Here is a 115,343-nt window from a genome sequence, read left to right on the forward strand (position 1 = left end):
ACTATTTTACTTTAAAAATACGTTAACGAATGCGTAGCAATACGCTTTTTTATAAAAATAAATTAATGGGGTGAATGGCGTGGCAAATGCAACTGACATGACAAATATGGAAAAAATCATTGTGCTAGATTTTGGTAGTCAATACAATCAATTGATTACAAGAAGAATTCGTGAATTTGGTGTATATTCTGAATTGCTTTCTCACAAGCTAACAGCGAAGGAAATTAAAGAAATGAATCCAAAAGGGATTATTTTCTCTGGTGGCCCGAACAGTGTTTATGATGACAATGCGTTTAAAATTGATCCTGAGATTTATGAATTAGGCATTCCGATTTTAGGGATTTGTTATGGTATGCAACTGATGATGCATAATCTAGGTGGAAAAGTTGAGCCAGCTGGCAACCGTGAATATGGTAAGTCAGAGCTATCACTTTTAATTCCTGATTCACCTATTTTTAAAGGAACACCTGAAAAACAAATTGCTTGGATGAGTCATGGTGACCTAGTGGCAGCAATTCCTGATAACTTTGAAACGGTAGCAACTAGCACAGATTGTCCGTTTGCTGCAGTTCAAGATACAACACAAAACTTATATGGCGTACAATTCCATCCAGAAGTAAACCATTCGGAATATGGAAATGACATGCTGAAGCATTTTGCTTTTGATATCTGTCACTGTTCTGATACATGGACAATGGGCAGCTTTACCAACTTAGAGATTGCGAAAATCCGTGAAACTGTTGGGGATAAAAAAGTCTTATTGGCTTTATCTGGCGGTGTGGATTCAAGTGTGGTTGGTGTGTTACTACAAAAAGCGATTGGTGAGCAATTGACATGTATTTTTGTGGATCATGGTTTATTGCGTAAAGGTGAAGGCGACCAAGTGATGGAGATGCTTGGTGGTAAATTTGGCTTGAATATTGTTCGTGTCAATGCACAAGAGCGTTTCTTAGGGAAATTAGCTGGTGTGTCTGATCCAGAGCAAAAACGTAAAATTATTGGGAATGAATTTATTTATGTCTTTGATGATGAAGCGACTAAGCTAAAAGGAATTGATTTCTTAGCACAAGGTACGCTTTATACAGATATTATTGAAAGTGGTACAGATACTGCGCAAACAATTAAATCCCATCATAATGTGGGCGGATTACCTGAAGATATGCAATTCAAGTTGATTGAACCATTAGCGACTTTATTCAAGGATGAAGTCCGTGCTTTAGGAACTGAATTAGGCATGCCAGATAGCATTGTTTGGCGTCAACCTTTCCCAGGACCTGGTTTAGGGATTCGTGTGCTTGGTGAGATTACAGAAGAGAAATTGGAGATTGTACGTGAGAGCGATGCCATTTTACGTGAGGAAATCGCTGCTGCAGGGCTAGATCGTGATATTTGGCAATACTTTACTGTGTTACCTGGTATTCGTAGTGTTGGGGTAATGGGCGATGGTCGTACGTATGATTATACGGTTGGGATTCGTGCTGTGACTTCGATTGATGGAATGACTGCTGATTTTGCACGTATTCCTTGGGATGTGTTGCAGAAGATTAGTGTGAGAATTGTGAATGAAGTGAGTCATGTGAATCGGATTGTTTATGATGTGACGAGTAAGCCACCTGCTACTGTGGAGTGGGAATAGTCGTCGGTGAGTCTCAATCCCTTGTATACCAAGGGGTTGAGGCTTTTTTGTTGCTGTCATTGCAACTCCATTGCAACTTTTTCTTTATACTTAACTGTAAATCCATTTGATTGGGACATATCATTATTCGTTTGACTTGGTTGGTAATTCATTCTATCTTACTTTAAAAAAGTTACTACACATCCAATCGAAACACTGCTAAATGCTTTACAATGTATATACAAGGTGGTATGATAATCACAAAGAAGGGGATGAGAATATGGCACAGTTAAACTTACGATTAGACGATGAGTTAAAGGAAGAATCTGCTAAGTTTTTTAATGATATTGGCATGGATCTTTCTACAGGAATCAAAATTTATTTAACTAAGGTTGTTAAGGAACAAGCGATTCCATTCACACTTTCTCTAGGTCAAGACGATCTAACTCAAGCGCTGAAAGAAATTGAAAGTGGTCATTACAAGACGTTTAATAATAAACAAGAACTAATGAAAGAATTAAATAATGAAGATTAGAACAGCTCCCACATTTGAACGAAATTATAAAGCTTTAAAGAAAAAACATTATGATATGAATAAATTCGAGGTGGTTCTTGACTTGTTGCTTAGTCAAGATATAGAGCAATTGGTGTATAAATATAAAGACCATGCCTTAAAAGGAAATAAAAAAGGGTTACGAGAATTGCATATTGAAAATGATTGGTTACTTGTTTATCGGATTGATAATGGCTGTTTAGAATTATGGTTACTTGCAACAGGTTCGCACGACCAAGTTTTCAGAAATACTTAAGTAGTACCTTTTGAGTTTTCAAGGGGTACTCTTTTTATCCTTAGAACAAAGGAAAACCAGTTATAGTAACATTCTAGGTTCCATGATAATTAAGTAATAAAAGGCAATGTCTCTAAAGCGAATTGGTTAGAGTGAGAGTAATACGATGAACTTTGAAAATCCTTGTTTATAGGGATTATTAAGGCTTTTTCTTTGAAGGAGGAATAAAAATGAAAACGAAGATGCCTGAGATTCTTTCTTTCATTTCAGAAGAAGCTATTAGTAGAAAAATGACAAGTGAGGAAATTGCAGGTCACTTTGGTTATGATAAGCATCACTTTAGTCGGAAATTTAAAGAAATAAATGGATTCAGTGTTGCTGAATTCCTCTCTAGTTTAAAAGTTGAAAAGGCAATCTTTGAACTTGATGAAGAAAAGCGAATACTCGACCTACAAGAACATTCAGGTTTTGAAAGTAGTGGTAGTTTCACGAATACTTTTAAAAAATATACAGGTAGTTCTCCTAGAAAGTACAAAACTGAAATGAGTGAACTTTTTTATGATATGAAACGTTTTGAAAAGGGAATCATATTTATTGGGATTTTTCGTACACTTATACCGAATCATATGCCTATATCTGGTTTAGCTACTAAAAATTTAATAGGAAATAAATTGAAAAATATTCCAAGCGGAGACTATTATTTATTAGCTTGTGCGATAAGTCGTTCCAATAATATTTTATCTTACTTTAACTTAGGCAATAGTTTAAGGGGGAAAGAAGATGAAAGGTTATCTTTTCCAAAATGTTCTGGCAATAGTTACACGATTAAGCTGAGAGAACCAATACCAGAAGACCCACCAATATTAGTGAATGTGGGGAAACTTTTAATCTCCCGTTTAAAGAACACAATCTAGAATAAGATTATTTGACCTTGAAATGATAAAATAATTGCAAGCTGATTAAATGGAGGAGATAGTTATGAGTATAAATACAAAAGGTATTACAGTAGGTCTACCAGTAAGTAATTTGGAGGTATCTGCTAGTTGGTATGAAAAAGTTTTTATGATTGAGGAGAAATTTATCCCTGTTGAAGGCGTTATTGAGTATCCAGTTGGTTCTATTTGGATTCAACTATACGAAGAAAAAATTAATGTTTCAGAGAACGTTTTACGTTTTGAAGTGGAAAATGTAGAAACAGAATTTGAACGTTTAAAAACACTTGGAGTAATAACTGACGAGGTGTTAGAGGATGTACCAGATCTCCTTAAATACTTTGAATTCTCTGATCCAGATGGCAATAAGTTATCTTTCTATTGGGTATACGCTCCAGAACTGACAGAAAAGATTTAAATAATACTTATGTAATGAATATCACGCTAAAACGACGGATGAATGATTCGTCGTTTTTTTTTTAGAAATAATGATTAAGTGGAGTAAAATATAACTTTGAGATTATTCTCTCCGTTGTTCCAAATGGGGGGATTAGAGAGTCTTGAAGCATGCATTTTAATTTAATGAACACCTACTTATTTTAGAAAGACGTGTGCTTGCATGAGAAAGTTCACTTTTTGTATTGGAAATCAGTTCACACATATCAAATTAACTAGATTGTTTGAAACAGAAAAATTGCAAACTATAAAGTGCACACAAGATGCACACAACTCATTTATTCTTATTTTGTTTTAATTAATAACAAATTCTGAAACTTTTAAAATCACTGGTATTGATTAATAATCTACATCACTCGTATAGAGTGGGAATAAGTCAAATTTGCTATAAATAATTATTATATATCTTGCTGTTCTTCTTAAAGTACCGGAAATAATTTAGATGGTATTTTTATATTATTTCTGACTAATAGTTGGACACTAATAGGTTTGTGTTGCGTAGAATTAGTATTTTAATCTTTACTTCATACAGCATTTTTCGTTAACCATTTTTTTATCAGAATAAACACTTAGATCAATTTACTTCTATAATTTACTTACTTATTTATTTTCTTACTTTTAATTTGTAAAAAATAATGAGTTTCATGCTATACTATTAATGCCATCACTATAAATCATAATTATGAAAGGAAGATAGAATTGAAAGGTCTAACAGTAAATTTTATGGAAGAAGTTTTTCATCACCTTGATTCAAATCATCTGGGCAAACTAGTAAAGATAGTCCCCCAGAAAATAAGTGGTCTCTCAGTTATGCCAAAAAATGCTTCACAATCTTTCAAAAATAGATTATTCAAACAATTTTTGAAAAAAAAGAACCTTGCTTATATATTCAAATACATTAGCAATGGCAATTTTCATGATATTTTAGTAAAAGATGGGCAAGTTTATGAAAATATAATATATGGGAGTAAAGAGGATTTTTTTGAAGCGATTCAAGATGTGAAACTACAATCGCCTTTTTCTTTTTATATTTATTTAATCGAACAAAATGATGAATCAGTTATTACAAACTTTTTTAATGATATAGATGGAATTCATTTTTTTAGAGAGAAGGCTTTGTTATATGTTAAAGAAAATAATAAAGTTAAAAATTCCAATAATAATCTATCTAGTCATGAAGAAGAAACTACTTATATAGAGGATCTTCAAAAAAAAATGTGTGAAATGGATAAGGTAAATAATACTTTACTTCAAGAAAATAGGAAACTTAAGAAAAAAATAGAAAAAAATAATAATGAAAAAAATAGAGAAATTCAAAATTTAGAAAAAAAATATCTTACTAAAATTGAGTTAGAAAACAAAAATTATAAAAACAGCCTTAATAATATTTCTACAGAAATCTATGCTGCTGAAGAGAGATATGATAGATTAAAAAAAGAAATTTATGATTTGAATGAAATAGTTAAAGTTAAAAATATCAAAATTGATGAACTGCAGAATAAGAATGATAACATAGCTAAATTAATACAAACAAATATGAATAATAAAAGTAAAGAAAATGACAAAAAGATAAATATTTTATTAATTGGAATTCCTGGGAAAATTGTAATTAGACAAGATTTTAATTTTGAGTTTATAAATCCAACAACACCTATTGATGATATTGAGGATGTAATCACAAACAAAAATATTAAGGAACTTTGGATTACAGCTTTTCAAGTAGTTCCACGGAAAAAAAAGAAAATTATCCAAAAATTTGAGTCTATAGTAAAGATACAAGAATTAAATGATTTTACTAAATTAATGAATGGAGGAAGATAATTGATGGCTATAAAACAAGGAAAACAAGATTATCAAATTATAGGTTATTTAGAAGATGATTTGAATTTAATAAAGATAAATGTAGAGGAATTAATGTATTTTTTCTTAACGCCGCTTTCTGATTTTCCAAGTAGCGTAATTGACGAAGTGAGCAGAATTCAAATATATAGTAATACGCTTTCCAAATTTGGATTTACCGATGACCAAAATGAAGTGCATAGTGTTCGAGCACAGTCGTTGAAAGATTTCCTAGAACCGTATGTAATTATTTGTACTCCAAAGATTAAAAGAAGTCAGGAAAAAGGGCGTAACTATTATCAGGGGGATGATTTGGAGTTAATTCCAAAAGGAGAATATTTTGAATCACTATTACAGGAAAGAGAAATGTTGATTCCAATTCCAATTTTTTCTTCAGAAAATAGTGATCCCTCAGTGGAAGATGAACAAAGTTTTGGGAAACAGTTGGAAAATGGAAAAGTTCTTGGAAGGATTACAAATTTTTCAAAAGACAATGAGGACTATCCTTTGAATGTTTTTTGGGAAAATTCAGATGGCTCAAGAGTATTATTTGGTGAAATAACAGGGCAGAACAGCTCCATGTATGGGGTTGTTTACCGAATAGAAAAAGAAAATTTTTATAAAAGTATAATTGATGAGGATAATGTAGAGTATGAAGAATATGACAATTTTATCAATCAATCAAGAGATATAATTTTTGTTCCATACCCTCTGCTTCAAAAAATTCAAGCTAATAAAATTACTATTACTAAAGATGGTCAAATATCACAGGTAGTAGAAACTATTAAGTTGGACTCAGAAAAAAATACGGTGTTGAAGACGCAATTAAGTAGTGAAGACTACAAAAATGAATATATTGATAAATTGGAATCTGACCAAAATAGAGAATCAATTGAAGAAAACGAATTTTTAGAGCGTTTCTATCACCTTACTCAACGAAGTAAGCTGTATTACTCGAAGCGAGACCTGTGCAATTTTCATACCGCTATGATTGGTGATAGTTTGGTTGTATTATCTGGGTTAAGTGGTACAGGTAAATCTCAGTTGGTAAATTCCTATGCAAAGGCTCTTCAATTATCCGATGCGCAAGTGAAATTTATTTCAGTAAGACCTTTTTGGGAAGATGATTCTGATTTATTAGGATATGCAGATACTGTGAATTCTGTTTATCGACCAGGAGATAGTGGACTTATTGATGCATTAATTGAAGCCTCTATGCATCCTGAAAACCTTTATATGGTTTGCTTTGATGAGATGAATTTGGCTCGGGTAGAACACTATTTTTCACAATTTCTTTCAGTATTGGAAATGGATCCAAATTCTCGAAAGATCAAACTCTATAATGAAGATTTGGAAAATAGACTTTATAATTCATCAACATATCCATCAACAATTAAAGTTGGTCAAAATATTTTGTTTGTAGGAACAATTAATACAGACGAATCCACTCATCAGTTCTCTGATAAAGTTTTGGATAGATCCAATATTATTTCTCTTGAGATGGTACCTTTTTTTGAAATTGATGATACGCTGGTTTCAGTGCAATATGAGCAAAAAAAACGTGATCAAATTAAGTATGATGATTATTTAAGATTTAAAAATTCTAATCCAACAAATGAATTGACTAAGGATGAAAAAGAAATGTTTTGGAAACTTCACTTAATAATCAATTCTAAAGACAAAAATGTAGGTATTGGTTGGAGGATACTGAAACAAATTGATGAATACTTAAAAAATCTTCCAAAACAGAATGAGTTATCACGTCGTGAAGCTATAGATATTCAAATTGTTCAAAGAGTTTTAAGCAAGGTCAGAGGCTCAGATGAACAATTATCTGAATTGGTTGGTAAGTGGAATCGAAATGGTTCCAATGAAGTTGGGATTTTTGAAAAAATACTAGATGAGTACTCTGCTACATCTGACTTTAAACAATCTAGAGAAGTATTATTACAGAAAGCTAGGGAGTTGAGCCTACATGGATTTACCATTTAGTTTGAAGTTTCATATTGGAACAAAAGAAAATACCTATGTTGAAGAAGTTTTATTTTCAAGAGATGAGAGTTTTTTTATGGACTTCAATCCATTTAAAGTGAAAGAATTCTCAGAATTGAGTTTTGTATTTAATAGCAGTAATGAGAAAGTAAAACTTTACATTCCAGAATTGGATGATTACTTAATTGAAACTCAACTAGAAGATGAATATGGTGGGAGTTATTACGAGCCAACAAATAAAGAAGTAATTATTTTTAATTACCAACAAGGGAAAACTATCCCTTTAATTCCAGGGTATTATTTTCTTTTTGTTGAGACTGAGACTGAGACTTTCTATTCTCAGTTTGAGGTGATTCCTAAAGATTTGGAACAATCTAACTGGGTAAAAATGAGAGACGAAATTGAGAATATAGTTGGTGGACTAGCTGTAGATTTTATTTCTAAAAAAAACTCTCAACGTAAGATTATAGATGCTGATCTATTTCAACAAAATTATATTTTTCAACGTATTCAAAACATGATAAAAGATATTCCTCAAGCAATAATTTCTCTCGAGAGTTTAAAAAAAGAAGCAAAATATAAAATTACTAAGCATTATAGTTGGAATCCCATTGGTAGCAAGAATTTGGTTGATCAGAAAACAATTTGGCAGCTTCAAATACACCCAGAAAAACGTGGTCTTTTATATACTCCTAATAGAATAATTGTGTATGATGTGATAGAAAATCAATGGGTAAAGTTGATCCTTATGCATTTTAAACGTTTTTCACTTCTAGCTGATGAATATTTAGAAAATGTGATACAGTCGGTTATGGAAGAGAAGAATAATTCAGATGCTTTTAACTATCGTAGATCAGAGAGTGAGAAAATTTATAACACTCAGAGTTATGAAACAAGAATTGAGTCTTTAAAAAGAAATCAAAATCAAATAAAACATTTTCAGGCATACATTCTTGAATTTTTACATTCTTCAGTGATGAAAAATGTAACGTCCAAAAGACCAAATCATGTTCCAAAATCTTTAGTGTTAAATCCAAAGTATAATTCTATCTATAAAATGTATTTGAATAATATAAGAAATACTATTAATTTAAATTTTTCACCGTCTTATCAGTACTATTGGAAACGTACTGATGTGCTATATGAAATTTGGTGTTATACAAAAGTGATAAAATCTATATTGGCTTTGGATTTTATACCTATTTCTGGCTGGATCTTTGAAAACAACTCACTTTCTCAAGAACTACCATTTCTTCGTGATGGGACGAATGTTGTCTTTAAGAAGGCAGATATAAAAATTAACTTAGTTTTTAATGAGTCAATGAAGAAAGAAAGCTTTACAAATACATTAGAAGTACCAGTTAAAACATCATCTGTTCGAAATAAACCAGATATTAGATTAGATATCATTGTGGATGAGAGGAATTATATAGGGAGTTTGATTTTTGAAGTGAAATATAAGAAGCTAGTCAATATTCTTTATAAAGATGATCGGAAGCAACGCCAGCAATTGATGTCATATAAACAAAATACAATGTCTGGAATTCTGGCGTTTCCAGAAGTGTTAATGCGGTCTTTACAAACAGTTGCTGCGGTTATAGCCTTGTATCCTTCTGATGAAAAAGGAAATATGGTACCTAAATATTTTGCGAATGAAGGTATCTATTTCTGTTTATTAAATCCCTCATTTGATGAAACAGAACTTTCTGATAAGATAGACAAAAATCTTAAAGAAAGAATAGATTTATTTAAGAGTTTTGGAAGAAGGAATGAAAACTGATAATTATGGAATAGTTCATAATTATTAGAAACTTTCAGATATACTTGGTTATATCTGGTTGTATAAAATGAAGAGTGCACGTAGCTGATTCTAGACAAGTTACCTACACTCTTTATTTTGTATTCCTAATTAATTAACAGGGTATAATTCTCTACATAATCTCAGCAATAAATTCCTAAAATAGCTTAATTGTAGTATATCCCTATTGATAAATATACTAGATGTAACTTGAACTGTTCCATAATGTACTTTCAAACTAAATTTATTTGATTAACACTTTAGTTGATTAGTCTACTATCATTTATTTGAAACTATCTAAATCTTATAGTTTAATTTTTTCTTTCTTACCTAAATTCTCAACTTTATTTTCCAACGCATCAATACTTATTAAAAATTGTTCATAAAATATATTAAATACTTTCGATTGTGCATGAAATTCTCTTATTACTTTCTTCTTATTCAAGGGCATAGTCTGATTATCAAAAAAACTTTTCATTAGGTTTAGTGTATCTTTCCAAGAAGCTAATTGCTCCAATTGATCTTTCAATTCATAAATATTTTGATACGTGATACTCTTAATTGGTTGTTTGTTTTTTAATAATAAGTTTTCTTTATTATGTAATGTTTTCTTTTCCATTAAAAATCCCTCCAATTATTGTTTAGTTTAAATTGCCTAATTATTTCTTAACTAGTAATTTAATTATATGCGTTTTTCGCATAGAAATCAATATGCAAAAAACGCATAGTGTAAAATTATTGTGAGGTGATTTTATGTACTATAGAATTCGTGGACTACGTGAGGATTTAGATTTGAACCAAGGGCAACTAGCTAAACTTTTAAATATTAGCCAGACTACTTATTCTCGCTATGAGACGGGAAATTTAGATATACCAAGTCAATCTCTCATTAAACTGGCTCAATATTATTCAACGAGTGTTGATTATTTATTGAATTTGACAGATTGTAAGGAACCTTATTCAAAGGCTTAATATTCAACAAATAAAAATATGGGTGGAACATAATCAGATTTTTTAATCTTATGTTCTATCCATATTTTTCTTTGGATTTAATTTATTTCTTTATGAGAAAAACTATTGTTTTACCAGAGTAATATCTTGAGTTTATACTGAAAATCAATTTTTTTATTCCAAAAATATGCTAAGATAAAGAAAATACATATAGAAATGAGTGAAACATGATGAGTTTCCAAAGTAACCTATCAACAGCGAGCACTATTGCAACGAATCTATCACAATCAACTCAGCCAATCGGTCAATTACCTGAAATTTCAACTGATACCGCAACGACACTTACTGGTAATGAAAAAGCCAAAGAAGCCATTGCAAAAAAGAACACCTTAACATCCTCCTTTTTATCCGCGATGAATCAAGATATTGCTAATATTCAAAGTGCCGCTAAGGATTTTGAAGTCATGAACGATCAAATAAAACAAGCCATCCAATTTGTCCCAACTTTAGACTAGCAGAATGGAGAAACCACATGAGTGAACTAACGACATATGAAGACATACAGAAAAAGCTAAATAGAGCAAGAGAAGATTGTTATCAATCGGAAGATGACATTCGCAGGTTAGATACCAAACAAGCAGCATATGATGATACTTTTCACCAAATCAATCGATTATTCTAAGAAACGGGTGAAACCTGGCAAGCAGGGGAAATGAGCATCATGCATCACGATGTTTCTCAAGATATTTATTATCAGCAGAAGCGCTTTGAAATGGAGAAAGAGCAAGAAAAAGAACAATTACAACAAAAAAGAAGAACTCTTTTAGAGCAAGAAGATGAATTGAATAACCAACTAAGAGAGGCATACAGAAAGGAATCAATTTAGATGAGTCTGAATATGTTTTTAAGTGAAGCAAATGGACAAAAAGAGTCAGTGGCTGTAAATTGTCGCGAAACGATTATTGGAATGGAGCGTATTCAACAAGCAATCCATCAATTTGTGCTAGAACCATCATTAACAGGTAAAACTTATGAAACGGCGAAAAATTATTTTTTAAATGGCTATCTCCCTGTGACAAAAGGATTTATTTTAGTCAGTGAAACAATGATGAATGCATGCGAAACGTTTGTTAGTCGCTATGAGAGTGAAGTGGACGTTAATAGTTTACAAGAAGATGTATTAGTTTCACAGATTGAACGCTATAATCAGCTTTCTTACAATTTAGAGAATATTGATGAGCCGGATGCTTATGTGAAAACAATGATAGTTAGCATGCAGGCTATGAAGCAAACAACTGAAAATAAGCTGAATAGATTAAGAGAATATGAAGTGACTTCATCTGCTATTTTTGATGAGCTTGAGCATTTATTAATTAATCTTGAATCCGGGGTTCGAATGCTCGCTGAAGGGAAAGCTTGGAATGCGTTTAGTGGGACCTATTCGTTAACAGGTTTGAATATGGAGTGGGCGACGAATCTGAATCAATCATGGAAAAATAGAGAAGAGAAACGGAATCAACATACGTATGAGATAAGAAGAGCACCGACTAAATATATGAATTATTATCAATTATTTGTAGATGGCGTTTTAGATGAAGAGGCAACAAAAGCATACAACGAATTATTGACGGAAAAAACATTAGATGATTTAAAAAATATATTGAATAGATCAAAAGAAGTCATTGATGCAGCTTCTTTTTTAATTGGTAACACGATTAAACTTGTTGGTGGGGCTACGACAGTTATTACTGGTATTGTTGGAACTGTTGGTGGTGTCACCGTTGTCACATTAGCAAGCGGAGGAACAGCTATTGTGGTAGATGGTGCAATAATTGCTACGGGATCAGCTGTAACAGCAGTTGGCGGTGTTTTAGTCACTGATGCTTGGGGACAATTACAAAACCCAGGGGATCATTATCAATTCTCAAATAATGGAAAGATTACTAGTAAGACGTTTGGTAAACCGATTGAAGCAACTATTGGTAATAAAAAACATAAGTTGCGTGTAGATGCTGAGCCTGATGGTAACAAGATTCAAATTCAATCAGGAAGTGGTAAAAATTCTCCTATCGATGACAGAATTCGTGTCGATAAAATAACTGACAAAGCAAGTATTGAAGGCTTAATTGATAATAGTATTAAGAAAAAACTCAGTAAGGGGAAATTAGATGAACTAATCAATAATATTTGGAAAGCTTTTGTGTGGCTAACAACAAAATAGGAGTGGGCAAATGAAAATATATATAGAACTAAAAAAATTAAAAAATACATTGGATTATCGGATTTTAGCTGAGAAAATGTGGTTTCCAGGTATGGAACTATCACATGTAGGGAATACAGAAACTTTTCAAGAAAGTTATGAACTAAGTTTGAAATGGGATAAATTCTTAGATTCTGAAGAATGGAATAAAAAGAATTCTGAATTTGATCCAGAAAATATAGCTGTAGAACCAATAAGAAATCAAACAATTTTATGTTGTGAAACAAAACATGTCAACATTCTTACTGTTGATAAACGCGCGTTATTTATCATGGTTAGTGAACTTGCCAAAGAGGTGGATGGTCTTATCAGCGAAGATGATATGGAAAATTGGATTACGGCTAATGACTTTGAGAAAAAACATCAAGCTATATTAAATTTAACCTTTGAAGAAGCCAATAATATTAGTTTAAAAGAAGATAGCGTATTAGCGGTTATTAATGAACCTTGGGAATCTGAAGTTTAATATGATATTTCTAATTGTACATTGTAAAAAATATTCGCAATAAATTCTTGAAGAGCGAAGTATTGTCTTAGCTAACAATAAAGAGAGTGTGAGAAAATGAGAATATATGTACAATTCAATAAGAAAGAAATAAATTTAAATTATAGAGAATTAGCAGAGAAAATGTGGTTTAAAACATATCAAGAAGAACCTTTAGAATTGTCTCATACTGGTAATTCAGAAACATTACAGGAAAATTATCGATTAGGTTTGAAGTGGGATAAAGGTCTAAATGATGAGCGGTGGCAAAGTAAAAAAACTTTATGGAAATATGAAGACATATCTGTGAACCCAATAAGAAATAATTCAATCTTATATTTTGAAACCAGACATATTTACCTGTTATCTGTGGATAAGCGTGCATTGTACATCATGGTTATCGCATTCGCTAAAGAAGTTGAAGGATTAATTAGTGAAGATGCTACTAAGACATGGGAAACCGTTGAAGAGTTTGAAAACAAGCACTATGATTTATTAAATCTCTCATTTGAAAAAAGTAATGAGATTAGTTTGGTAGAAGCTGATACTTTAGAAATGATTGAAGAGCCATGGGATAATGAAGTTGAGTACACATAAAGTTTATTTTGACGGAGAGTTGTTCAATCAAGTAATTCATTTGGTAAGCCTATAGAAGCAACCATTAATGGGAAAAAAATGAAGTTGAGAGTTGATGCAGAACCTGATGGTAATAAGATTCAAATTCAGTCAGGTAGCGGTAAAAAATCAATTCGAGATGATAGAATTGATGTAAATAAGATAACAGATAAAGCCAGTATTGATGGATTAATCCCTAAACAGGTAAAACGTGGATTAAGTAAAGGTAAGCTTGAAGAATTGATAAATAATATATGGAAAGCTTTTGTTTGGTTGAGAACAAATTAAGGAGAAAAAAATGAAAATATATATCAAATTAAATAAGACAGATAATATGAACTTAGGATATCGAAACTTGGCTGAAAAAATGTGGTTTGGAATATTTAATGGGAAAAAACTTGAACTATCTCATGGAGGAAATAATGAAACATTATGTGAAAACTTTTCCTTATCTTTAAAGTGGGACAAATGGTTAAATGATGAAAGATGGTCTCAGAAAAAATTTGATACTGAGTATATCATGTTGGACCCAATTAGAAACAAAACCATATTATATTTTAAAACAGATCATATAAATATTTTAACAGTTGATAAACGAGCGCTATACACAATGGTTATTGAAATTTCTAAGGAAGTAGAAGGCTTAATTAGTGAAGATAATATGGAAACTTGGATAACTGTTGAAGAGTTTATAAATAAACATCAAGAGGTGCTAAATCTTACTTTTGATGAGGCAAACAATATTAGCTTAAACGAGTCTGAAATATTAGAAGAGATTGAAGAACCTTGGAATAATGAAGTTGAATATATTTAAATCTTGTTGGTTTGATTGAGAAAACAATATAGTTATGAATATTTACTCATGGGGTTGTAATAGTGGCATGAAATATGGGCTGAAGAATAAATTAATGATGTTGGGGAATCTATTCATGGGTTGTGGGATGATTTCGTATCAATAGATTGAGGAGGATAGTATTTTTACTGTAAAAGAAGTTGGCTCTTCCTTTTGATTTTCTCAATGTTATTACTGGTACTTTTTTTCCTTAATAGAGGTAATTTAACGAGTACTAATCAAATGCAATACAAAATAAAAAAAGTGGAGGCGAAAAAATGAATTTAATCCATGATTATGAAATAACAACCTATCATATCAATTTTGAAAAAGAGACCTTAGTAATTGCTATTCAAAATCGCGAATATAAAAAGCAAATAGTATTTAAAGGATTCTTTGCCTACCAATTTGCAAAGGTCATACCATACAGTATCATACTCGATTTAGAAGAACACTCATTAGAGGATTTCTATAAATATAATCAATCCTTATTTGAACAAAAAGAAAAAGTAAATTGGCCTGTAAAATATCATTCGCCTCTGGAGTTAAGACAAATATTGGATGACAAAGAATTAAAATATTATAGTATTGCTGCTTCATATGGATTGAATGGCTGGGTATTAGCTAGAAATTGTGAAGTGGTTTCCATTGGAAATACAGTCTGATGATTGAGTTTCTATATCGATATCATTGGGATTGAAATAAAAAGTATCTAGAAAAAAAGAGGGTAATGATTATGAAATAAAAGGCTATAGTATTGATTTTGAAGAAAAAACAATAATCATTCATATAACAAATGATCTGTATCATAAAAAAATAGTCTTTAACGATGTTTTTACGTATCATTTTGTTGATGAAATGCCTTACAGTATTATTTGTGATTTGGAGGAAAGAAAATTAGAAAAATTTTTCTCTGAAAATCAGATATTATTAGAAGAGGGAGATAAAATGGGGTGGCCAATAATGATGGACTCCTTACAAGAATTAAAATCTGAAATTGAATCTAGTGATTTACATTATTATAATTTGTGTTCCTCTTATGGTATGAATGGTTGGGTACTATCGGAAAGTTATGAAGTGAAAACTATTGAGGTTTAGGGAAACATACTTGTTTTGGTGAAGGAACGCTTGAATATTTACATAAGCAATCAAGGGAATGGGATATAAAGAGAAAAGAGATGATTTTATGTATACTCATGATTATGAAATAATCAGTTACCAAGTTGATTTTGAAAAGGGAACGTTCATTTTTAATATAAAAGGAGAGCAAGGGCAGAAAAAACAAATCATATTTAAGGAGGTTCTTTCTTATCAATTTAAACATGAAATGCCTTACAGCATTATATTAGACTTGAAGGAATTACCTTTAGCATACTTTTTTAGTCAAAACAAAAAGGTATTAGAGGATAAAGAAAGATGGTCGATAAGATATAAATCACCTCTAGAATTAAAGACGAAAATTGAGTCTATGGGTTTGAAATATTATAATCTTTACGCATCTTATGGTATGAATGGCTGGATACTCGCTGAGAGTTGTGAATTGAGGGTTATTGAAGATTAAGCGCACAAGTTTTTTAGAAAATTTCTATTAAGTATTTCAATTGAAGATAAAAAGGGAGGTAGCTGATGAGTCAGTTATTTCCCTTTTACATAATGAATCATTTTATTCTTATAAGAATATATTTAAGCAAGCAATTTTCAGCATATATTGCAATATTATTAAAAATAAAGAAATGGTAAAGCAATTAGCCATAAAAAGAAGCTAAGATGTTCACAGTTTTAAACATCAACTTTTCACTCTCTATTCCATTCATTACATACCCGCTATTTTTCTAATAGTATTTGCTGTACGAATGGTCATCTTGTTACGCACATTTGAATTAGCGGTTTTTGACCACCAGTTTGTTTTTTGATAATCTTTTCGGCTAAAGGACCAGAAAACAGCCTTTTTATAATGTTCTACTTGTTCCAGCTCTGCTTTAGGGCTACCCATTTCATGATAAAATGCCTCATAAGATAGAGGGGACATAAGAAATATCAGATTATCATAAATCGCTTTATTGTCATTCCCCCACCAATCAGGTGCATGTTCCAGTAATTCTTGTAATGCTGCTTGTGAAACGATATGCACAGGTATGTCTAAATCAAATTTATCTTTGATCATGAATTGAATGTCATTAGAAAGTGCGTGTGCATCATCATCTGGACTAGAAAAAATGACATTACCACTATTAAGATGAGTGGCAACCTCTAACATGCCAAGTTCTGAAAATCCTATTTTTAATTCAGCCATTGCTATTTTGTTTTTCCCACCTACATTGATTCCTCTTAACAAAGCGATATATCGTTTCATCTAACATTTTCTCCTTTGAATTTTCAGGTTTATATGTACTATTTTTATGTGTAAAATAAAATAGCTAGTAAATCCCAATACATATGGAATACTATTGGAACTAATAAGTTTTTACTTTTAATAAAAGTGATGCTGAATATTATACTCAAAATCAGTATCTGCAAAAATTGACCTGAGATGATTACTTCAAGTAATACACCTTTATAAAGATAAACAGGAAAATGAATGGCTAAAAACAGAAGAGCATTAATAATGATAGCTAGTGTCGTGCTCATTTTGGTTAAAAAAGAATTCAATAGCCAACCTCGAAAAACCATTTCTTCAGTCATTCCAACAAGTAAAAAGGAGCCGATTAACTGATGTGGTTGGAAAGTATCTCTTACTGCTAAATTTCCATACTGTAACCATGATCCTCCTAATAAAAAAATTGTGAAAAGAATAAATAAAGGTAAATAATTGAGCCACTTTATTTTATTTGTGAACAGATCATCCAAAGAGACGTAAACATTATCATTATTTTTTTTAAGTAAATAAATACAAGGAACAATCCAAACCATAATTTTAAAAATTGAGCGAATGATTTCTCCTAGTGGTTCATTAAAAGTTGAAGTTATTGTTGGCTTTACAAACAGTTCATATACAGTCCAAATAAAGAAAAATAAAACAATATAAATAATCAGATAAAGAGTTGTTTTTTTATTATTTTTTGTCACATTCAGACCTCCTTTTCAAGATAGATTCATTATACACCAATTTTTTTATTTTAATTAGTTGCTTTTATTGATAATCAGAAGACATGGGCTATTCTTTTGGAAAACAGCTGAAATTGACAATAAATGTGGACTATCAAAAATTATAAATTTAATGAATATCTTTCATGATGTCTTTAACAATTTGATGCTTATTCTTTCCAGTTACCAAATATTCAGTCTTATTCACTTTTTCCAAAGGATACTTTTTTAACTCCTCATAATTTTTATGATTTAGGTTTAAAAGATCAAAGGTATCATCATCCCATTTATACAAATAACAACCGCCTCGATACTTAGCTTTATTTCCACCATCTCCATTCATTTTATCCGTGATGGATTTATTCTCTATTCTAGAAGTAATAGCATCTAGTTCAGCTAAGCTTTCCAAGCCTTCTAATCCTTTTATTTTATGTATTTCTTTAATCGCTTTAATTGTATGCTGTTTTAATGCCTCAGCAGATTTACAATTTCCTCCTAGATGATCTTGTAATCGTTTTTCTAATTGATAGGTTTTGCCAATATAAACTCTCTTTTCTGCATGAGGTCCTTCTATTTCTAACATGTATATGTAATAGGAACGCATATTATCCACCATCCTTTTTTCTTATTATACCAATGAAAATGAATCAATAAAAGAGTATAGTTACTTAAATGTTTTAAATAAATGAACAGGTTATTAAATCTATAGTTAGGATGATGCTTTCTCAATTAAATTATTTTCCTGGACAAGCTAGTTCGTTAAGTCTGTTTTGAAAATGAAGATTTACTGGACAAGCATGCTATGATACGATGATTAGTAATAAAGGAAGAAACAATGGAATTGATAGAGTTGTCTAAATGGATTGATAGGACTTGAATCACATGAAATGAATGACTGGATAGCAGTTGAGTATTCGGACAGAAACCATCTGATTTCTATTTTTTAAACAACGAAAAAATATTAATGTAAGAGGAATGGAGCTGACAATGATCGATAAAACAACCAAAATTAGTTTGAGTTATAAAATCATATTTTCTATCCTACTCATAACAGGTATCTTAGCACGAGCTGGTCTATTGGGAGGTAAATTACAATTACAGACATTTTATTCCTTTACATCTATCAGTAATATTTATATTCTGATGCTTACATTTATCGCTATACTAAGCTTTTTTACAGATAAAGAGTTAACTTCTAAAGGGAGATTGATAGGAGTTGTCATGATTTTAACAACTGGTATCATTTATCATTTTATTTTATTACCAGAAAAAATAATAGAGAACCCTCACTATCAGGTATTCACTTACGGGAACATCATTGCCCACTATTTTGCACCATGTGCGATGCTGTTAGATTGGTTATTATTTGATGGAAAAGGTAAAATTCCAAGAAAAGAACCACTAATTTGCGTGTCCATCCCAATTGTTTATTTTTCGATTACGAGTTTATATAGTTACACGAGTTCACTTGTGACTGGTAAAGAAGCCAACTATGTTTACTTTTTTATGGATTTTGATCAATTAGGAATAGACGGAGTATTTAAATGGTGTACCTTTATTTTATTAGCATTTATTGCTTTAGTTTACACTATTTATTTTCTTGATTATTCGATAGGAAGAATAGTAGAAAGTAATAAACCAACCAAACTTTCTTGAAAATAACTAAAATGGGAATGAAATAATGAAAAATTAAATACACTATGTTCGTCTTGATTGCCTGTTTTTTTAATTATTTTTATATCTTAAATACATAGAGACCTTATATAGCAAGGATTTCACAAAACATAGGTAGGTCATTTATCAACTTTCTCATATGATAAAAGGCAAAGAGGGTCTGAATATGTCTATTGGAAAAAACATCGCACAATACAGGGAAAAAATAATTGGACACAAAAACAATTAGCTGAATTAATGAATGTATCAGATAAGACCATCTCTAGTTGGGAAAATGAACGGACTGATCCTGATATCAACTCATTCATTCAATTAAGTGATTACCTAAGTCTCTCCTTAGATAAATTAATCAAGGAGGATATGGATATGGTAAAAAGAATTAATGAGAATTTAAAAGAGGGAAGAAAATGGAAATGGCTCATTATATTAACCTGTGCTTTTATTTCAGGATTTATATTATTGAATATTTCTTGGGTGATTTGGAGCAATTAGCGTCAAGCGGAATTGACTAATTTTCCAAACCTGTATGTAAAAAAAGGAGATTTATATGTATTCCTATCAGTATTTAAAACAAAGTATGCCATTTCTTATCTTCAATCTGAAGAAGATAAAAAAATCTTAAAAGAAGGAAAAGTCGACTTCTACTCATTTTCTTACGATTCAACAATATGTACAACCATAGACAAAAATGCAGAAAAATCAGGAAAAGGTAATCTGCAATTAGGCGTAGTAAATCCTCATCTGGAATATACCGAATGGGGATGGTCTAAAGATGGATTAGGTTTAAGATATTATTTAAATGAACGATATGGCAGATATGAGATGCCGAATTTGAAAAATGAGTAAAAACAGCTCATTCGTCTGTATTTTTTATTGAAAATAAGATGAAAACGTGTCATATTAATGGGAAGGTAGTTGTTTTTAATCCGTTATAAACCTTGACATATCAACGAAGTTAATTATAAAATTGCTCAATAACAAAATAGAGGTGATAAAATGAATGAGCTAGAAAAACGTATTCGACAGCTTGAAATTGAAAAGCTTGGCCTACAATTTCAAGTTTCCCTATTGATGGATAAACTCGGCGTAACGCTTCCTGAAATGAAAGATTTTGCAAGTAAATGTTTAGAAGAACTACCTGATTCTGAAGTGAATTCAGCTATTCATTTATATTTACAAGGATTGATTCAAGGAGATCCAAATCAGAAATGATGAGATAGAACCTTCAGTGATATCTTTTTTTTTAATATTTTCCTCAATTATTCAACTCTCTCTATTCAGAGCATTATTTTCTGATTTTTTGAAAGCAATAAAGTATTATTTTAAAGGAGGAAAGCAAATGAAAATAGGTGTCATACAGGCTACTTCACAAAAAGAGAAAAATGAATTATTGTTTCAAACCGTCCATACTGCAACTGAAGAAAGGGGCTTTGAAGTGCTTAACTTTGGTGTCTTTGCTGATGAAACTATCGAATATTCATATGTTGAAACAGCGCTACATATTTCTTTACTTTTAGCAAGTAAAGCCGTTGATTTTATTGTAACGGGTTGTTCATCAGGGCAAGGAATGATGCTTGCATGCAATGCACTTCCAAACGTCATTTGTGGCTATACACCAACTGCAACTGATGCCTACCTATTTGGTAGAATAAATGATGGGAATGCTGTTTCAATACCTCTTGGACTTGGTTTTGGTTGGGCAGGAGAGATCGAATTAAAGAATATCGCGAGTAATCTTTTTAGTGAACCGTTTGGTGTGGGCTATCCCGTCTCTGATTCACAGCGGAAAAGAGAAGATGCCTTGCTTGTAAAACAATTTTATGAAGTTTCTCAAAAAGATATCCTACAAATATTTCCTGAATTAGATACAAGTCTTTTGAACAAAGTGCTCTGTCGAAAAAATATCATCGATTATATCCTCTCAAATAGTCAACATCCCGAACTCATTCAATTAATTTGTAGACTGAGAGATAAAAGCCTTAAATAGTGACAACATTAAAAGTCATTTTTCTATTTGGTTAATATTTTCAATCATGGATTTCATGATTAGCTTTCTGATGGTTTACTACACTTTAGCGATGCCCACTAAAATCTAGTCGTTATTTAAGCGTGTTTTAAATAAACGCAATTTCAGATTGTTGTATGCTTATTATGTGCTGAATGATTTTAAGTTAAACTTCATCAAGAAACATTGACTAAACAAGATTGTTGGACTACACTTATTTATAGTAAGTATCAAAGGAGGATGTCTAATGATAAACTATCAAGAAGATTATAAAGATTTGGCTGCAACACAAAGTGCATTACATAAAAATGCTCCTGAAATGATGGGGAAATTCCGCGAAGTTGCTCAGGAAGCATTAAAAGAAAAACAGTTACCAACCAAGGTAAAAGAATTAATGGCTGTAGGAATCGCTGTTTCAATTCGTTGTGAGGACTGTATTTTAGGGCATGTACGTGATGCGATTAAAGCCGGAGCTACAATGGAAGAAATCACAGAAACCATTGAAGTGGCTATTTTAATGGGTGGTGGACCTTCAACCGCTTATGGTGCAAAGGCATTATCTCTTGCAGAGCATTTACTTGCTCAGTAAGTAGTGTAAATCAATAAAAAAGTGACTTATTCATTTGAATAGGTCACTTTTTTGTTGAAGCAATCATCATTTGACAATTGGTGTATCAAAAGTTTTTACTTCATACTCATACATTCGTTTAAATAGTTGATTATTTGCAAGTAACTCTTCTTTCGTTCCTTGCTCTGCAATTTTCCCATCTTTTAATACAATAATATGAGAAGCCGTTTCAATGGTTCGTAAGCGATGGGCAATGACTATTACTGTTTTCTGTTTAATTAAAGCAGATAATGCTGTTTGAACAGCTAATTCATTTTCTGAATCTAATGCTGAACTGGTTTCATCTAATAAGACAATGGGAGCATTTTTCAAAAAAGCTCGCGCAATTGAAATTCTTTGACGCTCCCCTCCAGATAAACGTGACCCATTTTCACCAATAAGCGTCTCATAGCCTGCTGGTGATTTTAGCGCAAATTCATCACATTGTGCTAATTTGGCTGCCTGTAAAACTTCTTCATCAGTTGCATTATTTCGACCTATGCGAATATTTTCTTTGATTGTTGTATTAAACAACGTCACATCTTGAAAAACAATCGCTATTTTTGTAAATAAATACTCTGTATCAATTGCTTGAATATTTTCATTTCCAATTGTGATTGACCCTTCAGTATAATCATATAATCTAGATAACAATTTAAATACAGTTGTTTTACCAGATCCTGATGGTCCTACCAGAGCCGTTACTTGACCCTCTTTGGCTTTAAAATTGATTCCTTCTATGACAGGTTTTTCTGGATGGTAGCCAAATGCTAAATGTTGAACCTGCACATCATAATGAGGGAAAACAGGTGTTGTTTCTCCTTCTTGAACGGATTCTTGATAAAGTTGATTGATGCGGTCAATCCTAATACGAACATAGCGAACCATTGATAGTTTTTCATAAAGCTCAATAATCACTGAATAAATACGACTTGTTGCGAGTAGGAAGACAAATAGTTGAAATAAACTCAGCTCATCTTGTAACCACCAGTAGCCACCAAAAAGGATCACTAATCCCATCCCAGATTGTAGAATACCACTAATCAGCCCTTGTGAAATAGCTGTAGCCATTTCAGTTTTGATATGTGTCTTTTCCTGCTTTTCTAGCAGTGCATACAAGGCTTTTTTAGTTGTTTGTTTTTGATTAAGAAAACGAATTTCTTTGACTTTTTCAATCGTTTCTTGAAACTCTTCGCTTTGTTCTGTTAGTAATGAAAAATAGTCTTTATGCGCTTTTTGCTCATAATAGAAGGATAATTTGTAGACTAAGAAAGAAAGGGGCACCACAATAAAACTAACAATAGCTAATGGCCAATGAGTCAGCGTTAACCCAATGCCTGCAACACATAAGAATGCAATGATACCATTGATTTGTGGCAGCGCATGGCTGAAAGCTCCTTCTAAGTCAGCCACATCATTTAAGACAATATTCGATAGCTCTGATACATCTTTTCTTGAATAAAAAGACAAAGGCAGAGTTCTCAATTTTTCTGCTAAGCGAATACGACTTGCTGCACTTTCAGTGTAAGTCGCCACATAGAGTGAGGTGTAACTAAAGTAATTACTTAATGCGATTAATATAAAAATAAGTAAGCCAAAAGCAAGATAGAAGTAGATACTTTTAAACGGTTTTCCTGTTGAAATAAAAGACAGCATATCACTCACAAATAAGAGGAAAAAACTGATAGGAAGCATTTCAACTATCGTATTAATAAATGATAAACACGAAGCTTGAAGATAATTTTTTGCCCCTTGCTTAGAAAGGGCAAATTGATGACTGATTCGATTAAGCATTATTTTTCCCCTCCTCTAAATTCCAATGTTTTGTTTGAACATATAAGGCTTGCATTTTTTCATAAATACCATGCTTTTCTAACAAGGAGTGATGTGTTCCTTTCTCCACAATTTCTCCTTCTTTTAACACAATAATTTGATCAGCATTTTCGATTAAAGACAATTTATGTGCAATCATTATGACTGTTTTATGTTGAATTAAACGGTCAAGCGCTAATTGAATTTTATACTCATTTTCAGGGTCAATCGAAGCACTGACTTCATCTAAAATAATAATGGGATCATCTTTTAAAAAGACACGACATATCGCTAATCGTTGTTGCTCTCCTCCTGAAAGATACACACCAGTAGAGCCAATTTTAGTGTCTAATCCTAGAGGAAGCTTATCAATAATTTCCAAACATTCGCTATCTTTCAAAGCCTTTTGAATGCGTTCTTTAGTAGCCATAGGATTGGCCATTTTGAGATTATCTAAAATAGATTTATTAAATAATTTTGTTTCTTGAAAAATATAACTCATATTGTCCATTAAGAACTCTTCATCAATCTTATTTAGAGGGACTCCTCCTATCTCAATGCGCCCATCATATCCTTCATACATTTTTGAAGCTAGCTTGGCTATGGTAGATTTTCCACTACCACTTCCTCCAACAATTGCCATTAGTGAGCCTTCTGGTACAACAAAGGAAAGCTTTTTAAGCACTGGTAATCCTTCTATGTAAGAGAAAGCAACATCCTTAAATGCAATATCATAAGTATGAAATTCGCTGCTTGCTTGCGTTACTGGTTCAGTCATCTCATAGGCTTCAAATAGACCATCTAAGCGATTAACCGCTTCAAATGCCATGGATGCATTTTTCCCAGTATAAAGAATCTTTAATAAAAAACTCACTAATTTGCTACTAAATATCATACAAAATATAAGATTCACAAAAAAAAGTGTGTCTAAGGGGCTCTGTTGTAAAAAAGGGTAAGCGACTAAAACTAAGATAACCCCTAAGGCATTTAACACAATTTGATTGGCGATAAATGGTTGTCTGACAGAGAAAGAGTATTTTAGTGCCCAATCAGAATAATCATTGATTGATTGGCGAAAATTTTTAAATGTATCTAGACTGGCATTAAATATTTTAATAACCTGCATACCTCTGACAAATTCTGTTGCCTCCGTTGTCATCCGTTCCAATGAGGTTAAATATTTTTGCATAGTTTCAACATTTCCCATCATTCTTTTAATACAAAGTAATGATAGTACCATCACTACAATCAATAGCAAAGCCAATTGCCAACTTAAGTAAAACATCACGCTCAGTATCAGAATTGGACTAATCACTGTATTGACTAAATCTGGCAGATTATGTGCAACAAAGGAATGGGTAATCGCTGCATTGTCATCAATTGTTTTGCGCACTTTACCTGATTCATTTGTATCAAAGAAATTCAGAGAAACATTTAACAATCTATTCATTCCTGTATTACGCATATTACGCTCTATTCTAAAACCAGCTAAGTGACTACACCAAAGAGACAAATAATACATCAATAACCCCAAGATAATACTGCTTAGTGCAATGAGTCCATAGAAAGTGACATCATATTCTTTTCCTCTTAAAAGAGAAAAAGAAATTAAGCGATAAACACTATAATAGGGAATAAACAATAAGAGTGTACTAAGTGCCGATAAAAAAATAGACCCATATAAAAATTTCCGATAATTACCTGTATAACTTATTAATTTTTTTAAATTCTCCATCTACTTCTACTCCTTTTTTTTAGTCTTGAATCAATAAAAATATCAGTAGGTTTATGGTTAATAAACCGCTGTTAACATGTGTCATTTCCATTTTTTGAATGCCTCAACTCCTTTGTAGATTATATTTGCTGGTTCATTAAAAAATAGTCACTGATTTGAAGAGGAAACAAACTTGTGATAGTTACCTGTTGCTGTTGTCTGGCCAATTCACTTAGATAATGCTGTTCCATTAATCTGTTTTAAAAGTGATAGGAGACAAGCATACAATTGTCCATTTTTTAACAAAAACTATTCCTTATTACTGCTGAATATATCTTATAAATCCAACCCAGACCTATAAATTTATTAAGGTTCTGATGATGCTTGTAACTCATTTTTAGGTTAACCTTAATAAAAGTTTCGTTCAACCTTATTTTGGTTATTCTCTCATATTTCATAGACCTTTGTAAAGAATAAATAAGTATGAGACGTATTTTTTAATGGAAATCATTCATGTAGGGTTACGTTTTTATTGAGAAAATAATAGCTATACATGTAACTAATTTATTTCATCTTGTAAAATAGCGCAAAAACTTGATAATGTTGAGCGAGCTATTTCATATTACTAGTAAATATATGACCGGAAAAAGTTAAACCTGGGATAAAATATTTGATCATGAGGATGCAGGGGTTGAGCGAGCAATTAGAATCATTGGGGAAGCAAATTTATCTTAAATATTGATTCAACTTTACATACGACTGCCATCTAAAAATAAAATCAGCGACTTACTCTTTTGGGAGCAGGTCGCTGATTTTATCGAATGCTGTGCTAAATAGACTTATGCAGAGTTGCATCATTTATCAAATGAAAGGCTGATATACCAATAATTGTAAGCATGTAAACTCAAGTATACAGCTACATTTCTATGGAAGTATGCTACAATAGACAGACAAAATAATCGCACCTACGTTAAGCTCAATTCAAGGGAGGTAGCAAAAATGAATTTTAGTAAGCAGTTAAAAATGTATCGAGAAAGAGAGGGTTATTCTCAAGAAGAATTGGCACAAAAAATTTATGTGACACGACAATCCATTTCTAAATGGGAAAATGATCATACTTATCCTGATATCCACAATTTAATTGCGCTAAGTACACTTTTTGATGTTACCTTAGATGAATTGGTTAAGGGAGACGTGGAGAAAATGAAAAAAAGCATTGATAGAGAAAAAATGGATAAGCTCACTTGGAGGATGCTGATATTTATGATATTAACAGCGGTCTCTATTGTCCCTTTTGTAGAGAAGTGGGGCTGGTATGGCTTCGGCATTTCTATGGGATTTTGGGCGATTGCAATGATTGCTGCGCTAAAAATTGAGAAGATGAAAAAAGACAAGGATATTAAAACTTATGCTGAGATTGTTGCTTTTGTGGAAGGGAATGATATTGAAGCCGTCAGAAAAAAAAGAGATTTTTTGAATAAAGTAATCATTGTTTTAGTCTTTTCATTTGTATTTAGTGTGATTACTATCATTAGTAAGTTTGTATGGTTATTGCTTTCATAAGCTTGCATATTTGAAAGCTAGTTCAACTCTAAATATAATGTTACTGAGGTACTAACAAATTTATCCACGGAGGTACAAGGAAATGCATACAATTAATTTTCAAGTATCAGAAGAAGAAAAATCTTTTATACTGGCAATGGCTGATTTAAATGGAATGACTATCTCTGAGCTAGTAAGAACAAAATTACTGGAAACATTGGAAGACCAAATGGATAAAGACATTTATAAAAAAGCGATGGAAAATCATGATACCTTGGATGAAAGTATTTCTCACGAAGAAATGAAAAGAGAACTAGGAGTGTGAGTAAAAAATTCTTGTTCGATAAAAAAAGATTGTAGCAGTATCAGATTATCCGCCAGAATTCCAAGCTGAGTTGGAAACACAGTATTCAAAAATAAAAATTCTTGGTAAAAGCCCGACAAATCGGTTTTTACCAAGAATTTTTTTATCTTCAATTAAACAATTGGAGGTGTTCCTTCAGCATTTCCTACAATCGCATCAATTTGGATTAAAGCACCCTGAGGTAACTCAGATACACCAACGATTCTTCTTGCAGGTGTACCAGTAGGGAAGAAAGTAGCGTAAGCTTCATCAACGGCATCTATATCTGCAATGTTTTTAAGAAAGATATTTACCTTAACAACATCCTCCATCACATGATCAACGCTTTCAACAATTGCTTTGATGTGTGCTAAGCATTGTGCAGCTTGCTCTTTCGCGCCACCAGCCACTAATTTACCAGTTGTTGCATCAATTGGTAATTGTGCTGAAATATGATTATAGTGAGAGAAAGCGACTGTTTGTGTTGCTAGTGCATCTTTTGGTGCTTTTTCTGTATTGTTAGCTTCAATAATTAGGCCATGTCTGTCTTCAATTGCTTGTGGCGGTGTACCATCTCCATGTGAAACCACAACTTCAATTTGAACAGCAGCGCCCATTGGTAAATCAGCCACAGCAACAACTGTTCGTGCTGGTACATAAGCAACTGTTCTTGCAATCGCTGAATCTGGGAAGAAGGTTGAATAGACTTTGTTGACTGCTTCAGTGTGTGATAGATCCTTAAGGAAAATTGTTACTTTTACAATATCATCAAAAGGAACATCAATACTTTCTAAAATCGCTTTGATATTTTTTAAGCACTGTCTTGTTTGTTGTTTGACACAGCCAACAACTAAGCGACCTGTTTTAGGATCAATCGGTAATTGTGCTGACAGGTTGTTATAATGTGAAAAAGAGACCGTTTGCGTTGACAATGGACTTGTTGGCGCATTTAATGTGTTATTTGTTAGTTTGATTAAATCACCTGCTTGTGGTGCATTTGGAATGGTTCCTTCTCCATTTGAAACAAGTGCTTCAACTTGGACTAAGGCACCCATTGGTAGCGCATCTACCGCAACAACGGTTCTTGAAGGGAGGTATGTAGGGAAGAATGTTTGGTAAACTTCATCTACAGCATCCACATCTTTGATATCCTTAACGAATAGAGTCACTCGAACAATATCGCTCATTACGTGATCAATGCTGTTAACAATTGCTTCAATATTTTTAAAGCATTGCTCAGCTTGCTCTTTCACGCCACCAGTCACTAATTTACCAGATGCTGGATCAATCGGTAATTGCGCTGATAGGTTGTTATAATGAGAAAAAGCCACTGTTTGTGAAGCAAGTGCCTGTTTTGGCGCTTTCTCTGTATTTCTTGCTAGTACTGCGTTATCGTTACTCATCGTTTTATTCCTCTTTTCTTTTAGATAGTTCTAACGTAGGAATTGTAAGCCTTTTCAAATCAGATGTCAACGCTTTCAAAAGAAAAATAACAGAATCTTAATGATTCTATATCCCTTCGATTTTATCTCTCAATCTTGGCTGGATAAAACCTGATTCTATCCTGGCTGGAGGGAATTTGCTGATAAACGGTTTCCCATTTCTGTTTTCGGTAGACCTCATATTGTTCAAATAAAAATGACAATAAAAAATTGATAATAGTAGTAGAAGTGCCTGTTTGAGCTGTTGCTTTGGCAAATAAGTTTATGATAAAATTTGACTGAATAGAATAAACGTTTTTCAAATAAATGAACTGAAAAATGATGATATGATTGAAGGAGTGATAAAATGAAAAAGCTTTGGAAATTTTTTATAGCAGCAATGGCTGTGATAATTGCTGGTGTTTTGTTTTTAGTTTATACATATGGACCAAATTACAATTTTTATTTATTCCCACCTTCACCAGAAAAATATGGACAATATGCCATTGAAAGAATGGATAGAGAAGGTCTCTATACGCAGTCAAAAGAATGGGCTGATACAAAAGAGGAAGTACTGAAAGAAATCAAAAAAGCTGATAGCTATGAAGAGGTTCTACCCTTGTTAGAAAAAGCAATTGGTGTAGCTGGAGGAAAGCATTCTTTTATTATGACAGAAAATGAATTAGAAGAAAGCAATAATGAGAATATTTTTCCAACATCGGAAGAAAAAGAGGGAGTTCTATATGTGAAGCTTCCTGCTTTTTCTGGAATGTTAAACAAAGATGAGGCACAAAAATATGTGGATATCTTATCTCAAGTAATCAATAAAAAAACGTATCACGGAATCATCATCGATTTGCAAGAGAATACTGGTGGGGATATGCATCCTATGATTACTGGTATTTCTAACTTAATTCCTGATGGACGACAGTTTTCGTTTATTGATAAACAGGACAGCAAAACAGATATAAATCTTGAAAATGGTCGATTAGCTGATGAATCGGATTCAGTAAAAAATGAGAAGACAGAAAAAATAAAAACTATACCGATAGCTGTCTTGATTAATGAAATGACTGCTAGCTCGGGTGAAATGACTGCACTTTGTTTTAAAGGCTTAGATAATGTTCAGTTTTTTGGAAAAAATTCTGCAGCTTACACAACTGTCAATACAAGTATCCCATTATATGACGGGACGTATTTACAATTAACAACTGCAAAAATTGAAGATCGTACAGGGAAAATTTACCAAAATGATTCTATTGTTCCTGATGTAGAAACTGAAAATGCTCGTAGTGAGGCAGAAAAATGGCTGACAGCTAGTTAAATATCGAGGGAAAGAAGATAAGGAAAAACTTATTCTTGGATTCATTCAGTAAAGAAAAATAATTGTGACTGGAGGCGATAGGGTGTACACCTATGAAAAAATAACAACTGAAAATAAAGCAAAGGCATTAGCCATTTATTTCCAGAATACAGCTTATTTTGCTCTGACAGATGAAAGTCCCACAAGCGAATCTTTAGAGAATGATTTAAAAATGCTACCAGACAGTGATCATAAGGTCAAAAAAGTATATAGATTAATCACAGATGCACAAAAAGCTATTGGAGTGATGGATCTTTTATTAAACTATCCAGAAGCTCACCAAGTTCATTTAGGGTTACTTTTAATTGGAGAAAAAAATAAAGGTCATGGTAGGAAAGTCTATCAAGAGGTGGCGCAGCAATTAGTTGAAGCAGGTTACACGCAAATTCAATTGGGTGTGCTGCAAAAAAATGGACAAGCATTCAAGTTTTGGACTGAACTTGACTTTGTAAAATTCAAAGAAACGACAGTGATGATCAATCAAAAAGAAGCAAAAATTACGATGATGCGTCAAGAGTTAAGCTATTAAGAACCTACAAAATGAAAAAAGCATAGATTCTGTTTCTAGGCTTTTTTATCTTGTTTTAAAATAGGGCTTGACTTTACACCGCGCTTTAACGTTTATACTCGATATAGGAGGTGAAAAAATGTATAAAATCAATGAATTTGCAAAAATAACAGGACTGCCAACAAGTACCTTACGTTATTATGATAAAGAAAATATTCTAAAGCCAACTTTACGACAAGAAAATAATAGTTATCGCTATTATTCGAAGGAAGAATATGAAAAGGCAAACTTCTTATCATTATTACGTAAACATCATTTCTCTATTTCAGAAATAAAAGACATTTTGATGACGATTTCTGATTTTGATGAGTTATCCTATTATTTAATTGAAAAGAGGCACCAGCTTAAATTAGAGATTGACCAAATTGAAGAGCAAATTCAATCATTAGATACATTCATTTCAGAGGTTCAATCTCAGCCATTACAACAGCAGTATACACACACTTTTGTAGAAATAGCACAGCAGCCGTATCTTTATAAGGAGTTTTCTGGTGAATATCATGAGATGGGGCGTGAGGTTGATGTGCTTTATTCGGCGGCTAAAGCTGATGCAAATGGTCCGTTATTTTTATTAGATGAAGCAATGGATGAGGAATGTGCTTATCAAATTGGACTTCCTGTAAAAAGAGAAATCAATGATCCTAATGTTCAGATGAGTACACTACCTAAACAAAAAGGCATTCAGGTGCAACATATAGGCGCTTATACCAATATAGGAGATGCCTATAAATATTTAATTGATTATGTCAATACACACCAATTACAAACAGAAGAACAATTTATCATCAGATTTATCAAGGGTCAAGGGAAGATATTCAAAGGAAATACCAATAAATATCTGACTGAAGTGATTTTATTATTAACAGATGAAAAGGGGCATGAAGGATGAAACATGAATGGAGAAAAGCAGAAAAAGAAACCTATTTACCAAAAGCTAAACCGACTTTAATTGAGGTACCAACTTACAGCTATTACACATTAACAGGAGAAGGAAATCCAAATGATGAAGACTTTGGTGAGGCTGTTGCTGCGCTATATGCGATGTCTTATGGTATTAAAATGATGCCTAAAAAAGGAATCACACCAGATGGTTATTTTGATTATACTGTGTATCCATTAGAAGGTTTATGGACACTTAAGGAAGAAGCTTTTAGTGATTTTAAAGAAGGAGATGGCTTTAATTTAGATGACTTAACTTATAAAATCATGATCCGTCAACCTGATTTTGTCACTGAAGCTTTAGCCTTAGAAAATATCAAAGCCGTTTCTGCTAAGAAGCCAAACATCAATAATGAGCGTGTCCAATTTGAAAGAATAACTGATGGAAGTAGTATTCAAATGTTGCATAAAGGTGCCTATAGTGAGGAAGAAGCAACCTTTGCAATCATGGATGCGTATTGCAAGGAGCAAGGGCTGCAACGAAATAGTCCTTATCATAGAGAAATTTATTTATCTGATCCAAGAAAAACAGTACCAGAAAAGCAGAAAACGGTTTTAAGATATCAAGTGAAAGCAATAGATTAAAGCATATGAGAAGCTGTAAACTCCAATGGAGCGACAGCTTTTTTATTTTCCAATAAAATTAGATAGACATATTGTAGTCTAAACTGTTAGAATAAAGAAAACAATATTTTGGAGGTACATAGCAATGCAGAATTTGAGTATGAAGGAATTAAAAGAAAATTTAGCAAGCAAAGGATTTCAGTTAACCCCCTATAGCGAAGAAGAGATTAACCAGGCAAAGGAATATTTTGGTCAACTTCCGGAAACATTGGTTGCTTATTATCAATTGATTGGAAAGGTTGATCTATCCAATAATCATGGTGCACATATTACAATAGTATCTCCTACAGAGCTTATCAAAATAAATGGTAAAGAAGGAGATTTTATCAAGATTGCAGATGAATATTGTGGGATGTTTGATGTCGCTATTAAAACAGAAAATCTCAACGAAGCAAATCCACAAGTTTATCTGAGTGGTGAAGTGGCCTACTATGTGATTGAAGATGATGAGGAAAAAGAAAATGAATTGAAAGAAGCGGGGCTACTATTTGCAGATGAAGACTTTATTTATCTGTCTGGACAAGTAAGAGAGTTATCTGAGGAAATGAAGACTCAGGAAGAGGATGAATCAGAAGATGTAAACTATTTAGAAGATTTATTAACTGCAATCAATTACTTTTTCCGTTATGAAGAGGCATTTTTAAATGATTAGAACTAGTTATTTGTAAAAAAGAATCTAGATAAGAGGATATTTTATTTTATCAAAAAACTTGATATAAAGTTCAGAATAGTTGGAGGTACATAACAATGCAGCATCTGAGCATGAGAGAATTAAAAGAAAATTTAGTGAGCAAAGGATTTCAGCTGACACCCTATAGTGAAGAAGAAATTAATGAGGCCATTGCTTATTTTGGACAGCTTCCAGAGACGCTAGTTGCTTATTATCAATTGATTGGAAGGATCGATTTCACAGATGTTGATGATGGCTATATTGAAATTATTTCACCAGCAGAGCTCATTAGCAGGAGTAGTGAAGAAAATTTGTTTATCAATATAGCAGATGAATATTGCTACTCATTTGAACTAGCAATAAAGAAAGAAAATCTCAATGAAGAGAGTCCAGAAGTTTATCTGGGTGGTGAAGTCGCTTATGGTATGACTGAGGGGAATGAACAAGCGTTAACAGATGCTGGTATATTATTTGCAAGTGAAGACTTTCGCTATATCTCTGGACATTTAAAAGGATTGTCAGATGTGCTGTGTATGTATGGTGTTAGTGAAGGGGAAGACATTAATTATTTGGAAGATTTATTGACCGCTATTAATTATTTTTTCCAATATCAAGAGGCAGTTTAAATCATTAAGAATGGCAATGAAAAATCAGATAAGCAGCTTAGGTTATGTTCGCTACTTATCTGATTTTTTTGTTGTACAATGACGACTAACAAAAATTAAAATACAGTCAAAACGGTATTTTTTTTTAAGTAAGATTTGGTATAATGAATGGATGAATACATAAAAAGTTAGAGAGAAATGGAGAGGAAATAATGGGGTTTGATGTGGAAGTCTATCAATTAAGGACAGATACCCAGTTAGCAAGGAAGCAAGAGCGAATAGCATGGTTCCATGCCTTCAATTCTGATCCTAATATTTCAGTTTTGGAAGAATTATTAAAAGTTTTTCCACCAGTGAAAATAGCTGATACAAAGTGGTGTGTTGAGGATTTTGATGGGATTTGTTCTTTAGAGAATGTCAAGAAAGCAAAGGCAATATTTAATAGAGACATGTGTCAAGCTGTAGAGACCAATATTCGCTATGAAAATGGCATAAAGGTCAGCTCAGAAATGAGTGATTTAAATTATCCATTTGAAAAAATAAGTCGCTTTTTAGATGAGATTATTAAGCATGCTAAAACGGAATATTTAGGCTTATATTGGGGTTAGCTATTTTTAAACAGATACAATAAATAAAAACAAGCAAGTTTCTCAAAAAAGAACGGAGGCAATTAGTATGAAAAAGCACAAAGAAAAATTTGTGTCAGTAGTAAGTAGGGCTAATTCCCACAGTGGTGTATCCCAATGTCGTGAAGAACTAGAGCAATTAAACAAGTTGGGAGATAAATTTCCTGAGCTTCCATTTGGTTTTTTGATATGCTTGGACACTGTTTCCAATCAATATGGGAATAAAAATCAGTCAAGAATTGATAGGAGAATGGAAACGGATAAATCAGGTTATTCCTATAGAAATCATACAGCTTTATTAATAACAATCGTTTTACATGACGAAGATTTTCCTGAGCCAACATTGCTGGAGCATTACTCGTACCATTCAAAAGTACCAATTCCTAAAGCCAACATTGCATTTGCAAGAAAGTCACTTGGACAAGAATTAATGACATTTTTTCCAATGGCATTCAAAAAACAAGTGAAAAATTATCCTGCTATTAAAGAAATAGCAGATGATTTCATTAAAGCATTTGAGGATGGACTCAGAGAAATAAAGTGGATTGATTAAATTTAGTTTTTCTTAAAAGAAATAATCAATCTTTTAGTATCTGTTTAGCAATGAAAAAATAGACCTGTTAAGAAACAAGAAAAGTTAGGAGCGATTCAATTGATTAAATGGATTCCCATTATCATCATGATGATACTTGCACTTATATTTGGCGGAATAGGAATTTTCTTTTTTAGAAAAAACAGAAGAAGCCAGCTTTGTACACAGCATATTTTAGGAACGGTTGTTAAATATTCAACAAGCGATACACGTGCACCAATTGTAGAATACATAGTGGAGGGGAAAAAATATCGTAAAGCACTAAAGTATACAGTAGTGATTACGACCTCTAATCCTTTTAATTCAGTTAAAACAACATCGGAAGATTTGTTGGCACCAAAACTACGTATTCGAAATAACTCAGCGATATCTTTTAATACTTTGATGCAAGATACATTTCCGTTAGGTAGCCAAATGAATGTTTATTATCGTCCTGATAAACCCAAAGAAGCTTTTGTGGAAAGATATGTTAAAGATTATTTAGGTACAATATTCTTAATTGGAGCTGGAATTATTATTTTTACAGCAATCCTTTTAAGTGTGATTCTTTAAGGAGTGAAATCAATGGAATTTGGAGAGCGTTTAACGATTACAGAATTCAAACAATTTTTAATTGAAAAAGAGATTGAATTTAACCCCTATTCACAAGCAGAAGTGAACCAAAAAAAGCAGAAATAGGCGGGCTGCCTAAATTATTAGAGGATTACTACTTACATATTGGCTGGATTGAGGAAATTGAAGCATTGGGAAGTGGAAATTTTATCATAAAATTAGAGGAGCTTCCAGTGATTAAAGCTACTGATTTGAAAAAAGTAGAGGAAGGTATTGGCCTAAATGAAGTAGATGATTATTTATTCTTTGCAATGGAAGCGATAGGAATAGATAGCTTCGCAATTAAAGTGAAAGATTTTGAACAGGAAAATCCAACTTTGTATGGTGAAGGGGAATCATTCTATGAAGAGGCACATGCACATAACTTAGTGTATTGGACTCATGATACTTGGGCGGAAACGCTACAAGATTTATTTGGAATGATTGCTTATGGTTTAGACTGGTAAAGGGAAAGAAAAGTCAAAAATTGCCAAAGCTAAGAAGAAAGTAAGAATGAGTAGAAATAGATAAAAAGCTGACTCACTTTGTTAATAGCGAAGTGGGTCAGTTTTTTTACGATGAAAATTTGTGATTACTCCTTACTTTTTTTATACAGCGCAGATAATTCACAATTTAATATTTGTGCCAGAATAGGCAATTGATTTGCTTTAAAGCTATAGTCTCCATTTTCATACTTATAATAAGAACATGGATTTTTATAGCCTAAATAATAAGCAATTTCTTTATGGGTATAATTAAGCGCTAATCTTTTTTCTCTAATTAAATCTAAATCTAATTCATATTTTTGAATATCTAACCAGTTCATATTTTTTGATGTCATCCTGCTCACTCCTTGTTGTCGTTGGTTTTGTGAATATTGTCAGTTTACAATTATTTCTTTTGATATTCATTTAAAACAGCTTGTTCAATTCTTTGTCGCATGTCAGAATTTAATGGATGGGCAATATCACCAAATGAGCCATCTGGGTATTTTCTACTTGGCATCACAACAAGCATTCGATCTTCATTTTCAATAACTCTAATATCATGAATGATAAATGAATCATCAAAGATAACTGCTGCAAGAGCCTTCATTTTATTTCCTGTATCCATTCTTCTTAATTGTATCTCTGTTATTTCCATATGCTAATCCTCCTAATTAAGATTAAAAAAACAAACAAAAAAAGAGATGACCAATTATTATTAGTCATCTCTCCAAAACTACACTTATACCAATAGGTACACCAAATAATAGACAAGTAATTGTCTAAATTTAAAGTATAGCTTTGGAGCATGCCTAACAAAAATTTCTGACTTTTTGATAGGGTTGACTCTCAGCAAGGTTATCAAGCTTGTTGAAAGGGCTCCTTTTTTCTTTGTTTTTTGTTCTAGGTAAAATCAGCCTCTTGATACCCAACCGGCACCAAATGGTGAAATGACCCAATTAAAAATATTGTAAAACATTGCTATCACCTCCTATTGTAGATTATAATACAGATAAAAGTATCTAGAGCACTATTAGGATTATACGAAACAATCATCAAAGAATTTGCAGGAGGACACTTATGAAAAAAATTGGTCAAACATTAAGATTGTTGAGACAATCCAAAGGATTGTCTCAACGTGAAGTTGCAGAAGGAGTTATGGATTTTTCTTATTATAATCGAGTAGAAAATGATAAAGTGAATATTAGTTTTTCAAAATTATTATTGTTACTTGAAAACTTTGATATTAGTATAGAAGAGTTTATGTTTTTAAATGAAAATAATAATAAAAAAGATTTGCGAACATTGATTGCAGATGCATATTATTTAGGTAATATACAAACTTTATTAAAGTTAGAGAAACTTTGTATAAAACAATTTGAAGAAAGTGATAAAATATTGTTTAGACATTCATTTATTTTATGTAGGCTTCTATTCGCTCGCAGAAATAATGAAAAATTAGAACAGAGATATATTGATGAAATAGTTGATTATCTGAATTCTCTATCTTACTATACTAGAAATGATGTTAGAATGCTTTCAGATTTTTATGATATTTTACCAACTGAAATGGTTTTTTTTCTTTTTGAACAGATGTGTATCGGTAAAAAAAAGCATTCAATAGCCGACTTATCTGGATTTGATATGCTAGTATTTCATTTTAATGTGATAGATTTAGCTATTAAACATGAGAAATATAGTTTAGCGAAAAAAATACTAGAAGAAACTAAAAAAGAATTCTTTAATCCATTAAATTTATTAGCAGTAACTATTTGTAACTACTACGATGGCTTATTTTTAATTTTGTTTGGGAATGATGCTGAACAAGGAACTAAGTTGGCGGAGGAAACGATAGTAGTATTAGAAAGTTGCAAACTTAAATATCAAGCTCAAAGGCACAAAGAATTTTTAGAAGAAATCAAAGCAAAAGTACAACCTATCTAATCTTTTTTCTTCTTTTTCAGAACACGAAAATAGTGTATAATCATATAGGTGTTGCGATTTTAATCGTAGCAAGAAGAGCAAGTCTCATTCCTTGTTCTGACAAGGGATGACGATTCGCCCAATATATGACCATCAATCTATATTGGGTGCTCTTTATGAATGATAAAATAGTAATTAAATCTTCGAAATGATGAGGGGCACTTGATACGTGTTTCTTTTTTTCAAAAAAATAAGTCTAACTTTGATGCAATAATCAAAGTTAGACTTATTTTAATCGGTTCAATTAACGTTTATAAATCATCATAAGTCAGTTGTTGTGTCTTGCTTTGACGCAACAATTCTTTTGCTTCTGGACTAATCGCCATTGCCACTTCTTTGGTTCTAGGAATGGTTAAGCTAGAGGTTTTTAAAATAAAATCATCTAGGTAGCCTGGATGTAAAATCATCATATCCACTCCATCCTGATGAGGATGCTTCACTAGTTTTTTTAAGCTCTCAAGAGGATCATATGCTGGAAACATGCTATCCATTAATACATAGACTTTGGTTTTATTGACCTGCATAGACCCACCCTCAAAGGAAAAGCCTGAAAATTTCAGTTGATATTTTTCGGCAATCATTTGGAGTCCTTTCACGACATTAGGGCTTTCAACGGCATGGCCTTCAAAATATTGTGGCTGTTGTCCAGTTAGTTCTACAAATTTATGGTATTGGGCTTCAATTTCAAGCAATACTTCCTCTAACACAACAAAGTCTTCTTTCGCTTGACGATATTCTTTTGAAGGTTTAAAGGAACCATCCGCTGTTGTAATACTAGGAATCAATTTAGGATCTGTTAAGGGCTTACCTACACAAATATTAGTATGACACCCATAACAGACGGTTTCATTTTTTAATAAAGCCAGTCCATGCTCGCTAGCAGGCATATTGACCATGACGCCTACATTGTTGACAATCCCGTCGATTACTGATTTGGCAATGCCATAATTCACTGCTTCGGAATAGCCTAAATCATCTGCTCTGATTAAAATACTCATTTATTCCACCTGACCTTTCGTTTCTACACCTACAAAGTAAGTGATAACTGCTGCGACAACAATCGAGATGATACCACTAATAATACCATTGATTAAGTTGGTTGTAGAGCCACCTGCATAAGCGCTTAAGGCTAAAAAGTTTGCAACTGGAACCAAGGCATAAGCTGTTACACCTGTTAGTGAAGCATAAACTGCGCCAGCAAAGCCACCTGCCATTAATCCCCAAAATGGACGTTTGTATTTTACTGCTACCCCATAAAGACCTGGTTCAGTAACACCACCAATAATTCCGGCAATGACATAGCTCCATGCTAAATTCTTTTCCTCTTTATTCTTAATGCGTAAAGCCGCTCCGATACACATACCGGTTACTGCCATACTGGCTGCTACAGCACCTAATGTAACAAAATTATCAGAACCATTTGAGGCAAATAGCATGAACATGGTGGTAATCATTAATAAATGCATCCCAGTCATGACTAAAAATTGCCATAGAGCGCCTATTAAACCAATTGCGATTAAATGGGCAAAGCCACCTAAGTTACCAAATGCTAGAATCCCTTCAGAAATATATTGACCAATAAAATTCCCAGCAGGTCCAAGAATGACCAAAGTCAATGGAATCATAATGGCAATTGTAAAAGTAGGTGCAAAAATAGTTTTTAATGAATTCGGTAAATAGGTTTTAAAGAATTTCTCTACATAAGACATGACCCAAACAGCTAAGATAATTGGAATGACTGTACTTGAATAGACCTGGGCTTGTGCAGGAATACCATAAACTGTGAAAGGGAGTCCATCCGTTGCAATTTGTACAAGAGTCGGGTGGATCATAATCCCACCTAATAGCATTGCCACAACAGTTGTTGTTTTAAATTTGACTGATGCAGTATAGGCGATAAAAATAGGGAAGAAATAAAAACCAGCATCACCCACAAAAGTCAGTAAAGTATATAAATCTGATTTTTCGGTTAAGATATTTAACATGCCCGGTCCAAATACGGCAACCACCATTTTGAACATAGAAGCGGCAACTAAAAGTGGAATTAACGGGGTTAAACAGCCAGCTAAAGCATCCAGAATATTATTTCCTACGCGCTTAAAGGTCAGCTTTTCTTTTGGTTTATCAAGATTTTCACTAATTGGACTACTATTGCTAAACCCGCCAAGGGTACAAATACTGGCATAAACTTGATCGACCGTTTGCCCAATGATGATTTGTAATTGTCCACCAGAATGTGCGACGCCTAAAACACCAGGAATGGCTTTTAACTGCTCATCATTTGGTAAGCTACTATCCTTAACATTGAAGCGTAGTCTTGTCATACAGTGGGTAACATAAGCGACATTATCTTTGCCACCAACCCCTGCTAAAATTTGTTTTGCTAATTCACCTAATTTTTTATCTTTGTCCATAATTATTCTCCTCATTGAGTATTTTTGACAATACGATTGATATGAATCATGAGATAGAGTAGCTCATCTTCTGTGCTCTCTATTCCTAAAGTTTGATAAATGAGGGTAGCAATTGCCGTCGCACAGTCATAAATGGAAGGAAGTGTTTCTTTCATTGTCCGAAATAGGGTATCATTGCTATCTATAAATTGCTCTTCCTGTTGCATTCTTTTGATGTAATAACGTAAGTGCATCACAAAACGATTGTAATGAAATGCTTCTTTATTTAATGTAAGTTGAAATGTCTGTTCAATGATTTCCGAGCTTCGTACAATGAGCTCTTCCACATTCGGCTCATCCTCATTTATCGCTATTTCTTCCTGTGCATTGACAAAGTGCATGGCGATTGTTGTGATTTCAGATTCAGGTAATGTAATCAGCAAACGCTTTTGAATCAGCTGCACCGTATATCTGCCCAAATTCGTTTCACGAGGATAGAGCTGCTGAATATCATAGGAAAAAATTAATTTGAGATCTTTGAATTTTTTCATCCTAGTAATGGCAAAATGTAAATGATCGGCTAAACTAAATACCATATTAGGATTTAAAGTTTTATTCAGCTCAAACTGAGCCGTTTTCACAATTTCTGCACTAATTTCTAAAATATCTTGAGGGATTTCCATCAGTAGCTGATGATAATGTGCATTTAATTGATAAAAGGTCATTGAAATCTTACTTAAATCCGTTAACTCATAGGGCATTTTAGGGAAACCAATGCCGTTTCCAAAAGCAACCAATTCATGTCCATTTGCATCTAGACAAACAGCAACGTTATTGTTTATTTTTTTGATTATTTTCATTATAAACATCATGATTAACGTGTAATCATATCCTCCTTCCTTTTTTAATAAATAAAAAAACTCTATTTGGGCATACTAAACCAAAGAATAATCACCTCATTCTTATGGTAATGCCTCCAAACAGAGTTACAATCCATGTTTTATTTTATTGGCTAAAGTATAACATAAATAATAAGCGCTTTCAACAGTGTTGATGAAGAGAGCTTATCACTGATTGATCCTTCTTCTATTAAAATGATGAGCTTCATCATCACCTATTTCATCAAACAAATTAAGATGTTAAGCTATTATTTGAGAAAAATATAAATAATTGAAACTTTTCCATAAGATAAAGGCACTAATAGGGTAAAGGGGAGGTGAAGCAATGGTACAAATGAATGAACAAACGCTTCAAATGGCAAGAAAAGCACAGAGAGGAAATGTGAAAGCGATAGAATGGTTATTAAAAAAAGAATATGAATACATTTATTATACAGCATATCGTTGTGTTCATTCCGAACAGGATGCGCTAGATGTGGTTCAAGAAGCAACCGTTCGTGCTTTGCGTAGTGTCACTACTTTAAAAAAACCACATTATTTCTATACTTGGTATACACGGATTCTGCTTCGTGTTGCAGGAAAGCTATTAGATGAAAAAAATAAAATGAAGCAAGTTGAATTTAAAGAGCATGCAAACCAAATATTGGCCATAGATGATCATCTAAAAAAAGAAAATCAGATTGATCTTGAAGCTGCACTTGAAAGAATTGAAGAGAAATATCGTGAGGTTTTACAACTATTTTATTATCAAAATTTAACCATCCAAGAAATTAGTCGTCTATTAAATATTCCAGAAGGAACAGTAAAAACCAATCTATCTAGAGGGAAACAAAAATTGCGAGTTGAATTAGGAGGAGATTACTATGAAAGATAGCGAAATCAAAAAAGATAATCAAGAACTGCTAGATATCAGAGTCCCTAAAGAGTCAGTCTTTTTAGCGATTGAAAAAGGTCTCGCTGAGGGGGCAAATAAGTCACATAAAAAAGGTTGGCTCATTTTTGGATTCATTGCCATCACATTATTTATTTCTACTAGTATTGTATTTTTTACAAATCCTGCTTTAGCCGATACAATTGCCAATATTTTTGGCGGTGCAAAATTAGAAAAAGTTGATCCAGCTCAAGAGCCAGAAGTCGCACCTAAAGAAATTGAAGAAGAAGAAAAAGTACAACAAAAATATGGGATTGAACCTCTTAAAATTGATCATGGTAATCAAGTTACACAGGAAATGCTGATGAAATATTGGTGGGCAGTAGTGGATGAAAGTCCCAATATCTATGATAATCAAACCATTCCTGTTTTTAAATATACAGAGACAGAGGTAATCCTGTCACAAATCGATAAAGTGACAGGAGCAGAAGTTCCTATTGAATATGCTGCTGGTCAAAGTGAGACAACAATGGCATATACATTGGTTGGAGATGTGATTGAAGAAAAAATTTATTTATCCTCTCAAGTATTACAGAACTATTTTCAAGCTAGCTGGGTAGAGGATGTCCTTGTTTTGTTTCCTAATGATGAATATGATCACAAAGATGAAAGGAAACGTATGCTTCAACCTGTAAAATTAGTGGAATAGTGAAGAAAGCAATGGCAGACAGAAAAATCGTTAAAGTTCGATTACTAAATAGGTATTTTTCTATATCTGTTCATACTTCATTTTGAATCAAAGAAATTGGAGTAAAAGGTGAACAATTATTAAGCTATTCAAGAGCAGCTAAAATAGATAAAGTTACAAGGTTGATAATAATATTTCATCTAATTAGACTTTATTAAACAAAATATCTTGCCTATATTTCATTAAAGTGGGATTTTCTTGCTTTAATGATTTTGACGGATGAAATGGCATACGCTGATTCATCCGTCATCTCCTTATGTTGCAATGTAATTGTTCAGATGATCTTACATAGATAAATGAACTAACTCATAAATACTTCCTTTACCCTCCATAGTTTCAGGGATAGCTTGATAAAAATAAAAAGCAACATATCTCCATTTATCAGGGTTATAAACAAGGACTCTTCCCAAGCAGTGCGGATCTGAATAAGGAAAATCAAGTTGATTCATATCAAATACTTGAGGCATTTCTTGTTCAATTACTAGCACGTATTTTGCCTTTGTGAAGGTATTTGATAACTCAACTTTGTAAGGGATAGCAATGTTAATCTGCTGCCAACCAAAAGAATGTAAAATATTGTCATAAAAACCATTAAAAATAAATTGGTTCATTCCTTCATTGCTTTTCCAAAGATATAGTGGTGCATACTCTTTTCTTTGTGGATAATCCATCAGCAGATAAGCTTTAAATAATAAATCTGGAAAGCCGTCTGTTTTTGCACCATTATGCTGTATTCTTTTTCTAATAATCTTCATATCATAATCGTTTGGTAAAGTAATGTTATATTGCATGCCAATCATTATTATTCCTCCATTCCTATTATGCTCATGATTATACAAGTGATAGGAAGTTCTGTATAATGATTGTTAATACTACCTGGTATTCCTAAATGGAATACTTATGATGGAGGAGCTGTTGTAATTGAATTTTAACGATATCCATATCTTTATTGAAATAGCTAATTGCGGTTCTGTTTCTAAGGCTGCAGAAAAAATGAACTATGTGCAATCACATTTAAGTAAGAGGTTGGAAAAAATTGAAGCTGAGCTTGGTTCAAAACTTTTTATTCGGACAAATCGAGGGATGGATTTACTTCCAGCAGGCAGGCTTTTTCTCAAGCATTGTCATAAAATCATGCAGGTGATGGCAGAGATTGAGACTGATTTTCAGAAGACTGTTAAAACCCTTCAAATTGGTGCTACACAATCGATTACTAAAAACTATTTGTATGATTTTTATGCATATTCAAATGATGCGATTTTTACAAGACCGATTCCTGAACTGTTATTATTATTTAAACAAAAACAGTTAGATATGCTACTCTTAAATCGAAAAATAGCTGATTCAGACTGTGAATGTGAAATCCTTTTTTGGGAAAAAATAAGTTGGATGGCATCAAATAAAAATACTGATGCTTTATTCGATAGGCCTATTGTGGTAAGTCGAGATCCACAATGTCCTTATCGGAAGATAAGTCTGGAATATATAGAAAAGCATCATGATATCAGACTAATAGAAGTAGATCCCCTAGATGCGGTTATCTCACTGGTAGAACAAGATATAGCACATGCTATATTACCAGTTAAAATGATTGAATCTGGTTTAGCAATCGCAAAGCTTAAAAGTAGTGATCTACCTAAAGTACCAATCTATCAGTATATGAGAAGGGAAGATATTCAAAAGCTATCTGCTTTTAATCGGTTATTTTTGTCGGAAATTGTTTAGTTTTTCAATGATTCTTAATGATGATATAAAAAGCAGCTCTATTCAGTAACAAGAATAGAAATGCTTTTTTTTGGTCTACTTAGCTGAAAATAGGTCTTCTTTTCCCAAAAATCTACTCATAGAAACGATAGTATTCGTATAAAGTTATATTGCAGTAAAAAGTGTCGTATGTATAAGGGTTTTTTAAGAATGATAATGGTTAGAAGTGAGGAATGATGGACATCTGCTAAACAAAGAGGAAAGTTGGTTGCTTTTGTATGGGAATCGAATGATCCTTGTGGGATGGCAAACATATTTGATATAAAAAATAGTTTAATTATTTAAATATAACAACACGGAGAAAGTTGTTGACTGAGATTGCTAATGAATATAAAATTCTGTTGTTGTATATCGTTTGGTTATACTATTAAAGAAAAGGAGAAGAGTAGGCTCTTTAAAAATGCTAAAGCTCCATACCTATCTATTTTTAAGTACGTTTCACGTATCAGTTTTTTACTAAAATTGATGTGGGGGATCTTTGAGGGAGACTCTTTTTTTAATTCTTTAAAATTGTATGTACCATGTAGTCTATGAACATGATGCTAAATACACCATAGAATCATTTAGTAAATTAAAAGGAAGAGTGAAGTCAATTTATGAAAAAAATAGTCGTAGCAGTTGCAGGAATTATTACCCTGGCTGTCATAACCATTGGTCTATCGTTTATCTTTCATACCAATGATGCCTATAAGATTAAAAGTGCAGGTTATACATATGATGCTGATGGAAAAGTTGTTGAATTTACTAAAGAGGCAACCTACAATAGCGCTTGGTTAAGTAAACAAAAGGTTATTATGGACCAGTCTAAAAAGAAACCCATTGATTTAGCGCGCGTATTATTCTTAGAAAATGAAGTACTTCGTTTTTTAGGGAAGAGTGTTGTCGTTAAAAGTGAGTCAGAACTGATTGAGCTGCCCAAATATGTGAATTTAAAAGAGGAGAATGAAACGCAGAAGGTGACGGATGAAAGAGATGAAGTCATCGCACAATTACCTAAAGGAACGGTTGTGAAATTAGCTGAGGGTCGATACATTATATTTGATGATGCACAATTAAAAAATAATGATGGGTTGACTAAACAATTGGCTCCTCAAACCATTGTATCAATTGATAGCAATAAAAAAATTCGTTTAATGTCTGAACAAGAGTCAGAGGAACTAGCAGGCGACGATTTATACATAACAATGGATAACAATCCATATCAGTTTTATTTACAAGAAGAATTATTTGTGAGTACCGATGAAAGCAAACAAAATATCGATGTGCGCTCCATTAAGATTGATATGGATGACCAAGCGGAAGGGCGAGCTTTAAAAGAAGAAGCTGCCAAAAAAGAAGCGGAGTCAACCAATCATTCTGAGCAGGATAAGCAACAAGAAAAAGATTCATCTCATTCAGCAAAACAAGCTGAGGAAAATGAGGCTTCATCAAATAATGAGTCAAATGCTGGCACACAAAATGGTGGAACTGGATCAGGAAATGGCATATCTTCAAATGCTCCAAAAGATGAAACTGACGAAGCAGATTCAAGAAATCCAGCTAATCAAGAGGATATGGATCAAGTAAATGATATCATTGCCAAAATTAATGAAGTGGATCATCAGAATCAATTTCGTATTCCAATTGTTGATGTCACTTTAGCGGTAAAAGGAAAAGTCGCTACAGGTGATGTGAAAATCATTGATGCTTCTACACGTCTAAAAAAACTAGAGGTTGTCTTAATTAATCGTACAACAAATACAACAATTGAAACAAAAGTTTTAAATGCTACTGCAGAGCAAGATACGTTTAAATTTGATCAATTAGAATATGGCAACACTTATCAAGTAGTGATTCAGGGAAGCTATCTTTCAGCAAAAGATCAAGAACAGGAAACCACCTTTTACCGTCAAACCTTTAAAGCAACTCCTGTCCAATTTGATAAAAAGGTGATTGAAACAGGTGCAGACTATTTGGTTCTTGAAATTGTGCCAGTTGAATTATTTGGTACAATTGAAAAATTTGAACTCACTTATCAAAAAAATCATTCTGAGGAAACTGAAAAGGGAACAAAAGCGGTTGATGTTGCGGCCTTAATGCAAGGAAATCCTGTTCAGGTAAGAATTGATGGACTAGCATCTAATACCGAATACTTAATTGAAATGAATGATTTAATCGTAGATGGTAAAAATGTCACTGATAGCAAATGGTATCTATTGGCTACAACAGCTAAAAAAATTCCAACTATTCAGGGGCTAGAGCTGGCTTATAAGGATGGAATTGGAGAATTTAGTGTGACTCCGATTGATTTACTAGATCAAGATGACACGATTACATCTGTTACCTATAAAGCTTATTTACAATCGGATTATGAGCTAAATGGAGAAGCCGCACAGGTTTGGGCTTCAACTGTTGTTGGCTCAAATCAAAAAAATACAGTTGTCAAAGTATCACGAACTGCAGATATGCAAGAAGGAGCCTATCTTTTTGTGGCTTATCTTACAGGAAATCAAGGCGAAGGTGATTTTATGATCCAATCGCCACCATCAAATGCAGTCACCATTGGGATGAAAACTAAGCCAGAAGTAAGCTTTGAATTAAATCAAGCAGATCAAGATGCCTTGCATTTAAACTACGAAATTTATGATGAATCAGGTGTGTTACGTTATGATGAATTTACACATCCTGAAATGAGAATTTATCAATCTGATGCAGCTGGAACGGTCCATGAGGATCAGCAACCAATAGATATTATTCATTTGTATCGACAAGCAGAGCTTCCTGAAAAGTTAAGCTTTACAGAGCTAGAGGAAGAAACGTGGTATGTTGTACAACTATATGCTTCCTATGATTTAGATAATGGAACAGGGGTCCAAAAAAATGTCAGAATTACGGATCGAAATTATCAGGCCTTTAAAACAGACAAAGTCAAAACAGTAGAAGCGAATTTTGTACAAAATATAGAAGAGACAGATTTAGAGAGTGTTACCTTTAATTTAAATTTCACCACAAAAGAAAATGCTGCAAAAATTAAATCAGCAACCATGCAGATTTTAAATGAGAAAGGACATATGATTCAAACAATTTCTCTAGAGGATGATTTAATAAGTTTGATTGAAGCAACTGGAAAAGACTATCAAATCCAACAGCTTGCTATTAATCAAGCCTATACAATTCAGATTGTTGACGCTGTGGATAGCGGTGGAAATGAGGTGCCTATAACTGGTGAGTTAAATTTTAAAACGAAGAGAAGAGCACCAGAAGCGGATGCTGTCCTTTTAAATTATGTTAGCACAAATAGCGTTGCTGATTTAGAAGGGTTAGCAGGAGATCGTGTAACCAATACACCAATGACAGATATAGATGACGCAATTAAGAGCATTCGCTATGATATTTTCAAGAAAAATGCTGAGGATTATTCTATTATGGTACAAGAAGTCACAGAAACAAGTGCTTTTCCAAAATGGGTAAAATTTAATCTGCTTAGTCCTGATTTAGGTAGAGGATATACTTATCAAATAAAAGCATTAGTAACCTGGGATGATAATTATAATGAGCATACCATCCAGCTTGAATCAGACTATCAAGATATTAAAAAGCAAGGACCAGAAATTCAATATCAATTTATCAGCAGAGATGAAACACAGTTACGCCTCAAAGTAATGGTTTCTGACCCTGAAAATACAGCTGTTGCAGGAACGCTAAAGTTAACGACGACTGATTTTGAAGTCAATCTAGTAAATGGAACAAATGATATTTCTATTCCAACGACAAATGCTACTGATTTGCTGATTGAAGCAAAAGGAGATTATCGCTTAATTGAAAATGAAGTCCCTATATCTGAGACATTCATGCAGAAAAAAGTAAAAGGACTCCTTCAACAAAATCCTGGTATGACAGGTGCAATTGACTTAGATCTAGTGAGACGACAAATTTCAGTAGCAACCACTGGAGGAGCGAATCAAGCTGAGCTGGTAGCTATTCAACATACTTTACTGGATACAGCAACTCAAACAGCTATTTCAGAATGGCATACAAATGGGGCAACACTCTTTGGTAATACAGGTATACCCATTCCAGTTGACGGAAAGATTTGGTTTAACCATCAGTACAATTTAGCTTTAAATGTGACAATGAAACATTTAGAAAATAAAATAGACTATGAACATTTTAATGGACAATATTATTTAAACACTGAGACTGGTTATGTTATTAGTGGGGCAACAGGAAAAATAGGCATTTCAGCCCAGCAAAATCAAGCGGTTGTTTTTGAACTAACCAATGGTAGCGTCAGCAGTAATGGCGATATTACTGGAATAAAATTGAAAAATGCACTGACAGGGAAATATTTTGCAATGAGAAGTGGCCTATTGGTTGATAATGGCAATCAGCCAACAATTGTCGATTTAAAACGTCAATTGAATGGAAGTTATCTTGTGAAAATAGGAACAGGATATGCCGACTTTACCACAGCTACTGTGACAACATCAGAAAGTCTAGCGACACAAATTGATATCTATTCTATCGCAAGTACGGAGCAGTTGGGCTTCCTTCAGTCATCTGTTGACATTCCAGAATTAAAAGCACCAGTTATCAAAATTGACAAGATAGAAGTTTTTGATGCGAGAGTCGCAATTGATTTGGTAGGAAAAGATGACGATGAAACGCTGATTAAAGTAGTAAATCAAAAACAATTATTTGCAAATGTTTACAAAGCATCAGATTCAGAGCCAAGAACACCGATTGTTTCAATGCCTATTTCCAATATTTCTGAGAAAAAATTAAATCTTGTTGATCTAGCACCAGATGTGGATTATATTCTAAAAATTGAAGGACAACATGATGTTCTTGATGGAACGGGTGTGGTAGCAGCTGTTTATGATGAAGCAACCTTTCAAACAGAAAAATCGTTGCCAGTTATCCATAGTGCTGTCTACAAATGGGATGTTAAGGCTCGCTTGGTAAATGGAACAGTTGACTTTTTGGATGTTAGTCAAGTACTTTCTGATATGACTTATGTATTTTATGAAAAAGATGAAGATACAAGTAAAATTGATTTTAAAAATCCAAACTTAGTAGAAGCAGAAGCGATTCTTGCAGCAAAACCAAAAGTAACAAGCTATCAATATTTGAATCCATCTCCTTTAAACCCAAGTGATAAAACACCAAAATTTAATATGTATGGCCCAGATGGCAAGCAACTCTATGTTGCTTTACCAGCAGGGAAAGAATATATTATTGCAGCTTATATGAATGCGAATATCAAAGGTACACAGAAAGTTTTCTTAGGAAATGTTGCAACAGTCAAAATGGTCTCTCCAAGAAATCCCAATATAAAATTAAAATTTAAAGAAAAAGATAAAAAATGGGTTGAATATGAATTTAGTTATAATGATCTTGATGGCTATCTTGTTGGTGGAGATAATAAACAATTTACGTATAAAATCATTGAAACTGCTACAAATAAAGTAGCCTATCAAGGAAATTTTGTTGGCGGTAGAACAGCTTCATGGACCTATAAAGATTTACAAGAAGTACTGAAGCCAGGGACAGGTTATAAATTTGTTGTTGAGTATCAATTTGATGATTTAAATGGTGTCGGTGTAAGAACTGGAAGTATTGAAGATAATTTTACAACAGATGATCAATACTTAGATTATGCCAGACTAATTCTGGATTCAGCAAATCAAGAAGTGGTAATGTCCTTGAGAGATTTAACTGAAAATAATGCAAAGATTAAAGGGATTCAAGTCGTGCTTTATGAAGTGATTAATCGAGGAACAAAAGATGAAAAATATGAGGCAATTGGTACACCTCAAACGATTTCAGTACCAAGCAGTTATCCAGCTAATTTAACAAATATTAAATTTAATGTAGCGGGCTATAAAAATAAATATGTTATTGGCAAAATGTTTATTACCTATGATACGAAAAGTGAAAAAGGTAGAGTAGATGAATTGGTTTCGAATGAACAATACTTAATAACCAAATCTAGCAGGAGTGCAACTGTCTTATTTTCAACAGTTGAACCAACCATCGATACATTAAATGTGGTAATAGATGGTGCTAACTTGGACCAAAACGCCACTTATCATATGGCATTAACAGATGATCAAGACCAGATAATGGATCAAAAAGAGGTCACAGGAAAAGAATTAAATCAAGAAATGACTCTTTCAATGAATCCTGTTCCAAGCTATACACTAACGATTTCAGATGAATTGGATCAAGTTGTGGGGCAATACACAGGGAATAATGAAATGAACCTTGTGAAAGCACATATTCAAGAGAAACGTGTGCAGCTATCATCATTTTCTTCAGAAGCAAATGATGAAGAGCTACTTGTCAAAGTATCACCTAAAAAATTAACCTTATGGCAAAATGTTCAAACTTGGTTTGGTAAAGAATTCTCAGAAGAGTATAGCATAACAAAAGGGCAATTAAGAGCAGGCTTTGAAATCACGAAACAACACGAAGATGATGTACTAGAAATTCATGAAAAGAAATCAGGCAAGCCAGTTGGCATAATTGAGATGGAGATGAGTCAATGAAACCAACCTTAAAAATAGGTATTACCTTAGGTGCAACCTTAGTTATTCTGCTAGGGGTTGTCTTCTGGGGAAGTTCAAGAAAAACAAGATATGACCTAGTTGACTTAGATAAATCAGGTATTGCTTTAGATAGTCAACAAGATACTTTCCAGTTCGGTAAAGAGAATATTCTTTATCGAAGCTGGAATCATGACCAAATTATCGGAGAAAAATCTAGTGATGGGGGCTCAATTTTATCCTCAAGTAGTATCTTATTTTTTGAAGATCAATCCGTCATGTTTACACAAGAGGTACCAATTATTGATAAAGAAGGATTAAGCGAACAAACTATTCCACGAAAAGAATATGCACTTTCAACAAATGAATATCATGCAGATGATTCTACTATTAAAGAGGGTAGTGTGGTTAAATTAGCGAATCGTGAGTATTATTTTAATGGCAATGCAACCTTATATGTTGGTGATGAGAAGATTAAAGAGGTTTCTCGTCCACTCCTTTTGATTGATAAAACAGGAAGCGTTGTTGTGTATGAAAATGAGAAAAAAAGTCGCTATTTAGGACATATGGTATTAAAGGTAAATGAAAATACAACCTTAGATGTGAGTAGTGAAGAATATAAAGTGGCAGAGCGCACCATTGATCTAGCCAGCTTTGGTGGAACAGATAATGAAAAAATTGTGGTTGCCAAAACTGAGGATGAAAAAGAAGAATCCTCAGTAAAAGAAGAAGAACCAAAAGAAAAAGAATCAGCGCCAGCTCAGTCAGAAAAAGAGCGTGAAGCAGCAGCTCCTGAAGAGCGCAGAAAATATCAGACAGACTCACCGAAATGGGAAGAGAATGGACAAGCAGGTCAAGGAAATCAAGACCAGCAAACAGGTTCAAAAAACAAACCTTCACCAGAGGAATCCACTACTTTAGACAAAGTAGTGGACTATGAAGCAGCTTTAAAGAAACTAGAAGCGCTAAACAAAAAACTGACACGTCAAATTCCAATTTTAAGAATGGGGTATATCATCCCAGAAGTTACAAGTACAAAAGTTAAATTTTCTTTTGTGGATCCAGACAACACCTTAGTTGGTGTCACACAAATCGAATTAATTGAAAAAGATTCTGATAAAGTTGTGCAAACCCTAGATGTTTCAAACTTAACAAATGAAGTTCTCTTAGATGGTTTAGAGCCTAAAAAGGATTATTATGTGACCTTCCGTTATCAATATGATTTAGGAGATGAGGAAGGGATTCAGGAAGTAGCGATTCAAAGCCCTGATTTTACAACGCAAAGTGTAGCAGCACTTTATAAGCTACGAACAGTTACCAGTACCTCAATGGATATAATGGTCAGCTTAGATGCTAAAGTTGATGGGATTAAAGGAGTAAATGTAATGGTAACAGAGGTGGATGGAACAGATTCTTATACCATTAAAGCCAATCCTAATCTCTTAAATCAATCAGGAGAAAATTTATCAATCAAAGGTTTAAAGCCTGAAACATTATATACCTTCCAAGTGGAGTTAGATTTGGTATCAGGTCGAAAATTGGTATTAAATCAATCTCCAAGATATGAGACCTTAATGGATACAACCTTAAATGCTGTGACGGCCAGCTTGACTGAGCAGCAACTATTAGCCGTTTCCTATCATTGGGATTCGTATAGTTATGCTTTACAAGAAGTGGATGTACAGTTACAAGATACAGCGACCAATGAAATGATTCCACATCAGCTTGTGTCACAAAATGAAGAAACCTTATTTATTATGCCTGAAACGAAGAAAAAAGTGACAGATGTTAAGGTGAAGCTGGTAATGAATACAACACATAAAGAAAAAAGTGAAGCCAAGACATTTACTTATGATGTACCGGGAACATTGAATTATGACAAACAGGCAGAGTTAACCTTTAAAAAGTTGCCATTTGAAGAACAACATTCAGTGGAAGATACCAAAACATCAGAAGAGCTTGTGGAAACTGGGCTGACAGCAAAAAATGACTATGAATTACTTTTTTCAATGGTACCAGTAGCGGGCAATGATGAGTATAAAATTGTTGCTGAACGTCGTTTAAAAGAACAGGAAAATAAACTTGCTGATTATGGGATAGATTCTTTGGCAATGCTAGAAGAAAAAGGCTGGCGTTCCTTTGAGGAAAATAATTTTTCCATAACGAATTCAGAAAATATCACTGCAGCATTTCGTTTAACGAGCTTAACTTATGATGCTTTTGAGTTTAGAATCGCAGTTTACAATCATGAAGGCAGCTTACTGTTCCATGTTTATCCAGAAAAAAGGATGTTTCAGTCAACAATTGAATAAATAGACAGCGGCGATTTAGCTTAATGAGCATTTCGCCGTATCCTATTGTTAGCAAAAATAAAGTAAGTGTCATTTTCAAAAAGAGGATGGCTTAAAATGGTAAGAAGGAAAGGGTTGGAAAAAGATGGGTGTAGATTTAGTCGTTGCAGCTAGTGTCTTAGGTGTCGCACTTGTGATTGGTATGGCCACATTAGGTGCCACTATTGGACAAGGAATTGCAGTAAGTAGAGCAACAGAAGTAATCGGTAAAAATCCAAATGCAAAAAAAGAAGTCATGAGTGGGTTGTTTTTAGGTTTGTTAATGATTGTTGCTTTAATGCTTTTTGCATTAGCAATTGCTGTTATCTTACTTTGGATGAACCCATTTGTATAGATAGGGGCTGTAAATATGGAATGGATGATACAACAAATTGTACTATATACAATTTTTTCAATTGGACTTTTTGTCATTTTGCTCTTTTTCCTTAGTCTTTTAGAGCAGTTTTTCACTGCTCTTTTTTCAGATTTTAGTCAAAATGACATATTAGAAAAAGAAAGCTTAATCCAACGGTTGCACTTTTTAAAGCGCGCTGAATGGCATAAACAACAACACCTTGAGGCATTAGAAAAGGATTATCAACAAAGAGAAAGCTTATTCTTTAAGGAAATGGATTGTTTAATTGAAAAGAATCGTGAATATGAAAAAGAGTTAATGGCATTAAAAAATACAGAAACATCAAATGTGAAAGCTGTTGTTGTTGCTGAAAAGACAGTAGCTCCCTATACTGCAAATCATTTTTTGAAAAATTTTGTAGAAGAAGTGTATGAGCAAGTTTTTTGCGCAACAATAGAAGAGGAACAGCAGCTGTATCAAAATAGCATACAGGAATTTGATGCCTTTTTACAGTATGAGAAAATCAGATGTGCTTTACCCTATAAAGTTATTTTAAAGCTCTATGATTTATATGATGATGAACAAATGAAATTATTCGCTGAATCTTTTAAAGCTTTTAATGACAGCATTAGAACATTAGAAATGAAACAAGTTTACCAAAGTAGTTATTTATCTCCTGAACAAAAATTAAAACAATTACAGGAAAAAGGATTAGTCGATATCGCAAATAAAGAATTTATGGAATTTGTCTTTTATATGCTGACACATTTTTCTTATCGCCAAGTAACCGCGCTTTATCATAACTTTATGCGTGTCTATGATGTTCATTTTTACACAGGTACCATCAAAATTGAAGTTACGAGTAAAGAGGCACAACAATTATTTGAGGCGCAATGGTTACCTCAGCACAAAGATTACCGAACAGAGTATCTTATTCATCCGCAAATGGTTGGTGGTGTCATCATTCATTATGCGAATATGAGTATTGATATGAGCTATAAAGAAATGATGCAGCGATATGTAATGAAGAAGGAAGTGGCAATTTGAAAACACTAAATTTTGATATGGATAAATATCATGAATCGATTGATTTAGATTATTTAAAAGAACATGGCCGTGTTGAAAAAGTATCAGATGGCGTTGTGTTTTGTTCAGGACTTGAAAAGGGTTCATTTCATGAATCTGTCTTAATTGATGGAAAAGTGAGAGGGGTTATTTTAGAGTTAACAGAAGAATTTGTAGGAATTGGCTTAATTGATGAAAACGTTGAGGTCTTGGAAGGGATGTCTGTTGATTTAACAGGCTCACTGATTGATGTGAAAGTCTATGATGAGATGGCAGGTCGTGTCATTGATGTCACAGGTCGTTCTCTTTATGATGATGCACAAGAGGAAGGGAGCACAACGAAGTGTCCGCTCTTTAATATTGCGCCACCTATTATGCATATTGATAGTGTGACACGACCAATGAATACGGGCTTAGCAGTAATTGATGCGATTACACCGATTGGTAGAGGACAGCGTCAATTGATTTTAGGAAATCGACAAACTGGTAAAACACAAATTGCAATTGATACCATTATTAATCAGCATGATCAAAATGTGCATTGTATTTATGTTGGAATCGGCTTAAAAATGATGTATGTCGCTGAAGTGATTGAAACCTTAAAAGCGCATGATGCTTTTAAATATACAACCGTTGTTGCTGCAACCGCTAGTGATAGCTTAACAACACAATACTTAGCACCATATGCAGGCATGGCGATTGCAGAGCATTTACGTGATGCAGGAAAAGATGTCTTACTTATTTTTGATAATTTAACCAAGCATGCAGATGCTTATCGTTCGATTACCTTACTATTTAATCGCCCACCAGGACGTGAAGCCTATCCAGGCGATAGTTTCTATATTCATTCAAGCTTACTTGAAAGAGCGGTACAAATGAATGAAGCACATGGCGGCGGTTCAATCACTGCTTTACCAATGATTGAAACCTTATCAGATGATGTGACAGCTTATATTCCAACCAATGTGATTTCGATTACAGATGGTCAGCTGTTCCTAAAATCAGATTTATTTAATAGTGGTCAAAAGCCAGCTGTTGATGTTGGGGTATCCGTTTCTCGAATCGGTGGAGATGCACAGCATCCGATTATTAGAAAGCTTAGCAAAAAATTGACACTGATTCTTTCTCAATATGAAGAATTAAAAGAGCTATTAGCTTTTGGGAACTCATTAGACGAAGGCAGTATGACAACGGTTCAATTAGGTAGTGTGTTAACAGAGGTCATTAAACAGCCAGCAATGTCTCCTTATCGTGTCAGCGAGCTGGCAATTTTATTATATGCCTTCCAAAATAGCTTCCTAAATGATATTGAAGTGGCTAAAATGAGCTCATTTAAAAGCTTGTTAATGGAGAAAGCAAAAGCTTCAGAAGCCTTTACAACCTTAACTGAGGAAATCAATGACTATCAAGAGCTGACACCAGAAATTGAAAGCCTATTTAAAGAGATTATCGAAGAAACGAGGAGGTTGTTTATTTGAGTTCAGGAAGCGATGCACTATCCAAGAAAATTAAAGCTTTAAACTCAACTCGTAAAATCGTACATGTCACTGAACTATCGACTTTAGGAAAGCTTTCCGCACTGAGAACACGGGCAGAAAATGCCGTTGCTTACTATGAGACAATCTTAAAAAGTTTAAGACAAGTAAGGGAAACTCTAGGAATAGCTGCATCAATGACTAATCATAAAGAGAAAAAAATCCGTGTTTTGGTGATTACTTCTGATCGTGGTTTATGTGGTGCATACAATACAGATGTTTTCATGCAAATAGATGCTTTATTAGCTGAATTACCAAAAGATGCTGAAATCGAATTTGTTGTAATCGGTAAACAAGGCAAAAATTATTTAGAAAAGTTAGGGCAAAAAATCACGACACAGCTCAATGTCTCGTTAGAAAGTATTGATTTAGAACGAACAACGGAAATTACCTCAGCCTTTATTAAGGAAATTGAAACACAAAATGTGGATTCCTTATATGTTATTTTTACAAAATATTTGAATGCCGTTCAATCCGTTGCGATGGCGCAACAAATTTATCCAGAATTACCTGATTTAGCCTATGATGAACACGAAGCAGCAACAGATTATGTGTTGGATTATGATGAACCAGATGAAGAAATAGAGCCACTTTTACTGGAAAACTATTTATGTGGTCTTTTGTATAGTATGTTTTTATATTCTGTAGCAAGTGAATATTGTATGCGTCGGATTGCAATGAAAGAAGCCAAAGATAATATTCAAGATCAATTAGAAGAAGCGATTTGGAATAAAAAGAAAGTTGATCTTCAAAAACAAACAAGTGAATTACTAGATATCATCAGTGGTGCCTTAACCATTAGGAAGGAAGAATAATCAATATGGTAAATAATGATATAGGAACGATTATCAGTATTAGTGGTTTCGTTTTAAAAATCGAGTTTAATGAAGCCAAGTTACCAGAAATAGGTACGGCACTTTCATATCAAACACATCAAGGTGAATACTTAGCTGAGGTTGTTCAGCACGCGGGCATTCATACTGTCAATGCGATTGCTATTGGTGAAGTCAGCGGTCTACATAGAGGGGTTAAAGTCGAAAATTTACATCGTCCAATCGAAATCCCAGTAGGTGAAAAAGTACTTGGAAGAATGCTGAATGTCTATGGTAAAGCGATTGATGGAAAAGAAGAGCCAGATACAAACGTCAAATGGCCTATTTTTAGAAGACCGCCAAGATTAAGTCAAATTGAAACGAAGAAAGAAATTCTACACACCGGTATTAAAATCATTGATTTAATGTGTCCTATTTTAAAAGGTGGGAAAACAGGTCTTTTTGGTGGAGCAGGTGTTGGTAAATCCGTATTAATGCAAGAATTGATTAACAATATCAGCTTAAAAGGTGGCTACTCTGTCTTTACAGGTGTTGGCGAACGTGTGCGTGAAGGCATCGGTCTTTATAATGAAATGAAGGACAGTGGCGTTTTACCACAAACAACGATTGTTTTAGGACAAATGAATGAGTCTCCTGGTGTCCGGATGCGCGTGGCAATGACAGGCTTAACGATTGCCGAGTACCTAAGAGATGAAGAGAAAAAGGATGTCTTACTCTTTGTAGACAATGTCTTTCGTTTTATTCAAGCAGGCTCAGAGGTATCAGGCTTACAAGGGAAGATTCCGATTACAGGTGGTTATCAATCTACCTTGTCAAAAGAAGTTGGAGAGTTTCAAGAACGGATTGCTTCAACTAAAAATGGTTCGATTACTTCCATTCAATGTGTTTTCTTACCAGCAGATGATATTGATGATCCATCAGCAGTTGCAACCTTTAGTCACTTAGACTCAACCATTGTATTAGAACGCTCAATTGCTGCTTTAGGTATTTTCCCAGCAGTTAATCCATTAGAATCTTCATCAAGAGCAATGGATCCCAACTTTGTTGGCGAACGTCATTATCGACTAGCGACAGAAGTGAAATATATTTTACACCGTTATACAGAATTACAAGAGATTATTAATGTATTGGGAATGGCAGAGCTAAGTGATAGCGATAAAAATCTAGTTAATCGTGCTAGAAAACTCAGAAACTTTTTCTCACAACCCTTTTATGTTTCGCAAAAATTTACAGATATTGAAGGGGTCTTTGTCAATATTGAGGATTTATTAAATGACATTGAAATGATTTTAAATGGAGACTTTGATGAACGATCTGAAAGTGACTTCTTATTTATTGGTTCAGTTAAAGAATTAAATTAAAGGAGGAATGACATATGAAATTAAAGATTGTTTCTCCTATGGGCTTAGTTTTTGAAGGTGAAGTTAAAGGGTTTGTAATTGAAACTCGAACAGGTCAACGAACTCTTTTAGATCAGCATATTAATATGCTTAGTTTTTTTAACTATAGCGAGATTAAACTGCTAGATGATGCAGCTTCTGAACCCTTTTATGTAGCACTCGGTTACTTACATGTGGTAGAAGATGAAGCCAGTATTATGGCACAAGCTGCTTCAAAAGATCAGAAGATTGTAGAGCGTATTTATAAAAGAGTGGCAGAACGACGTGAAATGAGGAAGGTTCAATGACATCATTTTTTATGCAGCAAGTTGGTTTGATCATCCTGATTTTTATCGTATTTATCGCTAGCATACTACTAGCTGTAGTTGTTGTTAAAAAGCAAATAAATGAAAAAAAATATAGTCTGAAAGCAGTAGCAAACTATAATCTTGTGCGCTATCAGTATCAGCTAACTCCACCACTTTTAAGCAAGGTGTTTTGTACAGCTTTGCTTCTATTCGTTGGCATTGTGTTGGCTCAATTTGAAGTGATTACTCCGGACTATGTCTACCTTTTATTGTTCATTACTTTTGGTTTACAATTTGTAGGAATTAATCAAACGGTCAAAAAAAGAGGAATGGGTGCCATGCTAATGCTTTTTAGTTTAGGTGGGTTCCTATTACAGGTACACTATCAATTGATTGAGACGCTGCATCAGGAATGGCTATTAAGAAGTATTTTATTTATTAGTGAATGCTGCTATCTTTTACTCTTTATCATCATTTATGTGAGGTTGCTTCAATTGATGTGGCAGCCTCGAAAACAAAGAAAATAAAGAAGTAATGAATGAGGGCGAGATAAAACTTTTAAGTTTTATCTCGCCCTCATTCTTTTTTTGTAAAGACAAACCATTCTTAGCTGTTATTTTTGATTGGGGATAATGTTTCCGTTATTCGATAAAATCCCAGTGTTATATAGTGATAATATGATTTTGTGGGCAACGATGATTGAAGTAAGAAAGACTGTCCATTTATGAATAAAATTAAGAGAGGAGGAGAAAAATGAGGATAGAAAAGAAGCATAAGCTTTTTAAAGTTGTAGGTACAGTGGTTTTAATTTACTTTATCAGCATCATCTTTGGGGTAAAAGATGCGGCTGCTGCGGAAGTATTTGATGTCACTGCAGACTGGGAAGTTCTTGATTATGATAGTTCATTAAAAAATCCAATTGAGGACATTTTTGTTGAGCAGAAATTACGTCCTGGCACTGAACTACGATATGCCAGTGTTGGTTTTTCTAATATTGGTCGAGCTAACTTAACCATGCAGAAAGTCGTGCCATTAAAAGCTGGGAAAACATATCTCATTGACTTAGTATATGGTTTTCACACAGATGCAGATGCATCAGGCTTTATTGATTTTAATGGGGTTAGGAAGGAGTCACAGACTTCAGCCACAACACCAACCTTAGATGCTGAATATTCAGAAGTGATTACACCAACAGTTGACCAAGATTATGTCATCACAATGTCATTTCAAACACCAGCCTATAAGGAAGTCTTCTTGATGGTAGGTTATCAAGCCGATGGTGGCTTTAGAGAATCAGCAGTTGAAAAACCTACTGTTACAACACCAGAAGCAGGAACAATGGCTGTTTTAGGAGAGGGAACTGCTGGGCATACAATTAAAGTGCAGGATAGCTCTGGCCAAGTACTGGGGGAAGCAGTTGTTGGCGCTACAAATGCCTTTACAGTTCAGACAACAAGAACATTAGCTTACAATGAAGTGCTTAGCGTGTTTCAGGTAGCTGCGAATGGTACTGAAAGTGAAGCTGTTCAAGTAACCGTGAATGATACGATGAAACCTGATGCACCAGTTGTTCAAGCGATTCATGTAGAGACACAATTGCTTAGTGGAACTGCTGAAGCAAATAGTAAAGTGACTGTAAAAGATAAAAATGGTGAAATATTAGGAGAAAACTTTGCCGCAGCAGATGGGACAATTTCTTTTATTTTAACTAAACGAGCAACATTAAATGAAAATGTTTTTGTGACCGCAACAGATACAGCAGGAAATGTAAGTGATCAGACAATCGTCAATGTCTATACAGATATCGTGACGGAGGAACCAACCATCACAAATGAAGACAATGACCAGATGATACCAACAGAAAAAACGACGAGCACTATTCCAATCAAAGAACAAACACAGCAATTGCCTCAAACAGGTGAAGAAGAACAAGGAACAGGATTCGTTTTAATTGGCGTAATCATTAGTGGCATCGCCTTTTTATCATTAAAATATAAACAACAAGGAGAGCACCCAAATGAGTTTTAATTATAAAAAAACATTAGCAAGCGCTATTTTGTTAGGCGCAATCAGTTCATCTTTTTTAGGTGGCACAAACGCCGAAGCAAGTACTTATGTCAATAATCCAACGAATTTTTTAGCCAACCCTAATGCCTCATTATTTGTCCCACATTTATCAGCGATGAATCAGCGTGTAGCGGATGAGTTTGATGTAACCAAGAATTGGCGAGTAACAGAATTTAAGAGTACAATTAAAACCCCAATTCAAGATGTTTTTACTATGAACAGAACAAGACCTGGCACAGATATTACTTATACAAGTATTGGTTTTTCTAATTTAGGGAAAACAACCTTTAAAGCGCATAAAGTGATTCCGATGAAAAAAGGTAAAACCTATAAACTGAATTTATTATATGGTTTACACACAGTTGGAAATGCAAAGGCATGGATTGATTTCAATGGCACAAAGGTTGAGGTTGCTGGTAGTGACCAAAAATATACGGAAGAAATCACACCTGATGCGGATATGGACTATGTGATCACAATGGAATATAACGCATTAAAATATTCAAATGTATTCCTAATGGTAGGGTTTGATGGTGCGGATCAAGACGGTGGAATTACTGAAACATCATCAGTTGAGAAACCATTTGTCAACACACCAGAAGCTAAAACTAGAATCATTACAGGAGTCGGTGAAGATATCGGAAATACTGTTCGAATCTTTGATTCCTCAAATCGAGAAATTGGTAGAGGAACCGTAGATCGTTTCAGAGATTTTAATATTACAACCAACAGAGATTTAGTGTATAACGAAACATTAACAGCCATTCAATACAATGATAAAGGCTATGAAAGCGATCCTATGACTGTAAAAGTTGATGATACAATCAGCCCAGATCAACCAATTGTGAAAGCTATTGAAGTAACGGATCAATTGGTACAGGGAACAGCTGAAGCAGATAGTACAGTGATTGTAAGAAATGCAAACGGACAAGAAATTGGCCGAGCAACCGCCTTATTTGATGGTTCATTTGATTTCAAATTAGCTAAAAAAGCAAAAGAAGGCGACAAAGTTTATATTACAGCAACAGATGCTGCTGGAAATGAAAGTACTGCAACAGAAGTGCCAGTTGTCGATAATTCAACACCAGAAGCACCACAAGTAAATCCAGTAACTGATTTGCATACAACAGTTTCAGGAAATACAAAACAAGGCAATTGTGAGGTAACAGTCGAAATTTCAGGTGATACATTTACAGGAACATCTGATGCAAATGGGAACTTTACCGTTCAGCTAGGCAAAACATATCAAGCGCGCACAGTTGTTCATGTTACTTCTACAAACCAAGCAGGTAAGGTGAGTCCAACAACGACTGTCACGATTCAAGCTGAAAAACGTACAGAATCACCAACAGTAAATGATGTTTATGATAACTCACCAATGATTTCAGGAACAGCAGAAGAAAATGCCACCATTAACGTAACCATTGATGGAGATACACATACAACTCAAGCAAATGCAGCAGGAAATTACACCATCAATATGGGTAAAAACTATGCAGCGGGTAGCACAGGTTCTGTAACAGCAACCGGCTTATCTGGTAAAGAAAGTCTTGCAACACCATTTGTCGTTCAAGATGTGACTGCCCCAGATGCACCAGCAGTAGATAAAGTAACAGAAGCGGATGCGCACTTAACAGGTAGAACTGAAGCAGGTGCTACTGTGGATGTCACAGTGACTGATGCAAGTACAAATAGACGCTATGTCTACCAAAAAGTAGCAGATGCAACGGGTGAATTTGATATTGAATTAAATAGATTATTCCCAGTTGGTAGCCAAATTCAAGTGACTGCAACAGACCCGGCAGGAAATGTCAGTGATCCAACCAATGTGAAAGTAGAAAACAGTATTATCTTAGACATTGATCTTGATGAAGTGAATAGCCAAAGTGAAGAAGTAACAGGATTCACATCAAGACCATTTAGTGACTATACGGTTCAAATTGGTAATGCTTATATCACAGGAACCTCTGATGCAAATGGTGATTTTGTTATTGAACTAGACGAGTTACTTTCTTTAGGAACGGTTATTAAATACAGTGCACAAGAAGGCACCGATCAAACAACAGTTAAAACCTTAACTGTTCTACCTAGAAGGGTCACATTGAAACCTTTAAGAGCAGGTGATTTAGACATTTCAGGTTCATCAGATCCAAATGCAGAAATTACAATTCACTTTAATTTAAATGCACCAATTACAGTAACTGCTGATCAAGATGGAAACTTCTCTTATCAGTTAGCTGCACCAATTAAAGTTGGAGATTCAGTGAAAGTGACACAAACATTGGATGGTTATACAAGTCCAGCAAGTACTTCTGGTGTCTACACACGCTAAACGAATAGAAAAAGTAAGCGGATAAGCTGTTCCGATTAGGGAGCAACTTATCCCTTTACTTCAACAAACAAGGAGGTTCTTTATGAAAAAGAAGCGTTATTTAGCAGCAGTTATTTTATGTTCAACTATTTTCTCAAGTTTTAGCCCATTAGTGGCGCAAGCATCTGAAAAGAAAAGTGAACCTTTCGTATTAGCGTCGTCAGCTGATCAAGCAAATGAATTAGATGAATTATTTCATCCACGGATGGTGTTACCAAAAATCGAAACGGAAGCAAATCTTGATATGAATAGCGCAGGATTTGAGATGCAAGCTCGTTGCTGGTGGATTAAGCCACCAGTATTTACCGTTAGTGCACCTCAAGTAAATACTTATAAAGCATCAGATACCTATTTAACAGGATATGCGCGTCCCAACGCCCTTGTTTATGCTCGTTTTGGCAACAGCTACACCGCCTACTCGGGTTATGCATCTGCAACAGGTTACTTTTCAATTAAAATCGGTGCGCAAAAATATACTGCAGGCACAAGAATTCAGACACAGCAATATTATGCACATACACCAAGTCCTTGGACAACAACTACTGTTCAAGCAGGAATACCAGTGCCAAGCTTAACCCAACCACAATTGGATGCAGTCTATAATGATCACCAAGTGGTCAGCGGAAAAGCAAATCCAAATTGTGAGGTCATTGTGACCATTAAAGGAGTCCAGTATAAAGGTAAAACCAATTCAAATGGTGATTTCTTAGTCACGTTATCTCGTACTTATGAAACGGGAACAAAAGTAAGTGCGCATACAGTAAAAGGGAACTTACAAAGTCCGCAAGGAACAACATATGTTCAAGCACGACATGTTGCCCCATGTAAACCAACAATTGAAGCTGTCTATGATGATCAAACAGTCGTAACAGGCAAAGCAGATGGCACCAAAAAAGTGATGTTAACAATTGCTGGAGACCGATACGTTGGCTATGCAGATAGCAATGGAGACTATACTATTCAATTAACAAAAACTTATGCTGCTGGAACAGAAATTACAGCTTATAGTGAAGATAATGGTCTAAAAAGTGAGCTTGAAAAAACAGTTGTTTTAAAAAGAGCTGTTGAATTAACAAAACCCAAAATCAATGATGTAACAGAAGATAGCTTAGTTGTAAGTGGTGTGACAACACCAAATATGTCGATTAGATTCATTATTGGTGCTGATGTCTATCAAGCAGTATCTGGTAATGATGGTAGCTTTACCATTCAATTAGATAGTACGTATCGTAAAGGAACATTAATTGAAACCTATGCTTATGATGGGAGAGGTAACAGGAGTGATTCCCTTCACACTAGTGTTATTTTAGGTACTATCAAACTAGGTGTTAACCAAACCTTCTCAAGAGATACAATCATTACAGGCCAAACAAATCCAGGAATGGATATTGAAGTCATTATTGGAAATAGAGTTTACACAGGCGTTGCCAATTCTGATGGAAGCTATGAAGTTTCATTTTCAAGAGCTTATCCAGCAGGGACAAATGTTTTAGTCAAAGTATCAGATCGTGCTACTGGAAAATCTTCACAAAAATATATTCTGGTAAACCCTTTTGCACCTTCTATTAATCAAGTACTTGTCGGCGCAAAAGAAGTAACAGGACAAGCAGATCCTCATGCCTCAATTGTAGTTGTTTTATCAGGTAGAGAGTATCATGGCACAGCTGATAGTGCAGGAAATTATATTGTAAATGTTTCAGAAACAGATGCTTTTAAAGGCAATCAAGTCATTGTTCATCAAGTCAGTAATGGCATCGAAAGTAATGATTCGATTATCTATATTGATTAAAGATGAATGATACTAAAAACATGAAATAAAGGCTAGCAATCAACTTGTTGGCTCATTGGAAATACTCGTTCTTAGTTTTGACTAGTAGCGATAAGTATTTAGCAGATAAGGTGAAACGCTTTTAAGTTTCGTCTTATCTGCTAGTTTTTTGTTGCCTTTTTACTGTTTAAGCAATGCGCATAAAAAATAACACGCAATTCAAGGGCATAAGCCTAGCTAAATTGCGCATTATTTATTTCAACATTATTAGCATGTTTGGATGATTGGGTAATCTTGATTGATGCTGTTAGAAAATAAGTCATTTTGATTAAAGGAATATCTTTTTTGCAACATAGAAGTGATAAAAACCAATAAATTGTTCCAGGCTTCATCATCATAAATATCATCAAAAAAGAAAAAGTTTGTAAAGGTTGTATCCTCCTGTAAGGTATCAGAAATGATGAGATCAGCAACTGTGATATCACGAGTGAAAACAATATTTTCTTCTCCAAAAATCGACATAAGCTGTTGTTTTAATAGATAATTCAGATACAGCTTTTTAGAAATATGCAAACAAATCAATAGCTCCCTTTTTTTCTTCATTTGAAGTGTTAAAAAGGGATGAAAGAAAAATACTAAGTAATGAAGATTATTTTCTGTTATATCAAAAGGATAAGGTGTACTTGTTTTTTTATTAGCCAACATAAAAAAACGTGTCAATGCTTCTTCAACTGCAACGAAGGCAGTTTGTGTTAAGAAATCCTCTTCCTCTTGATACATTGAATGATAATGAACACCCACATATTTTAATTGGACAATTGTAATCATCAAATAATAATAGTAGATATAATAGCTTGTGTCCGGCAATTGAATAGAAAATTGTTCTAGCATATAATTTAATAATTGCTGCGCAACCATTGCAAGGGGAGTTGATTGGGAAATAATCCGCTTAGCAATAAGCACCTTCTGTTCATCCGTATCTAAATCAGCCACAAAACAACATAATAAAAAATGATAAAGATGCTGTTCATGAGGATGACAATGAGACTTATTCATAAGAAAATTTTTAGATGTATAAGTACTTTCATGCTCAAAAGACAAAAGAATATCAACAAATTCTTTTTCTAATTTAACTGGGTGCTTCCTTCTAGCAGCAGACCATTCTGAAATGGTAAAAATATATTGAATTCTTGCCGCTTGAGATGGTAATAAATGAGGAAATTTTTTTAGGATATCCTCACTAGTTTGTAAGGATAACTTCTTAAAAGGTAAGGTTAACCCTTTAAAAAGATGCCAATAAAGCTGACATAAAAAGAATTGAATATGTATTTCATTTCCGGTTAAATTCGTCTGTTTCTTATGATGATTAAACTCAATTTTGATATGAAATAGCTGTAGCATTTTCCGAACGCCTTTAAGATATTTATATAATTGAGAAGAACTAATATTTAATTCTAACGCTAGTTGGCCAACACTCATATATCTCCTTGTTAAAAGACTATGAATAATATTGTATTCAATTGAGTGTTGCACATAATAAACTTGCAATGTATCTAGGACAAAAGCATTTTGGTGTGTGTTAGTGGAATTGATATGATAACTATTATTCCGTAAAACAATAGCTAACGTATCATTTGGAAAAGCCAGTGTTAAATCATGATTAATTGCATGAATAAAGCGATGTGTACTAGTAGAAGAAATGCCAAATTTGTCCATGATGTATTTTGCGCCAATCCCATGCTCGTTTAAGAGGATTGATTTTAGTATATTGTGTTTTTGGATATCAATTGCTTGCATAAAGAAATGTTTCATTCCATTTGTCCCCCTTCTCAAATTGTGAATGATGAAGCTTAGTACACTGTGTTCATTTTAACATTAGAAAAACGATAGTGATTATTAAAATGTGGGGAGAAACAAACCATTGAAGAAATGTCATTAGATTTCGCTGGATACTATTCCAATCGAATGAAAAAAATCAGTCTTACCAATAAAAAAATTAGCAAGAATTAAAAAAGGGAAAACTAGTAATAAAGCAAAAAGTGTTCAGAAAAGAATCACATAAATAGTGTAGGAACGCTAGGCTTGGGAAGGAGCGCTGATTAGTGGCAGAAAACTATACAGAGGCAGATATATTTTTAGTCATTTATGACACCCTAGATACAAAACAGCATAGTCTATTTTGTATTATTAAAAATGATAAAGCCTATCATACTAAATTGATTACAAAGCAATTACAAGAAATGAAGGCAATCAAAATTCATGAAATGAACTTTTGGTATGAGGGGCATATTCGAAATAAGCCAATCTATCTAGAAGAGTATGTGCCCTATCAAGGTGCAGTTGCCTTACAAGTGGAAGGCTCAGAAGACTTACTTCAAATAGAGGAAGTGTTACTGTTTGATGTGACCTTTAGTAACGAGCATGATTTCGTTTTTCGCAGGAAAATTATTTTTCCAAAGAATATTAAGCTACAGCTAATAGAGGAGGAAATTAGAGAAATGTATTGGCAGGTTAAAGAAATCCAGACGATATCATTAGCTGTTTAACGAAAAAAGTCATCCTTTAGTTAGAAATAAAACTAAAGGATGACTTTTATTTACCATGCACCAAAGAAAAATAATAAAGAATAACAAACAATCACTAAAGAAAAAGAAGCAATGACCTTAGGGAATGTTTTGAGTTTAATCTGTTCTTTAAAGTAAGGCTGCAAATTTTTCCAAACAAGTGGGAAAAGAAGCAGTAGCCCTAGAATTGAGAGTGGCGCTAATTTAAAAATTGCTAAAATAATTGTCCAAATAAAGACAAACAACATCAAGCCTTTAAATAATTGGACCGCTCTTTTTTTACCAATAAAATAAACAAGAGTATGACGGCCATTTTCAATATCTTGCTCTAAATCACAGGTATTGTTTGCAAGTAAACAACAAAACATACTGATAACAGTAGGCAGCGCAATTAAAAGAACCTTACCAAAATCTATTAGTGTAAGTGGTGATTGTTGATAGGTAGCTAAATAAGTGCTAACTAAAGGAATAACAAATCCGATAGCTAATGAAGTAACAGTTTCAGCAATGGGCAAACTATTTAAAGGCCTTGGCCCAGCTGAATAAAAAATCCCCACAGAAAAGCCAATCACACCAAAAACAAAGACTGGCCATCCGGTTTGAATCACAAGGAAAGCCCCTAAAATGCCAGAAGCCAATAAGAAAATCAAAAATAAATAAAGAACCAGCTTTAAAGATAATTGATCTCTACCAATAATATTGGTTGTCATTTTATAATCATCAAAATCATCCTTGGCATTTTTAAAATCCATATAGTTATTAAAAATATTTACAGCAATATGGAACAAAAAGATAATGATTAAACAAATCAGCAATTCCCATCCCAGTGTAATTGAATAGTGATAATGGCCATAAGAAATTCCAAGTAAAAATAAAAAAATATTTAAGGGAAGGGTATAAACCTCAGCTAACTCCCAAAATTGTTTGAACGACATAAACATCCTCCTACTATTTTTCAGTCTCAAAGGGATTATAGAACTGAAAGACTGGATATCAATCGACTAAAATCGACAGCTATCTTCATGAACGCAAGCCAATTCATTATACTGATAAAACAACAATTCGTCTACTAGCATAACTTATTGCCCTTAATAAAAACTGGATTGGATAAAATGGCCACATTTTATCCAATCCAGATCTATTTGCTGTTTTTGCATGATGGTTAACAGTCAGCTGCTCTTTACCATGTATCGTATTCAGCATTTTTAGTATGCCAATGAACCTCTTGAATATATCTTTGAGCAGTTTCTTTTTGTTTTTCTTTTAAATAAGTAACAATCTGTTTATGCTCTTTATTTGCTGCATCAAGCAATGCGCTTAAATTCTCATTTTTTTGAATCGTATAGTCGCTATTTAATAAGTACCTTTTCAACTGTTCAATGGTTTCAATCAGTTTTTGATTCCCACATTTATTGATATAAACATCATGAAATTCTTTTTGCAATTGATTATATTTAGGGAACATTTCGTTTTTAACCGCAATATCCATTGAATCAATTAAAAAATTCATTTGTTGAAAATCTTCTTCTGTTAAGTAATCAACCGCTAAAGAGGCAGCTTCACCATCTAATAAACCAATCACTTGGTAAATATCCTCTTGGTCTTTTTCAGTCAGCTCTTTAATTTTAAAGCCTTTACGAGGAATGTTTTCCAAGTAGCCATCACTTGCTAGCTGTAGTAAGGCTTCTCTAACAGGTGTCCGACTTACTCCAAGCTCATTAGCAATTTGTTGTTCTACAATTTTATCCTCTTTGTTTAGACTACCGGTATCAATTAAATTTTTAATGTGGTTATAAACATGATCCTTTAATGATAGATAATTTTTCATAATTGTACGAAATCCCCTCTATATTATTACCTGTTAATTTACGCTATTCATAATATATCATTTATAGGAAAAAAATAGAAGAACAACCTTTCGAAGGGGTCACTGAAAATACCAGTAGGCTTGTTTCATACTTGTGTCGTCCTCATTCTTTATTTAGCTTCCAACTGAACGCTATTTTTTTAATAAATAAAATCATTGCTGAGAAATCCGGCTGTTACAGTGTTTTTCAGATGTTTGCTCATAAAAATAAAAAAACTTTTTACAAATGTGAAATTGCTCTCATTATTTCCGGTTTGTACATTGTATACTGTATACATAATAAAAAGAAAGAAGGAATGAATCATGTTCAAAAATGTCATTGTTCGTGTACCATCAAGATCTATCTCAGAAGGAATTACTAGTGTGGATTACGGCACGCCTGTTTATGAAAAAGCAATTGTGCAACACGAGAACTATGTAAGCGCTTTAACTAAATGTGGTGTCAATGTTACTGTTTTAGGACCTCAAGAAGAATTTCCTGACTCTTGTTTTGTTGAAGACGTTGCATTATGTACAAGTAAATGTGCGATTATTACACGCCCAGGTGCAGAATCACGTAGAAAAGAAGCAATTTTACCAGATATGTTAGAAGCATTAGAAGGTTTTTATGAAAATATTGAACGCATTGAAGCACCAGGAACAGTTGAAGCTGGTGACATTATGATGGTTGGAGATCACTTCTATATTGGTGAATCTGCTCGTACAAACCGTGAAGGTGCCAACCAAATGATTGCCATTTTAGAAAAATATGGCTTAACAGGCTCTATCGTAGAAATGAAAGAAATGTTACACTTGAAAACAGGGTTAGCTTACTTAGAAAATAATAACCTATTAGTAGCAGGCGAATTTAAAACAGCACCAGAATTTGAAAAATTCAATCGTATTGAAATTGAAATGAATGAAGCATATGGTGCAAACTGTATTTGGGTAAATGACACTGTTATTGTGCCAGAAGGCTATCCAATTGTACAAAAGAAAATTGAAGATTTAGGCTATAAAGTATTAGTAGTGGATACTTCTGAATACCGTAAAATTGATGGCGGTTTAAGCTGCTTATCTCTTAGATTTTAAGCCAATCCGTGAATTGAAAGAGGTATGATAGCAATATCGTACCTCTTTTATTGTGAAATAATAAGGAGGTGCTTTTTTTGGAAACGCAAAATAAAGGCTTAAACTTATTTGCACTCATTGCCCTAATTGTGAGTTCAATTATTGGTGGTGGTATCTTTAACCTGATGTCCGATATGGCGAATACCGCTTCAGCTGGCGCAACATTGATTGGTTGGTTGGTAGCAGGTGTCGGAATGGGCTCATTAGCATTTTGTATCCAAAATCTGAATGCGAAAAGACCTGATTTAGATGCAGGAATTTATAGCTATGCAAGAGAAGGTTTTGGCAATTATATGGGATTTAACTCCATTTGGGGTTATTGGGTCTCTGTTATTTTAGGAAACGTTGCATTTGGTACCTTAATGTTTAGTGCCATTGGCTATTTTATTCCCATTTTTGAAGGCGGTCAAAATATTTATGCGATTATTGGCGCATCCGTTGTTTTATGGTTAATTCATGTGCTGATTTTAAAAGGAATTGAAAAAGCTTCATTTGTGAATACAATTGTGACCATCACTAAGCTTGTTCCTTTAGCCTTATTCTTAGTTTTTGTCATCTTTGCTTTTAAGAGTAATATTTTTACTGAAAACTTTTGGGGTACGCTTAGTCGGAATTTTGAATTTGGTAACGTGATTGAACAGGTAAAAGGAACGATGCTCATTACTGTTTGGGTATTTATTGGGATTGAAGGTGCAGTTGTTTTCTCTAGTCGTGCGAAGAAGAGAAGTGATGTAGGGAAAGCAACCATCATTGGTTTTGCAACGGTTACATTGATTTATATGCTAGTAACTGTACTTTCTTATGGGATTATGACACAGGATGAGTTGCGCAACTTACCTCAACCAGCGATGGCTTATGTCTTAGAATCTGTTATTGGTAAAGCTGGGGCAGTGATTGTCAATATTGGTGTCATTATTTCAATTTTAGGCGCTTGGATTTCTTGTACCTTATTAGCTGAAGAAAGTGGTTATCAAGCCGCTAAAAATGAAACCTTCCCTAAACCTTTCTTGAAAGAAAATAAAGAAGGTGCACCGATTGTTTCATTACTAGTAACCAACGTGATTGTTCAGCTATTTTTATTTAGCTTCTTATTTACAGATAAGGCCTATACTTTAATGGCGTCCTTATCCTCTTCAATGATTCTGATTCCCTATGCATTTATTGCCTTTTATCAAGTGAAGTATACCTTCCAAACAAAAGGAAATGCTGATTTTATGCGAAATGCGATTTTAGGGATTGTTTCTAGTCTGTATATGTTATGGCTACTTTATGCATCAGGTGTTTGGTATTTGTTGCTAACAGTCCTATTATTTGCACCAGGAACACTGATTTATATTTGGGTAAGAAAATCTTATCAGAAAAAAGTCTTTACCAAAATTGAATCAGTCATTGCGATGATCTTTGCCATTTTGTTTGTTGTCTGCATTTGGCAATTGGTTATGTAGTATGGTGGGAAAATGAGAGAGGGTCCAAGTAAACCAAATCGCTTTTCACATTTACGAACGCACCCCATTTTTTCTCAACTAGATGATACACAGTTTCAAACATTGACTCAGCATTTATATGAGAAAAGAATCAAAAAAGGTCAATGTATTTTTAGAGAAGCAGATGAACGGAGTTACTTATATATACTAAAAAAAGGCATGGTACGAGTTGAGCGCTATGATGAAACAGCTGAATTTTGTTTTTTAGATTTTATCAAAGAAGAGGATTTGTTTCCTTATGGTGGCTTGTTTAACGATTCCCTGTATCATTTCGATACTTATGCTGTATCAGATGTGGATGTTTATTATATTGCGACAACACCCTTTGAAAAAATCTGTCAGGATAATTTACAGCAAATGCTTTTCCTATTGCGCAAACTATCTCAAACACTTGAAGAACAAGAACGACGTTTACAGTATTGTTTAAATCCAAGTGCGTTAGAACGCATTATGCAAAGCTTAACCTATTATAAAAAAACATTGGGTAAGGAAGTTTCACCTGGCATCATCAAGATTCCTTACCCACTGACAATCAAAGAAATTGCAACAAGTAGTGGGACAACACGAGAAACGGTTGGACAAGTCATCAAACAGTTAAAAAGAAAACAGCAGATTTCATATGTTAAGAAAATGTTTACTTTTTATGAAACAGGTCTCTCTTGAGTTTTAAATAAACTTTCTTATAAACTAATAACAAAACGTTTTTCCTTACAGAAAATGAATGAGAATCCTTGTTGACACTGGATTCTTGATGAGATAATATGTAGTTGCAAGTAACACTTGTTTAATGCAATACCTATTTTCTATACTAAAAAAAAGAATATTATTCAGTATCTAAACTGTTAAAATCTTGTTCTACCAAGATTTTAACAGTTTTTTCTTTATTTCCTCTTTTTATTGCATTAAACAAGTGTTTTTTGCTAACTTGAGGAAAGGAAGAATGATACTTTGAGACATAAAATTTCAATTAAAAAAATGATCATTGTTGGTTTAAATTTAGTATTCCTATTGCTACTTTTATCCACAACGAACAATATTCGAGCAAAAGAAGAAAAAACATCAAAAATAACAACTAAAATGAGCAGTGTGACAATTGACCAAAATACCCCATTCCCATTCGAAGTCCCAATGGATGCAGTTGGAAAAGTAGAAAATGCTCTTCCTAACGACTATGTTCAAGCAAAGGGTGTAAAGCCAAATTTCAAAAAAATAGAACTGAATTCTTACAGTACAACTTCTGGTGATACGATGGAGGTTAAGGGCAATCGTTATATCCAACAGTTGAATGAAGAAGGCGATTACTTGCTTGTTTCAAGCTCAAGAAATGATGGAGATATGGGGAAGTCTGACTCTCCACCTGCCTTGTATACACTTAATATCCTCAAATTGAATAAAAATGGTAAGATATTAGATCAAAAAAACATACAGACAGGGATGCCGTATAATCCTTTTAATACAACTGATACATTTCTAAGTGGTCTACATAGTGCAAATGCTTCTCCGATTATTCCTTATGGAAATCAACGATACGGTATTATTTATACGGGGAGAGGAGCTGGTTTATTTGAGGAAAGAAGACTAGTTGTAATAGAAAATAAAAGCACAACTTTTGACATTGTTCATCGATCAACCATTTCGAGTTCTTTCACACAAAGTATAGAAGCTGTCAGACCATTATGGGGTGGAACGAAATTTCTAGCTTATGGTTTTTGGGAGAGAAGGACAGATGATCCAGATCATCCACCAGCCCCAGAACCTCAATCATTAGAAGTATATGAATTTAATACGATTCTAAATACATATACTAAATTAGTTGATTTGCAACATGAAAAAATTTCAACTATTTTAACACCAATGACTGCATATTATGGAACTGAACTTGTTGATTTGAGAGATACAGGTGATGGCTATTTTGGTAAGGTAAGATATTATAATCAATATGCACCTAAAAATTATAAAATATTCTTTTATAAATGGAACTACTCTGGACAACTTCTTTCGCAGAGAATAGATCATCACACTACTGATAGTGTTATTCTTCATGAGATATCTAATCAAGAAAGAATTTATTATTATAGGCATGAACCAGATGCTACAGTATTATATCAATTAGATACATCAACTTATGCTGTGAAAGAAATCAAAAAATATCCAATAAATACGTCATTTAAATTACAAATGCAAAAGCAACCCAATAGTGACGGAATAAAGTATGTTTTTTATGGTAGTGTCTGGCAACCAAAAATTGGTGAATTCGCTCCTTGGAATCTTGAACCTGGTGTTGTATTGGCATATTTAGATGACGATTTTAATGTCATCAATGCTACGGGGATACTTGTCGAAGATGGCATGCCAGTTAACTTTTCTGAAATAGACACACTGGATGCTGAGGGTAATTTATTTGTAGCGGGAAATACCCAATCTAAAACATTTTCTAAGCCACCAATTGGCTCTGGATGGGTAACAAAAGTTGGCACCGAATCAATTTCAAATATCTTTTTTGGCGCGATGAAAAAAATCGATGATTATCCTCCAGGTATCAAATTTAATGATAAGCTGATTGTTAAAATGGACGAACCGTCCATTGACTGGGATCAAGCTTTGTTATCAGATGTCGAAGCTTATGACACCTTTGATATAGGAGATAATTTAAATGGTGAGCAAGCAAAACTTCAGGCAACCATCAATCGAAATCCAAATGCACCTACAAATCCAATCGACTGGAAAGGACTAGGCTTAAATAAAACAGAAACTGGTCCACAATGGATTAAATATTTCATCAAAGATAGCTCCAACCAAGTCACCGCAGCTTCCCGGTTATTAAATGGAGTGGATGAAAATACAGATTATGACAAAACAAATCCAGAGAACTTTTTAAGTGCAGGTAATTTTGGAATTGATATTAAAGATGTAACAAGTTTAGATCGTCTATCTGCTAAGTCAGCAGCAGCGCTTAAAGCCTGGCATACAGAGAGTAAAGGGATTCTGATAGATGATGGTACAGCAAGCAAAGATGTTGCAAAAGTGAATCAAACAGAATTACAAGCCATTAAAGACGCGAAAGTGACTTATGATACTGCAATCACTGCTGAAGAGAAATCAAAAATTATTCGTCCTTATCCATTAACCTTTACCTATGAAGATCGAACTGTCCAAGTCACCGTTTTTGTCACAGATGATACGACAAAAATTGAAAATAATATGGTGATTTATGGTTTTGACTTTGAAGCGTCTATTAAAAAAGTAAAAAACATTACTTCTGATGAAGTGAAAAGTCTAGCCTATGCTTCAGCATGGGATTACCAAATGAAATGGGGCGCGACAGCGTTACCTGTAAGTAATCTCACAGTAGACTTAAGCTTTACAGATCCAGATAAAAGCTTAACAGGATTGAATTTAGTCACAGAAGCCAACGAATCCTATAAAGTAAAATTTGATTATCAAGATAGTACAGGTAAGAAAGCAACCAATCATCTGCCTTCCGCATCTATTTATGGCAGTCCAGCTAAACTAAATATTCGCCATGTTGTCTTAGATTCACAAGCCGACTTAGTGATACCTACAACAGGTTACTTAGTAGGAGAGAATCAAGATACTACTGGAAAAGTCGCTTCTAATGTTAATCTAAAAACACCAATATTAACAGATGATACAGATCAAACTTTTGTATTGAAACAATTAGAGCTAACTTTTGACCATTGGTGTTATCAAATGCGACCTATCGTTCCAGAATACTATCAATATGAGGGATATGTTGCAAGTACTAAAGATCCAGCAACAAACAAACAACACGAGGCCAAAGATAAAGGGATTCCAACGACACTGCCAATCCTAGACTATCAAACAGAAGAGGAATATTGGCTAACCATTTATCTTAAACCACTCACAACTGATGCACCTCGGCCTTACAGTTGGGATTATCTCAAACAAAAAATGGGAGATTTTGCACCATAAAAAGAAGCTCTTTAGACTTTTCTAAAGAGCTTCTTTCATTCTATTTATCCAACCAGTCTATCAATTCCAGATAGACTTTTTTTGCTTGTTGATCTTCAGTATTCTTATCAAAATCATGTGGTAAACCCGTTACCATAGCAAACTTGTTTTGAGGAATCAGTTGCTGCAGCTGTAGCCCAACTTGATAGGGAATATCCTGATCCTGATTACTCTGTGCAATAAAAGTAGGTGGAAGCTGTGCTAAGTCAGTATCTGTTAAAGAATAGTCTTGCATCGTCGTTTTATCTGGTAATAAAAGGTCTAACCAAGCGCCTGCTTGTCGTGCATAAATGTAAATACCATATCTTGTTTCAAGAGTGCCATTCACAATTGGTATTGGCTGTTTCATTGCTTGTACCAATTCTTTTGCAAATCGTGGAAACTTTAAGTAGTAGCTACTTGGTTGTAAATAAAAACTTTCATTAATACGAGGGTATCCATAAAAACTAATGATTTTTTGTGGTGTAGGTAAGCTTTTATCTTTTCCGCATAAAAAGGCAAGATATGCCCCCGCAGAACGACCAAATAAGAAATACTGAGTAGAATGAATGCCAAGTGTAGAAGCAGCTTCTTGACTAAACCATAAAATACTCTGTTGGATTGCATGATAAATCTCGGGTAAAGTACATTCTGGTGCTAAGGGATAGTCTACCGTTAAAAAGTGATAACCAGCCTCTAAAAATTGCTGAATATAGCTGTCAGGTAAATCAAAACGATTGCCCCAAATTAAGCCACCACCATGAAAGTAAATGATGGTTTTGTTCTTTACCTGATTTTTAGCAGGATAAAAAGAAGCTTCTAATGAATAAGCAGCTGTTTTAAAGTATGTGAAATTTGTAAATGATTGCATAAAAAAATAACAACACCTTTCAAAAATAGAATTGATAAAATTTGTGCATTAGTTCACGAACTTTATCTAATACAAAGCTTGTGATGACTGCTTTTACTTCTGTTAACTATAGTAGAACCTGATAAAAAAATAATTGTTCAATTTGCACAAAACTTTAATTGCTATTTGGTTTTATCGTACAATGTATTTTTTGTGAAAAACGCTTACAATGAAAGCGCATTACAAATGAAATGTTGTTATGAATAAGACAGAGAAAGGAAGATTTAGATGGTTCAGTTAGATAAAGAAGTTTTGGAAAATGTTGCATGGATTTCTGGTATTGGAGCCGACCCAACAGGAGGAACAACACGTTTACTTTATGATGAAACGTGGTTGGAAGCACAAAATGGCGTCAAAGCAAAATTAGAAGAAATTGGCATGGCCACTAAATTTGATCGCATTGGCAATTTATTTGGTCGTATTGAAGGCTCAAGATATCCAAATGAAACGATTATGTCAGGTTCACATATTGATACAGTTGTAAATGGCGGTAAATTAGATGGACAATTTGGTGTGGTGGCAGCTTACTTAGCAATGAAAATGTTACAGGAAGAGCATGGCCAACCTTTACGTTCATTAGAAGTTATCTCAATGGCAGAAGAAGAAGGTAGCCGTTTCCCATTTGCCTTCTGGGGAAGTAAAAACCTATTTAATGAAGCAAAAAAAGAAGATGTCATGGATATTGCCGATTTCAATGGTGTGAAATTTGTGGATGCGATGCGTCAAGCTGGCTTTGACTTTAAAAAAGAAGATGAAGCCATTCGTGAGGACATTAAAGCCTTTGTTGAAATTCATATTGAGCAAGGAAATGTCCTAGAAATGGAACAAAAATCAGTTGGTGTCGTTACAAGCATCGTTGGACAAAAACGTTATACGATTGTCTTGAAAGGTGAAGCAAACCATGCGGGAACAACACCAATGAAATATCGTAAAGATGCGGTTTATGCCTTTAGCAAAATTTGTTCACAATCCATTGATAAGGCTAGAGTGATTGGTGAACCATTAGTATTAACCTTTGGGAAAGTTGAACCAAAACCAAATACAGTGAATGTTGTACCAGGAGAGGTTTTATTTACAATGGACTGTCGTCATACTGATCAAGCAGCCTTAAATGATTTCACTGCTGAAGTTGAAGCAGATATGAAACAAATTGCAGCCGAAATGGGCATGAAAATTGAGATTGATTTATGGATGAATGAACCACCTGTTCCAATGGATACTGAAATTATTGATGTTTTGAAAAAAGCTTCAGACAAAGCAGGGGTTAATTACCGTACGATGCATAGTGGTGCAGGACATGATTCACAAATTATTGCCCCACACATTCCGACTGCAATGATTTTTGTACCAAGTATTGGTGGCATTAGCCATAACCCAGCAGAAGATACTGAGTTACCTGACTTAGTTGAAGGTGTGAAAACATTAGCTGCAGCATTATATGAATTAGCTTATACAGAATAAAAAGGAGCGAAAAAAAGTGGAAAATCAAACAGTAGAGAAAAAGATGGGTATTGCTTATTGGCAACAAATTATTATCATGCTTTGTTTAGGATGGACAGTTATTTGGATCTATCGTTCAGCTTTATCTCCAATTTTTCCTGAATTGAATGCGTCCCTTGGTGGAGACTTAAGTGATGGGGCTTTAGGAGCCATCTCAAGCTTTTATTTCTTTGGTTATACTGGGATGCAAATTCCAGCTGGTATTTTAGTAGATAAATTTGGTAAAAAAGTGGTCATGATTCCTGGGTTCCTTTTATTTGCCATTGCAACAGTTTTAATTGCCAATGCAAATGGCATCGGCATGATTTATGCAGGTAGTTTATTAGCAGGTATTGGTTGCGGAACGTATTATGGTTCAGCTTACTCATTATCTTCTGAAAATATTTCCTCAGAACGTCGTGGTTTATCAACAGCTATTATTAATAGTGGTTCAGCGATTGGAATGGGAATTGGTTTGATTTTATCTAGTTTACTAGTCAAACAAATGAACTTACCATGGCAAACAATGATGTATCTTGTAACGGTTCTTTTATTAGTTTTAACTTTTGTATTTGCGAAATTCATTCGTTCAACACCAAAAGCAACAGCTGAAACGAAAGCAATGGAAGCCAAACAACATGATCCAGAAGATAAAGTCTCGTTAGCGAAATTATTCTCACCAAATATGTTGGCTGCTTATGTCTTATATTTTGCTACTTGTTATGGTTATTATATGGTCGTGACTTGGTTGCCATCATTCTTACAGCAAGAAAGAGGGTTTGAAGGCGTAGCGATTGGGTTTTCAGCAGCATTAGTTGCCTTTTCATCTATTCCAGGAGCATTGTTCTTCAGTCGTTTATCAGATAAATTCCAAGGTAAAAAAATTCAATTTATTGTGATTTTAGAATTATTAGCAGCAGGTATGTTGATTTTAACGGTGATGGCACCTAACTCAAGTGTGCTATTAATTGGTTTAATCCTTTATGGATTATTAGGTAAATTAGCAGTAGAGCCTATCATCATTTCATACATTGGGGATACTGCACCTAAAAAAGGCTATGGCACAACATTTGGTGTGTTTAACTTCTTCGGAATGAGCTCATCTGTGCTAGCGCCATGGTTAACAGGTGTGATTTCAGATACGACAGGTTCAAAAGTAAATGGATTTTACATTTCAGCTATCATTATGGTTGTAGGAACACTATTATTTCTAGCAGCTAACTTGATGCAACGTAAAAAAGCAGCATAAAAAATAAAAGCATTTGGATGGCTGGATTTTCAGTCATCCATTTCAATAAAAGATTAAAGTGAGGTTTATTAACATGGGATACCGTAACAATCAAGTAGGATATAGAGAAGATTTATTAGCATCACGTTCAATTATTAGAAGAGGGAACTTCGCTTTAATTCCACCAGATGGCTTAGTGAAAAATACTGTACCAGGATTTGAAGACTGTGATTTATCCATTTTATCCTCTCCAAAATTAGGCGCAACCTTTGTGGATTATCTTGTGACAATGCTGCCAAATGGCCGAAATACTTTAGGCTTTGGAGAAGAAGGTGTAGAAACCTTTGTTTATGTATTAGATGGAAAAGTAAAAATCAGCGATGGCGAAACAGAATATGTTCATACAAGTGGTGGTTATGTTTACTTACCAGCTGATAAAAAAATGTATTTAGAAAACATCAATGGTGCCAATAGTGAATTATTCTTATACAAGAAACGCTATGAAGCAATTGAGGGACATACAGCACGTAATATTTCAGGCAATACAAATGACATCACACCAGAAGAATATGAAGGCATGTCAGATGTCTTACTAACAGATTTATTACCAAAAGATTTAGGCTTTGATATGAATTTCCATATTCTTTCATTTAAACCAGGTGCAAGCCATGGCTATATTGAAACCCATGTTCAAGAGCATGGTGCTTATATGCTTTCAGGTGCAGGGGTTTATGTATTAGATAACGAGTGGATTCCAATTGAAAAAGGCGATTATTTATTTATGGGGGCTTATGTACCACAAGCAACATATGCAGTTGGACGTGGTGAAAGCTTTAGCTATCTTTATTCCAAAGATTGCAACCGTGATGCGCAAATCTAAAGAATAGAAAGAGGATTTAACAATGACAGAATTAGAAATGGTACGTGTAACTGAAAAAGAACTACATGATTTAATTCAAAATAAGCTTGAAAAAGCAGGTCTAGCAACAGCTCATGCAGATGTGGTAGCAGATACTTTAGCTTTTGCTGATGCAAGAGGCATCCATTCTCATGGAGCAGTGCGTGTGGATTATTATGCAGAACGTATTGCTAAAGGTGGTAGTAATTTAACACCTGACTTTAAATTTAATCAAACAGGTCCTAGTACAGGGGTCTTTGAAGCAGATAATGGTGTTGGACACTTTGCTGCGAATGAAGCCTTAAAAGAAGCGATTCGTTTAGCTAAGGAAACTGGAATTGGAGTTGTTGGTGTTCATCAAATGGGACATAGTGGCGCATTAGCTTATTTTGTGAAGCAAGCAGCTGAACAAGATATGATTGCCTTATCTGTTTGCCAATCAGATCCAATGGTGGTGCCATTTGGCGGTTCAGAGCCGTATTTTGGTACCAATCCAATTGCTTTTGCAGCACCAAGAAAAAATCACACACCAATCGTTTTTGATATGGCAACAACAGTTCAAGCATGGGGTAAGATTTTAGATGCGCGTTCTCGTAATGTAGAAATCCCAAATACTTGGGCAGTAGATGGAGCGGGCAATCCAACAACAAATCCTCATGAAGTGAAAGCCTTATTACCAATTGCAGGACCAAAAGGCTATGGTTTAATGATGATGGTTGATATTTTATCAGGCTCCTTACTAGGCTTACCATTTGGCAAGCATGTTTCTTCTATGTATACAGATATTACAGCAGGCCGTAACTTAGGGCAATTACACATGATTATTAACCCAAGCTACTTCACTGATTTAGAAACCTTCAAAGAAAATATTGATCAAATGGTTTCAGAATTACATGCAGGAAAACCAGCTGCTGACTTTGAACAAGTCTTATATCCAGGGGAATTATCTGAAATGACAGCTGAGAAATATCAAAAAGAAGGCATTCCAATTGTCAAAGAAATCTATGATTATTTAATCAGTGATACCATTCATTTTGATAAATATGACAAAGCAAACGCATTTGGTGAAAAGGAATAAGTTCTATCTCATTTAACAGGTTATTTTACTATCAAGATTGAACGGGCTTGTTCAGCTTTTAATGCTATCCAGCTTCACAGGCTAGTCTTTCGGGAAAAAGATAAAAATGGCGTGTGACAAAAAGCGTCACAATCAATTTTTCCTATTTTCCTGTCAAGGCTAAACGAGCCTGTTCAGCTTTTAAGATAGGAGCGATTCATTTGAAAATAAACAAAGCAGATTTACATCGACTGATTAAAAATAAGATTGAAAAAGCTGGTTTAACTGAAGAGCATGCAACAATTGTGAGTGATATCTTAACTTTTGCTGATGCAAGAGGCATTCATTCTCATGGGGCAATGCGGGTAGAATATTATGCTGAAAGAATTGCAAAGGGCGGTATTACCAACCGCCCAAATTTCTCCTTTAAGCAAACTGCACCTAGCTGTGGTATTTTCGAAGGAGATAATGGTTCAGGTTTTGTGGCAGCGAAGCTTGCAATGGATCAGGCAATCAAAATGGCAAAAGCAACAGGTGTGGCAGTTGTTGGTGTTAGAAACATGTCACATAGTGGTGCTTTAGCTTATTTTGTGGAAATGGCAGCACAGCAGGATTTAGTTGCGCTATCTGTTTGTCAATCTGATCCAATGGTGGTGCCGTTTGGCGGCTCAGAAGCCTATTTTGGTACCAATCCAATTGCTTTTGCCGCACCGAGTCATGATGAGCGGATGATTACCTTTGATATGGCAACAACGGTTCAAGCTTGGGGCAAAATTTTACATGCGCGCTCTAAAAAAGAGACAATTCCAGCCTCTTGGGCAGTTGATGAGGCGGGTAATCCAACAACTGATTCAACGAAAGTAACCGCTTTACTACCCATAGCAGGACCAAAAGGTTATGGCTTAATGATGATGGTGGATATTTTAGCAGGCACCTTACTAGGATTGCCATTTGGTAAGCATGTGTCCTCAATGTATCATGACTTATCTCAAGGTAGGGAATTAGGTCAATTGCATCTTGTAATCAATCCAGCCTTCTTCACGGATTTAGCTACCTTCAAAGAAAATATTTCAACCATGTTAGATGAATTAAAAGAAATCAAACCAAGTGAAGGCTTTAAAGAAGTTAATTTCCCAGGTGAACGTGGTAGAATGCGTGAAAAAAATTATGAAGCAGAAGGTATCGAGCTTGTAGATGACATTTATGATTACTTAGTGAGTGATGTCATTCATTTTGACCGTTATGATCATAAAAATAAATTTGCCGAATAAGGCTAAATCACTTTAAGAATAAAATAAAACGATTGCGAGGAATTTGAATGTTACACACAATTATTAAAGAAAATGCTTATCAAGATTCTATTGTGTTAATGCTGTTAACCAATAAAATTAGTACAATGGATCATGTGAATCGTGTTTCAATTATGATGGGAACACCTGCTAATAAAGATATTTTTGGTGGAAGTGGATTACGCACAGCAGAATTAGAAGCAGCTTCAGCCAATGATATGGCTATTGTTTTAGATACAGATGAGGCTTCAATTATTGATGCCGTTTTAGCCGAAGTAGATGAATTTTTAACCTCACAATCAATCTCTGATGATGAGGTTGCAGAAGAATCTGTTCGAACTTGGGATAAAGCAATGAAATTAGGCAAAGATGCAAATATGGCGATGTTATCAATTCCGGGAACTTATGCTGCTTTAGAAGCTGAAAAAGCTTTAGATGAAGGCTTAAATACATTTATCTTTAGTGATAATATGACGATTGAAGATGAGCTTCATTTAAAACAAAAAGCCCATGAAAAAGGCTTGCTCGTAATGGGTCCAGACTGTGGCACTGGTATTATTAATGGTGTACCAATGGCTTTTACAAACATTGTTCGCCCAGGCAGAATCGGCATTGTTGGCGCATCAGGAACAGGCATTCAAGAAGTTTCAACCATTATCGATAAATTAGGTGCAGGCGTAACGAACGCCATTGGAACAGGTGGTCGGGATTTATCAGAAAAAATTGGTGGCATTACAATGTTAGATAGTATTGCAGCTTTAGAGAATGATCAAAATACAGATGTGATTGTTGTGATTTCTAAGCCACCAGCAAAAGTTGTTCGTGATAAAGTGGTTGCTTTATTAAGAAAAGTCAGCAAGCCTGTTGTTGCAATCTTCCTAGGCGAAAAACCAACACATCATGAGGAAAATCTATATTTTGCTTATACACTTGAAGAAACAGCTGAATTAGCAGTTGCCGCTTTAAATGGGACAGAAATAAAAGCCATTGAAGCAGAGCTAAGCTTACCAGTTGTTCATCTGCAAGAGAATCAAACACATATCAAAGGTTATTACTCAGGTGGTACCTTAGCAAGTGAAGCAGGTATGTTGATTGCAGATGCTTTAGCATTAAAAGAAGGCTTAATTAAACAAGATGGCTTTGTCCTAAAAACAGGTGGTCATGAAGTGATTGACCTAGGTGATGATATGTATACACAAGGGAAGCCACACCCAATGATTGATCCAGAAAAACGGATTGAAATGTTAAAAGCAGCTGCAGGTGATCCAGAAACAGCGATTATTTTATTAGACGTTGTTCTTGGTTATGGTGCCCATGATGATATGGCAAGCCAATTAGCACCAGCGATTAAAGAAGTCAAAGAAACAGCTAAAGCAGCAGGACGTGAACTGGTTGTTCTTGGAACGGTTGTAGGAACGAAAAGTGATCCGCAAAACCTATTCCGTCAAAAAGAAATTTTAGAAGAAGCAGGTGTCATTGTTTGTGATAGCAACAATAAAGCGGTTCGTACAGCTTTAGCCATTCTTGACCATGAAGTCAAAGATACCGATAAAAAAGTTGAAAAAGAGCTAGCTACAACAGATGCAGTGATTCCAGTCGTATCAGAAAAAGTGACAGCATTATTACAAACGAAACCAGAAGTGATTAACCTAGGATTGAAGAGTTTCTCAGAAGCCATTCGTGAAACAGGTGGAAAAGCCGTTCAATTTGATTGGAGACCAGCAGCTGGTGGCGATGTTACCTTACAAAAAGTATTGTACTTCTTAGATCACTACACAGCAAAATAACACCCTTTAGTTGAAAATTATTTAGGAGGCTTATAAAGAATGACTTATCAAACAATTGACGAAGCAAATAAAGCCGTTGCAGCTAAAGTAGTTGCATCAGCACCGTTTTTACTAGATGTTGTATCTGCAAAACAAGTAATCCCAGTGTTAGAAGGAAAAGTCTTGCTGCATGCGGGACCACCGATTAAATGGGAAAATATGACAGAACCCATGCAAGGTTCATGTATTGGTGCCGTTCTTTTTGAAGAATGGGCAGCAGATGAAGCTAGTGCCAAAGCCTTATTAGAAAGTGGCGCAATTGAATTTATGCCCTGTCATCATGTAGATGCAGTCGGACCAATGGGCGGGATCACTTCAGGAAATATGCCTGTCTTTGTTGTTGAAAATAAAACAGACAAAAATGTTGCTTATTGTACAATGAACGAAGGAATTGGTGCTGTCTTAAGATTTGGCGCCTATTCAGAAGAAGTCGTGAATCGTTTACGTTGGATGCGTGATGTTTTAGGGCCAGCATTAAGCAAAGTGTTACACACTTTAGCAAATGGCATGAACTTAAATGTGATGATTGCTAAAGCCATTGCAATGGGAGACGAATTCCACCAACGTAATATTGCCGCTTCACTAGCTTTCTTAAAAGAAGTTGCACCAATCCTTGTCGATATTGAGATGGATGAAGCAGAACGTAAACAAGTCATGAAATTCTTAGCAGATACAGACCAATTCTTCTTAAATATCATGATGGCAGCCTCTAAAGCAGTAATGGATGGCGCAAGAATGATCCAAGAAGGAACCATTGTAACCGCTATGTGCCGTAACGGCGAAAACTTTGGTATCCGTATTAGTGGGATGGGAGACGAATGGTTCACAGCTCCAGTTAACACACCACAAGGACTATACTTTACAGGTTATTCAGGTGAAGATGCCAACCCAGATATTGGAGATAGCGCGATTACAGAAACCTTTGGCGTAGGTGGTATGGCAATGATTGCAGCCCCTGCCGTAACACGCTTTGTTGGAACAGGAGGCTTTGGTGATGCACTTGCAATCAGTAATGAAATGATGGAGATTGTGATTGACCGCAATCCAAACTTTACCGTACCAACTTGGGACTTCCAAGGAATCTGTCTAGGAATTGATGCCCGTAAAGTCGTTGAAACAGGCATTACACCAGTTATTAACACAGGAATTGCACACAAAAAAGCTGGCGTTGGACAAATCGGTGCAGGAACAGTGCATCCACCACTTGCTTGCTTTGAAAAAGCCATTGTTGCCTATGCAAAAAAATTAGGCATGAGCATCTAAAAGAAAGTGATCCTATTTGGGAAAGAGTCTGTCTCCTTTCCCAAATTTTTTCGGAGAAAAATAATAGAAAGTGAGGCTTTGAAAGATGAAAGTATATGCTCAAAAATACAGTGAATATGCGATGACATTAGACTCCCCAAAAAGTTGGTCTGTGCATAGTGTCTTTGAGAATGGCTTTAACCTCATTTCAGACCAACGCTTACTCTTTATTGGCACCGAAAAAAATGGCACCTTACCTTTTGCCATCCATTTATCCGCAAGAGATATCAAAGCCATTCTCCCTTTAATAAAAAAAGGACAAACTTTTACTAGAGAACACCAAGCATGGCTTGCTCTTGAGATACCTTGCACAATTTCACTTCAGTATGCAGGACATTATCAAACCAAGCTGGAGCCTACTTCAAGTCTAGATAAGGGACAATACCAAGCATTACAAGAAGCTGTCAAAAAAAGTGCAGCCATTAACGGCTTTGATCAGCCATTAGCAACAATTGATTGGTCAAAGCAACGATTTGGACAAGCCCTATTTAGCACGGAACCTGCTCAACAAGAGGAAGCCATCCGCTATTTTATTGGTAGAGGCAAAGGTTTAACCCCTTCTGGGGATGATTTATTACTAGGAATACTAGCTGTTCATCATCAATTTGGCCTAGTTTTACCAAGCTTTCTCACCACATTAGCACAAATTGTTACAACTGAGAATTGCACCACAGATGTGAGCAAAGCTTATTTAAAACATGCCATCAAGGGTGAATTTAGTAGCAGTATTTTACAATTAATGAAGGGCCTTTCTATCAACCCACGAGAAAATATGTCTTTTGCGCTACAGCAAGTCCTAGCCCATGGACATACCTCAGGTGCAGATACAATAACTGGACTATTATTAGGTTTGTATCAATTAGTTGAGAGAGAAAATAAGCAGAAATGACGTCACAATCAAGTGACGCAATATGAACTGGAGGAAAATACAATGGGAAAAAGAGTCGTGATCGCACTTGGTGGAAATGCAATTTTACGCCCCAACCAAGAAGCAACCTATGAGAATCAATTAAAGAATGTAGAAATGAGTGCAGAGCTAATCGCAGCAGTCAAAAAAGCTGGACATCAAGTGATTGTGACACATGGTAACGGACCACAAGTAGGAAACATTCTACGCCAAAACGAAGAAGCAAAAGCGTTTGTTCCGGCCTTGCCAATTGATGTTTGTAGTGCAGAATCACAAGGCTTTATTGGCTATATGATGGAGCAAACCTTAAAGAACCAATTAACAAAAAATCAATTATCAGGTAATGTTGTGACCCTTTTAACAGAAACCGAAGTGGCAGCCAATGATCCAGCTTTTAATGAACCAACCAAACCAATTGGTGTCTTCTTCACAGAAGCAGAAGCGAAAGCTTTAGAAGCAGAAAAAGGCTGGGCAACAGGCGAAGATGCAGGCCGTGGCTATCGTCGCTTAGTCCCTTCACCACAACCAATGAAAATCCATGGCGTTGAAGCGATTCAAGCACTACTTGAGCTAGATAATATTGTGGTTTCAACAGGTGGCGGCGGCATCCCAGTAGTTGCTGATCAAGCAGGCCTGTTGACAGGAGTAGAAGCCGTTATTGACAAAGACCGCTCAGCGCTACGCCTATCAGAGCAAGTCTCAGCAGATGTCTTTATGATTTTAACAGATGTGCCAAATGTTTATTTAAACTTTGGGAAGCCTGACCAATTAAAATTAGAAGCTGTCTCACTAGCAGATGCCAACCGTTATATGGCGGAAGGTCACTTTGCTGATGGCAGTATGGGACCTAAAATGGAAGCAGCGATTGCTTTTGCAACTGGTGGAAAAGAAGCGATTATTTGCTCACTAGATGAAGCAGTTGAAGCATTAGCAGGAAATGCTGGCACACGAATTTTACCGAATAAATAAAATAAAGATGCAATCAGCTGTTTTGTGATTGCATCTTTATTTTATTAACAATTTTTTTCTAACTCAATTAATTCAGCAACCAATTCTTTAAGATAATTTTTAATTGTTTCTTGGTTGAAGTATAACGCTACTAATTCATGTGTATCATCAATTTTCTGAATAAATGTAATTAAAAATTGAATAGCTTCTTTCTGAATGTTATAGCTTTTTAATTTTTTTAATTCTTCATAGATAAATGGTTCTTTTTTTACCATTTGTAATGTCAACTCCGCAAGTGCTATCGTTGAATTATCATATAAAAATTCTTCTTCTTCATTTAAATTCTCAGTCATAAAACCAAGTTCAACTAATTGTTGAGTAATTTGTTGTAAATTAAAAACAGAGATATTTTCTTCCTCTATGTACTGACCAATTGCAGATACAACGTCAAGCCCTTCATCACTTTCTAATGCTTTGATTCCCCATGCGCCCATAAAAACTTCCTCTCTTATTCTTTATTAGTATCCATACTTTATTTTATCATCTTATAAACTAGGAGAAAAGAGTTATTTCTCCTTCGTTTTTAAGCAAAAAAATTGCTTTTATAATCAGCTCAATGCATGCTTAGCTCATTAAAACAATCGCAGAGGTGAAAAAACATGAAACATTTACTATTAACTGCAACTGCATGCCTACTCTTACTAACAGGGTGCAATACACAAGCTGAGAAAAATAAGGAGGCCAGTAAAATGAAAGAATCCACTGAAGAAAGTTTAAGTAATTCATCAAGAGAAGCAAGCTCTGTTAGTTCAGAAAACAGCCAACATTATGAGTCTGGTGCATTATTAAGCGCCGTTTCAGAAAATAATTTCACATTAGTTGAATCGATTTTGAAAGATACAACCTATGCCATCAATGAACAAAATGACCAAGGAGAAACCCCGTTGCTCATTGCGACGCACCAAAATTTTGTACCAATTGCAAAAGTACTAATTGATCGTGGTGCAGATATTAACCTACAAGACCATATTTCAGATAGTGCCTTTTTATATGCAGGCGCACAAGGGAAAACGGAGATTTTACAATATATGCTGACAAAAGGCACACCAAATTTTACAATCTATAACCGTTTTGGCGGCAATGCCTTAATTCCAGCTGCTGAAAAAGGCCATTTAGAGAATGTTATCTTACTCCTTGAAGATGGCAGAATACCTGTTGATTTCCAAAATGACTTTGGGTATACAGCATTGATTGAGGCAGTTGCTTTAACCGATGGCTCAGAGGTTTATCAACAAATAATTCAAGCCTTATTAGCGAAAGGTGCAAATAAGCATTTAACAGATAACTATGGTATGACTGCTGAAGCCTATGCAACAAAATTAGGCTATACTAAAATGAGCGAAATATTAGCAACTTATCCATAATTCATTCACTAAGCGAGTAGTTGTTGCGAAATCAGTAAAACATAAAAATAGTTCAAGCAAAGAATGTTCTTTGTTTGAACTATTTTTTTCTTCTATTAAATCCTTTCCATATCAGAAAGAATCAAAGCCAATCTTAAATTCAAAGAAAAGACAGGATCAGTAATCGAGGTTTCAAATAATTTTTCACACTTTGCAATCCGATATTTTACCGTATTACGATGAATAAACAGCTTCTTAGAAGTAGTTGTAATTTCATATTGCGATTCTAAATAAACCTTCAAAGTACGACGCAGCTCACGAGCCATTTCATTTTTCGGATAAGCTAATGACTTCAAATTTTCCACACAAAAGTTTTCAATTTCCTCTTTCGGCACATACTCAATTAACTTATGAATCCCCTTAGACTGATAAAAATTCACAATTGGCTGCTTTTCTTCAGCAAGCCCAGCATTTAAAGCATCTAAAGCTTCATGATAAGAAAAATGAATATCATTTGGATTATCCACTTCATTTCCAACTGAAAAATGTAACGAAATAGGCAATAGTTTGCTTAACTCATCCCTGAGATGCGTCAAAGTATCATTAAATAAAATCGTCGATTTCTGCAATAAAATCGCATAATGCTGACTATTTTTGATAGGGAATAATAACGCCTTTTTAAAATGAATCGGAAGCTGCTGATTGAGCCATTCAAAAGTCAACTGATGCCGATCATTGGTCAGCTGTCCATTCATTTTATCCTGAGCAGTTTCTTCAAAATTGACAATCATCACCCGATAATAATCCGTATCAATCAAGCCATAATCCTTCCCATAATCCAGCCAATTTAAATGTAAAACCTCTTTAGTCGGTTTCTTTTCAGTCAGCTGATGAAAAAAGTCCTCTTGTAAGCTCAAACGATTCTCTACAATTTTCACATTTTTATACAGGGTATAAGATAACACGGTATTGGCCTGTTCAATGGCAAATTGTGAAAATGGATAAGGAATATGATCCACTTTAAAAATAACTAACAAATAAGGAAAATAAGAATTCGTCATAATCGGATAAACTGAAACCAATAACTTTTGTTTTGCGTCATCATCTAACATAAAAGAATGCTCTTTCCCAGAATCTCTGGCTTTCATTAATAAAGGCTGCATTTTCTGAATCATTTTTTTCGTTAATAACGCCTCTTTTTGTAATTGCTTAGACTGCGCTACAATTTCAATAAATGGGTCAATCAGTAACACAGGTCGCTTTAAAATAGTCCCTAAATGACGAATCAAAGAATCAATTGTAGCCCCTTTAATCATCATATCTGAGAACTTTTTCTGAATGTCTAATGCATAATTAAGCTTTTCTGTTTCATGATCCCATATATAAGATAACAATTGATGGGAAACAGTTCCCAGCGTAACCGTAGCAGGAATTTGTAAAATGGGGAAATTTAATTCATCTGCTACCTCTAAAACCATTGGATCAAGCTCATTTAAAAAACGCCCTAGCTTAATCCCAATACCAGCAGCAGGCAGAGCAGCTAAGGAGCGAATCATCTCACAAAGTCCAACAGGATCCTCCTTAAAAGTCATAGCAGTAGTTAATAAGAAAACATTTTTAGGCAAATAATGGGCCATATCAGGGGTTTCAGAAATTTCAATTGTATCAACTGTTCGGTCTAAATGAGCTTGCCCATTAAGAACCTGAATATTAGAAAATCTAGGAATTTTAAGTAAATCACCAAGCGTTGTCATGGTTTAGAAGCACTCCTTTATGATTGGATAAAAATTGTTTGTTTTGCACGGATACATCTAGTTCAATTATACAGAATAAACAAAAATTAATAAAGAGAGATAGCTTAAAATATAGGGAAGAAAGCCGTTCAAATAATCAAGAGCAGCAGTTTAATTAAAACAAGGAGATGGAAACGGATGATTAAAGAACTTTCAGTCCCAACAAGAACCATTATGACACCAGGCCCAGTGGAGGCAGACCCTCGCGTACTAAGAGCCTTATCAACACCCATACTAGGACAATATGATCCAGCCTTTTTCAAGCTGATGAACGAAGTAGCTACCATGCTAAAGATCCCATTTGAAACAAAAAATGAAGTAGCCTTTGTGGTAGACGGCACCTCACGCTCAGGCCTAGAAGCAGCAATGTCAGGTTTGATTGAAAAAGGAGACCGTGTCTTAGTCCCAGCATATGGCCGCTTTGGCTACCTCTTTGTGGAGTTGGCGCAAAGAGCAGGCGCTGAAGTGAAGCTCATTGAAAAAGAATGGGGACAAACCTTTGACCCTGAAGAAGTTATTCAAGCAATCAAAGCTTTCCAACCCAAAGTTGTTGCAATGGTTCATGGCGAAACCTCAACAGGACAAATCCAAGACCTCAAAGAAATTGGTGCCTATTGCCAAGGGAACAACCATATTTTCTTAGTTGATGCGGTTGCAACCTTTTGTGGCGTTCCAGTGAAAGTGGATGAATGGGGCATTGATATTGCCATTGGAGGCACCCAAAAATGCTTAAGCGTTCCTTCAGGAATGGCACCAATTACCTATAACAAACGTGTAGAAAAAATCTTAACAGCCCGTTACCAATTAGAGCTAGGCCTATCCAATCAGATTCGCAACCCTGACTTTATCCAAAGCAATTACTTAGACTTAAGTCAAATTCAGCGTTATTGGAATAGTGAACATGTCAACCATCATACAGAAATGACATCCATGATTTATGGCATCCATGAAGGCTTACGCTTGGTACAGGAAGAAGGACTTAAAGCACGTTTTGCAAGACACCGTTTAAATGAACAAGCGATGATGGCAGGAATTCAAGCAATGGGCTTAACCCTTTTTGGCGATTTAACCAGTAAAATGGGCACAGTAACATGTGTTGAAATTCCAGAGAAGGTTGATGGTGAAGCTGTTAGAGCAACTTTACTTCATGAATTTGGCGTTGAAATCGCTAGCTCCTTTGGTTCATTACAAGGAAAAATCTGGCGCATTGGCAATATGGGCTATAGCAGCCGCAAAGAAAATGTACTACACACATTAGGTGCCTTAGAAGCAACCATTTCTTATCATGGTGGAGTAGTGAATCAAGGAGCAGCAGTCCTTGCAGCTTTAGCTGTTTATCAAAATCAATAACCCCATTAAAAACTTTAACTTTTTGACAAAAGTTAAAGTTTTTAATTTGCCTATATTTCATGGATTATTCCAAAAGTTAAATTGTTTAATGAAATATTTTTATGTATAATTAATTTTAGTACAGATAAAAAGTTAGATACATAATAAAGCAAACAGCAGTATTTTCTTATGCAACGAAGAGGAGCAGAAAAATGAAGAATAAAAATAAAATAACAGTATTACTTATTCTGTGTTGTGTTTTCATGATTAGTGGCTGTAAACCCCAAAAAGATATAGTTGGAGAAATTATGCCAGTAACAGCAGAATATAAAAAACAACCAATTATGGAATATTTTCAGAAAAAAGATAAATTTGTTAATGTATCTAGCTCAGTAGGAATAAGGAATGAAGATGAATCATTAACAATAAAAGGAATGACTTTGAAATATTATCCTAATGATAAAAAAGCTTATGGAGTATACTCAGTAGATCAATATTTCAATCAAGGAAAAAGAATTGAATCTAGTGAAATACCTCTTATGTTAGATGAAAATGGTTACCAAGTTAAAAATGGATATGAGCTGATTGAGGAAATAAGAAATTTTATCTTTATGTCAGAAGAGGTTGCGTTTACACCTGAATATATTAAATCTTTGAAAGTAGAAAATACAGACTATACTTTTGAAGTACCAAGTTACTCGGTAACATATCTTTTTTTGAATACGAATGATGAAATAAAAGAATATCTTAAGAAAAAAGACTTATTACAATACGGAGAGGGATATTCTGTTGTGTTTGGAAAAAAAGGAAGAGGCTACGGTGGAGGCGATATGACATTAAATGTTAATAATGAAAAAGAATTATATATTAGTGAAACCTTTAACCAAAATATTAGTGAAGAAGGTACAGACTATAAGGGACAATATTTAGGAGAGGAAATGACAACTAATGAGTGAACAAAAGAAAAGATTCAATCTAAATGGAGAAAGTACAAGTACAGTTGCAGAAATAAGTTATGAAATTGAAAGAATGCTTGCAAAAGGTCAATCGCAAGAAGATATTAGAAGTTATGTTCAAAATTTAAAAAGAGAGCATGGATTTCCTAAGACTTTAAAATACCAAGACAGCTTCTACGATCCCAAAACCGGTGTAGCAGGCTGTGCTTTCCTAGACACTAGAACCGGCCAAATGATTATCGGCTACCCAGGCACAAATGTCAAAGCAGATGGAATGAAAGATATTCTCACAGACCTCAGCTTAGCTATTGGTAGCCAAGGTCATGTTTCAGAGGCTGTTAAATTCTACGAAAGACTAGCCAAAGAAGGCTACCCAATTGTGCTAACAGGACATTCTCTAGGTGAAAATATCGCTGTACTAGTCGCTTTAATTACTAATAATCCAATGACGGTTACCTATAAAGTAAAGAAAAAGATAGGATTGAGATAGGCATTTTTATTAGTATATATTGTATGATAGATGTATACATAAAAGTAGTCGTAAGTGTTTAAACTTATCTTGTTCAACGAAGAGGAGCAGAAAATGAAGAATAAAAATAAAATAACAGTACTACTTATTCTATGTTGTGTTTTCATGATTACTGGCTGTAAACCCGAAAAAGATATAGTTGGAGAAATTATGCCACTAGCTTCAGAGTATAAAAAACAACCAATTATGGAGTATTTTGAATTTCAGGATAAATTAGTGATTGTTTCAAACTCAGAGAAATTAAGAAACGATGAAGCTTCTATTGGTGAGGTAAGGCTATTAGTAAAAGGGATGGTATTGAAATATTATCCAGAAGATAAAAAAGCTTATGGAAAATATTATATTCGACGTTATTTGGATCCGGAAAATGAAATAGAGGAAATCCCTGTAATGTTGGATATAAATGGTTATCATGTGCAAGAGGGATATGAATTAACTAAAGAAATTAAAGATTTTAAATTTATGTTCGAGGAAGTTTCATTCTCGCAAGAGTATTTCAAAACTTTAAAAATAAAGGAATCTGACTATGATTTTGAAGTTCCTAGTTATTCGGTTACTTATCTTTTAGCAGATGAAAATAAGGATTTAGTAGAGTATCTAGGGAATAATAATTTGTTAAAACATGGCTCTGGTTATTCTATAGAATTTAGTAAAAAAGGGAATTATTATGATGGAGGGGAAGTAGAACTGAAAATCGAAAAAGAAGGTGAAGCTTATATTTTAGAGTCATTTAATTATGGTGTGAGCGAAAAGGGAATAGATTATAAAGGGCAATTTTTAGGAGAGGAGTCAGTCAAAAATGAGTGAACAAAAGAAGTATAATCCAGAAGGTGAAGGTACAAGTACTACATCAGAAATAAGTTATGTAATTGAAAAAATGCTTGTAAGAGGCAATACTCAAGAGGAAATTGAAGAGTATATTCAAGTGCAAAAGGATAAAGAGGGTTTCCCACCCCACCTCCAATACCAAGACAGCTTCTACGACCCCAAAACCGGTGTAGCAGGTTGTGCCTTCCTAGACACTAGAACCGGCCAAATGATTATCGGCTACCCAGGCACAAATGTCAAAGCAGATGGAATGAAAGATATTCTCACAGACCTCAGCTTAGCTATTGGTAGCCAAGGTCATGTTTCAGAAGCTGTTAAATTCTACGAAAGACTAGCCAAAGAAGGCTACCCAATTGTGCTAACAGGACATTCTCTAGGTGGGAATATCGCTGTACTAGTCGCATTAATTACCAATAATCCAATGACAGTTACTTATAACGGTGCACCTTTAACCGCATCTAATGCTATTGAATTCCTTGCTGGATTATTAGGAGATGATGCTCTTGCACTTAAAGCCCTTCTAAAAGCACCTGGTAATGCTAACCTTACGATTCTTAATCAATTAATTGAACATTTTTCAGGTAATGTGATTCGATTTGTTTCTGATAAAGATATTTTAAATAATTCTGTTGGCTTAGTAAATGCATTATACATAGGAAATGAGTATGTTCTTTATAATAAAAATCCCCATGATATGTCCCATTTTTTAAATGAAGATATCCAACTTTATTTAAGTAAAATTATTGATATGGAGCAACATAAAACTGTTTATGAAAATATCAATGTTGATGTAGATGGTGATGGGAAAACGGATGTTACGCGTTCAGCTCGTCAATTAATAGTGAAAAACTTATTAGGAACCCCAGGCGGAAATGCTACTGGGAGTAGTGAAAAAATTCAAATTAATCCAGATGCACTCATTCATCTTAGTGTGAACCTTAAAGTCATGGCAAATGATGATTTGTTATGGGCTGATAAAAATGTCTCAGTTTGTGCGCGTAAAAATGAAGCCATAGAAGGCTCTTTTGAGACAAGAAGAAATAGACTGAATGAGTCTGTAATTGAAGGCTTGGAGAGCAGTGGTTTAGGCTCTTTATTAACAGCGATAGATGATTCATTTGGTGAAATGAAAAATCAAAAAAGCATTTTAGAAACCTTATCAGATTTTAATCCATATGATATTACGAGAAAATTTGATTCATTGGGAGTCAGTGGCACTGTGAAATGGTTTAAGGGTGGAGTTGAATGGACTTTTAGTGATGTCGGTACATTTGGCGGACAGCTAAGAGAGTTAATGGAGGCAAGTTATACTCTTAAACATAATGTGAATATGACGGATGCACTAGAAGAAACTTATAATGGCACCATTTACCGTCATGAATCTATTTCTGCAATTTCAAAGGCACTGGTTGCGATTACAAATTCTTTAGAATCAAAAATCAAAAAAGCTTTTGAAGGAATCGGATTGAGAGATAGTAAAGAAGATGGCATCACACAAGCCCTAACAGATGTCTTTGAGGTTGAGCATAAAAATATTTCTGAATTAAAGCGGGCGCTCAGCAGTGTCAGTGAATTAACTGCAGCCATTGCAATTAATTACGAAGAAAGAGATCAGTGGTTGAAACAATCGATTGAAAATGGTGAAATGACCGCTACGACAAATGTACATGTGCCAGCAACATATGAAGCATTTCTGGAAGAAACAGCTATTTTTGATGATGTGAAAAATGTCTTACAGGCATTTGATGAACAAGTAGAAGAAAAAAGTAAGCAACTCAGCAATGAAATTGCTTCATCCTATACGGATATTTTAACGCAGGTAGAGGCGCAAACAACAGTCATTCGCGAAGGGATGAATACCTTTAAAAATCTCATTACAGCATTATTAAGCGAGATGAGTCTAGACATTACCTATGAGGAAAGCCCGACCATTTCTTATCATCCAGATAGTGAATTGTCACGAGATCAATCAAAACAACCACTTGAAAAGCAAAGTGTTGGTCGTTTAGAGGACCACTTTCCAGCAGAAGTACGAGAAGCAATTGAAGATGCTGAGCATAAAATTTTACCATTAATTGATATATTCAATGCAGCCTTAAATGCTTGCCAAACCTTTCATCAAGGGGTTCATTCAATGGAAAATTATTTAAAACCCGTGATAGAAAAAGGGGTTTATACTGCTTTTGATTTAGATGAAATCATTCAAGTGCAGCTATTGACCAGTGAAGTATTAAGCCGAATGTTTACAGAGCTGATGAATTTAAGTGATGATTTAACTCAGGATAATTTAGGAAGTGCCATTACAAATTTAGCGACAAGAATCAATGATGCTCGAACCTTACTGGTTTATTTTAACGAAATGATTCAAAATTGTTTTGGTACACAAGTTAGCAATACACAGAAACCTAAAGGAAGAGTTCGTAGCACAGGAAAAAGCAGGTATGCTGGAACGTTTTAAATGTAAATCTTACATATAATGCACAAAAATTGAATCACTAAAGCGCGCAAATGTCGATTTTAAATAGCTGACATTTGCGCGTTTATTTGTTGGTTACACAATTTTAGTAGTTTTCGTAGGTTCATGCTATAATCAAACCAACTAAAAAAACGATTTAGGGGTGGGGAAAATGGAAACATTTGCTGACTATTTAGCAACAATTGATCAGGAGGACCATCGTGCACGAACAGAAGAGGTCTTAAACTGGGTAATGGAAAAATTTCCTGACTTAAAAACAAAAATTGCGTGGAATCAACCGATGTTTACAGATCATGAGACCTTCATTCTTGGCTTTAGTGTTTCTAAAAAACATCTAGCTGTCTCTCCAGAAGCTGCTGGCATCACACATTTTTCAGAAGCTATCCAAAAAGCTGGCTATGACCATACAAAGAATTTATTGCGTTTTCCTTGGGAGCAACCGATTGATTATTCCTTACTTGAGCAAATGATTCAATTTAATCGCTTAGATAAAGCGGATTGCTCAACTTTCTGGCGTAAATAAAAGAAGGAGGACAACATGTTTTCATTAACTGAAAAAGAAGTGCAAGCACAAATTGAAGCATTCGCTCAATTTGGCGCAACACCAGATGGTGGCATCACACGTTTACTTTATACAGAAGAATGGCTTGCTGCCCAACAATTTTTACAGCAACGACTCGCGTCAATTGGGATGAGCACAAGGTTTGATGAGGTGGGGAATTTATTTGGCCGCATTGAAGGGACAAAATATCCAGCTGAAACAATCCTTTCAGGTTCACATATGGATACCGTTGTAAATGGCGGAAAGCTCGATGGCCAATTTGGTATCATCGCAGCTTATTTAGCCATGGAACAGCTGATTAAGACTTATGGGCCACCGCTTCGTTCACTAGAAGTCATTTCAATGGCTGAAGAAGAAGGCAGTCGCTTTCCTTTTAATTTCTTTGGTAGTAAAAACCTATTTGGTGCTGTTAAGCAACAAGAAATTGCAGACTTAACCGATATTCAAGGGGTTACATTCGAGGAGGCAATGACAACAGCTGGCTTTCAGCTTAAAGCTTCAGCACAACCAGCAAGATCAGATATTCAAGCTTTTCTTGAGCTGCATATTGAACAAGGAAAAATATTAGAAACAGAAGAAAAGACGATTGGCATTGTGACCAGTATTGTTGGCCAAAAATGTTATACCATTGTCTTAAAAGGAGAAGCCAATCATGCAGGAACTACCCCCATGTCTTATCGGAAAGATGCGCTTGTTGCCTTTAGCACAATTTGTGTTGAAGCGACTGCAAAGGCAAAATTACTAGGCGATCCTTTGGTGCTCACTTTTGGTCAAGTCATTCCTAAACCCAATGTGACCAATGTTGTGGCAGGAGAGGTTCATTTTACAATGGATTGTAGACACACAGATGAAGCAACCTTAAATCGCTTTACTACTGAAATTGAAAAGGATATGAAAAAAACTGCTCAGGCTATGGGATTAATGATTGATATTCAGCTAAGAACTGATGAAGCGCCTGTTCAAATGGATGCAGCTTGTGTTGCGTTATTGCAAAAGTCTGCAGAGAAGCTACAGCTGCCATCGCGTTTGATGCATAGTGGTGCAGGACATGATGCTGAGATTATTGCAAAATTTGTTCCCACAGCCATGCTATTTGTACCAAGTATTGGCGGAATTAGCCATAATCCAGCAGAGGCAACAGCGCTAAAAGATTTGATGGCAGGAATCGAAACCCTTGCTACAGCTTTATATGAATTAGCTTATATCGAATAGAAGGAGTGAACAGATTTGCTAGATAAAACGATGCCGCATATTGCTGTTTTGATGACAAAACGAGATGTAGCGAATTACCCGATTTATTCACTTCCAGCTGGCTATCAATTTTGTGGCTATCAGCCAGGTGATGAAGAAGCTTGGGCAGCTTTACAAGTAGCTGTTGGACAGATGGAGAATCAAGCTACAGCTAGACAAATTTTTCAAGAAGTGTTCCTTTCAGTTGCAGCAGAAGAGCAGATTACTAAAAAATGTTTATTTGTTAAAAATCAAGCAGATCAAATCGTGGCAACAGCTTCTTTATGGCATGGGGAACACTTTGGTACCAGCATGCAACGTATTCATTATGTCGCTGTAGCTGAACAGGAAGCTGGAAAAGGCATTGCAAAAGCGATGCTCACAAAGCTTTTGAACCTTTATCATGAATTAGGCTTACAACAAGAATTTCTTTATCTGACCACACAAACAGAAAGCTATGTCGCCATTCAGCTTTATTTAACATTTGGTTTTGTTCCTTATTGTGGCGTGAAACCACCAAATTTTAAATTGGCTCATTATCAAGAGCAAACACCAAAAGCTTGGGCGATGATTCGGGCTAAAATAGAAAGTAGATAACAAATTTTTAAAATAAAGCTTAAAAACGAACGTTTTTTTTGTTAAGATAAAAAATGTTTGCTTTTTGTTCTGAAACCTCTTGTTTTATCCCCTCCTATCCAGTATACTTAAGGAGAAATGAAATCATACTAATATAATCTAAGCGATATGGGCTTTAAGTTTCTACCGAACCACCTTAAATGGTTTGACTATTAGTTGATAGAAGATCCTCTCTTAAATGAACTGTGTAAGGGACTGTTTTCTATTCAATTAAATAGTCAGAAACAGAACAGCTAGCATATTTTGCTAGCTGTTTTTAGCTCCTAACGATTAGAGAAGGAGAGAACATGGAAAAGTTTTTTAAATTGAAAGAAAATGGTACAAAAGTTTCAACCGAAGTAATGGCAGGATTTACGACTTTCTTTACAATGGCTTATATTTTATTTGTTAATCCAGCAATTTTATCTTTAACCGGAATGCCTTCTCAAGCAGTCTTTCTAGCAACCATTATTTCTGCAGCAATTGGTACGTTAATTATGGGTCTTTTTGCAAATGTTCCTTATGCACAAGCACCAGGAATGGGCTTAAATGCTTTTTTCACCTATACAGTGTGTTTTGCCTTAGGATTTACTTGGCAGCAAGCATTAGCTTTGGTCTTTTTATGTGGCTTGATTAATATTTTAATTACTGTTACAAAATTTAGAAAAAGTATTATTAAAGCCATTCCAGTAGGCTTACAGCATGCTATTAGTGGTGGTATTGGTGTATTTATTGCTTATGTTGGGATTAAAGGCTCGAGCTTTTTAAATTTTGTTTCAGATTCAACTAGTTTGATTTCAGTTAATGGACAGTCTTACAGTCCAGAGTCAGATTATGGTCAAGTAACAGGAGCGGTGACAGGTGGCGGTGTTGTACCAGAGCTAGCGAAGTTTACCAATCCAGCAGCCTTACTTGCATTAATTGGGTTAGTTTTAACCATTATTTTATTAATTTCAAATGTAAAAGGTGCGATTTTAATTAGTATTGTGATCACGACTATTATTGGGATTCCAATGGGTGTTGTTGATTTTTCTCAAGCAAGCATTTCAGCAGATTCTTTAGGGAATTCATTTGCTGATTTAGGTGTGACTTTTGGTGCAGCCTTTGGTCCAGATGGGATGATGTCCTTGTTTAATGATGCATCTCGTTTGCCATTAGTCATTATGACGATTTTTGCGTTTAGTTTATCTGATACGTTTGATACAATTGGGACCTTCATTGGTACTGGTCGTCGTACAGGTATCTTCAGTGAAGAAGATGAAAAAGCACTTGAAGACAGTAAAGGTTTTAAATCAAAAATGGATAAGGCCTTATTCGCAGATGCGATTGCGACTTCAGTAGGGGCAATTTTTGGAACATCTAATACCACAACTTTTGTTGAAAGTGCAGCGGGAATTGGTGCGGGTGGACGTACTGGTTTAACCAGTGTTGTGGTGGCAATCTTATTCTTAGCAAGTAGCTTATTAGCGCCAATTGCTGGTCTTGTACCATCAGCTGCCACTTCTCCAGCATTAATCGTTGTTGGTGTGATGATGATGTCTTCCTTCACAAATATTAAATGGGATGATTTAGAGGAAGCGATTCCTGCCTTCTTTGCTTCAATCTTTATGGGTCTTGCTTATAGCATTTCATATGGTATTGCAGCTGGCTTTATCTTCTATTGTCTAATCAAGATTGTGAAAGGCAAATTCAAAGAAATTCATCCAATTCTTTTAGGTGCAACAGCACTCTTTATTTTAAACTTTGTGATTTTAGCCATCCTTTAGTCGACATTGTTCTTCAGGGAAGAGCTGAACTAGAAAGCACAAAAATAGAAACACCTTTATTAGCTTCATTGAAAAATGAAGAAAATAAAGGTGTTTTTTTAGTATAAAAATGGTCTATTCAAGCGAGATAAAAAGAGATTTTTAGTAAATTCAACTTAAAAAATTGATCATATTTGTTTACTAATTTTAAAGTTTAAATATCTTTTGTATAAGTTTGCTTTACTTTTTGGTGACTTTAATTTATAATCAATTTACAGGAGGTGGTTAGATGAAAAAAGATTTTGATGATGGGATCAATAATAAAGTTTATGAATTTAGAGTGTTAGCGCGTTTATCCCAGCAGGAACTAGCTGATCAAATAGGGGTATCTAAACAAACTATCTTTGTCATGGAAAAAGGAAATTATGTCCCCTCATTATTATTAGCTTTTCGAATCGCTACTTATTTTAATGTGGAGATAACTGAAATTTTTACTTATGAATTAGGAGGAACAACAAATGAAAATTAAAAGTTTAAGTGATTTACCAGGTGCTTTATTTTACCCTTTAAAGGAATGGACAGAACAATCTATTGGGAATTTCAATCTTTTTATTGGATTAGGTTTCTTATTTATCATGGCCAGTGCGGCTTTGGTTCTATTTTATACAGTAAAAATTGGCAAATCAGATGAGCGAACAACCAAAATAAACTTAACCAGCTGTTATTGTATGCTCATGTCAATTGTTATCTGTGATATCATCTTTCCAAAAGATTATCTAATCAATCAATTCTTTATGCTAAAATATGGCATTGCCTTTTTTGTCAGTGGCATCTACTTATTGATACAATATCGAAAAGATTTTAAATAGTAGAGAAAATCAGGCGTATGAACCACAGAATAGTTTGCAAAATGAAGTCAATAATTGTGCTGTTATGTAGTTAGCTTTACTGCAATAAACATTGATTCTATCTGGAAACTATGGCATATTTAAAGTAGCTTATTGAAGAAAAAGTCGAGGAGTGAAATAAATGAAGAAAAAATGGTTGTGGTTCACGCTATTATTTAGTTGCCTATTATTTATCCATCCAAGCAGTGTTTCTGCAGATGAATTTAATGTTCTAAATTATGATATTGATATTCAGCTTCAAGAAGATGGCAGTGCAGATGTGGTTGAAAAAATAACTTATGAATTTGATGGCCACTTTAATGGTGTCTTTTTTGACTTAGAGACAATTGGATTACCAGATGTAACAGAATATGAAGTTTCTGTTGCAGACACTGAGGATGGCAAAGGTGCAGTTCCTTTTAAGGAAGCATCAACAGAAGCAGTGGGTACTTATACGGCGAATTATGAAAAAGGAATCTTACATTTTAAGGTTTTTCAGCCATCTGATGATCAAAAGCGCACCTTTATTTACCAATATAAAATGAAAGATGCTGTTACTTCTTACAAGGATACAGCTGAATTTAACCGCCGTGTGGTTGGTTCAAATTGGGAGCAAGAAATAGAGCATGTTTATGTGACCATTCGTTTACCAAAACCAGTAGCAGATGCCGATGATTTAAAGGTTTGGGCTCATGGTTCACTAAGAGGACGCTCAGAACGCTTATCTGATCAGCAAACTGTCACATTAGAAGTGAATGGAAATTCTAGCAATCAATTTGTCGAAGCCCATGTGATTTTCCCAACATCCATTGTGCCAGCAAATCAAAATATTGTGAACAAGGAAATGAAGGAAGAAATTTTAGCAAAAGAAGCGAAAATGGCTGAAGATGCCAATAATAAGCGTAAATTCTATATGTATCTTATTTATGGCTTGTGTGGGTTAGGCATTGTCATTGCAGTTGCTGCAACCTTCTATGTTAGAAAAAAAGTTGGCAAAAAAGCAGTAACGACTTTACATCAAGAGCATTTATATGATATTCCAAAAGATGTATCCCCAGCAGTGATGCATCAATTATTAACCAGAAAAGTGCCAGGCAGTCGTGAAATTACGGCAACCATGATGGATTTAGTCAGAAAACGTTGGTTAACAATTACCGAAGAAGAAGTGGTAGACACAAAATTTCTGAAAAAAAATAAAAGCAAAGAAACCTATCGCATTGCTTTATCAGGCATGGAAGGTATTCAGCCTATGTTGGCTCACGAAAGCTACTTAGTTGATTGGTTGATTAAGATTATTGGTAATGGTGAAAGTGTGCTGCTAACTGAAGTTGAAGCTTATGGTAAAAAAGATCAGAAAAAAGCGAAAAGATTTATGAATCGTTTTCAAACTTGGCAAAAAATTGTGAAGAAACAAGCGGACAAAGAGCAATTTATAGATGCTAAAGACTCAAAATTTAAAGCTATTGTGATGGGAGTAGGCATGGCGCTATTTATTTTACTGATGATTGTCATGGTGATAACAGGCCTCCAAGATGCCTTTTACCCAATTCCATTTATTGCGATGGTCGCTGTCTTTATTCTATTTTGTATCCAATGGGCTAAATTTTTCCCGATTTATACACAAAAAGGTGTCGATGAAACAGCAAAATGGTTCGCCTTTAAACAAATGCTGATTGATATTAGTCATTTAAATATGGCTGATGTTGGTTCAATTGTCATCTGGGATCATTATTTAGTTTATGCGATTTCATTAGGTGTCTCAAAAGAAGTGATTAACGCACTTAAAATGAATTTCCCACAAGCAGAGATTGATCACATGATGATTGCCCCTTATTACTTTGGGCCAATGGGCTTCCATACAAGCAATGCCTTTAGTAATAGCTTTGAAAGTAGTATCAATCATGCAGTTGGTAATGCCATTACGAATGCTAGTAGTTCAGGCGGTTCTGGTGGTGGCTTTAGTGGTGGTTCGTCCTTCGGTGGTGGAGGCGGCGGCGGTGGCGGAGCCTTCTAAAACGATAGGTCTCCTCATCTGAAAAAGTACTGAAAGTCCCTATTTTACTGAAAAAGTGAAGGAGGGACTTTTGTGCTATTAAATCATTTGCCCTATTGACACCTTAGAAAATATCCATTACAATGAACACGTAAACGGTTACATATCAGAGGATTTGTTACGGATAATGCCGGCATGACCTAAATAAAGTATCTTACGAGATATTTTATTTAGGTCTTTTTTCGTATCAATGAGCTTGATAAAGGAAAAAATAAGGAGGATTCTTTATTGTTTCACGATATTTTTAGCAAGGGGTGAGAATGATGTTAGTAGAGCAAAGAATCAATAATAATGTTGTTTTAGCTAATGAAAATGGCGAAAAACTGATTGTGATGGGAAAGGGTATTGGCTTTAAAGTTTATCCCAAAGATTTGGTAAAGAAAAATTTAATTGAGCAAACCTTTATTCCAAAACCAGACAGTGATTTTCGCTATATGGTTGAAATGCTAAAGGGCATTCCAATGGATGAGCTAAGTGTTTCAAAACAAATTGTTGATCAAGCTGAAAAGCTATTAGCAACCAAACTATCTCCTAATTTAGTGGTCACATTATCAGATCATATTCATTTTTCTTTACAACGATTCGCTGATAACATTCATCTGATTCATCCTTTAGAATGGGAGATTATGCAATATTATCAAAAAGAAATGAAGGTAGCAGAAGAAGCTTTAGCAACCATTAATCTTCAATTAAAAACCAATTTACCACCTTCAGAAATTTCTTTTTTAACCATGCATTTTGTCAATGCACAGCTGGATTTTTCGGAAAAATATGAATCTGGTGAAATGACCGAGATGATCATGCAAATTGTTAAAATTATTATGTATCATTTTCAAATTACAATTAATCAACAAACCAACACCTTTGCTAGATTTGTGACACATTTAAGATATTACCTTATCAGACAATTGAAGCAAGAACATGATCAAAATAAATTAGATAGCGAGCTGATTCAGATAGTTAAAATGAAATATCCAGCGGAATACCGCTGTGCAGAAAAAATTGCAGACTATCTCGAAAAAAATTATCAGTCTCATTCTACAGAAAATGAGTTGGTGTATCTCTCGCTGCATATCAATAGATTGGTGATTGAAAATCAAGCAAAATGATAAATGGAGGCCAGACTATGTCTATATTAGAACAGGCTACAGAAATATTAACAGCTGTTGGTGGAGATAAGAATATCATTAGCCTAACACATTGTGTAACACGCTTACGTTTTGTATTAAAGGATGAAAAAAAGGTTGATCAAAAACGAATTGAGCAATTACCAGATGTTTTAGGTGTTCAAAAAAATGCAGGACAATATCAAGTGATTGTTGGTGCAAAAGTTGAAAAATATTATGGAGAATTATTGAAGCTAACCAATGGTGCTTTTAATACTGAAAGTGAAGAGCAACCAAAAAAAGCAGGCTTTAATGCCTTACTAGAAACATTATCTGCTATTTTGATTCCTAGCTTACCACCTGTTATCGGTGGTGGGATGATTAAAGGCTTTCTCTTTATGTTTTGGCAGTTTGGTTGGTTAGAATGGGGCAGTCCTGTTTTTGAAATATTAAATATTATTTCAGATGGGATGTTCTATTACTATCCATTCTTACTGGCAGTGAGTGCAGCAAGACGCTTTAAAACAAATGAATATATGGCACTGGCTTTAGCGGGTACGTTGATGTATCCCTCTATTCTGCAAGGTGCTACAGAAGGAATTAAGGGCTTACCTTTATTCAACTTGATTACGGTCCCTTATATTGATTATAGCTCTTCTGTTATTCCGATTATCCTATCAGTTTGGGTGATGAGCTATATCTTTAGATTCTTCAAAAATAGAATACCTGATTTAATTAGTACTATTTTTACACCGATGCTCACTTTACTCATTATTATTCCAATTGAATTGATTGTTTTAGCACCTGCTGGTTTTTATGTAGGGGAATATATTGCCAAAGGAATGCAGGTACTGATTGATTTTTCACCAATTTTATCAGGCTTTGTGATTGGTGCAACTAGACCATTTCTTGTTTTAACGGGAACCCATCATGCAATGCGAGCGATTGTTCAGCAACAAATTTCAACTTATGGCTTTACAACAATTGGGGCAATGAACTATATGAGTGTCATTGCACAGGCATCAGCAGCACTTGGCGTCTTTTTAGTTACAAGAAATAAAAAAATGAAAAATATTTCCTTTAGCTCAACGATTTCAGGTTTTTTAGGTGTTACAGAACCCGCACTCTATGGCGTTATTGTAAAATATAAAATCGCCATGATTGCCACCATGATTGGTGGTGGGGTTGCAGCAGCCATTACAGCACACTTTGGTTCTGCTGAATATGCTATGGTTATGTCCAGTATTTTAACCATTCCAGCCACCTTTGGTAAAGGCTTCATCGGGATTGTCATTGGTTTGCCTATTGCGGCAATTGTCACAATAGGGATTATTCTTTTAGGGAAAAAATCGATTATCAAACAAGATGAACCTGAAGCTAATCCAGCAGAATTGACTACCGATAAAGAAGTAGCTAATCAACGTACCATTGAGCTTGTCAGTCCTGTTACAGGAGTTGTTCAATCACTTTCAACACTGAGCGACAAAACCTTTGCAAATGAGGTCATGGGAAAAGGAATTGCAATTGAAGCAGAGGAAGATTGTATCAAATCACCGATTAATGGGAAAGTGAATGCCGTCTTTCCAACAAAGCATGCAATTGGCTTAGTTGATGAAAATGGTGTAGAAATTCTTTTACACATTGGTATTGATACAGTTAATTTAAAAGGACAATACTTTGATGTCGCGGTTAAACAAGGGGATACCATTCAAATTGGGGATACTTTATTAAACTTTAACCAAGCTGCAATTAAGGAAGCAGGCTACAATGCAACAGTCATTATGATTGTGACAAATAGTCAAACTTATCTAGAAGTTTTACCAAGTAAAGAAGCTGGTGAAATTACAAATGGTGACAAATTATTAACGATATTAGCGTAACCAATCATGAGGAGGAAGAAAAATGAAAATTATTGTAGGCAAAGATGAAACAGAAATGGCAAATATTGCGGCACAGCATGTACTATCTTATATGTACACAGATAAAAGAATGAACTTATCAATTACAGGAGGGACTTCGCCACGTAAAATGTATGAAATTTTAGTACCTCAAGTAAAAGATAAACCTTATTTTTCAAACGTTCATTTTTACAATTTTGATGAAATCCCTTATCGCAAGGAAGATCGTGAAGGGGTAACGATTTCAGGTTTAAGAGAAGCTTTCTTCACACCAGCGAATATTCCAGAAGCAAATATTCATAAATTAGATCAATACAATTATCAAACACAAGATGAACGTTTAAAACAAGATGGTGGTTTGGATATGTTGATTTTAGGAATTGGTGCAGATGGACACTATTGTGGCAACCTGCCTGGCACCACTAAATTTGGTGATGGCACGTGTCGTGTTGAAAATGATCAACGCTTAAAAGATAGAATTTTACCAGAGTTTGACAATGTTGTTGAAGATGTACCAGAATATTACGTGACAATGGGGCCAAGAAGCGTAATGGCTGCTAAAAATTTGGTATTGATTGCAACAGGAACAAAAAAAGCAGCTATTATTCATCGTATTTTAACAGGGGAAGTAGATGAAAATGTCCCTGCAACATTGATTACTTTACATCCTAACTTAACCATTATTTTAGATGAAGATGCTGCAGCTGAAATTCGTAAACACCACGTGATTTAAAAATAGTTGTGTCTACTATCAATAAACCAACCATTTTAACTGGTTGGTTTATTTTTGTTGGATAAAATATCAGTAAGCGATTTCCCTATAAATAAATAAATAAAGAGAAGCTATGGTTTGATTTTTCGTAAAATAAAATTAATTTAAAAAGTTGTAGACAGAATATTCAGAATATTCTATAATAAGAACTTATAAACAAGAAAATAGCAGGTTTGTTTAAATAAGGAGGCAACAAGATGAAAAAGTTAGTGGTAACGATGATGGCAGCAACACTGCTCTTAGCAGGTTGTTCAGGTGGAAAATCAAAAGATAGTGCAGAAACGATTAAAATTGGGGTCAATCTGGAACAATCAGGACCAGTTTCCAGCTATGGCAATGCAGAATTAGAAGGTGTTCAGTTAGCTGTTGAAGAAATTAATGAAAAAGGTGGCGTGCTGGGTAAAAAATTAGAACTAGTTGAATTAGATAACAAATCAGATACAACAGAAGTAGCCAGTGTTGCAACAAAATTAGCTTCAAAAGAAAAAGTTTCAGCGATTATTGGACCTGCAACCTCAGGAAATGTGAAGGCTGCAATACCAGCAACTAATCAAGCAAAAGTGCCGTTAATTGCACCATCTGGAACGGATGATTCGGTGACAATGGATAACAATGATAAAGTACAACCTTATGTATTTAGAGTTTGTTTCCAAGATTCTTTCCAAGGAGAGATTATGGCAGCCTATGCTGAGAACGATTTAGGTGCTAAAAAAGCGGCTATTTTATCAGATAGCTCAAGTGATTATGCCAAAGGACTTACAGCAGCCTTCAAAGATAGCTTTACAGGTGACATTGTGTCTGAAGAAAACTACCAAAGCAAAGACACAGATTTCAGTGCGGTATTAACCAAAATGAAGTCAAAAGGCATGGATGTCCTCTTTATCCCAGGCTATTATGAAGAAGCAGGGCTAATCGTGAAACAGGCCCGTGAAGCTGGCATTGAAGTACCCATTTTAGGTGCGGATGGTTTTGATTCTCCTGAATTAGTGAAATTAGCAGGTAAATCAGCCTTAAACAAAGTTTACTTCCCAGCACATTTTTCTTCACTTAGTGAAGAAAAACAGGTTCAAGACTTCTTAACCAATTATAAAAAGAAATTTGATAAAGAGCCAAATGCATTTAGTGCGTTAGCTTATGATTCAGTTTATTTATTAGTAGATGCAATCGAACGTGCTGATAGTGCAGATTCTGAAAAAATTACAGAAGCCCTTGAAGCAACAGAAGATTATCAAGGATTAACAGGAAAAATGACCATTGATAAAGATCATAACGCAGTGAAAACAGCAACTATCGTTGAATTAAAAGAGGGTGAACAAACAGTTGTAGCTGAATAAAAATCAGGAAGCAAAACAAGAGTGGGGTTTCTTGCCCCGCTTTTTTGCTTCAATAGATAGAAATAGAAGAGGTGACAATATGGATCAATTTTTACAACAAGTTGTGAATGGTCTTTCATTAGGCAGTATTTATGCGTTACTAGCATTAGGCTATACCATGGTTTATGGCATTATAAAATTAATTAACTTCGCACATGGCGAAATTTATATGGTAGGAGCTTATGTTGGCTACACAGCGATTCAAAATTGGGGGTTGGGCTTAATCCCTGCTTTATTTATCGCCATGACATTTTGTGCAGTACTAGGTGTTTTGATTGAGCGTGTGGCTTATCGTCCTTTAAGAAATGCCACTAGAATTGCGGCTTTAATTACGGCGATTGGTGTTTCATTTCTCTTACAATATGTCATGATTTTATTTATGGGACCAGATGTCCGCACCTTTCCAGAAACAGTACCAGCGAAGATTTTTAAATTTGGTGGGGTACAAGTGAATGAACAGCAAATTTATATTTTTGTGATTAGTATTATTTTAATGTTTTTACTACAATTTATTGTGAAGAAAACTAAAATGGGAAAAGCTATGCGAGCGGTTAGTGTCGATTCTGATGCGGCAAAATTGATGGGGATTAATGTTGATACAACCATTTCCTTTACTTTTGCATTAGGATCAGCCTTAGCAGGAGCTGCAGGTGTTTTAGTAGGTGTTTACTATAATTCAATTAATCCACTAATGGGTGCAGCACCAGGACTAAAAGCCTTTGTAGCAGCAGTGTTTGGTGGAATCGGTTTGATTCCTGGTGCAATGCTGGGTGGTTTGTCTATTGGTGTGACTGAAATTATGGTCAGTGGGTATGCAAGTTCCCTCATTAAAGACGCGGTTGTGTACGCGATTTTAATTCTTGTCTTGTTGATTAAGCCTTCAGGTTTATTAGGTAAAAACAAGAAAGAGAAAGTGTAGGTGCGTAGAGATGAAACAATTAAATAAATACAATGCAGGCTGGTTGGCTCTATCTGTGATCATCTACTTTGTTGTCCAAATGCTGATTCAAGCAGATGTGATTGATTATTACTATCAAATTACTTTAATGAATATTTGTATGGATATTATTTTAGCTTTAGGACTCAATTTAATTATTGGTTTTACTGGTCAGTTTTCTTTAGGGCACGCAGGATTTATGTCGATTGGGGCTTATTGCTGTGCCATTATGATGCTTAAAATGCCAGATCTGACAGGCTTTCTTTTAGGACTTTTATTAGGTGTTATTGTAGCAAGTCTTGTTGCTTTAATTGTTGCCATTCCAACATTACGCCTAAAAGGGGATTATTTAGCCATTGCCACATTAGGAATTTCTGAAATCATTCGGATTGCGATTTTAAATATGGGCGATTTAACCAATGGCGCTGCTGGCTTAAGTGGGATGCCAATTTTAAATAATTGGACACTCAGCTTCTTTGGGATTATGCTTAGCCTCATTATCATTGTTAACTATATTAAAAGCAGTCCAGGACGTGCAACAATTGCGATTAGAGAAGATGAAATTGCAGCGGAGTCAATGGGAATCAATACCACAAAATATAAAACCATTGCTTTTGTGATTGGCGCTTTTACTGCCAGTATTGCAGGTTCCTTATATGCTTCTTCCTTTAGCATGATTAAGCCTGATAACTTTGGTTTTATGAAATCAGTTGATATTTTGATTATTGTGGTTTTTGGTGGACTAGGCAGTGTTACAGGAACGATTATCGCAGCGATTAGTTTAGGGATATTAAACATGCTTTTACAGCCTTTTGGTCAATTGCGAATGATAATTTATGCCATTGCATTGATTGCGATTATGGTCTTTAAACCAGGTGGCTTATTGCAGCATAAGGAGCTCTCAATGAAAAAGCTTTTTGGACGATTGAGCAAGAAAAATACGCCAAAGAAGGAGGCGTCTAAATGAGTTTATTACAGGTAGAAAAATTAACCAAAAATTTTGGTGGGCTAGCAGCTGTTTCAATGGTAGATTTTAAGCTAGAATCCAATGAATTAGTTGGGCTAATCGGACCGAATGGTGCAGGGAAAACGACACTCTTTAATTTATTAACAGGGGTTTATGTGCCAACAAGTGGCGAAATTGTAATGGAGATTGATGGAAAAAAAGAAAGGCTCAATGGTGTGAAGCCATATGTGATTACTAAAAAAGGCTTGGCGCGGACTTTCCAAAATATTCGGTTATTTAAGGAGCTGACAGTGCTAGACAATGTGTTAATTGCGATGCATCAGAATAGCAAAGCAGGGGTTTTAGCCAGTATTTTTAGATTGCCAAAATACTATCGTTCAGAAGAGGGAATGCGTCAAGAAGCACTTTCTTTATTAAGTATTTTTGATTTAGACAACAAACAGCAGGAGCTAGCTAAAAATTTACCTTATGGTGATCAACGTTGCTTAGAGATTGTCCGAGCATTAGCAACCAAACCTAAAATTTTATTTTTGGATGAGCCTGCTGCTGGGATGAATCCTCAGGAAACGGCTGATTTGACCAAGCAAATTCGTAAAATTCAGCAAGATTTTAAGATTACCGTTGTGTTGATTGAACATGATATGTCTTTAGTGATGGATATTTGTGAACGCATCTATGTTTTAGAGTATGGCAGAATGATTGCTCATGGGACACCTGGAGAAATCAAACAAAATCCTAAAGTGATTAAAGCTTATTTAGGCGGGGAGGAATAATTGATGTTAAAAGTTGAAAATTTAAATGTCCATTATGGTGTCATCCAAGCCTTACATGATGTTTCCTTTGAAGTTGGTGAAGGAGAAATTGTAAGCTTAATTGGTGCGAATGGTGCTGGTAAATCAACTGTTTTAAAGGTGCTCTCAGGCTTGCATCGTTTAACCAGTGGTAAAATTTTATTTCATGACCAGGAAATACAAAAAAGCGCAACAAAGAAAATTGTGGAAAGTGGGATTTCTTTAGTGCCAGAAGGTCGCCATGTTTTTGCTGGCTTAACCGTTCTAGAAAATTTAGAAATGGGTGCTTATTTAAGGAAAGATAAAGGCAATTTAAAGAAGGATATGGACCATGTTTATGAGCGTTTTCCTGTTTTAGCGGAGCGGAAAAATCAAGATGCAGCAACACTTTCAGGTGGCGAACAACAAATGCTAGCAATGGGTCGCGCTTTAATGTCCAAACCGAAATTATTGTTATTAGATGAGCCTTCAATGGGACTTGCCCCGATTTTTATTAAAGAAATATTTGCTATTATTCAAGAAATCCAAAAGCAAGGGACAACGGTTTTATTAATTGAACAAAATGCGAAGTTGGCATTATCTATTGCGAATCGAGGCTATGTATTAGAAACCGGAAAAGTGGTACTTTCTGGTACTGGTGAGATGTTATTAAACAGCGATGAAGTAAAAAAAGCATACTTAGGAGGTTAAGGGATGTACGTCAAATATTATATGACAACGGATATGATTACAATTACTGAGGACACCAAAATCTTAGAGGCGCTTGACTTGATGAGAGAAAATGATTTGCATCGGTTGCCTGTCATGAAAGGAAATCGCTTAGTTGGTTTGCTGACAGAGGGCATTATTCAAGAAAATTCTCCTTCAAAAGCAACCAGTTTAAGTATCCATGAAATGAACTATTTATTAACTAAAACAAGTGTTGGTGAAGTGATGATTAGAAAAGTCATGACAATTGGACCGGATGCTTTGTTGGAGGAAGCTGCAGTTTTAATGCGTCAACACAATATTAAATGCTTACCAGTTTTGAAGGATGAACAGTTAGTTGGGATTATCAGCCAAAATGATTTATTCGATGCCTTTATTCAGGTGATGGGTTATTATGAAAAAGGTTGTCGTGTGGTGGTTGAGATAGTGGAAGACCAGCCAGGCATTTTAGAGCAGATGACATTGATTTTTAGTGAGCAGAAATTGAATATCAATCAAATTGCCGTTTATCGGATGAAGGATACGATCAATGTCGTGATGCAAATTGCCAGTACTGATGATCAAAAAATTAAAGCCATTTTAATGGAAAAAGGCTATCGTGTGTTGACTTGTACAAAGAAAATTCAGAGTTCAACTTAGGTGATTGAAAAATAGACACTTTCAAAAGCGAAGAGTTTCGCTGATGAAGGTGTCTACTTTATATCATGTTTAAAGGTAAGTTTCTACGATTATATTTTCTCTAAAGTAATTTCAGTGACAATGACGATAGGTGCTATGGTTACTAAGATGATTCTACTAACGAGTGAAATTGATAACGCATTGATATGATTCATTTTTAGGAGAATTAGAGCAAATGGAAGTAATAAAACGATCACAGATACAATGCAAAAATAAACTTTATATCTTAAAAGCTTGATTCTTTCATCATTTTTATGTTTTTTTTGCTCTTTTTCTAATGCCCTTTTTCTTGTTTTTAACACTAAAATACTACCAATAAGCATACCGAGTAAAGCGGGAAGTATGTTTATTTCTTTAAAAAATTGAATCAAATCAAAATTGCTTGATTCTAGATTAGAATTGCTTAATGAGTAGACTAACAATACCCAGATATATGGAATAAAAAACCCCATAAAGCGCTTAAATATGTACATTTTATTGATAGGTTTATTTTTTATCATTGATGTTCCTCCTTCACTAAATAAAATAGTTCTTTCATTTCAACATTAAAATATTCAATCATCAATAAAGCCAGTTCTAAACTAGGATTATATTTTCCGGTTTCAATGGCATTAATCGTTTGTCTTGAAACGCCTAATTCTTCACCTAACTTTTGTTGTGAAATATGTAGTTGTTTTCTAATGTTTCTAACATTGTTATGAATCATACTTTTCACCTATTTTCTGTAAAGCTAGCTTTACATATGATGATAGCATCCTTATGATTTTATGTCAAGTGAGCTTGACATAAAATAGATAAATACCTAAAAGGATGGCGCAGATACATGGTTTACAGTATACTAAAAGGAAGAGAAATTAGACAATCAAGTAGATGTCGAGAAATAGGCACTTTACTTGTCAAAATCTAGTGCTTTCAATTATGATAAGAGAGATGTATGCATCGTGATTATTGAGAGTTATTAAGTAAAAATTGGAGATGGAGATGAAGCCAAATGGACTATAAAGCTTATGATCCCCAAGTGTGGGAAGCAATTGAAAATGAAACTGAGAGACAAGAGAAAAATATTGAGTTAATCGCTTCAGAAAACTTTGTATCGGAAGCTGTCAGAGAAGCACAAGGCAGTATTCTAACGAATAAATATGCAGAAGGCTACCCTGGAAAACGTTATTATGGTGGCTGTGAATTTGTTGATGTGATTGAAAATCTAGCGATTGATCGTGCAAAAGAATTATTTGGCGCAGAATATGCCAATGTGCAACCGCATTCAGGTTCTCAAGCCAACATGGCTGTTTATCAAGCACTTTTAGAAGATGGCGATGTGGTTTTGGGAATGAACTTAACAGATGGCGGGCATTTAACGCATGGCTCTGCTGTGAACTTTAGTGGGAAAACCTATCATTTTATTGAATATGGTGTGGATTCAATTTCAGAAAAAATTGATTATAAAAACTTACGTTTAAAAGCGTTGAAAGAAAAGCCAAAAATGATTATTGCTGGGGCAAGTGCATATTCACGTACCATTGATTTTGCGGCTTTTAGAGAGATTGCAGATGAAGTCGGTGCCTATTTTGTGGTGGATATGGCACATATTGCAGGTTTGGTTGCAACAGGTCTACATCCAAATCCAGTTCCTTATGCAGATGTTGTGACTTCAACAACTCACAAAACTTTGCGTGGCCCACGTGGCGGTTTAATTTTAGCTAAAGAACAATATGGCAAAGCAATCAATAGTGCGATTTTCCCAGGGATTCAAGGGGGACCATTAGAGCATGTCATTGCAGGGAAAGCGATTGCGCTGAAAGAAGCAATGGACCCAAGCTTTAAAACGTATATGGAGCAAGTG

At 34.6% G+C, this 115,343-nt stretch carries 111 protein-coding genes, 2 pseudogenes and 1 riboswitch (1 of these 114 running past the window's edge); of the genes and pseudogenes, 92 read left to right on the plus strand and 21 right to left on the minus strand.

Features of this window, described 5'->3' with window-relative positions; genetic code table 11:
• Positions 1-79 precede the first annotated feature (79 nt).
• From guaA to BMW29_RS13925, 8 genes are all read left to right on the plus strand, one after another.
• On the plus strand, positions 80-1,636 hold the full coding sequence (gene guaA, locus BMW29_RS00305) for a glutamine-hydrolyzing GMP synthase (RefSeq protein WP_092649225.1): 1,557 nt from the start codon (positions 80-82) through the stop codon (positions 1,634-1,636).
• Between the two features lie 259 nt (positions 1,637-1,895).
• Positions 1,896-2,150 (plus strand): type II toxin-antitoxin system RelB/DinJ family antitoxin, encoded by a 255-nt coding sequence (locus tag BMW29_RS00310; protein WP_092649226.1) that lies wholly within the window; start codon positions 1,896-1,898, stop codon positions 2,148-2,150.
• Entirely contained in the window at positions 2,140-2,424 is a 285-nt protein-coding gene (locus tag BMW29_RS00315; RefSeq protein WP_092649227.1) for a type II toxin-antitoxin system RelE/ParE family toxin, read from the plus strand. The genes BMW29_RS00310 and BMW29_RS00315 overlap by 11 nt, the downstream gene beginning before the upstream one ends.
• A 209-nt stretch (positions 2,425-2,633) precedes the next feature.
• Positions 2,634-3,317 carry a helix-turn-helix domain-containing protein gene (locus tag BMW29_RS00320; protein ID WP_092649228.1) on the plus strand — a complete coding sequence of 228 codons (684 nt, stop codon included), beginning with the start codon at positions 2,634-2,636 and terminating at the stop codon, positions 3,315-3,317.
• A gap of 64 nt (positions 3,318-3,381) precedes the next feature.
• The gene (locus BMW29_RS00325; RefSeq protein ID WP_092649229.1) at positions 3,382-3,753 is read left to right on the plus strand and encodes a VOC family protein; all 372 of its coding nucleotides are present in this window, start codon (positions 3,382-3,384) and stop codon (positions 3,751-3,753) included.
• A gap of 737 nt (positions 3,754-4,490) precedes the next feature.
• Entirely contained in the window at positions 4,491-5,612 is a 1,122-nt protein-coding gene (locus tag BMW29_RS00330) for a hypothetical protein (RefSeq protein ID WP_092649230.1), read from the plus strand.
• Positions 5,613-5,615: 3 nt separating this feature from the next.
• A complete protein-coding gene (locus tag BMW29_RS00335) occupies positions 5,616-7,622 on the plus strand; it encodes an McrB family protein (RefSeq protein WP_245706199.1) in 2,007 nt (668 codons plus the stop codon).
• A complete protein-coding gene (locus tag BMW29_RS13925) occupies positions 7,606-9,402 on the plus strand; it encodes a nuclease domain-containing protein (protein WP_177165615.1) in 1,797 nt (598 codons plus the stop codon). Before BMW29_RS00335 ends, BMW29_RS13925 begins: the two co-directional genes overlap by 17 nt.
• Before the next feature lie 322 nt (positions 9,403-9,724).
• Here BMW29_RS13925 and BMW29_RS00345 read toward each other — a convergent pair whose 3' ends face one another.
• On the minus strand, positions 9,725-10,039 hold the full coding sequence (locus BMW29_RS00345) for a hypothetical protein (protein ID WP_092649231.1): 315 nt from the start codon (positions 10,037-10,039) through the stop codon (positions 9,725-9,727).
• Between the two features lie 134 nt (positions 10,040-10,173).
• Here BMW29_RS00345 and BMW29_RS00350 point away from each other — a divergent pair, with 134 nt between their 5' ends.
• The 12 genes and pseudogenes from BMW29_RS00350 to BMW29_RS00390 all read left to right on the plus strand — a co-directional run bounded on the left by BMW29_RS00350 (position 10,174) and on the right by BMW29_RS00390 (position 16,123).
• Entirely contained in the window at positions 10,174-10,392 is a 219-nt protein-coding gene (locus BMW29_RS00350; protein ID WP_092649232.1) for a helix-turn-helix domain-containing protein, read from the plus strand.
• A 209-nt stretch (positions 10,393-10,601) separates the two neighbouring features.
• Positions 10,602-10,886, plus strand: coding sequence for a TIGR04197 family type VII secretion effector (locus tag BMW29_RS00355; RefSeq protein WP_177165616.1), 285 nt, complete (start codon positions 10,602-10,604; stop codon positions 10,884-10,886).
• Between the two features lie 17 nt (positions 10,887-10,903).
• Positions 10,904-11,053: a hypothetical protein gene (locus tag BMW29_RS13930; protein ID WP_177165617.1), complete on the plus strand. Its 150-nt coding sequence runs from the start codon at positions 10,904-10,906 to the stop codon at positions 11,051-11,053.
• Positions 11,054-11,074: 21 nt separating this feature from the next.
• Positions 11,075-11,257: pseudogene (locus BMW29_RS13935) on the plus strand (hypothetical protein); the annotation flags it as partial.
• Positions 11,258-12,592: an LXG domain-containing protein gene (locus BMW29_RS00360; RefSeq protein WP_092649234.1), complete on the plus strand. Its 1,335-nt coding sequence runs from the start codon at positions 11,258-11,260 to the stop codon at positions 12,590-12,592.
• Positions 12,593-12,602: 10 nt separating this feature from the next.
• Complete coding sequence (locus BMW29_RS00365) at positions 12,603-13,097, plus strand: hypothetical protein (protein ID WP_092649235.1); 495 nt, start codon at positions 12,603-12,605, stop codon at positions 13,095-13,097.
• Positions 13,098-13,193: 96 nt separating this feature from the next.
• Positions 13,194-13,712, plus strand: a complete 519-nt coding sequence (locus tag BMW29_RS00370; RefSeq protein ID WP_092649236.1) for a hypothetical protein — start codon at positions 13,194-13,196, stop codon at positions 13,710-13,712.
• Between the two features lie 84 nt (positions 13,713-13,796).
• The gene (locus tag BMW29_RS00375; protein ID WP_143047315.1) at positions 13,797-14,018 is read left to right on the plus strand and encodes a hypothetical protein; all 222 of its coding nucleotides are present in this window, start codon (positions 13,797-13,799) and stop codon (positions 14,016-14,018) included.
• A gap of 10 nt (positions 14,019-14,028) precedes the next feature.
• Entirely contained in the window at positions 14,029-14,544 is a 516-nt protein-coding gene (locus tag BMW29_RS00380; protein ID WP_092649238.1) for a hypothetical protein, read from the plus strand.
• Between the two features lie 296 nt (positions 14,545-14,840).
• Positions 14,841-15,227: a hypothetical protein gene (locus tag BMW29_RS00385; protein WP_092649239.1), complete on the plus strand. Its 387-nt coding sequence runs from the start codon at positions 14,841-14,843 to the stop codon at positions 15,225-15,227.
• Positions 15,228-15,510: 283 nt separating this feature from the next.
• Positions 15,511-15,660: a hypothetical protein gene (locus BMW29_RS13940; protein ID WP_177165619.1), complete on the plus strand. Its 150-nt coding sequence runs from the start codon at positions 15,511-15,513 to the stop codon at positions 15,658-15,660.
• Positions 15,661-15,718: 58 nt separating this feature from the next.
• Positions 15,719-16,123 carry a hypothetical protein gene (locus tag BMW29_RS00390; RefSeq protein WP_143047316.1) on the plus strand — a complete coding sequence of 135 codons (405 nt, stop codon included), beginning with the start codon at positions 15,719-15,721 and terminating at the stop codon, positions 16,121-16,123.
• 252 nt (positions 16,124-16,375) lie between these two features.
• On the opposite strand, the gene BMW29_RS00395 is transcribed toward BMW29_RS00390, so the two are convergent.
• From BMW29_RS00395 to BMW29_RS00405, 3 genes are all read right to left on the minus strand, one after another.
• On the minus strand, positions 16,376-16,915 hold the full coding sequence (locus BMW29_RS00395; protein WP_092649241.1) for a DUF1697 domain-containing protein: 540 nt from the start codon (positions 16,913-16,915) through the stop codon (positions 16,376-16,378).
• Positions 16,916-16,959: 44 nt separating this feature from the next.
• Entirely contained in the window at positions 16,960-17,628 is a 669-nt protein-coding gene (locus BMW29_RS00400; RefSeq protein WP_092649242.1) for a CPBP family intramembrane glutamic endopeptidase, read from the minus strand.
• A gap of 148 nt (positions 17,629-17,776) precedes the next feature.
• Positions 17,777-18,250: a GIY-YIG nuclease family protein gene (locus tag BMW29_RS00405; RefSeq protein WP_177165620.1), complete on the minus strand. Its 474-nt coding sequence runs from the start codon at positions 18,248-18,250 to the stop codon at positions 17,777-17,779.
• A gap of 383 nt (positions 18,251-18,633) precedes the next feature.
• Between BMW29_RS00405 and BMW29_RS00410 the strand changes: the two genes are divergently transcribed.
• The 7 genes and pseudogenes from BMW29_RS00410 to BMW29_RS00435 all read left to right on the plus strand — a co-directional run bounded on the left by BMW29_RS00410 (position 18,634) and on the right by BMW29_RS00435 (position 21,914).
• Complete coding sequence (locus BMW29_RS00410) at positions 18,634-19,302, plus strand: Pr6Pr family membrane protein (RefSeq protein ID WP_092649244.1); 669 nt, start codon at positions 18,634-18,636, stop codon at positions 19,300-19,302.
• 255 nt (positions 19,303-19,557) lie between these two features.
• Positions 19,558-19,614, plus strand: a pseudogene (locus BMW29_RS14210) (helix-turn-helix domain-containing protein); the annotation flags it as partial.
• 72 nt (positions 19,615-19,686) lie between these two features.
• Complete coding sequence (locus BMW29_RS14160) at positions 19,687-19,812, plus strand: hypothetical protein (RefSeq protein WP_281241478.1); 126 nt, start codon at positions 19,687-19,689, stop codon at positions 19,810-19,812.
• 12 nt (positions 19,813-19,824) lie between these two features.
• Positions 19,825-20,166 carry a family 1 glycosylhydrolase gene (locus tag BMW29_RS00420; protein WP_092649246.1) on the plus strand — a complete coding sequence of 114 codons (342 nt, stop codon included), beginning with the start codon at positions 19,825-19,827 and terminating at the stop codon, positions 20,164-20,166.
• Between the two features lie 150 nt (positions 20,167-20,316).
• On the plus strand, positions 20,317-20,532 hold the full coding sequence (locus BMW29_RS00425; RefSeq protein WP_092649247.1) for a hypothetical protein: 216 nt from the start codon (positions 20,317-20,319) through the stop codon (positions 20,530-20,532).
• A gap of 127 nt (positions 20,533-20,659) precedes the next feature.
• Positions 20,660-21,307, plus strand: a complete 648-nt coding sequence (locus BMW29_RS00430; protein ID WP_092649248.1) for an RpiB/LacA/LacB family sugar-phosphate isomerase — start codon at positions 20,660-20,662, stop codon at positions 21,305-21,307.
• A gap of 265 nt (positions 21,308-21,572) precedes the next feature.
• Entirely contained in the window at positions 21,573-21,914 is a 342-nt protein-coding gene (locus tag BMW29_RS00435) for a carboxymuconolactone decarboxylase family protein (protein ID WP_092649249.1), read from the plus strand.
• 66 nt (positions 21,915-21,980) lie between these two features.
• Here the strand turns inward: BMW29_RS00435 and BMW29_RS00440 are convergent, their stop codons facing one another.
• Both BMW29_RS00440 and BMW29_RS00445 read right to left on the minus strand, forming a co-directional pair.
• The gene (locus tag BMW29_RS00440) at positions 21,981-23,726 is read right to left on the minus strand and encodes an ABC transporter ATP-binding protein (protein ID WP_092649250.1); all 1,746 of its coding nucleotides are present in this window, start codon (positions 23,724-23,726) and stop codon (positions 21,981-21,983) included.
• The gene (locus BMW29_RS00445) at positions 23,719-25,479 is read right to left on the minus strand and encodes an ABC transporter ATP-binding protein (RefSeq protein WP_092649251.1); all 1,761 of its coding nucleotides are present in this window, start codon (positions 25,477-25,479) and stop codon (positions 23,719-23,721) included. The genes BMW29_RS00440 and BMW29_RS00445 overlap by 8 nt, the downstream gene beginning before the upstream one ends.
• Positions 25,480-26,457: 978 nt before the next feature.
• On the opposite strand from BMW29_RS00445, the gene BMW29_RS00450 reads away from it, so the two are divergent.
• Together BMW29_RS00450 and relB are read left to right on the plus strand one after the other, a co-directional pair.
• Positions 26,458-27,021, plus strand: coding sequence for a helix-turn-helix domain-containing protein (locus tag BMW29_RS00450; RefSeq protein ID WP_092649252.1), 564 nt, complete (start codon positions 26,458-26,460; stop codon positions 27,019-27,021).
• A gap of 82 nt (positions 27,022-27,103) precedes the next feature.
• The gene (gene relB, locus BMW29_RS00455; protein WP_092649253.1) at positions 27,104-27,325 is read left to right on the plus strand and encodes a type II toxin-antitoxin system RelB family antitoxin; all 222 of its coding nucleotides are present in this window, start codon (positions 27,104-27,106) and stop codon (positions 27,323-27,325) included.
• Positions 27,326-27,477: 152 nt separating this feature from the next.
• Here the strand turns inward: relB and BMW29_RS00460 are convergent, their stop codons facing one another.
• Positions 27,478-28,746: a RidA family protein gene (locus BMW29_RS00460; protein WP_092649254.1), complete on the minus strand. Its 1,269-nt coding sequence runs from the start codon at positions 28,744-28,746 to the stop codon at positions 27,478-27,480.
• Positions 28,747-29,131: 385 nt separating this feature from the next.
• Here BMW29_RS00460 and BMW29_RS00465 point away from each other — a divergent pair, with 385 nt between their 5' ends.
• The 10 genes from BMW29_RS00465 to BMW29_RS00510 all read left to right on the plus strand — a co-directional run bounded on the left by BMW29_RS00465 (position 29,132) and on the right by BMW29_RS00510 (position 35,809).
• Positions 29,132-30,088, plus strand: coding sequence for a S41 family peptidase (locus BMW29_RS00465; RefSeq protein ID WP_092649255.1), 957 nt, complete (start codon positions 29,132-29,134; stop codon positions 30,086-30,088).
• A gap of 82 nt (positions 30,089-30,170) precedes the next feature.
• The gene (locus BMW29_RS00470) at positions 30,171-30,656 is read left to right on the plus strand and encodes a GNAT family N-acetyltransferase (RefSeq protein WP_092649256.1); all 486 of its coding nucleotides are present in this window, start codon (positions 30,171-30,173) and stop codon (positions 30,654-30,656) included.
• 118 nt (positions 30,657-30,774) lie between these two features.
• Positions 30,775-31,584, plus strand: a complete 810-nt coding sequence (locus BMW29_RS00475; RefSeq protein ID WP_092649257.1) for a MerR family transcriptional regulator — start codon at positions 30,775-30,777, stop codon at positions 31,582-31,584.
• On the plus strand, positions 31,581-32,219 hold the full coding sequence (locus BMW29_RS00480; protein WP_092649258.1) for a GyrI-like domain-containing protein: 639 nt from the start codon (positions 31,581-31,583) through the stop codon (positions 32,217-32,219). The genes BMW29_RS00475 and BMW29_RS00480 overlap by 4 nt, the downstream gene beginning before the upstream one ends.
• A gap of 124 nt (positions 32,220-32,343) precedes the next feature.
• Positions 32,344-32,910: a hypothetical protein gene (locus BMW29_RS00485; protein ID WP_092649259.1), complete on the plus strand. Its 567-nt coding sequence runs from the start codon at positions 32,344-32,346 to the stop codon at positions 32,908-32,910.
• Positions 32,911-33,005: 95 nt separating this feature from the next.
• Positions 33,006-33,554 (plus strand): hypothetical protein, encoded by a 549-nt coding sequence (locus BMW29_RS00490; protein ID WP_092649260.1) that lies wholly within the window; start codon positions 33,006-33,008, stop codon positions 33,552-33,554.
• Positions 33,555-33,745: 191 nt separating this feature from the next.
• On the plus strand, positions 33,746-34,141 hold the full coding sequence (locus BMW29_RS00495) for a hypothetical protein (protein ID WP_092649261.1): 396 nt from the start codon (positions 33,746-33,748) through the stop codon (positions 34,139-34,141).
• A 67-nt stretch (positions 34,142-34,208) separates the two neighbouring features.
• Complete coding sequence (locus BMW29_RS00500; RefSeq protein ID WP_092649262.1) at positions 34,209-34,712, plus strand: hypothetical protein; 504 nt, start codon at positions 34,209-34,211, stop codon at positions 34,710-34,712.
• A gap of 99 nt (positions 34,713-34,811) precedes the next feature.
• Entirely contained in the window at positions 34,812-35,303 is a 492-nt protein-coding gene (locus tag BMW29_RS00505) for a DUF3592 domain-containing protein (protein WP_092649263.1), read from the plus strand.
• A 233-nt stretch (positions 35,304-35,536) separates the two neighbouring features.
• On the plus strand, positions 35,537-35,809 hold the full coding sequence (locus tag BMW29_RS00510; RefSeq protein WP_143047317.1) for a hypothetical protein: 273 nt from the start codon (positions 35,537-35,539) through the stop codon (positions 35,807-35,809).
• A gap of 125 nt (positions 35,810-35,934) precedes the next feature.
• Here the strand turns inward: BMW29_RS00510 and BMW29_RS00515 are convergent, their stop codons facing one another.
• Positions 35,935-36,183: a helix-turn-helix domain-containing protein gene (locus BMW29_RS00515; protein WP_218139620.1), complete on the minus strand. Its 249-nt coding sequence runs from the start codon at positions 36,181-36,183 to the stop codon at positions 35,935-35,937.
• A 50-nt stretch (positions 36,184-36,233) separates the two neighbouring features.
• Positions 36,234-36,485: a septation regulator SpoVG gene (spoVG, locus tag BMW29_RS00520; RefSeq protein WP_092649265.1), complete on the minus strand. Its 252-nt coding sequence runs from the start codon at positions 36,483-36,485 to the stop codon at positions 36,234-36,236.
• Between the two features lie 422 nt (positions 36,486-36,907).
• Between spoVG and BMW29_RS00525 the strand changes: the two genes are divergently transcribed.
• Positions 36,908-37,771, plus strand: coding sequence for a helix-turn-helix domain-containing protein (locus BMW29_RS00525; RefSeq protein WP_092649266.1), 864 nt, complete (start codon positions 36,908-36,910; stop codon positions 37,769-37,771).
• Between the two features lie 290 nt (positions 37,772-38,061).
• Here BMW29_RS00525 and BMW29_RS00530 read toward each other — a convergent pair whose 3' ends face one another.
• Genes BMW29_RS00530 through BMW29_RS00540 form a run of 3 tightly spaced genes read right to left on the minus strand, consistent with a single transcriptional unit; the run spans position 38,062 to position 41,063 of the window.
• Positions 38,062-38,808 (minus strand): ChbG/HpnK family deacetylase, encoded by a 747-nt coding sequence (locus BMW29_RS00530; RefSeq protein WP_092649267.1) that lies wholly within the window; start codon positions 38,806-38,808, stop codon positions 38,062-38,064.
• Complete coding sequence (locus tag BMW29_RS00535) at positions 38,809-40,227, minus strand: PTS transporter subunit EIIC (RefSeq protein WP_092649677.1); 1,419 nt, start codon at positions 40,225-40,227, stop codon at positions 38,809-38,811.
• Positions 40,228-40,235: 8 nt separating this feature from the next.
• Positions 40,236-41,063: a PRD domain-containing protein gene (locus BMW29_RS00540; RefSeq protein WP_092649268.1), complete on the minus strand. Its 828-nt coding sequence runs from the start codon at positions 41,061-41,063 to the stop codon at positions 40,236-40,238.
• 364 nt (positions 41,064-41,427) lie between these two features.
• Between BMW29_RS00540 and BMW29_RS00545 the strand changes: the two genes are divergently transcribed.
• Both BMW29_RS00545 and BMW29_RS00550 read left to right on the plus strand, forming a co-directional pair.
• The gene (locus tag BMW29_RS00545) at positions 41,428-41,976 is read left to right on the plus strand and encodes a sigma-70 family RNA polymerase sigma factor (RefSeq protein WP_092649269.1); all 549 of its coding nucleotides are present in this window, start codon (positions 41,428-41,430) and stop codon (positions 41,974-41,976) included.
• Positions 41,966-42,682: a hypothetical protein gene (locus tag BMW29_RS00550; RefSeq protein WP_092649270.1), complete on the plus strand. Its 717-nt coding sequence runs from the start codon at positions 41,966-41,968 to the stop codon at positions 42,680-42,682. Before BMW29_RS00545 ends, BMW29_RS00550 begins: the two co-directional genes overlap by 11 nt.
• A 323-nt stretch (positions 42,683-43,005) precedes the next feature.
• On the opposite strand, the gene BMW29_RS00555 is transcribed toward BMW29_RS00550, so the two are convergent.
• Complete coding sequence (locus tag BMW29_RS00555; protein WP_092649271.1) at positions 43,006-43,521, minus strand: DUF4865 family protein; 516 nt, start codon at positions 43,519-43,521, stop codon at positions 43,006-43,008.
• A gap of 121 nt (positions 43,522-43,642) precedes the next feature.
• Here BMW29_RS00555 and BMW29_RS00560 point away from each other — a divergent pair, with 121 nt between their 5' ends.
• From BMW29_RS00560 to BMW29_RS00620, 13 genes are all read left to right on the plus strand, one after another.
• Positions 43,643-44,446, plus strand: a complete 804-nt coding sequence (locus tag BMW29_RS00560) for a LysR family transcriptional regulator (protein WP_092649272.1) — start codon at positions 43,643-43,645, stop codon at positions 44,444-44,446.
• Between the two features lie 635 nt (positions 44,447-45,081).
• Entirely contained in the window at positions 45,082-51,015 is a 5,934-nt protein-coding gene (locus BMW29_RS00565; protein WP_092649273.1) for a hypothetical protein, read from the plus strand.
• Complete coding sequence (locus BMW29_RS00570; protein ID WP_092649274.1) at positions 51,012-53,324, plus strand: hypothetical protein; 2,313 nt, start codon at positions 51,012-51,014, stop codon at positions 53,322-53,324. Before BMW29_RS00565 ends, BMW29_RS00570 begins: the two co-directional genes overlap by 4 nt.
• Positions 53,325-53,448: 124 nt before the next feature.
• On the plus strand, positions 53,449-53,697 hold the full coding sequence (locus BMW29_RS00575) for an ATP synthase subunit c family protein (protein ID WP_092649275.1): 249 nt from the start codon (positions 53,449-53,451) through the stop codon (positions 53,695-53,697).
• Between the two features lie 15 nt (positions 53,698-53,712).
• Positions 53,713-54,744 carry a F0F1 ATP synthase subunit delta gene (locus tag BMW29_RS00580; RefSeq protein ID WP_092649276.1) on the plus strand — a complete coding sequence of 344 codons (1,032 nt, stop codon included), beginning with the start codon at positions 53,713-53,715 and terminating at the stop codon, positions 54,742-54,744.
• Complete coding sequence (locus tag BMW29_RS00585; RefSeq protein ID WP_092649277.1) at positions 54,741-56,240, plus strand: F0F1 ATP synthase subunit alpha; 1,500 nt, start codon at positions 54,741-54,743, stop codon at positions 56,238-56,240. The genes BMW29_RS00580 and BMW29_RS00585 overlap by 4 nt, the downstream gene beginning before the upstream one ends.
• Positions 56,237-57,112 (plus strand): F0F1 ATP synthase subunit gamma, encoded by an 876-nt coding sequence (locus BMW29_RS00590; protein ID WP_092649278.1) that lies wholly within the window; start codon positions 56,237-56,239, stop codon positions 57,110-57,112. The genes BMW29_RS00585 and BMW29_RS00590 overlap by 4 nt, the downstream gene beginning before the upstream one ends.
• 5 nt (positions 57,113-57,117) lie before the next feature.
• Entirely contained in the window at positions 57,118-58,491 is a 1,374-nt protein-coding gene (atpD, locus tag BMW29_RS00595) for a F0F1 ATP synthase subunit beta (protein ID WP_092649279.1), read from the plus strand.
• A gap of 14 nt (positions 58,492-58,505) precedes the next feature.
• On the plus strand, positions 58,506-58,817 hold the full coding sequence (locus tag BMW29_RS00600) for a hypothetical protein (RefSeq protein ID WP_092649280.1): 312 nt from the start codon (positions 58,506-58,508) through the stop codon (positions 58,815-58,817).
• Positions 58,814-59,344, plus strand: a complete 531-nt coding sequence (locus tag BMW29_RS00605; protein ID WP_092649281.1) for a hypothetical protein — start codon at positions 58,814-58,816, stop codon at positions 59,342-59,344. The genes BMW29_RS00600 and BMW29_RS00605 overlap by 4 nt, the downstream gene beginning before the upstream one ends.
• A gap of 226 nt (positions 59,345-59,570) precedes the next feature.
• Positions 59,571-60,845: an Ig-like domain-containing protein gene (locus BMW29_RS00610; protein ID WP_092649282.1), complete on the plus strand. Its 1,275-nt coding sequence runs from the start codon at positions 59,571-59,573 to the stop codon at positions 60,843-60,845.
• A complete protein-coding gene (locus BMW29_RS00615) occupies positions 60,835-63,216 on the plus strand; it encodes an Ig-like domain-containing protein (RefSeq protein WP_092649283.1) in 2,382 nt (793 codons plus the stop codon). The genes BMW29_RS00610 and BMW29_RS00615 overlap by 11 nt, the downstream gene beginning before the upstream one ends.
• Before the next feature lie 82 nt (positions 63,217-63,298).
• Positions 63,299-65,044, plus strand: a complete 1,746-nt coding sequence (locus tag BMW29_RS00620) for an Ig-like domain-containing protein (protein WP_092649284.1) — start codon at positions 63,299-63,301, stop codon at positions 65,042-65,044.
• 246 nt (positions 65,045-65,290) lie between these two features.
• Here the strand turns inward: BMW29_RS00620 and BMW29_RS00625 are convergent, their stop codons facing one another.
• Positions 65,291-66,835, minus strand: coding sequence for a helix-turn-helix domain-containing protein (locus BMW29_RS00625; protein ID WP_092649285.1), 1,545 nt, complete (start codon positions 66,833-66,835; stop codon positions 65,291-65,293).
• A gap of 290 nt (positions 66,836-67,125) precedes the next feature.
• Between BMW29_RS00625 and BMW29_RS00630 the strand changes: the two genes are divergently transcribed.
• Positions 67,126-67,569, plus strand: coding sequence for a hypothetical protein (locus tag BMW29_RS00630; RefSeq protein ID WP_092649286.1), 444 nt, complete (start codon positions 67,126-67,128; stop codon positions 67,567-67,569).
• Positions 67,570-67,619: 50 nt separating this feature from the next.
• Here BMW29_RS00630 and BMW29_RS00635 read toward each other — a convergent pair whose 3' ends face one another.
• On the minus strand, positions 67,620-68,522 hold the full coding sequence (locus tag BMW29_RS00635; protein WP_245706200.1) for a UbiA family prenyltransferase: 903 nt from the start codon (positions 68,520-68,522) through the stop codon (positions 67,620-67,622).
• 245 nt (positions 68,523-68,767) lie between these two features.
• On the minus strand, positions 68,768-69,415 hold the full coding sequence (locus tag BMW29_RS00640) for a GntR family transcriptional regulator (RefSeq protein WP_245706201.1): 648 nt from the start codon (positions 69,413-69,415) through the stop codon (positions 68,768-68,770).
• 342 nt (positions 69,416-69,757) lie between these two features.
• Here BMW29_RS00640 and BMW29_RS00645 point away from each other — a divergent pair, with 342 nt between their 5' ends.
• The 4 genes from BMW29_RS00645 (at position 69,758) to BMW29_RS00660 (ending at position 76,002) form a co-directional block, all read left to right on the plus strand.
• The gene (locus BMW29_RS00645) at positions 69,758-70,525 is read left to right on the plus strand and encodes a dimethylarginine dimethylaminohydrolase family protein (protein WP_092649289.1); all 768 of its coding nucleotides are present in this window, start codon (positions 69,758-69,760) and stop codon (positions 70,523-70,525) included.
• Positions 70,526-70,602: 77 nt separating this feature from the next.
• Positions 70,603-72,009, plus strand: a complete 1,407-nt coding sequence (gene arcD, locus BMW29_RS00650) for an arginine-ornithine antiporter (protein ID WP_092649290.1) — start codon at positions 70,603-70,605, stop codon at positions 72,007-72,009.
• 12 nt (positions 72,010-72,021) lie between these two features.
• Positions 72,022-72,711 (plus strand): Crp/Fnr family transcriptional regulator, encoded by a 690-nt coding sequence (locus BMW29_RS00655; RefSeq protein WP_092649291.1) that lies wholly within the window; start codon positions 72,022-72,024, stop codon positions 72,709-72,711.
• A gap of 285 nt (positions 72,712-72,996) precedes the next feature.
• Entirely contained in the window at positions 72,997-76,002 is a 3,006-nt protein-coding gene (locus tag BMW29_RS00660) for a hypothetical protein (RefSeq protein WP_092649292.1), read from the plus strand.
• A gap of 40 nt (positions 76,003-76,042) precedes the next feature.
• Here the strand turns inward: BMW29_RS00660 and BMW29_RS00665 are convergent, their stop codons facing one another.
• Complete coding sequence (locus BMW29_RS00665; RefSeq protein ID WP_092649293.1) at positions 76,043-76,891, minus strand: alpha/beta hydrolase; 849 nt, start codon at positions 76,889-76,891, stop codon at positions 76,043-76,045.
• 267 nt (positions 76,892-77,158) lie between these two features.
• Between BMW29_RS00665 and allC (BMW29_RS00670) the strand changes: the two genes are divergently transcribed.
• From allC (BMW29_RS00670) to arcC, 9 genes are all read left to right on the plus strand, one after another.
• The gene (gene allC / locus BMW29_RS00670) at positions 77,159-78,391 is read left to right on the plus strand and encodes an allantoate deiminase (protein WP_092649294.1); all 1,233 of its coding nucleotides are present in this window, start codon (positions 77,159-77,161) and stop codon (positions 78,389-78,391) included.
• 43 nt (positions 78,392-78,434) lie between these two features.
• Positions 78,435-79,658 carry an MFS transporter gene (locus BMW29_RS00675; RefSeq protein WP_092649679.1) on the plus strand — a complete coding sequence of 408 codons (1,224 nt, stop codon included), beginning with the start codon at positions 78,435-78,437 and terminating at the stop codon, positions 79,656-79,658.
• 73 nt (positions 79,659-79,731) lie between these two features.
• Positions 79,732-80,517: a (S)-ureidoglycine aminohydrolase gene (gene allE, locus BMW29_RS00680; protein WP_092649295.1), complete on the plus strand. Its 786-nt coding sequence runs from the start codon at positions 79,732-79,734 to the stop codon at positions 80,515-80,517.
• A gap of 22 nt (positions 80,518-80,539) precedes the next feature.
• Positions 80,540-81,613 carry an ureidoglycolate dehydrogenase gene (gene allD, locus BMW29_RS00685; protein WP_092649296.1) on the plus strand — a complete coding sequence of 358 codons (1,074 nt, stop codon included), beginning with the start codon at positions 80,540-80,542 and terminating at the stop codon, positions 81,611-81,613.
• Positions 81,614-81,813: 200 nt separating this feature from the next.
• Positions 81,814-82,863: an ureidoglycolate dehydrogenase gene (gene allD / locus BMW29_RS00690; RefSeq protein ID WP_092649297.1), complete on the plus strand. Its 1,050-nt coding sequence runs from the start codon at positions 81,814-81,816 to the stop codon at positions 82,861-82,863.
• Positions 82,864-82,910: 47 nt separating this feature from the next.
• Entirely contained in the window at positions 82,911-84,668 is a 1,758-nt protein-coding gene (gene fdrA, locus BMW29_RS00695) for an acyl-CoA synthetase FdrA (protein WP_092649298.1), read from the plus strand.
• 39 nt (positions 84,669-84,707) lie between these two features.
• Positions 84,708-85,970, plus strand: a complete 1,263-nt coding sequence (locus BMW29_RS00700) for a YlbE family protein (RefSeq protein ID WP_092649299.1) — start codon at positions 84,708-84,710, stop codon at positions 85,968-85,970.
• An 85-nt stretch (positions 85,971-86,055) separates the two neighbouring features.
• Complete coding sequence (locus tag BMW29_RS00705; protein WP_092649300.1) at positions 86,056-86,898, plus strand: oxamate carbamoyltransferase subunit AllH family protein; 843 nt, start codon at positions 86,056-86,058, stop codon at positions 86,896-86,898.
• A 42-nt stretch (positions 86,899-86,940) separates the two neighbouring features.
• Entirely contained in the window at positions 86,941-87,885 is a 945-nt protein-coding gene (gene arcC, locus BMW29_RS00710) for a carbamate kinase (RefSeq protein ID WP_092649301.1), read from the plus strand.
• A gap of 44 nt (positions 87,886-87,929) precedes the next feature.
• On the opposite strand, the gene BMW29_RS00715 is transcribed toward arcC, so the two are convergent.
• On the minus strand, positions 87,930-88,358 hold the full coding sequence (locus BMW29_RS00715) for a DUF4259 domain-containing protein (RefSeq protein ID WP_092649302.1): 429 nt from the start codon (positions 88,356-88,358) through the stop codon (positions 87,930-87,932).
• A gap of 165 nt (positions 88,359-88,523) precedes the next feature.
• Here BMW29_RS00715 and BMW29_RS00720 point away from each other — a divergent pair, with 165 nt between their 5' ends.
• Positions 88,524-89,288, plus strand: a complete 765-nt coding sequence (locus tag BMW29_RS00720) for an ankyrin repeat domain-containing protein (protein WP_092649303.1) — start codon at positions 88,524-88,526, stop codon at positions 89,286-89,288.
• Positions 89,289-89,383: 95 nt separating this feature from the next.
• On the opposite strand, the gene BMW29_RS00725 is transcribed toward BMW29_RS00720, so the two are convergent.
• Positions 89,384-91,021, minus strand: a complete 1,638-nt coding sequence (locus tag BMW29_RS00725; protein WP_092649304.1) for a PucR family transcriptional regulator — start codon at positions 91,019-91,021, stop codon at positions 89,384-89,386.
• A 177-nt stretch (positions 91,022-91,198) separates the two neighbouring features.
• Between BMW29_RS00725 and BMW29_RS00730 the strand changes: the two genes are divergently transcribed.
• The 21 genes from BMW29_RS00730 to BMW29_RS00830 all read left to right on the plus strand — a co-directional run bounded on the left by BMW29_RS00730 (position 91,199) and on the right by BMW29_RS00830 (position 113,461).
• Complete coding sequence (locus BMW29_RS00730; RefSeq protein ID WP_092649305.1) at positions 91,199-92,410, plus strand: pyridoxal-phosphate-dependent aminotransferase family protein; 1,212 nt, start codon at positions 91,199-91,201, stop codon at positions 92,408-92,410.
• Positions 92,411-92,601: 191 nt separating this feature from the next.
• Positions 92,602-93,345, plus strand: coding sequence for a Csa1 family protein (locus tag BMW29_RS00735; protein ID WP_092649306.1), 744 nt, complete (start codon positions 92,602-92,604; stop codon positions 93,343-93,345).
• Positions 93,338-93,835, plus strand: a complete 498-nt coding sequence (locus BMW29_RS00740) for an alpha/beta hydrolase family protein (protein WP_092649307.1) — start codon at positions 93,338-93,340, stop codon at positions 93,833-93,835. Before BMW29_RS00735 ends, BMW29_RS00740 begins: the two co-directional genes overlap by 8 nt.
• A 93-nt stretch (positions 93,836-93,928) precedes the next feature.
• The gene (locus BMW29_RS00745) at positions 93,929-94,681 is read left to right on the plus strand and encodes a tandem-type lipoprotein (RefSeq protein ID WP_092649308.1); all 753 of its coding nucleotides are present in this window, start codon (positions 93,929-93,931) and stop codon (positions 94,679-94,681) included.
• The gene (locus BMW29_RS00750) at positions 94,674-97,160 is read left to right on the plus strand and encodes an SA1320 family protein (RefSeq protein WP_092649309.1); all 2,487 of its coding nucleotides are present in this window, start codon (positions 94,674-94,676) and stop codon (positions 97,158-97,160) included. Before BMW29_RS00745 ends, BMW29_RS00750 begins: the two co-directional genes overlap by 8 nt.
• A 169-nt stretch (positions 97,161-97,329) precedes the next feature.
• On the plus strand, positions 97,330-97,701 hold the full coding sequence (locus BMW29_RS00755) for an iron chaperone (protein WP_092649310.1): 372 nt from the start codon (positions 97,330-97,332) through the stop codon (positions 97,699-97,701).
• Positions 97,702-97,716: 15 nt separating this feature from the next.
• The gene (allC, locus tag BMW29_RS00760; protein ID WP_092649311.1) at positions 97,717-98,952 is read left to right on the plus strand and encodes an allantoate deiminase; all 1,236 of its coding nucleotides are present in this window, start codon (positions 97,717-97,719) and stop codon (positions 98,950-98,952) included.
• Between the two features lie 15 nt (positions 98,953-98,967).
• Entirely contained in the window at positions 98,968-99,567 is a 600-nt protein-coding gene (locus tag BMW29_RS00765; RefSeq protein WP_092649312.1) for a GNAT family N-acetyltransferase, read from the plus strand.
• A 109-nt stretch (positions 99,568-99,676) separates the two neighbouring features.
• Positions 99,677-99,778, plus strand: a riboswitch (purine riboswitch).
• Positions 99,779-99,893: 115 nt separating this feature from the next.
• A complete protein-coding gene (locus BMW29_RS00770) occupies positions 99,894-101,351 on the plus strand; it encodes an NCS2 family permease (protein WP_092649313.1) in 1,458 nt (485 codons plus the stop codon).
• Positions 101,352-101,619: 268 nt separating this feature from the next.
• Positions 101,620-101,859, plus strand: coding sequence for a helix-turn-helix transcriptional regulator (locus tag BMW29_RS00775; protein WP_092649314.1), 240 nt, complete (start codon positions 101,620-101,622; stop codon positions 101,857-101,859).
• Positions 101,849-102,199, plus strand: coding sequence for a DUF2178 domain-containing protein (locus BMW29_RS00780; RefSeq protein ID WP_092649315.1), 351 nt, complete (start codon positions 101,849-101,851; stop codon positions 102,197-102,199). Before BMW29_RS00775 ends, BMW29_RS00780 begins: the two co-directional genes overlap by 11 nt.
• 160 nt (positions 102,200-102,359) lie before the next feature.
• Positions 102,360-104,231, plus strand: coding sequence for a DUF2207 domain-containing protein (locus tag BMW29_RS00785; protein WP_092649316.1), 1,872 nt, complete (start codon positions 102,360-102,362; stop codon positions 104,229-104,231).
• A gap of 302 nt (positions 104,232-104,533) precedes the next feature.
• Positions 104,534-105,379: a PRD domain-containing protein gene (locus BMW29_RS00790; protein ID WP_177165621.1), complete on the plus strand. Its 846-nt coding sequence runs from the start codon at positions 104,534-104,536 to the stop codon at positions 105,377-105,379.
• Between the two features lie 17 nt (positions 105,380-105,396).
• Positions 105,397-107,256 carry a beta-glucoside-specific PTS transporter subunit IIABC gene (locus BMW29_RS00795; RefSeq protein ID WP_092649318.1) on the plus strand — a complete coding sequence of 620 codons (1,860 nt, stop codon included), beginning with the start codon at positions 105,397-105,399 and terminating at the stop codon, positions 107,254-107,256.
• Positions 107,257-107,278: 22 nt separating this feature from the next.
• Positions 107,279-108,007 (plus strand): glucosamine-6-phosphate deaminase, encoded by a 729-nt coding sequence (locus BMW29_RS00800; protein WP_092649319.1) that lies wholly within the window; start codon positions 107,279-107,281, stop codon positions 108,005-108,007.
• Between the two features lie 236 nt (positions 108,008-108,243).
• On the plus strand, positions 108,244-109,380 hold the full coding sequence (locus tag BMW29_RS00805) for an ABC transporter substrate-binding protein (RefSeq protein WP_092649320.1): 1,137 nt from the start codon (positions 108,244-108,246) through the stop codon (positions 109,378-109,380).
• A gap of 79 nt (positions 109,381-109,459) precedes the next feature.
• Complete coding sequence (locus tag BMW29_RS00810) at positions 109,460-110,338, plus strand: branched-chain amino acid ABC transporter permease (RefSeq protein ID WP_092649321.1); 879 nt, start codon at positions 109,460-109,462, stop codon at positions 110,336-110,338.
• A 10-nt stretch (positions 110,339-110,348) separates the two neighbouring features.
• The gene (locus BMW29_RS00815) at positions 110,349-111,323 is read left to right on the plus strand and encodes a branched-chain amino acid ABC transporter permease (protein ID WP_092649322.1); all 975 of its coding nucleotides are present in this window, start codon (positions 110,349-110,351) and stop codon (positions 111,321-111,323) included.
• Positions 111,320-112,096, plus strand: a complete 777-nt coding sequence (locus BMW29_RS00820; protein WP_092649323.1) for an ABC transporter ATP-binding protein — start codon at positions 111,320-111,322, stop codon at positions 112,094-112,096. Before BMW29_RS00815 ends, BMW29_RS00820 begins: the two co-directional genes overlap by 4 nt.
• Positions 112,097-112,099: 3 nt before the next feature.
• Positions 112,100-112,804, plus strand: coding sequence for an ABC transporter ATP-binding protein (locus BMW29_RS00825; protein WP_092649324.1), 705 nt, complete (start codon positions 112,100-112,102; stop codon positions 112,802-112,804).
• Between the two features lie 3 nt (positions 112,805-112,807).
• Positions 112,808-113,461 (plus strand): CBS and ACT domain-containing protein, encoded by a 654-nt coding sequence (locus BMW29_RS00830; protein WP_092649325.1) that lies wholly within the window; start codon positions 112,808-112,810, stop codon positions 113,459-113,461.
• Positions 113,462-113,550: 89 nt separating this feature from the next.
• Here BMW29_RS00830 and BMW29_RS00835 read toward each other — a convergent pair whose 3' ends face one another.
• Both BMW29_RS00835 and BMW29_RS00840 read right to left on the minus strand, forming a co-directional pair.
• Entirely contained in the window at positions 113,551-114,000 is a 450-nt protein-coding gene (locus BMW29_RS00835; protein WP_092649326.1) for a hypothetical protein, read from the minus strand.
• On the minus strand, positions 113,997-114,206 hold the full coding sequence (locus tag BMW29_RS00840) for a helix-turn-helix transcriptional regulator (protein WP_177165622.1): 210 nt from the start codon (positions 114,204-114,206) through the stop codon (positions 113,997-113,999). The genes BMW29_RS00835 and BMW29_RS00840 overlap by 4 nt, the downstream gene beginning before the upstream one ends.
• Positions 114,207-114,491: 285 nt before the next feature.
• Between BMW29_RS00840 and glyA the strand changes: the two genes are divergently transcribed.
• Positions 114,492-115,343 carry the 5' portion of a serine hydroxymethyltransferase gene (gene glyA / locus BMW29_RS00845; RefSeq protein ID WP_092649327.1) on the plus strand. It continues 381 nt past the right edge of the window, so 852 of the gene's 1,233 nt are visible here — the first part of the coding sequence; the start codon lies at positions 114,492-114,494; its stop codon lies off the right edge, out of view.

The organism is Isobaculum melis (assembly GCF_900111355.1).
Lineage (GTDB): Bacteria > Bacillota > Bacilli > Lactobacillales > Carnobacteriaceae > Isobaculum > Isobaculum melis.

Bases quoted from the DNA above. Each gene is read 5' to 3' on its own strand.
- BMW29_RS00815 (WP_092649322.1), top strand. From the start codon at position 110,349: ATGAAACAATTAAATAAATACAATGCAGGCTGGTTGGCTCTATCTGTG.
- BMW29_RS00370 (WP_092649236.1), top strand. From the start codon at position 13,194: ATGAGAATATATGTACAATTCAATAAGAAAGAAATAAATTTAAATTAT.
- BMW29_RS00810 (WP_092649321.1), top strand. From the start codon at position 109,460: ATGGATCAATTTTTACAACAAGTTGTGAATGGTCTTTCATTAGGCAGT.
- BMW29_RS00390 (WP_143047316.1), top strand. From the start codon at position 15,719: ATGGGATATAAAGAGAAAAGAGATGATTTTATGTATACTCATGATTAT.
- spoVG (WP_092649265.1), bottom strand. From the start codon at position 36,485: ATGGAAATAACAGAGATACAATTAAGAAGAATGGATACAGGAAATAAA.
- BMW29_RS00485 (WP_092649259.1), top strand. From the start codon at position 32,344: ATGCAGAATTTGAGTATGAAGGAATTAAAAGAAAATTTAGCAAGCAAA.
- BMW29_RS00405 (WP_177165620.1), bottom strand. From the start codon at position 18,250: ATGCGTTCCTATTACATATACATGTTAGAAATAGAAGGACCTCATGCA.
- BMW29_RS00625 (WP_092649285.1), bottom strand. From the start codon at position 66,835: ATGAAACATTTCTTTATGCAAGCAATTGATATCCAAAAACACAATATA.
- atpD (WP_092649279.1), top strand. From the start codon at position 57,118: ATGGTAAATAATGATATAGGAACGATTATCAGTATTAGTGGTTTCGTT.
- BMW29_RS00725 (WP_092649304.1), bottom strand. From the start codon at position 91,021: ATGACAACGCTTGGTGATTTACTTAAAATTCCTAGATTTTCTAATATT.
- BMW29_RS00770 (WP_092649313.1), top strand. From the start codon at position 99,894: ATGGAAAAGTTTTTTAAATTGAAAGAAAATGGTACAAAAGTTTCAACC.
- BMW29_RS00465 (WP_092649255.1), top strand. From the start codon at position 29,132: ATGAAAAAGCTTTGGAAATTTTTTATAGCAGCAATGGCTGTGATAATT.
- BMW29_RS00385 (WP_092649239.1), top strand. From the start codon at position 14,841: ATGAATTTAATCCATGATTATGAAATAACAACCTATCATATCAATTTT.
- BMW29_RS00490 (WP_092649260.1), top strand. From the start codon at position 33,006: ATGCAGCATCTGAGCATGAGAGAATTAAAAGAAAATTTAGTGAGCAAA.
- BMW29_RS00555 (WP_092649271.1), bottom strand. From the start codon at position 43,521: ATGATTGGCATGCAATATAACATTACTTTACCAAACGATTATGATATG.
- BMW29_RS14160 (WP_281241478.1), top strand. From the start codon at position 19,687: ATGGTAAAAAGAATTAATGAGAATTTAAAAGAGGGAAGAAAATGGAAA.
- BMW29_RS00740 (WP_092649307.1), top strand. From the start codon at position 93,338: ATGAGTGAACAAAAGAAAAGATTCAATCTAAATGGAGAAAGTACAAGT.
- fdrA (WP_092649298.1), top strand. From the start codon at position 82,911: ATGTTACACACAATTATTAAAGAAAATGCTTATCAAGATTCTATTGTG.
- BMW29_RS00835 (WP_092649326.1), bottom strand. From the start codon at position 114,000: ATGATAAAAAATAAACCTATCAATAAAATGTACATATTTAAGCGCTTT.
- allC (WP_092649311.1), top strand. From the start codon at position 97,717: ATGTTTTCATTAACTGAAAAAGAAGTGCAAGCACAAATTGAAGCATTC.
- BMW29_RS00825 (WP_092649324.1), top strand. From the start codon at position 112,100: ATGTTAAAAGTTGAAAATTTAAATGTCCATTATGGTGTCATCCAAGCC.
- BMW29_RS00380 (WP_092649238.1), top strand. From the start codon at position 14,029: ATGAAAATATATATCAAATTAAATAAGACAGATAATATGAACTTAGGA.
- BMW29_RS00550 (WP_092649270.1), top strand. From the start codon at position 41,966: ATGAAAGATAGCGAAATCAAAAAAGATAATCAAGAACTGCTAGATATC.
- BMW29_RS00425 (WP_092649247.1), top strand. From the start codon at position 20,317: ATGAATGAGCTAGAAAAACGTATTCGACAGCTTGAAATTGAAAAGCTT.
- BMW29_RS00675 (WP_092649679.1), top strand. From the start codon at position 78,435: ATGGGTATTGCTTATTGGCAACAAATTATTATCATGCTTTGTTTAGGA.
- BMW29_RS00475 (WP_092649257.1), top strand. From the start codon at position 30,775: ATGTATAAAATCAATGAATTTGCAAAAATAACAGGACTGCCAACAAGT.
- BMW29_RS00450 (WP_092649252.1), top strand. From the start codon at position 26,458: ATGAATTTTAGTAAGCAGTTAAAAATGTATCGAGAAAGAGAGGGTTAT.
- BMW29_RS13930 (WP_177165617.1), top strand. From the start codon at position 10,904: ATGAGTGAACTAACGACATATGAAGACATACAGAAAAAGCTAAATAGA.
- BMW29_RS00430 (WP_092649248.1), top strand. From the start codon at position 20,660: ATGAAAATAGGTGTCATACAGGCTACTTCACAAAAAGAGAAAAATGAA.
- BMW29_RS00715 (WP_092649302.1), bottom strand. From the start codon at position 88,358: ATGGGCGCATGGGGAATCAAAGCATTAGAAAGTGATGAAGGGCTTGAC.
- allE (WP_092649295.1), top strand. From the start codon at position 79,732: ATGGGATACCGTAACAATCAAGTAGGATATAGAGAAGATTTATTAGCA.
- arcC (WP_092649301.1), top strand. From the start codon at position 86,941: ATGGGAAAAAGAGTCGTGATCGCACTTGGTGGAAATGCAATTTTACGC.
- BMW29_RS00600 (WP_092649280.1), top strand. From the start codon at position 58,506: ATGAAATTAAAGATTGTTTCTCCTATGGGCTTAGTTTTTGAAGGTGAA.
- BMW29_RS00840 (WP_177165622.1), bottom strand. From the start codon at position 114,206: ATGATTCATAACAATGTTAGAAACATTAGAAAACAACTACATATTTCA.
- BMW29_RS00780 (WP_092649315.1), top strand. From the start codon at position 101,849: ATGAAAATTAAAAGTTTAAGTGATTTACCAGGTGCTTTATTTTACCCT.
- BMW29_RS00605 (WP_092649281.1), top strand. From the start codon at position 58,814: ATGACATCATTTTTTATGCAGCAAGTTGGTTTGATCATCCTGATTTTT.
- BMW29_RS13940 (WP_177165619.1), top strand. From the start codon at position 15,511: ATGGGGTGGCCAATAATGATGGACTCCTTACAAGAATTAAAATCTGAA.
- BMW29_RS00805 (WP_092649320.1), top strand. From the start codon at position 108,244: ATGAAAAAGTTAGTGGTAACGATGATGGCAGCAACACTGCTCTTAGCA.
- BMW29_RS00500 (WP_092649262.1), top strand. From the start codon at position 34,209: ATGAAAAAGCACAAAGAAAAATTTGTGTCAGTAGTAAGTAGGGCTAAT.
- BMW29_RS00545 (WP_092649269.1), top strand. From the start codon at position 41,428: ATGGTACAAATGAATGAACAAACGCTTCAAATGGCAAGAAAAGCACAG.
- BMW29_RS00755 (WP_092649310.1), top strand. From the start codon at position 97,330: ATGGAAACATTTGCTGACTATTTAGCAACAATTGATCAGGAGGACCAT.
- BMW29_RS00785 (WP_092649316.1), top strand. From the start codon at position 102,360: ATGAAGAAAAAATGGTTGTGGTTCACGCTATTATTTAGTTGCCTATTA.
- BMW29_RS00705 (WP_092649300.1), top strand. From the start codon at position 86,056: ATGAAAGTATATGCTCAAAAATACAGTGAATATGCGATGACATTAGAC.
- BMW29_RS00350 (WP_092649232.1), top strand. From the start codon at position 10,174: ATGTACTATAGAATTCGTGGACTACGTGAGGATTTAGATTTGAACCAA.
- BMW29_RS00735 (WP_092649306.1), top strand. From the start codon at position 92,602: ATGAAGAATAAAAATAAAATAACAGTATTACTTATTCTGTGTTGTGTT.
- BMW29_RS00435 (WP_092649249.1), top strand. From the start codon at position 21,573: ATGATAAACTATCAAGAAGATTATAAAGATTTGGCTGCAACACAAAGT.
- BMW29_RS00800 (WP_092649319.1), top strand. From the start codon at position 107,279: ATGAAAATTATTGTAGGCAAAGATGAAACAGAAATGGCAAATATTGCG.
- BMW29_RS00495 (WP_092649261.1), top strand. From the start codon at position 33,746: ATGGGGTTTGATGTGGAAGTCTATCAATTAAGGACAGATACCCAGTTA.
- BMW29_RS00410 (WP_092649244.1), top strand. From the start codon at position 18,634: ATGATCGATAAAACAACCAAAATTAGTTTGAGTTATAAAATCATATTT.
- BMW29_RS00775 (WP_092649314.1), top strand. From the start codon at position 101,620: ATGAAAAAAGATTTTGATGATGGGATCAATAATAAAGTTTATGAATTT.
- BMW29_RS00615 (WP_092649283.1), top strand. From the start codon at position 60,835: ATGAGTTTTAATTATAAAAAAACATTAGCAAGCGCTATTTTGTTAGGC.
- BMW29_RS00610 (WP_092649282.1), top strand. From the start codon at position 59,571: ATGAGGATAGAAAAGAAGCATAAGCTTTTTAAAGTTGTAGGTACAGTG.
- BMW29_RS00355 (WP_177165616.1), top strand. From the start codon at position 10,602: ATGAGTTTCCAAAGTAACCTATCAACAGCGAGCACTATTGCAACGAAT.
- BMW29_RS00540 (WP_092649268.1), bottom strand. From the start codon at position 41,063: ATGAAAATAATCAAAAAAATAAACAATAACGTTGCTGTTTGTCTAGAT.
- BMW29_RS00365 (WP_092649235.1), top strand. From the start codon at position 12,603: ATGAAAATATATATAGAACTAAAAAAATTAAAAAATACATTGGATTAT.
- BMW29_RS00345 (WP_092649231.1), bottom strand. From the start codon at position 10,039: ATGGAAAAGAAAACATTACATAATAAAGAAAACTTATTATTAAAAAAC.
- BMW29_RS00325 (WP_092649229.1), top strand. From the start codon at position 3,382: ATGAGTATAAATACAAAAGGTATTACAGTAGGTCTACCAGTAAGTAAT.
- BMW29_RS00580 (WP_092649276.1), top strand. From the start codon at position 53,713: ATGGAATGGATGATACAACAAATTGTACTATATACAATTTTTTCAATT.
- BMW29_RS00790 (WP_177165621.1), top strand. From the start codon at position 104,534: ATGTTAGTAGAGCAAAGAATCAATAATAATGTTGTTTTAGCTAATGAA.
- BMW29_RS00655 (WP_092649291.1), top strand. From the start codon at position 72,022: ATGAGAGAGGGTCCAAGTAAACCAAATCGCTTTTCACATTTACGAACG.
- BMW29_RS00565 (WP_092649273.1), top strand. From the start codon at position 45,082: ATGAAAAAAATAGTCGTAGCAGTTGCAGGAATTATTACCCTGGCTGTC.
- BMW29_RS00460 (WP_092649254.1), bottom strand. From the start codon at position 28,746: ATGAGTAACGATAACGCAGTACTAGCAAGAAATACAGAGAAAGCGCCA.
- BMW29_RS00750 (WP_092649309.1), top strand. From the start codon at position 94,674: ATGAGTGAACAAAAGAAGTATAATCCAGAAGGTGAAGGTACAAGTACT.
- relB (WP_092649253.1), top strand. From the start codon at position 27,104: ATGCATACAATTAATTTTCAAGTATCAGAAGAAGAAAAATCTTTTATA.
- BMW29_RS00570 (WP_092649274.1), top strand. From the start codon at position 51,012: ATGAAACCAACCTTAAAAATAGGTATTACCTTAGGTGCAACCTTAGTT.
- BMW29_RS00645 (WP_092649289.1), top strand. From the start codon at position 69,758: ATGTTCAAAAATGTCATTGTTCGTGTACCATCAAGATCTATCTCAGAA.
- BMW29_RS00360 (WP_092649234.1), top strand. From the start codon at position 11,258: ATGAGTCTGAATATGTTTTTAAGTGAAGCAAATGGACAAAAAGAGTCA.
- BMW29_RS00720 (WP_092649303.1), top strand. From the start codon at position 88,524: ATGAAACATTTACTATTAACTGCAACTGCATGCCTACTCTTACTAACA.
- BMW29_RS00700 (WP_092649299.1), top strand. From the start codon at position 84,708: ATGACTTATCAAACAATTGACGAAGCAAATAAAGCCGTTGCAGCTAAA.
- BMW29_RS00310 (WP_092649226.1), top strand. From the start codon at position 1,896: ATGGCACAGTTAAACTTACGATTAGACGATGAGTTAAAGGAAGAATCT.
- BMW29_RS00820 (WP_092649323.1), top strand. From the start codon at position 111,320: ATGAGTTTATTACAGGTAGAAAAATTAACCAAAAATTTTGGTGGGCTA.
- BMW29_RS00525 (WP_092649266.1), top strand. From the start codon at position 36,908: ATGAAAAAAATTGGTCAAACATTAAGATTGTTGAGACAATCCAAAGGA.
- BMW29_RS00445 (WP_092649251.1), bottom strand. From the start codon at position 25,479: ATGGAGAATTTAAAAAAATTAATAAGTTATACAGGTAATTATCGGAAA.
- allD (WP_092649296.1), top strand. From the start codon at position 80,540: ATGACAGAATTAGAAATGGTACGTGTAACTGAAAAAGAACTACATGAT.
- BMW29_RS00480 (WP_092649258.1), top strand. From the start codon at position 31,581: ATGAAACATGAATGGAGAAAAGCAGAAAAAGAAACCTATTTACCAAAA.
- BMW29_RS00515 (WP_218139620.1), bottom strand. From the start codon at position 36,183: ATGACATCAAAAAATATGAACTGGTTAGATATTCAAAAATATGAATTA.
- BMW29_RS00440 (WP_092649250.1), bottom strand. From the start codon at position 23,726: ATGCTTAATCGAATCAGTCATCAATTTGCCCTTTCTAAGCAAGGGGCA.
- BMW29_RS00620 (WP_092649284.1), top strand. From the start codon at position 63,299: ATGAAAAAGAAGCGTTATTTAGCAGCAGTTATTTTATGTTCAACTATT.
- BMW29_RS00315 (WP_092649227.1), top strand. From the start codon at position 2,140: ATGAAGATTAGAACAGCTCCCACATTTGAACGAAATTATAAAGCTTTA.
- BMW29_RS00830 (WP_092649325.1), top strand. From the start codon at position 112,808: ATGTACGTCAAATATTATATGACAACGGATATGATTACAATTACTGAG.
- BMW29_RS00795 (WP_092649318.1), top strand. From the start codon at position 105,397: ATGTCTATATTAGAACAGGCTACAGAAATATTAACAGCTGTTGGTGGA.
- BMW29_RS13925 (WP_177165615.1), top strand. From the start codon at position 7,606: ATGGATTTACCATTTAGTTTGAAGTTTCATATTGGAACAAAAGAAAAT.
- BMW29_RS00665 (WP_092649293.1), bottom strand. From the start codon at position 76,891: ATGCAATCATTTACAAATTTCACATACTTTAAAACAGCTGCTTATTCA.
- BMW29_RS00320 (WP_092649228.1), top strand. From the start codon at position 2,634: ATGAAAACGAAGATGCCTGAGATTCTTTCTTTCATTTCAGAAGAAGCT.
- allC (WP_092649294.1), top strand. From the start codon at position 77,159: ATGGTTCAGTTAGATAAAGAAGTTTTGGAAAATGTTGCATGGATTTCT.
- BMW29_RS00335 (WP_245706199.1), top strand. From the start codon at position 5,616: ATGGCTATAAAACAAGGAAAACAAGATTATCAAATTATAGGTTATTTA.
- BMW29_RS00575 (WP_092649275.1), top strand. From the start codon at position 53,449: ATGGGTGTAGATTTAGTCGTTGCAGCTAGTGTCTTAGGTGTCGCACTT.
- BMW29_RS00635 (WP_245706200.1), bottom strand. From the start codon at position 68,522: ATGTCGTTCAAACAATTTTGGGAGTTAGCTGAGGTTTATACCCTTCCC.
- BMW29_RS00745 (WP_092649308.1), top strand. From the start codon at position 93,929: ATGAAGAATAAAAATAAAATAACAGTACTACTTATTCTATGTTGTGTT.
- BMW29_RS00530 (WP_092649267.1), bottom strand. From the start codon at position 38,808: ATGAGTATTTTAATCAGAGCAGATGATTTAGGCTATTCCGAAGCAGTG.
- BMW29_RS00640 (WP_245706201.1), bottom strand. From the start codon at position 69,415: ATGAAAAATTATCTATCATTAAAGGATCATGTTTATAACCACATTAAA.
- BMW29_RS00395 (WP_092649241.1), bottom strand. From the start codon at position 16,915: ATGAAACGATATATCGCTTTGTTAAGAGGAATCAATGTAGGTGGGAAA.
- BMW29_RS00730 (WP_092649305.1), top strand. From the start codon at position 91,199: ATGATTAAAGAACTTTCAGTCCCAACAAGAACCATTATGACACCAGGC.